This is a genomic window from Flavobacterium anhuiense, from assembly GCF_004151235.1.
Classification (GTDB): Bacteria; Bacteroidota; Bacteroidia; order Flavobacteriales; family Flavobacteriaceae; genus Flavobacterium; species Flavobacterium anhuiense_A.
The window spans coordinates 461,374-576,716 of the sequence record NZ_JUIV01000002.1; the positions used below are offsets into that span (position 1 = coordinate 461,374).

At 33.5% G+C, this 115,343-nt stretch carries 96 protein-coding genes and 2 riboswitches (1 of these 98 running past the window's edge); of the genes, 57 read left to right on the forward strand and 39 right to left on the reverse strand.

Translation table 11 applies throughout. The features are described 5' to 3' along the window. The 6 genes from NU08_RS04870 to NU08_RS04900 all read left to right on the forward strand — a co-directional run. A protein-coding gene (locus tag NU08_RS04870; RefSeq protein ID WP_129746108.1) for a type III pantothenate kinase crosses the window boundary here: on the forward strand, positions 1-548 show its 3' portion. It extends 187 nt beyond the left edge of the window; only the last 548 of its 735 coding nucleotides appear in the window; its start codon lies off the left edge, out of view; it ends in the stop codon at positions 546-548. Then, entirely contained in the window at positions 541-1,770 is a 1,230-nt protein-coding gene (locus tag NU08_RS04875; RefSeq protein ID WP_129746109.1) for a hypothetical protein, read from the forward strand. The genes NU08_RS04870 and NU08_RS04875 overlap by 8 nt, the downstream gene beginning before the upstream one ends. Positions 1,771-1,821: 51 nt before the next feature. Beyond that, positions 1,822-2,379, forward strand: coding sequence for an LPS export ABC transporter periplasmic protein LptC (gene lptC, locus NU08_RS04880; RefSeq protein ID WP_129746110.1), 558 nt, complete (start codon positions 1,822-1,824; stop codon positions 2,377-2,379). Between the two features lie 202 nt (positions 2,380-2,581). After that, on the forward strand, positions 2,582-3,838 hold the full coding sequence (locus tag NU08_RS04890) for a hemolysin family protein (RefSeq protein ID WP_129746112.1): 1,257 nt from the start codon (positions 2,582-2,584) through the stop codon (positions 3,836-3,838). Positions 3,839-3,945: 107 nt separating this feature from the next. Continuing rightward, positions 3,946-6,045, forward strand: a complete 2,100-nt coding sequence (locus NU08_RS04895; protein ID WP_129746113.1) for a peptidylprolyl isomerase — start codon at positions 3,946-3,948, stop codon at positions 6,043-6,045. A 271-nt stretch (positions 6,046-6,316) separates the two neighbouring features. Then, on the forward strand, positions 6,317-6,763 hold the full coding sequence (locus NU08_RS04900) for a hypothetical protein (RefSeq protein WP_129746114.1): 447 nt from the start codon (positions 6,317-6,319) through the stop codon (positions 6,761-6,763). A 12-nt stretch (positions 6,764-6,775) separates the two neighbouring features. Here the strand turns inward: NU08_RS04900 and NU08_RS04905 are convergent, their stop codons facing one another. Together NU08_RS04905 and NU08_RS04910 are read right to left on the reverse strand one after the other, a co-directional pair. Then, positions 6,776-7,684: a GYDIA family GHMP kinase gene (locus NU08_RS04905; RefSeq protein WP_129746115.1), complete on the reverse strand. Its 909-nt coding sequence runs from the start codon at positions 7,682-7,684 to the stop codon at positions 6,776-6,778. Between the two features lie 97 nt (positions 7,685-7,781). Beyond that, on the reverse strand, positions 7,782-9,095 hold the full coding sequence (locus tag NU08_RS04910) for a hydroxymethylglutaryl-CoA reductase, degradative (RefSeq protein WP_129746116.1): 1,314 nt from the start codon (positions 9,093-9,095) through the stop codon (positions 7,782-7,784). 180 nt (positions 9,096-9,275) lie between these two features. On the opposite strand from NU08_RS04910, the gene NU08_RS04915 reads away from it, so the two are divergent. From NU08_RS04915 to NU08_RS04940, 6 genes are all read left to right on the forward strand, one after another. After that, a complete protein-coding gene (locus NU08_RS04915; protein ID WP_129746117.1) occupies positions 9,276-11,447 on the forward strand; it encodes a S9 family peptidase in 2,172 nt (723 codons plus the stop codon). Positions 11,448-11,483: 36 nt separating this feature from the next. Beyond that, complete coding sequence (locus NU08_RS04920; protein WP_129746118.1) at positions 11,484-13,160, forward strand: peptide MFS transporter; 1,677 nt, start codon at positions 11,484-11,486, stop codon at positions 13,158-13,160. Positions 13,161-13,165: 5 nt separating this feature from the next. Then, positions 13,166-14,650 carry a peptide MFS transporter gene (locus NU08_RS04925; protein ID WP_129746119.1) on the forward strand — a complete coding sequence of 495 codons (1,485 nt, stop codon included), beginning with the start codon at positions 13,166-13,168 and terminating at the stop codon, positions 14,648-14,650. Positions 14,651-14,697: 47 nt separating this feature from the next. Then, complete coding sequence (locus NU08_RS04930) at positions 14,698-15,165, forward strand: thioredoxin family protein (protein ID WP_008466477.1); 468 nt, start codon at positions 14,698-14,700, stop codon at positions 15,163-15,165. Positions 15,166-15,380: 215 nt separating this feature from the next. Continuing rightward, complete coding sequence (locus tag NU08_RS04935) at positions 15,381-15,833, forward strand: thioredoxin family protein (protein ID WP_129746120.1); 453 nt, start codon at positions 15,381-15,383, stop codon at positions 15,831-15,833. A gap of 260 nt (positions 15,834-16,093) precedes the next feature. Further along, the gene (locus NU08_RS04940) at positions 16,094-16,540 is read left to right on the forward strand and encodes a thioredoxin family protein (RefSeq protein ID WP_035691607.1); all 447 of its coding nucleotides are present in this window, start codon (positions 16,094-16,096) and stop codon (positions 16,538-16,540) included. A 2-nt stretch (positions 16,541-16,542) separates the two neighbouring features. Here the strand turns inward: NU08_RS04940 and NU08_RS04945 are convergent, their stop codons facing one another. The 5 genes from NU08_RS04945 to surE form a co-directional block, all read right to left on the reverse strand. Continuing rightward, on the reverse strand, positions 16,543-18,573 hold the full coding sequence (locus tag NU08_RS04945; protein ID WP_129746121.1) for a ComEC/Rec2 family competence protein: 2,031 nt from the start codon (positions 18,571-18,573) through the stop codon (positions 16,543-16,545). 52 nt (positions 18,574-18,625) lie between these two features. Further along, complete coding sequence (locus NU08_RS04950) at positions 18,626-19,111, reverse strand: C40 family peptidase (RefSeq protein ID WP_129746122.1); 486 nt, start codon at positions 19,109-19,111, stop codon at positions 18,626-18,628. Between the two features lie 6 nt (positions 19,112-19,117). Then, on the reverse strand, positions 19,118-20,239 hold the full coding sequence (lpxB, locus tag NU08_RS04955) for a lipid-A-disaccharide synthase (RefSeq protein WP_008466483.1): 1,122 nt from the start codon (positions 20,237-20,239) through the stop codon (positions 19,118-19,120). Between the two features lie 62 nt (positions 20,240-20,301). Then, positions 20,302-20,571, reverse strand: coding sequence for a hypothetical protein (locus NU08_RS04960; RefSeq protein ID WP_129746123.1), 270 nt, complete (start codon positions 20,569-20,571; stop codon positions 20,302-20,304). Then, positions 20,564-21,343 (reverse strand): 5'/3'-nucleotidase SurE, encoded by a 780-nt coding sequence (gene surE, locus NU08_RS04965; RefSeq protein ID WP_008466485.1) that lies wholly within the window; start codon positions 21,341-21,343, stop codon positions 20,564-20,566. The genes NU08_RS04960 and surE overlap by 8 nt, the downstream gene beginning before the upstream one ends. Before the next feature lie 212 nt (positions 21,344-21,555). Here surE and NU08_RS04970 point away from each other — a divergent pair, with 212 nt between their 5' ends. The 3 genes from NU08_RS04970 to glsA all read left to right on the forward strand — a co-directional run bounded on the left by NU08_RS04970 (position 21,556) and on the right by glsA (position 25,686). Further along, positions 21,556-23,739: a carboxy terminal-processing peptidase gene (locus NU08_RS04970; protein WP_129746124.1), complete on the forward strand. Its 2,184-nt coding sequence runs from the start codon at positions 21,556-21,558 to the stop codon at positions 23,737-23,739. Between the two features lie 92 nt (positions 23,740-23,831). Next, the gene (locus NU08_RS04975) at positions 23,832-24,617 is read left to right on the forward strand and encodes a DNA/RNA non-specific endonuclease (protein ID WP_165352411.1); all 786 of its coding nucleotides are present in this window, start codon (positions 23,832-23,834) and stop codon (positions 24,615-24,617) included. A gap of 58 nt (positions 24,618-24,675) precedes the next feature. Next, positions 24,676-25,686 carry a glutaminase A gene (glsA, locus tag NU08_RS04980; protein ID WP_207214056.1) on the forward strand — a complete coding sequence of 337 codons (1,011 nt, stop codon included), beginning with the start codon at positions 24,676-24,678 and terminating at the stop codon, positions 25,684-25,686. Between the two features lie 66 nt (positions 25,687-25,752). Here the strand turns inward: glsA and rpe are convergent, their stop codons facing one another. From rpe to NU08_RS05030, 10 genes are all read right to left on the reverse strand, one after another. Next, positions 25,753-26,415, reverse strand: a complete 663-nt coding sequence (gene rpe, locus NU08_RS04985) for a ribulose-phosphate 3-epimerase (protein ID WP_129746127.1) — start codon at positions 26,413-26,415, stop codon at positions 25,753-25,755. Positions 26,416-26,845: 430 nt separating this feature from the next. Continuing rightward, positions 26,846-27,709, reverse strand: coding sequence for an RNA polymerase sigma factor RpoD/SigA (locus NU08_RS04990; protein ID WP_007804760.1), 864 nt, complete (start codon positions 27,707-27,709; stop codon positions 26,846-26,848). 172 nt (positions 27,710-27,881) lie between these two features. After that, positions 27,882-29,675 (reverse strand): hypothetical protein, encoded by a 1,794-nt coding sequence (locus tag NU08_RS04995; RefSeq protein WP_129746128.1) that lies wholly within the window; start codon positions 29,673-29,675, stop codon positions 27,882-27,884. Between the two features lie 15 nt (positions 29,676-29,690). Then, on the reverse strand, positions 29,691-30,920 hold the full coding sequence (locus tag NU08_RS05000; RefSeq protein ID WP_129746129.1) for a DUF4249 domain-containing protein: 1,230 nt from the start codon (positions 30,918-30,920) through the stop codon (positions 29,691-29,693). A 4-nt stretch (positions 30,921-30,924) separates the two neighbouring features. Continuing rightward, positions 30,925-33,705, reverse strand: a complete 2,781-nt coding sequence (locus NU08_RS05005) for a TonB-dependent receptor domain-containing protein (RefSeq protein ID WP_129746130.1) — start codon at positions 33,703-33,705, stop codon at positions 30,925-30,927. Beyond that, positions 33,706-34,449, reverse strand: a complete 744-nt coding sequence (locus NU08_RS05010) for a hypothetical protein (protein WP_129746131.1) — start codon at positions 34,447-34,449, stop codon at positions 33,706-33,708. Between the two features lie 316 nt (positions 34,450-34,765). Next, on the reverse strand, positions 34,766-36,910 hold the full coding sequence (locus NU08_RS05015) for a polyribonucleotide nucleotidyltransferase (protein ID WP_129746132.1): 2,145 nt from the start codon (positions 36,908-36,910) through the stop codon (positions 34,766-34,768). Positions 36,911-37,089: 179 nt separating this feature from the next. After that, the gene (gene rpsO / locus NU08_RS05020; RefSeq protein WP_008466503.1) at positions 37,090-37,356 is read right to left on the reverse strand and encodes a 30S ribosomal protein S15; all 267 of its coding nucleotides are present in this window, start codon (positions 37,354-37,356) and stop codon (positions 37,090-37,092) included. A gap of 178 nt (positions 37,357-37,534) precedes the next feature. After that, entirely contained in the window at positions 37,535-38,230 is a 696-nt protein-coding gene (locus NU08_RS05025; RefSeq protein ID WP_129746133.1) for a hypothetical protein, read from the reverse strand. A 33-nt stretch (positions 38,231-38,263) separates the two neighbouring features. Beyond that, positions 38,264-38,719: a GAF domain-containing protein gene (locus NU08_RS05030; RefSeq protein ID WP_129746134.1), complete on the reverse strand. Its 456-nt coding sequence runs from the start codon at positions 38,717-38,719 to the stop codon at positions 38,264-38,266. Positions 38,720-38,789: 70 nt separating this feature from the next. Here NU08_RS05030 and xrtF point away from each other — a divergent pair, with 70 nt between their 5' ends. The 6 genes from xrtF to NU08_RS05060 all read left to right on the forward strand — a co-directional run bounded on the left by xrtF (position 38,790) and on the right by NU08_RS05060 (position 43,517). Further along, the gene (gene xrtF, locus NU08_RS05035; protein ID WP_129746135.1) at positions 38,790-39,326 is read left to right on the forward strand and encodes an exosortase family protein XrtF; all 537 of its coding nucleotides are present in this window, start codon (positions 38,790-38,792) and stop codon (positions 39,324-39,326) included. Then, positions 39,316-39,762, forward strand: coding sequence for an exosortase F system-associated membrane protein (locus tag NU08_RS05040; protein WP_129746136.1), 447 nt, complete (start codon positions 39,316-39,318; stop codon positions 39,760-39,762). The genes xrtF and NU08_RS05040 overlap by 11 nt, the downstream gene beginning before the upstream one ends. A 45-nt stretch (positions 39,763-39,807) precedes the next feature. Then, positions 39,808-40,206, forward strand: a complete 399-nt coding sequence (locus NU08_RS05045; protein ID WP_129746137.1) for an HYC_CC_PP family protein — start codon at positions 39,808-39,810, stop codon at positions 40,204-40,206. Positions 40,207-40,323: 117 nt separating this feature from the next. Next, positions 40,324-42,330: a TonB-dependent receptor plug domain-containing protein gene (locus NU08_RS05050; RefSeq protein WP_129746138.1), complete on the forward strand. Its 2,007-nt coding sequence runs from the start codon at positions 40,324-40,326 to the stop codon at positions 42,328-42,330. A 30-nt stretch (positions 42,331-42,360) separates the two neighbouring features. Then, positions 42,361-42,702, forward strand: a complete 342-nt coding sequence (locus tag NU08_RS05055; protein ID WP_129746139.1) for a heavy-metal-associated domain-containing protein — start codon at positions 42,361-42,363, stop codon at positions 42,700-42,702. Positions 42,703-42,836: 134 nt separating this feature from the next. Then, positions 42,837-43,517, forward strand: a complete 681-nt coding sequence (locus NU08_RS05060) for a DedA family protein (RefSeq protein WP_129746140.1) — start codon at positions 42,837-42,839, stop codon at positions 43,515-43,517. A 253-nt stretch (positions 43,518-43,770) separates the two neighbouring features. On the opposite strand, the gene rodA is transcribed toward NU08_RS05060, so the two are convergent. The 6 genes from rodA to purH form a co-directional block, all read right to left on the reverse strand. Beyond that, entirely contained in the window at positions 43,771-45,006 is a 1,236-nt protein-coding gene (rodA, locus tag NU08_RS05065; RefSeq protein WP_129746141.1) for a rod shape-determining protein RodA, read from the reverse strand. 15 nt (positions 45,007-45,021) lie between these two features. Continuing rightward, on the reverse strand, positions 45,022-46,998 hold the full coding sequence (mrdA, locus tag NU08_RS05070; RefSeq protein ID WP_129746142.1) for a penicillin-binding protein 2: 1,977 nt from the start codon (positions 46,996-46,998) through the stop codon (positions 45,022-45,024). Next, positions 46,995-47,501: a rod shape-determining protein MreD gene (locus NU08_RS22480; protein WP_129746143.1), complete on the reverse strand. Its 507-nt coding sequence runs from the start codon at positions 47,499-47,501 to the stop codon at positions 46,995-46,997. Before NU08_RS22480 ends, mrdA begins: the two co-directional genes overlap by 4 nt. Next, positions 47,494-48,318 carry a rod shape-determining protein MreC gene (gene mreC / locus NU08_RS05080; protein ID WP_129746144.1) on the reverse strand — a complete coding sequence of 275 codons (825 nt, stop codon included), beginning with the start codon at positions 48,316-48,318 and terminating at the stop codon, positions 47,494-47,496. Before mreC ends, NU08_RS22480 begins: the two co-directional genes overlap by 8 nt. Positions 48,319-48,428: 110 nt before the next feature. Further along, positions 48,429-49,457 carry a rod shape-determining protein gene (locus NU08_RS05085; protein ID WP_008466528.1) on the reverse strand — a complete coding sequence of 343 codons (1,029 nt, stop codon included), beginning with the start codon at positions 49,455-49,457 and terminating at the stop codon, positions 48,429-48,431. Positions 49,458-49,513: 56 nt separating this feature from the next. Beyond that, entirely contained in the window at positions 49,514-51,040 is a 1,527-nt protein-coding gene (gene purH, locus NU08_RS05090; protein ID WP_129746145.1) for a bifunctional phosphoribosylaminoimidazolecarboxamide formyltransferase/IMP cyclohydrolase, read from the reverse strand. A gap of 165 nt (positions 51,041-51,205) precedes the next feature. Here purH and NU08_RS05095 point away from each other — a divergent pair, with 165 nt between their 5' ends. Together NU08_RS05095 and NU08_RS05100 are read left to right on the forward strand one after the other, a co-directional pair. After that, positions 51,206-52,453: an ABC transporter permease gene (locus NU08_RS05095; RefSeq protein ID WP_129746146.1), complete on the forward strand. Its 1,248-nt coding sequence runs from the start codon at positions 51,206-51,208 to the stop codon at positions 52,451-52,453. A gap of 89 nt (positions 52,454-52,542) precedes the next feature. Continuing rightward, a complete protein-coding gene (locus tag NU08_RS05100; RefSeq protein ID WP_129746147.1) occupies positions 52,543-53,430 on the forward strand; it encodes a cupin-like domain-containing protein in 888 nt (295 codons plus the stop codon). Between the two features lie 191 nt (positions 53,431-53,621). Here NU08_RS05100 and NU08_RS05105 read toward each other — a convergent pair whose 3' ends face one another. The 4 genes from NU08_RS05105 to NU08_RS05120 form a co-directional block, all read right to left on the reverse strand. Beyond that, entirely contained in the window at positions 53,622-54,209 is a 588-nt protein-coding gene (locus NU08_RS05105; protein ID WP_129746148.1) for a hypothetical protein, read from the reverse strand. An 81-nt stretch (positions 54,210-54,290) separates the two neighbouring features. Further along, a complete protein-coding gene (gene accD, locus NU08_RS05110; RefSeq protein WP_111367748.1) occupies positions 54,291-55,145 on the reverse strand; it encodes an acetyl-CoA carboxylase, carboxyltransferase subunit beta in 855 nt (284 codons plus the stop codon). A 111-nt stretch (positions 55,146-55,256) separates the two neighbouring features. Further along, positions 55,257-56,324 carry a class II fructose-bisphosphate aldolase gene (fbaA, locus tag NU08_RS05115; RefSeq protein WP_008466540.1) on the reverse strand — a complete coding sequence of 356 codons (1,068 nt, stop codon included), beginning with the start codon at positions 56,322-56,324 and terminating at the stop codon, positions 55,257-55,259. A gap of 60 nt (positions 56,325-56,384) precedes the next feature. Then, a complete protein-coding gene (locus NU08_RS05120) occupies positions 56,385-58,958 on the reverse strand; it encodes a BamA/TamA family outer membrane protein (protein WP_129746149.1) in 2,574 nt (857 codons plus the stop codon). Positions 58,959-58,995: 37 nt separating this feature from the next. On the opposite strand from NU08_RS05120, the gene NU08_RS05125 reads away from it, so the two are divergent. Continuing rightward, on the forward strand, positions 58,996-59,724 hold the full coding sequence (locus NU08_RS05125) for an RNA methyltransferase (protein WP_129746150.1): 729 nt from the start codon (positions 58,996-58,998) through the stop codon (positions 59,722-59,724). 9 nt (positions 59,725-59,733) lie between these two features. On the opposite strand, the gene NU08_RS05130 is transcribed toward NU08_RS05125, so the two are convergent. The 4 genes from NU08_RS05130 to NU08_RS05145 form a co-directional block, all read right to left on the reverse strand. After that, positions 59,734-60,444, reverse strand: a complete 711-nt coding sequence (locus tag NU08_RS05130; RefSeq protein WP_129746151.1) for a porin family protein — start codon at positions 60,442-60,444, stop codon at positions 59,734-59,736. A gap of 1 nt (position 60,445) precedes the next feature. Continuing rightward, positions 60,446-61,177 carry a bifunctional demethylmenaquinone methyltransferase/2-methoxy-6-polyprenyl-1,4-benzoquinol methylase UbiE gene (ubiE, locus tag NU08_RS05135; protein WP_008466549.1) on the reverse strand — a complete coding sequence of 244 codons (732 nt, stop codon included), beginning with the start codon at positions 61,175-61,177 and terminating at the stop codon, positions 60,446-60,448. A gap of 569 nt (positions 61,178-61,746) precedes the next feature. Continuing rightward, positions 61,747-62,229, reverse strand: coding sequence for a dihydrofolate reductase (locus tag NU08_RS05140; protein WP_111379458.1), 483 nt, complete (start codon positions 62,227-62,229; stop codon positions 61,747-61,749). Positions 62,230-62,240: 11 nt separating this feature from the next. Further along, positions 62,241-62,585: a 2TM domain-containing protein gene (locus tag NU08_RS05145; protein WP_008466553.1), complete on the reverse strand. Its 345-nt coding sequence runs from the start codon at positions 62,583-62,585 to the stop codon at positions 62,241-62,243. A gap of 239 nt (positions 62,586-62,824) precedes the next feature. Here NU08_RS05145 and NU08_RS05150 point away from each other — a divergent pair, with 239 nt between their 5' ends. Beyond that, positions 62,825-63,121 (forward strand): isoamylase early set domain-containing protein, encoded by a 297-nt coding sequence (locus tag NU08_RS05150; protein WP_129746152.1) that lies wholly within the window; start codon positions 62,825-62,827, stop codon positions 63,119-63,121. A gap of 32 nt (positions 63,122-63,153) precedes the next feature. Here NU08_RS05150 and NU08_RS05155 read toward each other — a convergent pair whose 3' ends face one another. The 4 genes from NU08_RS05155 to NU08_RS05170 form a co-directional block, all read right to left on the reverse strand. Continuing rightward, entirely contained in the window at positions 63,154-64,005 is an 852-nt protein-coding gene (locus NU08_RS05155) for a thymidylate synthase (protein WP_129746153.1), read from the reverse strand. Positions 64,006-64,097: 92 nt separating this feature from the next. After that, positions 64,098-64,721: a bifunctional nuclease family protein gene (locus NU08_RS05160; RefSeq protein ID WP_008466556.1), complete on the reverse strand. Its 624-nt coding sequence runs from the start codon at positions 64,719-64,721 to the stop codon at positions 64,098-64,100. A 165-nt stretch (positions 64,722-64,886) separates the two neighbouring features. After that, complete coding sequence (locus tag NU08_RS05165; RefSeq protein ID WP_008466557.1) at positions 64,887-65,855, reverse strand: electron transfer flavoprotein subunit alpha/FixB family protein; 969 nt, start codon at positions 65,853-65,855, stop codon at positions 64,887-64,889. Positions 65,856-66,001: 146 nt separating this feature from the next. Beyond that, a complete protein-coding gene (locus tag NU08_RS05170) occupies positions 66,002-66,748 on the reverse strand; it encodes an electron transfer flavoprotein subunit beta/FixA family protein (protein WP_129746154.1) in 747 nt (248 codons plus the stop codon). A gap of 501 nt (positions 66,749-67,249) precedes the next feature. On the opposite strand from NU08_RS05170, the gene NU08_RS05175 reads away from it, so the two are divergent. The 5 genes from NU08_RS05175 (at position 67,250) to NU08_RS05195 (ending at position 74,886) form a co-directional block, all read left to right on the forward strand. Beyond that, positions 67,250-68,227: a pyruvate dehydrogenase complex E1 component subunit beta gene (locus tag NU08_RS05175; protein ID WP_008466560.1), complete on the forward strand. Its 978-nt coding sequence runs from the start codon at positions 67,250-67,252 to the stop codon at positions 68,225-68,227. Positions 68,228-68,296: 69 nt separating this feature from the next. Next, positions 68,297-70,798, forward strand: coding sequence for a DUF5686 and carboxypeptidase-like regulatory domain-containing protein (locus tag NU08_RS05180; protein ID WP_129746155.1), 2,502 nt, complete (start codon positions 68,297-68,299; stop codon positions 70,796-70,798). Positions 70,799-71,012: 214 nt separating this feature from the next. Further along, positions 71,013-71,612, forward strand: coding sequence for a DNA-3-methyladenine glycosylase family protein (locus NU08_RS05185; protein WP_129746156.1), 600 nt, complete (start codon positions 71,013-71,015; stop codon positions 71,610-71,612). A 111-nt stretch (positions 71,613-71,723) separates the two neighbouring features. Continuing rightward, positions 71,724-72,254, forward strand: coding sequence for an inorganic diphosphatase (locus NU08_RS05190; RefSeq protein WP_111288276.1), 531 nt, complete (start codon positions 71,724-71,726; stop codon positions 72,252-72,254). 112 nt (positions 72,255-72,366) lie between these two features. Next, entirely contained in the window at positions 72,367-74,886 is a 2,520-nt protein-coding gene (locus NU08_RS05195) for a sodium-translocating pyrophosphatase (RefSeq protein ID WP_129746157.1), read from the forward strand. Positions 74,887-74,986: 100 nt separating this feature from the next. Here the strand turns inward: NU08_RS05195 and NU08_RS05200 are convergent, their stop codons facing one another. Both NU08_RS05200 and NU08_RS05205 read right to left on the reverse strand, forming a co-directional pair. Beyond that, positions 74,987-75,601 (reverse strand): deoxynucleoside kinase, encoded by a 615-nt coding sequence (locus tag NU08_RS05200; protein WP_129746158.1) that lies wholly within the window; start codon positions 75,599-75,601, stop codon positions 74,987-74,989. Continuing rightward, the gene (locus tag NU08_RS05205; RefSeq protein ID WP_129746159.1) at positions 75,601-76,416 is read right to left on the reverse strand and encodes a hypothetical protein; all 816 of its coding nucleotides are present in this window, start codon (positions 76,414-76,416) and stop codon (positions 75,601-75,603) included. Before NU08_RS05205 ends, NU08_RS05200 begins: the two co-directional genes overlap by 1 nt. A gap of 211 nt (positions 76,417-76,627) precedes the next feature. Here NU08_RS05205 and NU08_RS05210 point away from each other — a divergent pair, with 211 nt between their 5' ends. From NU08_RS05210 to NU08_RS05220, 3 genes are all read left to right on the forward strand, one after another. Beyond that, a complete protein-coding gene (locus NU08_RS05210; protein ID WP_129746160.1) occupies positions 76,628-77,515 on the forward strand; it encodes a GLPGLI family protein in 888 nt (295 codons plus the stop codon). Positions 77,516-77,605: 90 nt separating this feature from the next. Continuing rightward, positions 77,606-80,293 carry a carboxypeptidase-like regulatory domain-containing protein gene (locus tag NU08_RS05215; protein ID WP_129746161.1) on the forward strand — a complete coding sequence of 896 codons (2,688 nt, stop codon included), beginning with the start codon at positions 77,606-77,608 and terminating at the stop codon, positions 80,291-80,293. Positions 80,294-80,386: 93 nt separating this feature from the next. Then, on the forward strand, positions 80,387-82,660 hold the full coding sequence (locus NU08_RS05220) for a hypothetical protein (protein WP_129746162.1): 2,274 nt from the start codon (positions 80,387-80,389) through the stop codon (positions 82,658-82,660). A gap of 109 nt (positions 82,661-82,769) precedes the next feature. Here NU08_RS05220 and metK read toward each other — a convergent pair whose 3' ends face one another. Further along, positions 82,770-84,020 carry a methionine adenosyltransferase gene (gene metK, locus NU08_RS05225; protein ID WP_057117586.1) on the reverse strand — a complete coding sequence of 417 codons (1,251 nt, stop codon included), beginning with the start codon at positions 84,018-84,020 and terminating at the stop codon, positions 82,770-82,772. 545 nt (positions 84,021-84,565) lie between these two features. On the opposite strand from metK, the gene NU08_RS05230 reads away from it, so the two are divergent. The 11 genes from NU08_RS05230 to NU08_RS05275 all read left to right on the forward strand — a co-directional run bounded on the left by NU08_RS05230 (position 84,566) and on the right by NU08_RS05275 (position 98,399). After that, positions 84,566-87,412 (forward strand): TonB-dependent receptor plug domain-containing protein, encoded by a 2,847-nt coding sequence (locus NU08_RS05230; protein WP_129746163.1) that lies wholly within the window; start codon positions 84,566-84,568, stop codon positions 87,410-87,412. Positions 87,413-87,752: 340 nt separating this feature from the next. Further along, on the forward strand, positions 87,753-87,929 hold the full coding sequence (locus tag NU08_RS22260) for a hypothetical protein (protein ID WP_165352412.1): 177 nt from the start codon (positions 87,753-87,755) through the stop codon (positions 87,927-87,929). A 71-nt stretch (positions 87,930-88,000) separates the two neighbouring features. Beyond that, positions 88,001-89,305, forward strand: a complete 1,305-nt coding sequence (locus NU08_RS05235) for an O-acetylhomoserine aminocarboxypropyltransferase/cysteine synthase family protein (protein WP_129746164.1) — start codon at positions 88,001-88,003, stop codon at positions 89,303-89,305. A gap of 228 nt (positions 89,306-89,533) precedes the next feature. Beyond that, positions 89,534-90,622, forward strand: a complete 1,089-nt coding sequence (locus tag NU08_RS05240; RefSeq protein WP_129746165.1) for an aspartate kinase — start codon at positions 89,534-89,536, stop codon at positions 90,620-90,622. A gap of 638 nt (positions 90,623-91,260) precedes the next feature. Beyond that, positions 91,261-91,476, forward strand: coding sequence for a hypothetical protein (locus NU08_RS05245; protein ID WP_091128295.1), 216 nt, complete (start codon positions 91,261-91,263; stop codon positions 91,474-91,476). 191 nt (positions 91,477-91,667) lie between these two features. After that, positions 91,668-91,775, forward strand: a riboswitch (SAM riboswitch). 77 nt (positions 91,776-91,852) lie between these two features. Beyond that, positions 91,853-92,836 (forward strand): alpha/beta fold hydrolase, encoded by a 984-nt coding sequence (locus NU08_RS05250; RefSeq protein ID WP_242502482.1) that lies wholly within the window; start codon positions 91,853-91,855, stop codon positions 92,834-92,836. 2 nt (positions 92,837-92,838) lie between these two features. Further along, on the forward strand, positions 92,839-95,253 hold the full coding sequence (gene thrA, locus NU08_RS05255; protein WP_129746167.1) for a bifunctional aspartate kinase/homoserine dehydrogenase I: 2,415 nt from the start codon (positions 92,839-92,841) through the stop codon (positions 95,251-95,253). Positions 95,254-95,438: 185 nt separating this feature from the next. After that, positions 95,439-95,864, forward strand: a complete 426-nt coding sequence (locus NU08_RS05260; protein WP_129746168.1) for an OsmC family protein — start codon at positions 95,439-95,441, stop codon at positions 95,862-95,864. A gap of 187 nt (positions 95,865-96,051) precedes the next feature. After that, complete coding sequence (locus tag NU08_RS05265; protein WP_129746169.1) at positions 96,052-97,224, forward strand: trans-sulfuration enzyme family protein; 1,173 nt, start codon at positions 96,052-96,054, stop codon at positions 97,222-97,224. Positions 97,225-97,363: 139 nt separating this feature from the next. Then, positions 97,364-97,867, forward strand: a complete 504-nt coding sequence (locus NU08_RS05270; protein WP_129746170.1) for an RDD family protein — start codon at positions 97,364-97,366, stop codon at positions 97,865-97,867. Positions 97,868-97,988: 121 nt separating this feature from the next. Further along, a complete protein-coding gene (locus NU08_RS05275; protein ID WP_008466594.1) occupies positions 97,989-98,399 on the forward strand; it encodes an RrF2 family transcriptional regulator in 411 nt (136 codons plus the stop codon). 75 nt (positions 98,400-98,474) lie between these two features. Here the strand turns inward: NU08_RS05275 and NU08_RS05280 are convergent, their stop codons facing one another. Then, positions 98,475-99,257: a sulfite exporter TauE/SafE family protein gene (locus NU08_RS05280; protein WP_129746171.1), complete on the reverse strand. Its 783-nt coding sequence runs from the start codon at positions 99,255-99,257 to the stop codon at positions 98,475-98,477. A gap of 311 nt (positions 99,258-99,568) precedes the next feature. On the opposite strand from NU08_RS05280, the gene NU08_RS05285 reads away from it, so the two are divergent. The 13 genes from NU08_RS05285 (at position 99,569) to metF (ending at position 115,226) form a co-directional block, all read left to right on the forward strand. After that, positions 99,569-100,471, forward strand: a complete 903-nt coding sequence (locus tag NU08_RS05285; protein WP_129746172.1) for a sulfite exporter TauE/SafE family protein — start codon at positions 99,569-99,571, stop codon at positions 100,469-100,471. A gap of 26 nt (positions 100,472-100,497) precedes the next feature. Then, positions 100,498-101,208, forward strand: a complete 711-nt coding sequence (locus tag NU08_RS05290) for a phosphoadenylyl-sulfate reductase (RefSeq protein WP_129746173.1) — start codon at positions 100,498-100,500, stop codon at positions 101,206-101,208. A 138-nt stretch (positions 101,209-101,346) separates the two neighbouring features. Continuing rightward, complete coding sequence (gene cysD / locus NU08_RS05295; protein ID WP_262489180.1) at positions 101,347-102,264, forward strand: sulfate adenylyltransferase subunit CysD; 918 nt, start codon at positions 101,347-101,349, stop codon at positions 102,262-102,264. 139 nt (positions 102,265-102,403) lie between these two features. Further along, entirely contained in the window at positions 102,404-103,648 is a 1,245-nt protein-coding gene (locus NU08_RS05300) for a sulfate adenylyltransferase subunit 1 (protein WP_129746174.1), read from the forward strand. 104 nt (positions 103,649-103,752) lie between these two features. Next, on the forward strand, positions 103,753-105,843 hold the full coding sequence (locus NU08_RS05305) for a HEPN domain-containing protein (RefSeq protein WP_129746175.1): 2,091 nt from the start codon (positions 103,753-103,755) through the stop codon (positions 105,841-105,843). Then, the gene (gene cobA, locus NU08_RS05310; protein ID WP_129746176.1) at positions 105,836-106,609 is read left to right on the forward strand and encodes a uroporphyrinogen-III C-methyltransferase; all 774 of its coding nucleotides are present in this window, start codon (positions 105,836-105,838) and stop codon (positions 106,607-106,609) included. Before NU08_RS05305 ends, cobA begins: the two co-directional genes overlap by 8 nt. Before the next feature lie 37 nt (positions 106,610-106,646). Further along, positions 106,647-107,228 carry a bifunctional precorrin-2 dehydrogenase/sirohydrochlorin ferrochelatase gene (locus NU08_RS05315; protein ID WP_129746177.1) on the forward strand — a complete coding sequence of 194 codons (582 nt, stop codon included), beginning with the start codon at positions 106,647-106,649 and terminating at the stop codon, positions 107,226-107,228. A gap of 197 nt (positions 107,229-107,425) precedes the next feature. Next, positions 107,426-108,478 carry an NAD(P)/FAD-dependent oxidoreductase gene (locus tag NU08_RS05320; protein WP_129746178.1) on the forward strand — a complete coding sequence of 351 codons (1,053 nt, stop codon included), beginning with the start codon at positions 107,426-107,428 and terminating at the stop codon, positions 108,476-108,478. A 312-nt stretch (positions 108,479-108,790) separates the two neighbouring features. Further along, positions 108,791-108,907, forward strand: a riboswitch (SAM riboswitch). Between the two features lie 327 nt (positions 108,908-109,234). Then, positions 109,235-110,239: a homocysteine S-methyltransferase family protein gene (locus NU08_RS05325; RefSeq protein WP_129746179.1), complete on the forward strand. Its 1,005-nt coding sequence runs from the start codon at positions 109,235-109,237 to the stop codon at positions 110,237-110,239. A gap of 23 nt (positions 110,240-110,262) precedes the next feature. After that, the gene (locus NU08_RS05330; protein WP_165352413.1) at positions 110,263-110,784 is read left to right on the forward strand and encodes a hypothetical protein; all 522 of its coding nucleotides are present in this window, start codon (positions 110,263-110,265) and stop codon (positions 110,782-110,784) included. Between the two features lie 275 nt (positions 110,785-111,059). Continuing rightward, positions 111,060-113,735 carry a methionine synthase gene (gene metH, locus NU08_RS05335; RefSeq protein ID WP_129746181.1) on the forward strand — a complete coding sequence of 892 codons (2,676 nt, stop codon included), beginning with the start codon at positions 111,060-111,062 and terminating at the stop codon, positions 113,733-113,735. Between the two features lie 82 nt (positions 113,736-113,817). Then, on the forward strand, positions 113,818-114,174 hold the full coding sequence (locus NU08_RS05340; RefSeq protein ID WP_129746182.1) for a four helix bundle protein: 357 nt from the start codon (positions 113,818-113,820) through the stop codon (positions 114,172-114,174). Positions 114,175-114,269: 95 nt separating this feature from the next. After that, entirely contained in the window at positions 114,270-115,226 is a 957-nt protein-coding gene (metF, locus tag NU08_RS05345; RefSeq protein ID WP_129746183.1) for a methylenetetrahydrofolate reductase [NAD(P)H], read from the forward strand. Positions 115,227-115,343: the final 117 nt, after the last annotated feature.

Below are 115,343 nucleotides of genomic sequence, written 5' to 3' on the forward strand. Positions count from 1 at the left end.
TTTTGTCTTTCGAAAATAGACTGAAAGTTCATTTTTTTACTCACGAAGATGTTTTTCCTTTTCATAATAAATATGCAACTCCAAAAACTTTAGGAATAGACCGAATGATTTTGGCGGCAGGGGCAACACTGCAATTTCCAAAACAAAACCGTTTGGTTATAGACGCAGGAACTTGCATAACCTATGATTTTATCGACGAAAACGATAATTATTTAGGAGGAGCCATCTCTCCAGGACTTCGTTTACGATATGAATCACTGCATAATTTTACTGCTAGACTGCCGTTATTAAGCTTAGAAGCTCCCGATTCTTATGTAGGAAACTCTACGGCACAGGCCATTCATTCTGGCGTTGTGAATGGTTTCGTCTATGAGATTGACGGTTTTATCGATGAATATCGCAAAGAGTTTTCAAATTTTATCATAATTTTAACGGGAGGCGATGCAGATTTTTTGGCTAAACGATTAAAAAATACCATATTTGCCAATTCAAATTTCCTTCTGGAGAGTTTGAGCCAAACATATCAATATAAAATCGACAATGATTAAAAAAGTAATACTAAGCGCTTGTTTGCTTATATCGTTCGTTTCATTCGCTCAACAAGGTACTGCTTCGCCTTATTCTTTTTTCGGAATAGGAGATGTGAGATTCAAGGGAACTCTTGAAAACAGATCTATGGCAGGAGTTGCAGTAGAACAAGATACGATTCACTTAAATTTAGAAAACCCAGCAAGTTATGCCAGCTTAATTCAAACAACTTTTACAGTTGGAGGAACATTTGCGACTTCAAATTTAAAAACAACTTCTGCATCAGAAAAAGCACAGCGTTCTACTTTTGATTATTTGGCATTAGGAATCCCAATGGGGAAATTTGGTGCTTCATTTGGTTTGATCCCTGTAACTTCGGTAGGATACAAAATTCGTAACGACAATTCTGCAATAGAAGGAGCAACAAGCTCGCAACTTGATGGAAAAGGCGGTGTAAATAAGGTATATTTTGGTTTGTCATATAAAATAATGAAAGACTGGAATGTTGGAGTAGATGCACAGTATAATTTTGGAAAAATCACTACAACAAGTATCGAAGCTGTTACGGGAGTTCAAAATGGAACAGCGGAGGTTAATACTTCTGAAATTTCGGGTATGGGATTTAGTTTCGGAACAATGTATCAGAAAAAGATCCATAAAAAGATGAGTATATTCTCTAGTTTAAGCTATTCTTTTGCAAGTAATCTGAATTCGGATAATACACAAGTTATTTCAGTTCAAGGAGATCCAGATCCTTATGTAGTTCCTAAAGAATCAACAAAATTGAAGCTTCCAAATAAGTTAAGTATTGGATTAGGTATTGGTGAAGCGAGAAAATGGCTTGTAGGAGCAAATATGACTTTTCAGGGAGATGGGCAGTTAGCAAATTATTACAATGCTGCTGATAACGTTAGATATGAAAGCTATTCTAAGTATGCGCTTGGAGGATATTATCTTCCAAACTATGCTTCTTTTACAAGCTATATGAGCAGAATTACGTATAGAGCAGGTTTGAAATATGAAAAAATTGGTTTGATCGTAAATAATGAATCCATTAAAGATGTCGGAATGTCATTAGGAGCAGGAATTCCAATTCCGGGATCATTTTCAAATGTAAACTTAGGAATTGAATTTGGTAAACGTGGTACAACTTCTGCAGATTTAGTGCAAGAGAATTACGTTAATTTCAGTGTGAGTTTCTCTTTCAATGATAAATGGTTTGTGAAGAGCAAATACCAATAATCAAAACAGAATATCTTTTAGAAGCTCATTACAATTTACTACATTTGGCAAATGAATTTACCAAAAAGATATAGTCTCATAGCTGTCACAGTTTTTGCTGTGACACTATTTTTTGGATGCGAAAGTAATTTTAAAGAAGTTCAGAAAATTAACTTCTCAGAATTTGTTCCTGCCAGTGATGCAGATACTGTAAATATTAAATATACAGATTCTGGACGCATTACAGGTGTTTTGATAAGTCCGAAAATGTTAGATTATTCAAATCTTGATTTTCCTTTCACAGAATTTCCTAAAGGAATTGATGTGACATTATATGATAAGAAGCAAAAACGCACCTTTATAAAAGGCAATTATGCAGTTTCTTATAAAAACACAGGAATCATTGATTTGATAGGAAAAGTAAAAATCACTTCAGAAGCTGGACAGGTTTTAGAAACAGAACAATTGTATTTTGACCAGAAAAACGAATGGTTTTATACAGAAAGAAAATTCAAATTGACCGATGCAAAGGGAGTTTCCTATGGTCAAGGAATAGATTTTAGCAAAGATTTTAAAGTGATCAATTCGCAGCGAATAAGCGGTGAAATAGAATCAGACAAAGAATTATAATATTATGGGTTATTTAAAATATACACAATACGTTTACATCCTCTTTGCAGTTTTCTTTACTTATGATGGTATCGTAAAATTAAATGAGGGATATGAAAGTTATCCTTTCTACTTTGTAATTGCAGGGATGGCTATTTTTATGTTTTTCTTTAGGAGAAGATTTCTCAACAGGCACAACGATCGAAACAAAAAACAATAAAAAATGGAAATTAGTATTATAATAATCTGTTTAATACTAGCCGCCTTTTTTTCTGGGATGGAAATCGCTTTTACATCCGCCAACAAAATTTATCTCGAAATTGAAAAGAAACAAGACGATTTCCTGTCTCGAATCTTAACAAAGCTAACCGAAAATCCATCTAAGTTTATTGCTGCCATGCTTATTGGCAATAATGTGGCATTGGTGATTTACGGTTTTTTTATGGGTGATCTGATTTTGGGTTGGATGGCTCATTTTGGTTTTATTTTTTCTGATTGGTGGAATATTCTTATTCAGACACTACTTGCAGCATTTGTAGTTTTGCTGACTTCTGAATTTTTTCCAAAAGTATTTTTTCAGATTTATGCCAATTCTTTAATTAAAATTCTGGCGCTTCCTGCTTATTTATTTTACCGATTATTCTATTACATTTCCACTTTCTTTATTTGGATTGCTGATTTTGTGCTGAGCAAATTTTTTAAAACAGAAGGGAATCAAATCCATTTGTTTAGTCGTATAGAACTAGGAAATTACATTACAGAACAGATGAGCACTGTTGAAGAAGATGAAGAAGTAGATTCTGAAATTCAGATTTTTCAGAACGCTTTACAATTTTCAAATGTAAAGGCGCGCGATATAATGACACCTCGAACAGAAATTGTAGATATAGATTTGTTTGATACAGTTGATGATCTTAAAGCTTTGTTTATAGAAACGGGATATTCTAAAATTATCATAAGCCAGAATTCATTAGACGACATCGTGGGTTATGTTCATTCATTCGATTTGTTTAAAAAACCATCGACGATAAAATCGGTTTTGATGACAGTCGAATTTGTTCCTGAAACTATTTTAATCAAAGACGTTTTGAATTTATTGATCAAAAAACGAAAAAACGTAGCAGTTGTTTTAGATGAATATGGAGGGACTTCAGGAATTGTTACAATTGAAGATATTGTCGAAGAGCTTTTTGGTGAAATTGAAGACGAGCACGATTTAGACGAAGAATTGATCGAAGAAGAAATAGGAGAAGGCAAGTATTTGTTTTCAACCCGATTAGATGTTGAATACTTGAACGAAACCTACAGATTGATGATTCCAGAAGAGGATTCTTACGGCACATTAGGAGGTTTTATTGTGTATCATACGAAAGAAATCCCACAAAAAGGAGATAAAATTGTAATAGATAAGTTTCATTTTTCTATTCAAGAGGCTTCAAATAAGAAAATAGAACTAGTCAAATTGACAATTAAAGACTGATTTTTTAAATTAATGAAAAAAAATATTGAAAATAAAACGCTAGTTGTATTGTTATTAACTAGATAATTGTATTTTCGCAAACTGAATATAAAATTAACGATAATAAAATGGCAGTTTTAGCAAAAATTAGACAGCGTTCCGCTTTATTGATAGGAGTTATTGCACTTGCATTATTTGCATTTATAATACAAGATCTATTCACAAGAGGAACATTTGGTCAAAGTTCAAAAGATGTAGGAAGCATCGATGGAAAAGATATTTCATTTGAAGACTTTAGAGTTAAAGTTAGTAATGTTGAAAAAAGTGGGCAAGGTATAACTTCCACTGAAGCTGCAAATAGAGTTTGGGATCAAGAAGTTTCAATCGCTTTATTGTCATCACAATTTGATAAATTAGGATTGAGAGTTGGTGAAAAACACATTTTAGAGGTTTTAAAATCAGATCCAAATATTGGTAAAAATCCAATGTTCTTAAACGCAGCAGGAATTTTTGATGTTGTTAAGTTCAAAGATTATTTTAAATCTAATCCGGAAGCAGCACAATACATTTCTCAAAAAGAGAAAGATGCTGAATTGAACGCAAAATTTCAAATCTATAATACTTTAATTAAATCAGGACTTTACACAACTGCTAGTGAAGGAAAGTTAAAGTATGAAATGGAAACTAATAAAGTAAGTTTTGCTTTTGCAGCTGCTCCATATTCTTCTATTAAAGATAGTGAAGTAAAAATCTCTGATGATGAGATCGTAGCTTACATGAAGAAAAACGAGAAAAAATTCAAAGCAGATGCAACTCGCGAAATTCAATACGTTTTAGTTGAAGATAAAGCTTCTAAAGAAGACGAAGCTGAAATTAAAGGTAAATTGACTGCATTATTATCAGGAAGTGTTGTTTACAACGCAAAAACGGGTAAAAATGATACATTGCCTGGATTCAGAAACGCTACAAACATTGCTGAATTTGTAAATGCAAATTCTGATGTGCCTTACGATTCTACTTATGTTCCTAAAAATGCATTGCCAGCTGTTGATGCTGACAAATTATTCAGCTTGCCTGCTGGAGCTATCTACGGGCCATACGTTTACGGAAGATACTATGCAATTTCTAAATCTCAAGGATTTAAAGCTGGTGTTAATGCAAAAGCTAGTCATATCTTAATTGGTTATGAAGGATCTCAAACTCCAAACCCAAAAGAAAAAAGAACTAAAGAAGAAGCTAAAGCTAAAGCTGAAGAAATTTTAGCGCAAGTTCAAGCTAATCCAGATAGCTTTATGATGTTGGCTTTTACAAGTTCTGATGATTCATCTGCTCAACAAGGTGGTGATTTAGGATATTTTGGGCCAAACCAAATGGTAAAACCTTTCAATGATTTTGTATTCAGCAACGGAATTGGTAAAGTTGGTTTAGTTGAAACTCCTTTCGGATTTCACATTATCAAAATTACAGATAAACAAGACGGAATTCGTTTAGCTACAATTGCTCAAAAAATTGAGCCTTCTGAAGCTACTTCTGATAAAGTATTTACATTGGCAACTAAATTTGAAATGGATGCTGCTGATAAAGACTTTAACGCTGCTGCTAAAGAATTAGGATTAAAAGTGGCTCAGCCAGTTAATGCAAAAGCTATGGATGAAGCGTTTGGACCATTAGGAAACCAACGTAACATTATCAGATGGGCTTTTGATAAAGAAACAGATAAAGGAGACGTTAAACGTTTTGAAATTGCAAACGTAGGACACGTTATTGCACAATATAAAGGTGAAAACAAATCTGGTTTAGTTTCTGTTGATATGGCAAGGCCTTATGTAGAGCCTATCTTGAAAAATAAGAAAAAAGCAGAATTGTTAAAAGCTAAAATGCAAGGTTCAAGCCTTGAGGCTATCGCTAAAGCTGCAGGAGTTGCTGTTCAGCAAGCTGCAGATGTAACTCTTGATAATCCAGTTTTACCTGGAGGAGTTGGGCAAGAGCCAAGAGTTGTAGGTAATGCATTTGCTTTAACAGCAAACAAAATCTCTGCTCCAATTGAAGGAAATACTGGAGTATATGTTGTGAAAAACATCAAAACAGTAAAAGCTCCTGCAATTGCTAATCACGCTGCTTATGTAGAAAAAGTAAAAGCTCAAAGCGCATCTGATGAGAATAGAGTATTGCCAGCCTTGAAAAACAATGCTAAAATTGAAGATAACAGATTACAATTTAATTACTAATTAAAAAGTACTTCATCTCATATAAAACCCGAAACGCTTTAAGTGTTTCGGGTTTTTCTTTTTTTAGAAATCAGCAATTCTGTTTTGTAAATTTTTACTGTTAATTTTCTGAAAGTATATAGGAATTATCGAAATTTAATTTAAAAAACTTGTGATATTCAAATTATTACAGTTAATTTGCTCGATTTTTAACTTTAACATATTTTTGGCTTTTGCCGCACAATAAAAGAAATTATCTAATAAACAAAAAGCTTAATAATAAAATCATTTAATGTTTTTTACTTTTAAATTTTTTAGAAAAAAGCCAAGAGTATATACCAAAATAGAAAGTCATATCTACGGTATTATTACAGAGCTTTTAAAAGTGAGCAGCACCGACATCAATGTTGATGAATTGGGTGGAAAGTATTATTTGAGTAACGAAGAACAGCATTTTAAAGTTACTATTTTGAGCAATGATTATGTAATCAGGCTAACCAATACGCATGATTCTGTAGCTGAAAAATACGATAAGGTTTTTGTTGAAGATGTGCTGAAAGCCGTAAAAGAAGAAAAACACCGACGGATGGAAGTGGTTTACGATTCGATTACCAACAGCATCGAAAAAATGGCGGAACGCTTGCACAATAGACTTATTGAGTCAAATGAGCAGGAAAGCAAATCGGTTCGTCGTTTGGAGACAACAAAACATGTTAAAACTAAAAAAGCAAATTATTAGTTGTAATTGCTTTTATAGAATCATTTCTTCATAAGTCAAAATTGTCTCATATCCTTTATTAAAAAAATATTCTTTCGGATTTTCTTTAGAAACTACCAGAATAAAATCTCCGCCCCAAGCCCCAAGACTCTTTATTACGCCATTAAAATCTGGAAAAACAGCCTCTTTTATAGTTTGCATTTCTAAAACATTGCTTAGATGAATTTCGTGTTTTTGTACTGCAGCAGCAAATTCTTTTAATGTTTTGGCATTAAGTATTGCGTTTGTGATTTTATTATTTTGCGCGACACTTTCTGATAGATGGCTATTTTTATGATTGTTGTATGAATAGATAGCAGATTTACTGTTTTGTTTTTTATTTAGATAAACAAAATAAAGATGCTCTTTAAAATCTGGATTAAATTCTACTTGCTGTACAAAATTATCTTTTATTCGGTATAAAACAGGAGTGTTGTTTTGTGCGCATGCAATATCGTAACCGCTTCCGCCAAAACTGTTTTTCAGTAAAGTATAGGCGTTAATTCCAGCCCATTGTGCAATGTTATTGATAAGAGTAGAAGAAGTTCCTAATCCCCAATTTCTTGGAAAACTTAAGTGCGTGCTTACTTTATATCCGTTAGCATTATCAATAAATTTTGGATTTAAAATATAAGCTTCATGCAGAATATTGACCAGTGTTGATTTTACGGTATCAATTTGCGGATCTGAACCTTTTATAACTTCATCAAACGAGATTGTTTCCTCAAACCATAAATGTTTGTCGTAATCATAACTTTTCCATTCGATCTGTTTGTTGTCTAAATCTTCAATGACCAAATCTTGGCCAAATTTTGTAGGCAATGCAAAAGCATCTGCCCCGTCTAAAACGAGATATTCACCAGCGATAAAAAGTTTTCCGTTACTATAAAAGGTTGTTGGCATACTTGTTTTTTATTATAAATTCCAAATTTTTAATTCCAAAATTCCAAGAACTAACATTGGAATTTGGAATTTAAAATATTGGATTTTCTTAACTAGGTTATTTTCTTAAATTCTCAATAAATTCTACCACAGCACTGTGAGAAACAGCTGTTTTTTTGAAATGCGTTTTAATTAAATGACGTTCTTCGTCGGTAGCTTCAAATTGATTGATGATGTTGTTCAGGTGCATTTTCATGTGTCCTTCTTGAATTCCTGTTGTGGTTAAGGAACGCAACGCAGCAAAATTTTGTGCCAATCCTGCCACAGCTACGATTTCCATTAATTCTGGAGCAGAAGGTTTTTGTAAAATTTCAAGACACAATTTTACTAAAGGATGTAATGAAGTTAAACCGCCAACAGTACCAACTGCAAGAGGGATTTCAAGCCAAAAAGTAAAAATTCCGTTTTCAATTTTGGCATGCGATAAACTTGCGTACTGTCCATTTTTGGCAGCATAAGCATGTACGCCAGCTTCTACAGCTCTAAAATCATTTCCTGTTGCCAAAATTACAGCATCGACACCATTCATAATACCTTTATTATGTGTAACCGCTCTAAAAGGTTCAATTTCTGCGATTTGCACTGCTTGAACAAAACGTTCTGCAAATTCTTGAGGGTTGGTAATATGTTTTTCTGCTAAATCTTCTATGGGACAAGAAACTTCGGCTCTAACAAGACAGTGTGGGACATAATTGGAAAGAATGCTCATTATAACTTCAAGTTTTTCTCCATTTTGAAATAAATCAGAATTTTGAGCTTCTTCTTTTAAAGTAGAAGCAAATTGCTCCAAACAAGAATTGATGAAATTGGCTCCCATGCTGTCTTTGGTTTCAAAAGTAGCATGAAGCTGATAATAGTTTTCTAGTAAACTTCTTTTGTCTTTTAATATAATATCTAAAATACCTCCGCCACGTTGCTGCATATTTTTGGTAATGCTTTGTGTTTCTGAGAAGAATTTAGGTTTTATCTGGTCAAAAAAGTTGTGCAGTTTTTCTGCATCTCCGCTATAAGTAAAATGAACCTGGCCAATTTTTTCGGTATTGATTATAGTAGCTTTAAATCCTCCTCTAGTAGACCAGTATTTTGCTGCTTTAGAAGCTGCTGCAACCACAGAACTTTCTTCAATAGCCATCGGAATCGTTTTGTATTTTCCGTTGATCATAAAGTTAGGAGCTACTCCAAGCGGGATATAAAGATTTGTGATCGTATTTTCTATAAATTCATCATGAAGCTGCTGAAGCTTTTCATCTGAATTCCAGTAATTTCTTATAATATCATGTGCCTCTTCTGGATTTGAAAAGTATTCATTTGCAATCCAATCTATTTTTTCTTTTTTGGATAATTTAGAAAATCCAGCAACAGCGTTGTTCATTCTCAATGTATTAAATAATATTGTTGCGGCAAAGATACTATTTTAAGAGTTTTGATTGCAATCTATTTCATACATGAAAGTGCGCAATCGTTATTTTTTTTAACATTTAACACTTAAAATGTGTATTATGTTTATTTTTTTTACTAAAATTGGGCTCTTTTTATATTTAAAATAATTCTAATGAATACAAGTAAATTTACTGCAGTATTTTTATTTTTAACTGCGGTTGTTTTTGGACAGCAGAAAATAACTGTCGAAAATGTTTTTAGCGGTACTTTCCGGGCTAAAGGAATGGATGAACTGCAATCGCTAAAAAATACAAATCAATATACTGTTTTAAATGTTGACCAGGCGAGCAGAAGTATGCAGATTGATTTATACGATTTTGCAACCCTGAAAAAAGTATCGAATCTTATTGATACTAAAAACTACAAAGAACTTGCCGACGGAATTGACAGCTATACCTTCGATGCTTCTGAAAAAAAGATCTTAATTGCTTGTAATTCTTCTAAAATCTTCCGTCACTCCTTTACTGCTGATTACTACCTTTATGATATCGCAGCAAAATCTCTGATTAAACTTGTTGATTTCCAAATTCAAGAGCCAACTTTCTCACCTGATGGAACTAAAATCGCTTACGCACGAGAAAACAACTTATATGTGTATGATGTAGCTTCAAAAAAATCTACTCCGATTACTACAGACGGAAAGAAAAATGCGGTTATAAATGGTATTACTGATTGGGTTTACGAAGAAGAATTTGCTTTTGTGCGTGCATTCGACTGGAGTAAAGACAGTAAAAAAGTAGCTTATATTCGTTTTGACGAAAGCCAGGTTCCTGAGTTTTCAATGTCAATCTTCCATAAAGATTTGTACCCTAAAATTGAAACTTTTAAATATCCTAAAGCTGGAGAAAAAAACTCAGAAGTTTCACTGCATATATATGATGTAGCTGCGGGAGCAACTAAAAAAGTAGATTTAGGAAAATATAATGATTTCTACATTGCGAGAATGCAGTGGACGAATGATGCGAATGTGCTTTCTGCGCAGGTTTTAAACCGTCATCAAGATAATTTAGATATATTGTTTATTGATGGTACGACTGCTAGTTCAAAAGTGGTTTTAAATGAAAAAGATAAAGCTTACGTAGATATAACTGATAATTTGACTTTCTTAAAAGATAACAGTTTTATCTGGACAAGCGAAAAAGACGGTTTTAATCATATTTATGTGTATGATAAAAACGGAAAACTTAAAAATCAAGTTACAAAAGGAAACTGGGAAGTGGTTTCATACTACGGTTTCGACGAAAAAACAAAAACTATTTTCTATCAATCTACAGAAAATGGTTCTATCAACAGAGATCTTTACAGAATTGGTTTAGATGGGAAAAATAAAGTGCGTTTGTCTTCAAAAACAGGAACAAGTGCAGCGACTTTCAGTCCAAATTTCCAATACTTTATTACAACTTTCTCAAGCAATACGCAGCCTACAACTTATACTTTAAACGAGGCTAAAACAGGAAAAGAAATTCAAGTTATCGAAAATAATCAGGCACTTGCTGATAAATTGAAAGCATACAACCTTCCTTCAAAAGAATACTTTGTTTTAAAAACAGCTAAAGGAAATGAACTAAACGCATGGATTTTAAAACCAAAAGATTTTGATGCTTCAAAAAAATACCCTGTTTTCATGTTCCAATACTCTGGTCCAGGATCTCAACAGGTAGCAAATCAGTGGAATAATTCTAATGATTACTGGTTCGCTTCATTAACTCAGCAAGGTTACATCGTAGCTTGTGTTGACGGAAGAGGAACAGGTTACAAAGGAGCTGATTTCAAAAAAGTAACTCAAAAAGAATTAGGAAAATACGAAGTTGAAGACCAAATTGATGCAGCAAAAGTAATTGGTGCTTATCCTTATGTTGATGCTTCAAGAATTGGAATCTTCGGATGGAGCTATGGTGGATTTATGGCTTCGAACTGTATTTTCCAAGGAAACGATGTTTTCAAAATGGCAATTGCTGTTGCGCCAGTTACAAACTGGAGATTTTATGACAGTGTTTACACAGAAAGATACATGCAGACTCCGCAAGAAAATGCAAGCGGATACGATCAAAACTCTCCTATAAATCACGTTGATAAATTGAAAGGGAAGTTCTTATTGATTCATGGTTCTGCAGATGACAATGTTCATGTTCAGAATACAATGCAGATGATGGAAGCTTTAATTCAGGCAAATAAACAATTTGATTCTCAAATTTATCCAGATAAAGATCATGGTATTTATGGCGGAAAAACGAGAGTTCAGCTTTATACCAAAATGACCAACTTTATCAAAGAAAATTTATAAATCTAGAAATATTTAAACCTAATTAAAAAGAATAGTATGGGAGAAACTCAAGTAAAAACAGCGCATCCAAAAGGTCTTTGGGTATTATTTGGAACGGAGATGTGGGAGCGATTCAATTTTTATGGAATGCGCGCTTTATTGACTTTATTTCTTGTGAATTCATTATTGATGAAAGAAGAAGAAGCATCATTAATTTATGGAGGATTTCTTGGACTTTGTTATTTGACGCCAATGTTGGGAGGCTTTGTTGCCGACCGTTACTTAGGAAACAGAAATTGTATTCTACTGGGAGGATTATTAATGGCAATAGGACAATTGCTTTTGTTTACGAGCGGAAGTGTTTTTGGATCTAATTTAGGTTTGGCAAAAATTATTATGTACTCTGCGTTAGGAGTAATTGTTTTTGGTAACGGATTCTTTAAACCAAATATTTCTAGTATGGTTGGAAGTTTGTATCCAAAACAAGAAAAAACAAAACTAGATAGTGCTTTTACTATTTTCTATATGGGAATTAACATTGGAGCATTTTTAGGTCAGTCTATCTGTCCTTTATTAGGAGATGTTAAAGACGCAGGAGGAATTAGAGATATCCATGCTTTCAGATGGGGATTCATGGCGGCTTCTGTGGCTATGTTATTAGGTACAATTCTTTTTTACTTCTTAAAAAATAAATATGTGGTTTCTCCAGAAGGAAAACCATTAGGGGGGCTTCCTTCTAAAAATGATGCTTCAGATTTTGAAGAAGGAGAAGCGCAAAAAGCAAACTTTTCTACAAAAGCTCTTATTGGTGCGGGAATTGCATTTGTTGCTTTAGGATTCTTTTTCCATTACGTTGTAGGTCAGAACTTGATTTATACTTTGATTTATTCAAGTGGTTTGGCTTTGGCAGGATTAATTATTTCTGACACTTCTTTAACTAAAGTTGAAAGAGATAGAATTATTGTAATTTATATAGTTTCGTTCTTTATTATCTTCTTCTGGGCAGCGTTTGAGCAAGCAGGTTCGTCTTTAACTTTCATTGCAGACAACCAAACAGATAGACATTTCTTTGGTTGGGCAATGCCACCATCTATGGTTCAAATTTTTAACGGAATGTTTGTTGTGGTTTTAGCAGTTCCTTTCAGTGTTCTTTGGGATACTTTAAGAGCTAAAGGGAAAGAGCCAATTTCTCCAGTAAAATTAGCAGCGGGATTAGTGATCATCTCTATTAGTTTCTTTATGATTGCTACTCAGGTTTCTTACATCGGAACTTCAGGGCTTTTATTAGTTAAATGGCTTATCTTATTATATTTCTTAAATACATGTGCTGAATTGTGTTTATCTCCAATTGGTTTATCATTGGTGGGCAAATTGTCTCCAAAACGTTTTGCATCATTATTATATGGAGTATTCTTTTTGTCTAATGCATCAGGTTATGCATTAGGAGGAACTTTAGGTTCTATCTTGCCAGCAACTGGTGATAAATTTGCAAAAGCAAAAGAACTTGGAATAGATCTTCAGGCAGTTTTAGATAAAAAAATAACGCTTTCAGCAGACCAATTGGCTTTGTTGGATCATCATCAGATTAGTGCGCAAAATCCAATTTTTGCAGGATTTGAAATCCATAACTTATACGAATTCTTTATGGTTTTTGTTGTCTTGACAGGTATTGCTGCAATTTTATTATTTGCTTTAACACCACTATTGAAGAAATTAATGCACGGTGTTAGATAATTAGAATGGAAAACAATATTACTTTAGAAGAAATTCAAAATTTTCAAGGCAAGTACCCAAAGCAATTGTGGTACTTGTTTTTGGTTGAAATGTGGGAGCGTTTCTGTTTCTACGGAATGAGAGGGGTTTTAGCAGTTTTCATGGTAGATCAATTAGGTTTGGTTGAAGGGAAAGCAAATTTGCAATATGGGGCGATTCAGGCTTTTGTATATGCATTTACTTTTATCGGTGGAATTTTTGCTGATAAAATTTTAGGGTTTAAAAAATCACTTCTTTTTGGAGGAATCGTGATGATTTTGGGGAATTTGCTTATTGCAGCAAATCCACATGATTTCTTTTATTACGGAATAACGCTTTCTATTATTGGAACCGGTTTTTTTAAGCCAAACGTTTCTTCAATGGTAGGAGAGCTGTATCATGAAAATGACGGTCGTCGTGATGCAGGTTACGGACTGTTTTATGCAGGAATTAATATTGGTGGAATGCTTGGAGGAGCGATTCCCATTTATTTAGGGAAAAACTATTCTTGGAGTCTTTGTTTCCTTTCTGCAGCAATTGTTATGATAATTGGAGTTATAACTTTTCTTTTAACGAAAAAGCACTTAGCGCCAATTGGAAATTCTCCGTTAGAAAATCATGCTCCTAAAAAACGTAATCTTTACGAAATAGCAGTTTATGTAGGTTCATTTGTTGTAATTCCTTTAGTGTATATAATGGTTATTAATTCTGATTTTACAGAGTATTTTATGTATACAATCGGGGTTCTGGCATTGGGATATTTTTTGTATGAATTGATAATGATAAAAGAGAGAAAGCAACAACTTAAGTTTTTTGCTGCCTTTATCTTTATTTTTGCATATTTTATGTTTATGGCAATCTCTGAACAGTCAGGAGGTTCATTGTCGTTATTTGCGAAAGATAATTTGACCAATAAATTATTGTTCTTTAATATCGATCCAAATGTGGTAAATAATAGTATAAATTCATTGTATGTTATTATTTTTAGTCCATTATTAGGGTTTTTGTGGATCTATATGTCTAAACGAAAAATAGAGCCTAATACCGTTATTAAATTTGGTTTGTCATTTATTTTATTGGCGGCAGGTTTCTTTATTTTTTATGCTGCTAGATATTTTGTAAACCAAGACGGATTAAGTTCGTTGGATGTATTTGCTTTAGGATATCTTTTGTATACACTGGGGGAATTATGTATTGGTCCAATCGGAATGTCTGTGATAACAAAATTATCGCCTAAAAGATTGTTCGGAATGATGATGGGATTATGGTTTCTTTCAAGTGCATTTGGCCAATTTGCTGCAGGAAAATTAGGAGCTGAAATGTCTGATGCCAACACTGGAACTACATTAATGTCTAAACTTATTGCTTACACGGATGGATATTATCAATTAGCTTTATATGCACTGGTTGCTGGGATTGCATTTATTGTGCTAACTCCGTTGATTAGAAAATTAATGCAAGAAGTTAAATAATTATATTGTAATTAGTTTTTGCATAAATTTGTATAAAATTTCTCATTATGAAAAAAATAGTACTTATTGCTTTATTTTTAATTGGTGCCGCAAATCTACAGGCACAAGAATTAAAATGGTATACAGATGTTAGAGAAGCAATTACTGTAAGCAATAAAGAACAAAAGCCTATGCTAATGTTTTTTACCGGCAGTGATTGGTGTGGATGGTGTATTCGTTTGCAAAATGAAGTTTTAAAGACTGCTGAATTTAAAAAATGGGCAACAGATAATGTTGTTCTAGTTGAGTTGGACTATCCTAGATCTGTTCCTCAGACACCAGAACTTAAAAGCCAGAATAACGAATTGCAGCAAGCTTTCGGGATTCAGGGTTTTCCAACTATATTCTTTACTAGTGCAGAAACAAAAGATGGCAGAGTTAACTTTAAAGGTCTTGGTAAAACAGGATATGTGGCCGGCGGCCCATCAGCTTGGTTAACTGTTGCAGAAGGCATCGTGCATCCGAAGAAAATGTAAATTTTGGTTTGAAAAAATAATGAAAGGTCTCTTACTTTGTAAGGGACCTTTTTTGTTTAGTAGGAAAAATTCTTTATAAAAATAGCTTCAAATTGAGTATTTAATATTTTATTAAATGAAAAAAAACATATAATGTATTTTTTGTATTAATATAATTTGGATAATTAAAATATAATGTTAATTTCGTCTTGCTAATCTAACCAAAACCAATTTATATGACTAAAAAATTACTTATCCTACTGTTTTTTTTAGGTTCATTTATGATGCAAGCACAAAATTTAGCATGGAGAACAAACATGACAGATGCTATTGCTATAAGTAATGAACAGAAAAAACCAATGCTGATTTTATTCACTGCCTCAGGTGTACCAGAAAATCTCCAAAACGAAATCTTTAAAACACCCGATTTTGCTGTTTGGTCGCGAGATAATGTGATCTTAGTAAAATTAGATTTATCTGACATGAATGCTTCAGATAGTGATCGTGAACAGAATGTAAAATTAAAAAATGCATTCGGAGTTCAAGATCTTCCAGAAGTATGTTTCGCAATGGCGTCAGTAAGAAAAAACAAAACGACATTTAGTGCTTTAGGAAAAATAGCCTACAAACCTGGAGGAGCAAAAGCTTGGATTGCAGAGTCAAATGCAATTTTGCATCCAGTAGAATAATAAACGATTTCATTCGACTTTTATTTTAATTTTTTTAGTCCCCTTTATGTTTTACAGAGAGGGGATTTTTTTTTCTGAAACGTCAGTAGAGAATTTGATTATTTTTACTAGTGTTTATTTAACATTTATTAAAAAATAAGCGATTTATTATCAATTTGATTTTAATGCTTACGAGTTGGTTTTTAATTCATTAAAAAATTTTATCAGATTCTGTTTTTGTATTATTTTAGTTTTATTAACATAATCAAAACCCAAATTATATGCCTAAAAAATTACTCATCCTACTACTATTTTTAAGTCCATTTTGTATGAATTCTCAAAATATAATTTGGAAAACCGACATTAATGATGCTGTAGCCGTAAGTGCAGAAAAAAGAAAACCGTTATTAATTTTTTTTACTGCTCAAGGCGTAAGTCCTCAACTTCAAAATGAAATTTTTGCTACCCGAGATTTTGAAGAATGGTCGCGAAATGTCATATTGGTAAAACTAGACCTTTCAGATTCTTCAGCTTCTGATGCTGTTAAAGAACAAAATCTAATGTTGAAGAATGCTTTCGGGATAGAAGATATTCCTCAAGTGTGTTTTTCTGAGGTAACAGTCAGGAAAGGAAAAACAAATTTTAATAAACTAGGGCTTATTGGCTATACAGGTTCTGGTGTTAAATCTTGGATTTCTGAATCCAATTCAATTTTAAATCCAGAATAAAATTATAATTGATAATATCCCTTTTCTTTTGTGGAATGAAAAGGGATATTTTTTTTAAGACAGCTTTTTCCCCAGTATTTCTGAATTGAATTGGAATTTGAACCATCTGCAATAACAACTTTTGGATGAATCTTCTGCAGCAGCCGATCTAGATTTATTTTTGAGGTTTGAGTAAGGATTACAATATCTGGATTTACTTTTTCTGTGAAAGCTTTAGTGCTATCAATTATTAGTATTTTGGTATTTTTAAAGTAAAGCACATTTTTAATCTCTTTGATTTTAGACAAACTTATTGAATTTCCAACGAGATAAGAATTTATATTTCTTTTATTCATGTTTTTATAGATAGTATCTCTACTATAGAGTACTATGTTTTTTCCTAAGCGCTCAGAAATAAGCGTGTTGTTTTTTTCATTGTAAACAATCAATTCTTCTTCATTTTCAGTTTCAACTTTGGTTAAAATAAAAGCAAGTTGTATTGTAATAATTGAGGTAAACACAAATATCAATTTTTTAAAACTTGGTTTTTTAATCCAGATTATAGTGCCAATTATAAAGAATGAGAATGCCCACAAATGGTAAAAATTAAAGCTAATATCTCGAATGACGAATGAATCGGCAGAAGCTACTGTGTGAATCATAAGGTTTAGCAGATAAATGCTTTTTTCAAAAATTATTGTCATGAACAATGGAGGACTGGTAAAAATGGCGATAATCATTATGACAATTCCAGCAATCATAATAAAAGACAAAACAGGAAGTATAATGATGTTTGTGACAAAAAATAAGCCCGGAAATTGATGGAAATAATAAAGGCATAAAGGCAAAGTGCCAATTTGTGCCGCAAAAGAAACCGTGAGTGCTTCCCAGATGTAAACCGATATTTTATATTTTGGTTTATAAATGTTTTTTAAAATTGGCTGTAGCCAAAGAATAAAAAACAATGCAATATAACTTAATTGAAAACCGACATCAAATAGAAAATACGGCTCAAAAAGTAATATCAATAAAATAGAAACTAGTAAAGTATGATAGATATTTCCATTTCGGCGCAAATGATTCCCAATTGCAACAAATGAAAACATCACTACAGATCTCAAAACTGAAGGTGACAAACCAGAAATTATGGCAAAACCTGCCAAAGAAATTAGAATAGAAGCTAATTTTAAAAATGAACCTTTTCTCGTGTTTGGAATAGGTTTAAGAATAAAAGTGATGAAAAGCATTATAAAGCCCACATGAAGCCCTGAAACAGATAAAATATGCGTAGCTCCAGAATATTGATAGTCTTGGATTATATCTTGTGAAATCTCTTGCTGTTGGCCTAAAATTAAAGCCAGAGCTACATTCATTTCGGCTTTATTGAATTTTGATTTTTCAAGATTGGAAATTATTCTCGAATGCAATTTTGCACAGTAATACCAAATGTCTTTTTGAACCGTATTGCTGACCAAAATTTCTTTTTTCTGGCAATAAATCTGCGCATAAATTTGTTTGTCGGCTAAATATCTGCCGTAATCAAACTGATTCGGATTTTTACTAGGTTTGTTTTGCTGTAAAATGGTTTGAATTTTAATGCTATTCCCTACAATTAAAGGGTTTTTGGTGCTGTCTTTCTGAACATTTACAATTATTTTTCCCGAATAAGCCTTTCCCGATATTGTTTTTACAAGACCAATGTAACGATCACTATAATCGTTGCTCTTTAATTTTTCCCTTAAAATTAACCTGACAAATTGTGGCTTTTTGAAGGCTGTCTGCCAATGTGTGTAATTGCTTTTTTGAAGGCTTTGTGTATGGCATAAAAGCGTTAATGCTCCAATGCAGAAAGATAAAATATAGCTCAGATTTCCAAATAAGATAGATTTCTTATTATGCTTTAAATTCCAAAAGAAGGCGCCGCAAAATGCTATAAAGCTTATTAAAACCCAAAAGGCAATAATTGAAATAGAAAAATGCAGGTAATAAGAAGCGATTATGCCAAGAATAAACGCAAGCGTAATTTTTATTAACGGAAAATCTAATACTTTCATGGTATAAAAGTATTAAATATTTGTAAGAAAAATAATAAATAAAATGAGTTTTTTAAGGAATTACTCTATTTACCTGCTCAAAAGAATTTTTGTAATACGGCTCTTTGGTAGAAGAAATAATAACTCCTTTTGAGGTTGACGAATGCACAAATTTTACTTCATCAGAATTGGCTTCTGTAATCAATCCAACATGGTTGATTTGTCTGCTTTTGTTGGTTTTAAAGAAAATTAGATCGCCTTTTCGAGCATCGTTTAACGGAATTACTTTTCCTATTTTAGCCTGATCATAAGAACTTCTCGGAAGTTGTATATTTTCACTTTCAAATGTAGTGTAAACCAATCCAGAACAATCAAATCCGTTTTTTGTAGTTCCTCCAGCTTTGTAGCGTACGCCAATATTGTCAGTTGCCTTTTCAATTAAATTATTTACCAACGATCTATTTTCTTTTTTAGATTCGTTTTTGTTTGCAACAGAAGAAGTTGATTTACAGGAAGTAAAAGCAATTGCTAAAAGCAGAAAAAGTAGTATTCTTTTCAAAATAGATTAATTAGTTTGTTTTAAATCGGCAACAATGAGTTTCGCTGTGTTCTTACTTGCGCCAACTCCGCCTAATTTTTGTTCTAATATATCGTAATTTTGTAGCACTTTATTGCGATAGTCAGGCTCTAATAATTTTTGAAGTTCTTCTTTGATTCGTTTTTTATTGCAATCTCCCTGAATCAATTCAGTCACAACTTCTTGATCCATAATCAAATTTACAAGAGAAATGTATTTTAAAGTGATAATTCGTTTTGCAATCTGATATGAAACTTCACTTCCTTTATAACAAACTACTTCGGGAACTTTAAAAAGAGCTGTTTCAAGAGTTGCAGTTCCAGAAGTTACTAATGCAGCTGTTGAAGAACGTAGCAAATCGTAAGTTTTATTGGAAACAAATGCAATGTTTTTATTTTTTAAGAATTGCTGATAAAATTCATATTCCTGACTTGGAGCGCCAGCAATAACAAATTCGTAATCCTGAAAATCATCAACAACACTCAGCATTACACTCAGCATTTTGGTAATTTCCTGTTTACGGCTTCCTGGCAGAACAGCAATGATTGGTTTTTCGCCTAGATTATTTTCTTTTCTAAACAAAGCTTCATCAAAAGCAGGCTGATTCTGAATCGCATCGATAAGTGGATGCCCAACAAAATCTACAGGAAAATGATGTTTATCTTCGTAGAAACTTTTCTCAAAAGGCAAAATCACATACATTTTATCAACGTCTTGTTTGATTGCTTTAATTCGGTTTTCTTTCCAAGCCCAAATTTGAGGAGAAATATAGTAATGTGTTTTATAGCCTAATTCTTTTGCCCATTTTGCAATTCGCATATTAAAACCAGGATAATCAATAAAAATAATCACATCTGGTTTGAACTCCGTGATGTCTTTTTTACAGATTTTAATATTGTTTAAAATGGTTTTTAAATTGAAAACCACTTCAATAAACCCCATAAAAGCCAAGTCGCGATAATGTTTCACTAGAGTTCCGCCTGCTTTCTGCATTAAGTCTCCGCCCCAAAATCTAATTTCTGCTTCTGGATCTTCAACGTATAATGCCTTCATTAAATTTGAACCATGTAAATCTCCAGAGGCTTCTCCTGCAATTATGTAATACTTCATGTTGGTTTTTTTGTAAATGTGCTAATTTGTAACTCCTAAAGGGAACTTAGCAAAGATAAGATTTAAATAACTAATGTCGAAATTGCCAGTACAATCACGGCTAAAATCACGCCTCGAGCCATGTATTCTTTGTTTCTTTTTAAAAGAATAGCAAATACGCCAAGATCTAAAAGTGTTCCTATGGTAATTATTTTTCCTAGATATCCGTATTCTCGAATCATTTGAAATCCTTGTGAAATGTCAAACGTGGTAAAAAATGTGATGAATAGATAGCTTCCCAAAAGAGCCGTAAAAATTCCGATTAAAAAACCGATTATTATTTCTTTAGTCATTTAATTTCCAAGTATTAAGTTGCTGAATAGAGTGGTGGGCAGTCAAGTCAAATTGTACAGGAACTACCGAGATGTATCCGTTTGCCAAAGCCCATTCGTCGGTATCTTCGCCTTTGTCTTCGTTTACAAATTTGCCTGCAAGCCAATAATAATCCTTTCCGAAAGGAGTTTGCCTTTTATCAAATTTTTGGGCGTAATAAGCTTTCGCTTGACGACAAACTTTAATTCCTTTAATTTCAGATTCTTTTAATTTCGGAAAATTCACGTTTAAAACCACTCCTGGAGGAAGTTTATTGGCAAGAGTTTCTAAAGCAATTTTTTTTACGAAAGACTTGATAGGTTCAAAATCAGCGTTCCAGTCAAAATCCAAAAGAGAAAATCCGATTGCCTGAATACCTTCTATTCCAGCTTCAACAGCGGCACTCATGGTTCCAGAATAAATGACATTAATAGAAGAATTTGACCCGTGGTTGATTCCCGAAACGCATAAGTCTGGTTTGCGTTTTAAGATTTCGTTTACTGCCAATTTTACACAATCTACGGGAGTTCCGGAACAGCTGTACTCTGCAATTGTGTCATCGTCTTTTGAAATTTTATCTATAAATAAAGTATTGTTGACTGTGATGGCGTGTCCCATTGCGCTTTGTGGTTTGTCTGGAGCAACGACAATTACATCGCCTATTGTTTCCATAACGCTAATAAGGGCTCTAATTCCGGGAGCCAAAATACCATCATCGTTAGTTACTAATATTAGTGGTTTCTCAGCTTTCATTTAATAAATATTATGTGTAGTTTTAACAATTGTAGGATTTTAAGAACAAAATTAATCACAATTATTTGCGATAAGTCATAAATAGTGTAAAATTTGTCAACTAAGGTAAAGAACTTTTTTACGAATTAAACATTTTTATATCTTTAACAAAAAATTATCGAAGCGTTAGCTCTCGTGGCATAGTTTTTAACGTAACTTAGATAAAAAAATTGATGAATGCTATTATAAAGTTTATGAAAAGAAATTATAAGATACTCATAGCCGTATTGTGCTTATCGCTTACATTATTTGCATTTAAGATGAATGCCGATAGGACAATCGACCCAGATCCGAATAGAGACAAGACACTTTTAGAATTATTAGCATTTGTTATTGAAAAAGGGCATTATAGTCCAGCAGAAATAAATGATGAATTCTCGAAAGGAATTTTTAAAGATTATATAGACGCACTAGATCCCTCTAAAAGATTTTTTATGCAGTCAGACATTGATGAATTTAAGCAGTATGAATTAATGCTTGATGATCAATTTTTGAATAAAGATATTACTTTCTTCAACCTTACTTATACAAGATTGATGAAGCGTATGGAAGAAAGTAAAAAACGCTATAAAACGATTTTAGCTCAGCCTTTTAATTACAATGTTGATGAGACTTTTAATGCAGATTATGAGCATATTCCGTATGCAAAAAACTTAACAGAGCTTAATGAGAGATGGAGAAAACAAATTAAATTATCTACTCTTTCTTCTTTAGTTACCAAACAAAAAATTGAAGAAGAGAAGAAGAAAAAAGATCCAGCTTACAAAGAAAAATCTTTTGAAACTTTAGAAAAAGAAACTCGCGAAAGCTCTTTAAAATCTTTAGATGATAATTTTGGCGTAATCAAAGATTTGAATAGAGAATACTGGTTTTCTGTGTATTTGAATTCTATCATGACTCGCTTTGATCCACATACAAGCTATTTTGCACCAGAAGAAAAAGATCGTTTTGATGTAAACATCAGTGGAAAACTAGAAGGTATTGGAGCTCGTTTGACTAAGAAAAACGATTTTACTCAAATTGATGAATTAATTTCTGGAGGTCCAGCTTGGAAAGGAAAACAGCTTGAAGCCGGTGATTTAATCTTGAAAGTTGCTCAAGGAAATGAAGAGCCAGTAGATGTTGTGGGAATGCGTTTGGATGATGTTGTGAAAAAAATCAAAGGACACAAAGGAACTGAAGTAAAACTTACGGTTAAAAAAGTAGATGGTTCTATCAAGGTCATTTCTATCATTCGTGATGTTGTTGAAATTGAAGAAACGTATGCAAAATCTAGTGTTGTTGAGAAAAACGGCTTGAAATATGGAGTGATTTATCTTCCTAAATTCTATATCGACTTTGAGAATAAAGACGGACGTGATGCAGGAAAAGATATTGCTCGTGAAGTAGAAAGATTGAAAAAAGAAAATATCAACGGTATTGTGCTTGACGTTCGTGATGATGGAGGAGGATCTCTTTCAACAGTTGTTGATATTGCTGGTTTATTTATCGAAGACGGGCCAATTGTTCAGGTGAAATCTGCCGGTAAAAAGAAAGAAGTTTTATACGATAAAGATAAAAAAATCGAATGGGATGGGCCATTGGTTATCATGGTAAACAGTTTTTCTGCTTCAGCATCTGAGATTTTGGCGGCTGCAATCCAAGATTATAAACGTGGTGTGATTATCGGAAGTAAACAAACTTACGGAAAAGGAACTGTTCAAAATGTTCTTGATTTAAATCAGTTTGTGCGTAATGCAAATTATGGAGATCTTGGAGCATTGAAAATTACAGGACAGAAGTTTTATAGAATTAACGGAGGTTCTACCCAGCTTGAAGGTGTTCATAGTGATGTAGTAATGCCAGATCGTTATGCTTACCTAAAAATGGGAGAGAGAGATATTGATAATGCTATGCCTTGGGATAAAATTGATCCGGCTGATTATAGTACATGGACTTCTAACGAAAACTTTACTAAAGCTATCAATAACAGTAGAAACAGAATTGCGCAAAATCCTCAATTTAAATTAATTGATGATAATGCAAAATGGATCGATGTTAAGAATAAAGAAAACGTTTATAGCTTAAACATTAAGAGTTTTAAAGAAACTCAGGAACAAGTTGAAAACGAAGGAAAAAAATATAAGCCAATTTCTGATTACAAAAATGATCTAATCTTTAAATCGCTTCCTTACGAAGAGGAAGAAATGAAAGCTGATGCTTCTTTAAAAGAAAAAAGAGATGCTTGGCACCAAGCATTATCAAAAGATGTTTATGTAGAAGAGGCCTTAAATGTATTGGATGATTTGCAAACAAAAAGTTTGGTAAAAAATACGGTTAATCCTAAAATGAAAAAGGATAAACTAGTGAAGTCTTAAGTTCGAAAAGAATTTAATTTGTTTAAAAACGCTCTATAAATTTTGAATTTATGGAGCGTTTTTTTTGTAAGTTCGCTTTTAAAAATAGAAGTATGAAAGGTTATTTGGGTTTGATTTTGTTAAGTTTTACATTACTGTCATGTAAAAAAGAAGATGCAAAAAATACTGAAGAGATTAATAGTAATGAAGTGGTTTCTTTTAAAGGGAATTCTACTCATAAAGATTCTTTATATACCATTGCCTATCTCCCGACTTCGACAACCAAACAAATTGTAAAGCATCAATATTACACGCTTTCATATAACGAAAAGTTTGAACAAGCAGAATGGGTTGCTTATGAATTGAAAAAGGAATATCTGAAAAATAATGACTACAAAAGACCTTATTTTATTGAAGATCCAAAAGTAACTACAGGTTCTGCTGATTGGAGAAATTATAAAAAATCAGGTTATGATAAAGGGCATCTTTGTCCTGCTGGGGATATGGAATTCAGTAAAAAGGCATACAATGATACTTTTTACACGTCGAATATTTCTCCTCAGAAAAAGGAATTTAATGCGGGAATTTGGAATAGAATAGAGCAGAAGACCCGTTATTGGGCAGAAAAATACAATGATATTTATGTCGTAACTGGCGGAATTGCCAAAGATACAGACAAAAAAATTGGAATAGAAAAAGTGGCTGTTCCTAAATATTTTTATAAAATTGTTTTAGCGAAAACTGGTAAAGAACATAAAGCAATTGCATTTTTAGTCCCAAATGAAAAGAGCGACAAATCTATTTATGATTTTGTAGTTCCAATCGAAACTTTAGAAAAAATGACAGGAATTGATTTCTTCCCCAATCTTAAAAACCTAAAAAGCAGTAAGGATTTTTAATAAATACTGTTTACCCATAAATTAATCTAGAATAGAAATAAGAATGCATTTTTTTAAAATGAAGAGGCAAATGATTTTTGCTGGTTTAATGATTGCTTTTATCATAAACCACGGCAATAGCCAAACAGTACTGAATAAACAAAATATAGAAAATGCACTTAACGATGCCTTTGATAAATTTAAAGATTTAAAAGAAGGAAAAAATGCCGACTATATTAAAGAACTAGCCAATGTTGATCCTGATATTTTTGGTATTGCATTTGTTACTGCAGAGGGAGCTGTATATACAAAGGGAGATATAACTTCAATGGTTTCCATTCAAAGTATATCGAAAGTGTTTACTATGGCAAAAGTAATTGAGCAAGAAGGTCCACAGTTTTTGCAAGACAAAATAGGGGTAAATGCTACTGGATTGCCATTTAATTCTATTGTTGCTGTTGAAATGCATAAAGGTGATAATATTAATCCTCTGGTGAATCCTGGAGCTATTGCAACCACGAGTCTTATTAGAGGTAATGATTCTATAGCAAAATGGAAAGAAATTCAGAAAATTCAAAGTGATTTTGCCGGAAGACAACTTTCTATAAATCGTCCTGTCTATGTAAGCGAGGCTGGTGATAATTTGCGAAATCAAGCTATTGCACATTTGTTGTTGGCTTATAATAGAATATATTTTGATCCAGTACAAGCAACAGATCTTTATACAAAACAATGCGCATTGAATGTAAATGTAAAGGATCTTGCTACAATGGCGGCCACATTGGCAAATGGCGGTGTTAATCCTGTTACAAAAAATAAGGTGGTTAGTCAGGCAACTGTAATGTATACTTTGCCTGTAATGGTAACTGCCGGTCTATATGACAATTCTGGAATTTGGCTTTTTAATTCGGGACTTCCAGCAAAGAGCGGTGTTGGAGGAGGAATATTGGCTGTGTGTCCTGGTAAATTTGGAATTGCTGTTATTTCGCCTCCATTAGATAAATCTGGAAATAGCCTGAAAGCTCAGAAAGTTATCCAATATGTGGTAGAAAAACTTAAAGCAAATCCTTATTGGATTCAGCCTAAGTAAGGTTGTAGGTTAAAAAAGAAAAGTCCAAAATTATTTTTTGGACTTTTCTTTTTTGTTTTTCTAAAATTAAAAAGTGGCAATACTTTTTAAATCAGCGATGGTTTCTGTTGGGTTTTCAGCTTTAAAAACAAAACTTCCAGCAACTAAAACATCTGCCCCGGCTTCTACCAATTGTTTTGCATTTTTACTAGTCACGCCACCGTCAATTTCGATTAATGTGGAAGCATTTTTTCGTGTTATCAGTGTTTTAAGCTTCTTTACTTTGTCGTAAGTGTTTTCGATGAAGGATTGTCCTCCAAATCCTGGATTTACGCTCATGATACAAACCACATCAATATCGTTGATAATGTCTTCTAATAAATCAACGTTTGTATGCGGATTCATTGCTACACCAGCTTTCATTCCTTCAGTTTTAATTGCCTGTAGTGTTCTATGTAAATGTGTGCAGGCTTCGTAATGTACTGTTAATCCATTTGCACCTAAATCTGCAAAAGTTTTAATGTAACGATCGGGATCAATAATCATTAAATGTACATCGATATATTTTTTGGCATGTTTTGAAATGGCTTCTAAAACGGGCATTCCGAAAGAGATATTCGGAACAAAAACTCCGTCCATAATATCAATATGAAACCAATCAGCCTTACTGTTATTAATCATTTCGACATCTCGTTGCAGATTGCCAAAATCGGCGGCAAGGACTGAAGGAGCAATAAATGTATTTTTCATTGTGTGTTGTTTTGTAGCAAAGATAAAGTTTAACCGCAAAGTTCGCTAAGATTTACACAAAGTTCGCAAGTTTTTTTTGTTTAATAAATGACGCAAAGAGCGCAAAGTTTTTTCGCAAAGTTCGCAGAGTTTCTGTTTGAAATTATTTGAGAATGCAAAGTTCTCAAAGCTTTGTGTTCTCTTTACTCTATTAAAATATAGCTTAGAAAACTTAGCGAACTTTGCGAAAAATCTTTGTGTACTCTGCGTTACAAACATTTCAGCTCAATACTAAAAAATAAAAAACTCCGGTAATCAGCCGGAGTTTCAATCATCAATCAAAAAACGAACAGTCAATCAAACTGTTGTTTGCGGGAAAATTCCAATTTAAAACAACCAAATTCCAAGCCAATTGTAATTTGGGTTTTAAAATATTGAAATTTAATATTGTTTATCCTAAATAAGTTTTAAGGATTTTACTTCTAGAAGTGTGTTTCAATCTACGGATTGCTTTTTCTTTAATTTGACGAACACGCTCACGAGTTAGGTCGAAAGTTTCACCAATTTCTTCAAGAGTCATTGGGTGCTGATCGCCAAGACCGAAATATAAACGAACAACATCTGCTTCTCTTGGAGTTAATGTTTCTAAAGAACGTTCGATTTCAGTACGAAGAGATTCGTGAATTAATTCTCTGTCAGGATTTGGAGATTCACCAGAACGTAATACGTCATAAAGGTTAGAATCTTCACCTTCAACAAGAGGTGCATCCATAGATAGGTGACGTCCAGAGTTTTTCATAGACTCTTTTACGTCGTTTACAGTCATATCAAGTTCTTTTGCAATTTCCTCAGCAGAAGGCGGACGCTCGTTAGATTGCTCTAATAATGCGTACATTTTGTTGATTTTATTGATAGAACCAATTTTATTTAATGGTAAACGCACAATACGAGATTGTTCAGCTAATGCTTGAAGAATCGATTGACGAATCCACCATACAGCGTAAGAAATGAATTTGAAACCACGAGTTTCATCAAAACGTTGAGCCGCTTTAATTAAACCTAAGTTTCCTTCATTAATTAAATCCGGAAGAGTTAATCCTTGATTTTGATATTGTTTAGCCACCGATACTACGAAACGTAGGTTGGCTTTTGTTAGTTTTTCTAAAGCTCTTTGATCACCAGCCTTTATTCTTTGTGCTAATTCTACCTCTTCATCAGCGGTAATTAGGTCAACTTTTCCAATTTCTTGTAGATATTTATCTAACGATGCAGTTTCACGATTAGTTACCTGCTTGGTGATTTTAAGTTGTCTCATGTTGTTGTCTCCCTATTTTTTAAAGTGTACAAATGGTTATACGAATAGAGTATCGAAAAAGTTACAAAAAAAACTATTTTATTTTTATAAATTGAAAATTTTTATTGTGATAAAATGAAAAGGCCTTGATTTACAATGTAATCAAGGCTTTTATTTTCTGCTTTTTGTGTAATTATTTTACAGTGATATTTTTTGAAACATATACGGGCTGTCCATTTTCGGTAAAGCCTTCCAGAATAACTTCAAAATTTCCTTTAATATCAGAAGTGTAAAATGATAAATCTTCTTCTTTTGTATTTAGTTTAATATCAGGTTTCCATAACAGTTGGTATCTGTAATCGGGAACCCTTTGTAATTTATTTCCTGGCGAATAATCAGGATTATTATACACTTTTTCAGGATTAGGACGCTGGATTTCCGTTATTTTCAGGTACTTTTTTACATAATTTTCTGAAAATTCATTGTTTTTGGTTTCAAAACTAACTAATCCTCCATACAAATTTGGGCCATATACATAAGGTTCTGTTATTAAACTAACCCTACTGACATTTGCCATGTTATAGTCAAAAAGATCGCTCGGATCTTGAATTAAAAGTCCATCAACAAGCACCAATGGCGGTCCATACATTTCTAAATCTTTTTGATTATTCCTTATGTGGAGTTGGTATTTGCCGTTGTTTCTTCTATAATAAAGTTCTACAATAACCTCTACTATATTTTCTTTTAAAGTTGGAAATCGAGTGTAATCGTCTAAAACATATGATTTTTCAATCGTAGTAAAAAATGGATTCATTACAGCCTCTGTGACCAAACTGTCTTTTTTAATTTGATAGTAGGCATTTTGAATCTGACTTGCTGTAGATCTTTCTTCAATGTCTTTTTTTAATTCTGGCGACAAATTCAGTTTTGATATGAATTGTAATGAGGAAGTATCAAATTTTGGAAATGGATCAAGATTGACAGTGTAATCATTTCGGTTTTCGTCAATTACCTGCAAAATTGCGTTTGGAAAATTTGGAAATTGATCAAGTAAAAATGCAAATTTTCCTTGAGCATTTGTCTTTACAATTTTTAAAACATATTCTTTTCCAGGCAATGATAAAGCAATCGATTTGTCTCCAACATTTTGATTACTGTTTGATGTAATATAACCTGTAATAAGTTCAGACCTTACTTCTGGAATATAAGTAAACGAACCAGGTGTAAAATTAACATAGCTTTCTGCAGATTTCTTAACAAATTCAGCTGGCGTAAGCTGTTTTAAAGTTGGAATCTGATCTGTTTTTCTAATAGAAACAGAATAATTTCCTTTTTCAATGCTTCCAGTCAATGACTTCAATTTTAAATTGACTTTTTCTCTAGTGTAATAACTTTCTTTGTCAAAATCAAAATCAATTCTTTTGTCATTTCCTGTGTTCGAATTTATGGTCTGAATTGCCGTTGCAGTATTTTGCGTGGTAACAAGGTCAAATGTAATATTGTCATTTGGCTCTTGAGTTTGAAACGGATTGATAATGAAAATATCTATTTCAGGCTTTTGAGAATTTGGATTATTCAGCATCCATTTTGTATAAGCAATGACTTTGTAATTTCCAGTTTTTAAAGTCGTTGGAATAAAGTGTTCTCCAGTTCCAATTCCGTTATCAAGGTATATTTTATTTTTTTGAAGTGATTTTTTCTCACTGTCAATTAATTCAACATAAGCAATTTTACTTATTTGACTAGCTTTGTTGTTTAAAGGATTTAAGCAATACAGTTTAAAATACAGTGTTTCTCCAGTCAAAAAGCTAGTTGTGTTCGAATGAAGAAAAATAGTTTCTTGCGTTGAAGTAGTTGGTATATCGTTTTTTGTTTGTGAATTCTGAGCATAGATAAATCCGCTTTGAATTAATAAAAACATCAAAAGCACTAAATGTCTCATTTTGCCTAGAATATTAGCCTGATTATATGTTGAAAAGTGTTTCATGAATTTAATAAAAGATTAATCTACCCAAAAAGGAGGAACGATATTAGATGAAAATGAAGTGCAATCTCCGCAAGCGGGTTTTACCATTGCGTACTCATCATTAAAATTTGTAGATAAGAACACTAATGATTTGGTTCTTATGTTTGAACGTAAGACGGCTCCATTACAAGGAGGAAGTCCTTCACAATCTAGAAAAATTTTAACATCACAATCGCTTTCATAATACGGAGGAAGTTTTTCATTTGGAAATAAATCAACATAATTAAAGAAAATTCTTTCTGAAGAAACTGCAGAAACTTCAAAGAAGCCAATCACTTTTTCTGATGGATTTTCTACCGATTTGATATTTCCATAGAAAAAACCAGGTTGCTTGGGAGAAAGAACACCGCCAGAAGATGATAAATCTCTTAAAGTTTTATAATATGTGTAAGCAGCTAAATTTTGAACATATTGTTTTACAAAAATGCTATAACGATGTGTAATGATATAATTTTGATTGCTAATAAAGCGAACAGGGAAATGTACTCTGTCTTCGCTTAGACTGTTTGTCGTGTTTAAAATTATAGCATTTGATTTTTTAGTTGAAAAGCAAGTTCTGGTTTCACGATTTCTGAGTTGCAATTTAATATATTCTCGTGCCGGAGACCCAGGAAAATCGTTGTCTGGGTCTGCAGGAATTTCTGGAGAAAACTCCATTACGGTTTCTTGAGGGGACCATACAGGCGCAATGATTTTATAAGTTTCGATGTATTCATAGCGGTAATATTTTGAAGTATTAGTTGGATCGTAACTATTTACGTTTATTTGCACACCTCTTTCGCCATTGACATTTTCTGCAGTAGCTGTTACGTTATCAATTTTAGTTTCAGTAGTTAAAATCTGTTCGTCTGAAGTATAATTTTTACCTTCTCGTGTTCTAATTTTTAATTGATATTTTCTTCCAGGTTCAGCTTTAAAAGGAGTTATAGAAGAATATATTGTGTCTTTTTCCTCAAATTGATATTCGTTTCCTTGATCGTCAGAAATAAAGACATTTGCTCCCTTTTCAACTCTCGGACCTGTTTCTTCAAGCTGATAAACTTGCGAAAGCTTGATAGTTTGATTTTTAAGTTCGTTTGTAATTGTTCCTTCTACAACAAGAGCACTTTCAAAATCCGTATTCTGAAAAACATATTGCTCCGTACAGCTGCTAATAGCAAATGTTAGGATTAATAATGATGATATATTATATAGATATTTTGTCATGGTTTTAAAACTTGAAATTATAAGTAATACTTGGAATTGGAATAGAAAAAATAGATGTTTTATAAGCTTTGATTTGTCCTTCTTTTGTAACAAAGAATACAGAATAAGGATTGTTTCTTCCTAAAACATTATAAACTGAAATATTCCAAAAACTATGTGCTAGCTTTTTAATTTTATGATTTCCTTCGATGTTCAAACCAATGTCAAGTCTGAAATAATCAGGGATTCTGTATTTATTGCGATCACTGTAAACAGTATATTGCTCGTTGCCGTAATCGTATCTTCCAATCGGATATGTAATTGGTCTTCCGGTTTGATATGTAAAATTACTTGAAAAACTATAACGCTGTGTAATTTTATAGTTTAAAACGGCACTGAAATCGTGTGGTTTATCAAAATTTGAAGCAAAGTATTTTCCGTTATTTACTTTTTCTTCATTAAACTGGCTATCCAATTTTATTAAAGATCTCGAATATGTATATCCAAGCCAACCGTTTAATTTTCCAACTTGTTTTTTAGCCAAAAATTCTATACCATAAGCTTTTCCTTCTCCCTGTAAAAGCTCGGTTTCTATATTTTCATTCAATAATAATTCGGCTCCAACTTTATAGTCCAAGATATTTTTGGATCTTTTGTAATACCCTTCCACACTAAATTCTATATCTCCACCTTTAAGATTTTTATAAAATCCCAAAGAAACTTGCTGAGCGCTTTCTGGTTTTACGTTTAAATCTGAAAGTTTCCAAATATCTGTTGGAGATTGAGTTGTATTATTTGACAATAAATGAATGTATTGATATGTTTTATCATAACTCGCTCTTACCGAAAAATCATCGTCAAGGAAATATCTAGCTGCAATTCTAGGTTCTAAACCTCCATATCTTTTAATTACTTCGTTATTGCCGTATGTTTTTGTATCTATAACAGTTGCATCACTAATAGGAACATTGTTTTCGTAAATTCTCTGAGTAGATTTCCCTAAAGCAGCAAAAGTGGAATATCGTAAACCAAAATCAAGCAAGAATTTGTCGCTTATTTTAAAATTGTCACCAATATATGCCGCAGATTCTAATCCTTTTTCTGTTTCAACATCAACAGGAACTAATGTCGATTCAGGATTTGTCGGATTCAAATATCCAGGATCCACAGAATATAATTTTGTCGAAAGACCATAACTGAATTTATGCTTTTCGTTATATAAATAATTCATTTTCAGCATCGCTTGAGTTTCATTGATTTTATAACCAAAATCAAAATTATTAACCCCTTCAGATTCGTAGTCAATGTTGAATTTGTATTCACTATTAGTAACAATCAAAGAACCTTTGTTTTTCTCATTGAAAGTATGATTCCATTTTAAAGTCGCTAATCTATTGCTGTATTTATACAATGAATCTGATGACACACTAAATTTATCATGGCTATAATAAAGAGTAGATTCGATATCATTCTTCGCATTTATTTTATGATTGTATTTTAGGATGAAATCATAAAAAGAAGCCTGACTGTTTTTCAAGTTCTCATCGTCTAAGCTTTTTAAAATCCAATCAGAATAAGTTGCTCTTCCTCCAACTACCAAACTAGATTTTCCTTTTACCACAGGAGTAGAAAGCATTAAATTGCTGGTTACTGGACCAATACCGCCTTCACCTTGAAACTCATCAAAACTTCCAGTTTTAGAAGTAATGTCAAAAACAGAAGATAATCTTCCTCCAAATTCAGCTGGAATACTACCTTTATAAATATCAACTTTTTTAGTTGTATAAGGATTTAAAGCTGTAAAAAAACCGAAGAAATGTGACGGATTGTATAACGTAGCATTGTCCAACAAAAATAAATTTTGATCTTCTTTACCACCTCTAACATTATATCCAGAAGAACCTTCACCAGCAGTTTTTATTCCAGGCATTGTCAAAGCCACTTTAAGAATGTCACGCTCACCAAGCACCAAAGGAACATTTTTAATTCCTTCAGCATCAATGGTAGTTACACCGGTAATTGCTGATTTTGCAGTTTTACTTTTGTTTGTTTTAATTAAAACTTCATCAAGCTGATTTATATCTTCGGTTAACGAAAAGTTCAACGATCCATCATTGTAAACCATGATATTTTTAGTCACTTTGTTATATGAGAACGTCTCCGTTTCAATAACATTTAAACCTCCAGGAACTTGTAAGCTATAATACCCTTTTTTATCAGTAGTGGCAGAATATTCTGTGTTTGGTATTTTTACTAAAACATTAGCAATTCCAGCATTATTTTTTCCGCCTCTAATAATACCAGATAAGGTATAAGTTTTCTTTTTCTGATTTTTCACTTCTTTACCAATCAAAACAATATCCCTAATATTTTTATTTGGGTTTCTTGAATTGGTTTTTTTGATCGAATCATATTGCTGATAGAAAATTGGGCTGATCATTCCGTTTTCGTCTCTTTCAAGAGGAGTTCCGAAATAATCATCAGGCAATTGACTGTAGATGATACTGTTATTTGTAACTATAACTTTGTTTTCCGAAACGTAAAAGTTGAAGCTTGTGTTCTGAAAAACATCTTCCAAAACTTCACCAATTCTAACTTCTTTATATTGTTTAGATATTGAAGTACTGTCATTTTCCAGCCATTTTTCATCAAAATAGAATTTGAAATAAGATACTTTTTCGATATCTTGAATGGCAGTTTTTATATTTGCATTTTTAAATTCAACCGTTATTTTGTCGCTGATTACTTGAGAATAAATTATTTGTTGAAAGGCAATTAAAAATAGAATAAGAGTAATTTTTTTCATTTAATTAGAACTTTTTTTTAAAAGACCATTGATTTGTTTTGTTAGATTTTCCATGAATTTCATCTTATCGGAACGTTCTAATTTTTTATCAGTATTGTAAATGGTACTGATATCTTTTTTATAGTCAGGGAAAATTTTCTTGAAATCTTTCTCCGATTCTACTTTGTAGAAATGGTTATTATGCTTTAGGAAGTAATTGATTTTATAGATGAAATTGTAGTAAACACCGTCAGACTGGAAGACTTTTACTTTTTCTTTATAATGTTTAATATATAAAGAGACGTTGTCGCCGGCGTAGTTTTCTTCATAAAAACCTGGAGCAAGATCATTAACCTTATTTAGGTCAGATTTTATGTTGACGAACTTTTTGTTTTTAATGAAAAAATAATCAACTTTTTCGCTGATTAGATTAATCGGTAAGTTTTCAGAAGATCCGGTTTGTTTGTAAATAACTTGGTCAGTTAAAATGTCGTACTTAAGATTAACATTAGAATAAATCTGGCCTTCAAAACTGATGTCGCCAATATTAAACTCTTCAGTATAATACCTGCTTTTACCAGCAATTGGGCGAAAAGGTTCGCTATGAACGATTCCGTTATTAATATTTAAATTGTCTTTTCCGACTGTTTGGTCGAAGTAATCGTATAATGAAGATTTTTCAGTAGATTGTGAATGTAAATACGATATGTTTAATAGGCTTGCAAATAACGATAGATAAATCGCTTTTTTTTTGTGGTTTTTCAAAGGAAATGTGATTTTTTTGTTTTTGGATTGATTAGGTCCAAAAGTATAAAAAAAATGTTATAAAAATCACGTCATAGTGTTAAAATGTAATAAAAACTCTATAGAATTTGCTTCAAACAGGAATAAACTATACTTATAGTATATTTGAAGCTTGAAAGTTGACAGTAACTAGAGAGGTGAATATTTTGATAAATTTTTAACTTTCTAATCATTAAAATAAAGAAATAGCTTGCTACTTTTTTTAATTGAAAAACCCCGTTTCATAATCATGAAACGGGGTTTTCTATAAATAAACCTTTAGTAAACTAAGATCTGATTACTCTTTTTTCTCCTCACGTGGAGGTCTTGGAACAAGTGCTTTTTTAGACACTTTTTCTTTTTTAGTTTTAGGATCAACTCCTAAGTATTTCACTTGGAAAATATCTCCCATTTTAACTACATCGGCAACGTTTTCTGTACGTTCCCAAGCTAACTCAGATACGTGAAGCAATACTTCGTTTCCTGGTGCAGCAGTGTATTCTACTACAGCTCCAAAATCAAGCATTTTAATCACTTTAACCTCGTAAGCTTCGCCAATTTGTGGTTTGAAAGTTAAGGCATCAATTTTAGCCAATACAGCTTTGATACCAGCAGGATCAGTTCCTAAGATTTCAACTACACCTTGTTCGTCAACTTCGTTGATTACGATAGTCGTTCCAGTAGCTTTTTGTAATTCTTGAATTACTTTTCCTCCAGGTCCGATTAACGCTCCAATAAAGTTTCCAGGGATAGTTCTAGTGATAATTTTTGGTGCATGATCTTTAACTTCTGCTCTTGGCGCTGCAATTGTTTCAGTTAATTTTCCTAAAATATGCAAACGTCCGTCACGAGCTTGTGCTAAAGCTTGTTCCATAATGTCATAACGTAATCCTTCGATTTTTATATCCATTTGGCAAGCCGTGATACCGTCAGCAGTTCCAGTTACTTTAAAATCCATATCTCCTAAGTGATCCTCATCTCCTAAGATATCAGACAATACAGCAAATTTTTCACCGTCAGTGATTAATCCCATAGCAATACCAGAAACTGGTTTTGTCATTTGGACTCCAGCATCCATAAGCGCCATTGTTCCAGCACAAACTGTTGCCATAGAAGAAGAACCGTTAGATTCTAATACCTCTGAAACAACACGGATTGTATAAGGACAATCTGCAGGAATCATATTTTTTAAAGCTCTTTGAGCTAAGTTACCGTGGCCAACTTCTCTTCTTGAAGTTCCTCTTAATGGTTTTGCTTCACCAGTAGAGAAAGGAGGGAAGTTATAGTGTAAGTAGAATTTCTCTTCACCTTGTTCAGATGGAGAATCGATTTGGTTAGCTTCTTTAGAAGTTCCTAAAGTTACTGTTGCCAAAGCTTGAGTTTCTCCACGTGTAAATAAAGAAGATCCGTGAACAGATGGCAAATAATCTGTTTCGCACCAGATTGGTCTGATTTCTGTAGTTTTTCTACCGTCTAGACGAATTCCTTTTTCAAGAATTACGTTACGAACAGCTTCTTTGTTTGTTTTGTAGAAGTATTTTCCAACTAAACCTGCAAGATCTGCATTTTCAGCATATTCTTCTTCAGTAAACAAAGCTTTAGCCTCTTCTTTAACAGCTGCGAATTTTTCACCTCTTTCAGCTTTTCCAGAAGCTTCCTGAGCAATTGCATAGCATTTATCGTAAGCAGCAGCTTTTACTTTAGCATAAACAGCTTCGTCTTCAATTTCACCTTCGTAAGTTCTATATTCTTGAGAGCTTAATTTTGCTCTTAATTTTTGTTGAGCAACAATTTGAACTTTAATTGCTTCGTGTGCAAATTTAATTGCCTCAACCATTTCAGCTTCTGAGATTTCTTTCATCTCACCTTCAACCATTGCAACAGAATCCATAGAAGCTCCGATCATCATATCGATGTCAGATTTTTCTAATTCTTCTCTACTTGGGTTGATTACTAATTTTCCGTCGATACGAGCAACGCGCACTTCAGAAATTAAGTTGTAAAATGGAATATCTGAAACAGCTAATGCTGCAGATGCTGCTAAACCAGCTAATGCGTCTGGCATAACATTGTCATCGTGAGACATTAATTGAATCATAACCTGAGTTTCAGCATGGTAATCGTCTGGGAAAAGCGGGCGTAAAACACGGTCAACTAATCTCATTGTTAATACCTCACTGTCGCTTGGTCTTGCTTCTCTTTTGAAAAATCCTCCTGGGAAACGTCCTGCAGCAGCAAATTTTTCGCGGTAATCTACCGTTAATGGTAAAAAGTCAACACCTGGGTTAGATGTTCTTGCAGAAACTGCTGTTGCTAGAAGCATACAGTTTCCTAAACGTACAACAACTGAACCATCGGCTTGTTTTGCTAATTTACCAGTTTCGATTGAGATGCTTCTTCCATCTCCTAAATCGATAATTTCTTGTGAAACTTGTGGAATCATAAATTTTTCCTTTTTGATTATACAATGGGTTTTAGTTGTGTTGTAGTTGTTGTTGTGTGTAGTTGTTGTTATCTAAAACCCAATGAAAAACCAAACTTTTTTTCTTGTAATATGCTTATTATAAACAGCTGTAATGTAAAAACAAAAAGAGGCACTCTCGCACCTCTTTTCTATATTGATTATTTTCTGATATTCAATACTTTGATAATCTCACGATATCTGTTGATATCTTTCTTTTTCAAGTAGTCCAACAAAGCTCTTCTTTTACCTACTAATAGTACAAGAGAACGCTCAGTGTTGTAATCGTGACGATTTTTTTTCAAGTGTTCAGTTAAGTGAGAGATTCTGTAAGTGAACAATGCGATTTGACCTTCTGCGCTTCCAGTGTTTGTAGCACCACCGTGTTGTGCAAAAATTTCTTCTTTCTTTTCTTTAGTTAAATACATTCCAATATTGTTTTAAATGATTTTTATGTATGTCGTACAACTTTTGTAAGACGGGTGCAAAATTAGATTAAAAAAACAGAAAAATCAAAAAAAAAATAAAAGAATCTAAAAAATGGGCATAAGAAATTTATTTTTAGGTATTTAGAGCTGTTTTTTTGTTCTTGATTTAATCTGATTTCTATTTTAACTTCTGGGCTTTTTTTCCAGATTGCTTTTCGCTCAAAGAAGAATAAGAAAATTTGACATTGTTTGCATCAGTACTTACGCCCGAAATTAAAACTCCTTGATCATAATTGTCAACAAACGTAATCTTTCGTAAAATGTCATTCCCTTCCCAGTAACCTTGTTTCAATCCGCCTTTGATTGTTCCTTTTTGACTAACAAACTGATCTGTTTCTTCGTAATCTCCATTTCCATTCGTAACGGTTTGGTTTTTATTTACATCCCAGCAATTTAGAATCAAAGTCTGGAGCTTTTTTGTTTTCGGATCCCAAATGTTCTGTTTTTCGCATTTTTTACTCTGATCTTCGTACCAGCTAATTTCTTTGCCAGTTTTATGGTCTTCAGAATAATTTATAACAGATTCTTTTGCACCATTTTTATAATAGTAAATAAATTCTCCGTCTTTTTTTAAAACATCTCGATCTAAGGTTGATCCCGTCATTTTCTTTCTTCCATTTTTGTAGAAATCAGTCACAACATAACGGATGCTTTTCTGAGAATAATTGGTAATTACTCTTGTGTAAGCATGATTTTCGGGTGTACATTCACGATTTAAGGAGTCTAAAAAGATTTTTTTAGACATCATGCTAATTTGCGCAGACAGATTAACTGAAATTATCAGAAGCAATAAGATGAAGATGTTTCTTTTCATTCAGTTCTATTTTTTATTCTAAATTTAACGTTTTTAGAATAATTTAGCAACTTCTTGATTTACAAATTCTAAAAATCTTTCGTCAGCTTCTGTAAACGGATCAATAACGTGGCTGTCAATATCAATTTGGCCAATATTTACTCCATTCACAAAAAGAGGCACTACGATTTCTGATTTAACAGTCAAACTGCAAGCAATATAGTTGTCTTGCGCCTTAACATCTGGCACAACAAAATTAGCATTACTTTCTGCTACTTGACCGCAAATACCTTTTCCAAATGGAATAACAGTATGATCTGTTTCTGCACCAACATAAGGGCCTAAATGTAAAGTTTTAGTGTCGTGATTAGCAAAATAAAAGCCGACCCAATTGTAATATTCTACATTTTCGTTTAAAAGCTGGCAGATTGCTAATAATTTTTCGTCTCTATTTTTTTGATTGTCAGCAGTAATACTGCTTATCTGTGGTTGTAATTCTTGAAATGTCATGATATTAAATTTTATACAAAAGTATTTAAAGCTGAACTCAAAAAATATATAAATTTGAAAAAAAAATCTCTTGAAAAAATATTTAGTCCAGTTTAAGCCATTTTTGATTTTTATTAGCATTTTTTTTCTGACCTATATTGTTCTTACTTTACTTTATAAGTTTTATTTAAATAGCTATCAGTCAGAAGATCTTGATGCTGTAACAATGATTTCTGGTAAAAATTCAGAACAATTGTTAAAGCTTTTAAATTATGATGTAATCATTCAAAAAAGCTCTCAAAATCCATGGCAAGAAATTATCTTGAATGGTAGATTTATAGCGCGCATTATCGAAGGTTGTAATGCTGTAAGCGTAATGATACTGTTTGTGTCGTTTGTGAGTGCTTTTTCGGGGAATTTAAAAAAGACATCCCTATTTATAATACTAGGGCTTATATCTATTTACATTTTGAATATTATTAGGATCTCACTTTTAATTGTATTGATATATCATTTTTCGAGATATGCCAATTTTCTGCATGATATTTTTTTTCCTTTGATGATTTACGGGTATGTTTTTCTTTTATGGATTTTCTGGATTAATAGATTTTCAAAGTATGCTAAATAAATTAAAAGAAAATAAATTAAAAATTTTTGTTGCAATTGTTGTTGTAATAGGTTTTGCTTTGATTAGAACGTTTGAAAGAGAACTGTTTTACGATCCTTTTCTGGTATATTTTGATGCCGACTTTCAGTCTATTCCATATCCGCTAGTAGATAATCTAAAACTTTTTGCAGGACTTTTTTTTCGTTATTCTTTAAATTCAATTTTATCTTTGGCTTTGATTTATGCTTTATTTCAAGATCGTGATATTCTTAAATTTAGTCTTCTGATCTATAGTATTTTTTTAATTGTTTTTCTAATAGCATTTTTTATTATTCTAGAATATTTTCCAGAGGGAAGTTGGCTTCTTTTTTACGTTAGACGATTTTTAATTCAGCCTATTTTTATATTATTATTTATTCCGGGATTTTATTATCAGCTTCAAAAAACTAAAAAATAACATTTGTTTTAGTTTTTTTCTAGAGTTTTTAAATAGCTTTGCAGTATGAATTTGAAAAAGTGCACAGGTCTGTTTTTAGCGTTCCTTTTATTGGTTTCCAATATAGGGTTTGCTTTTGATGTGCATTATTGTGGCGGAGAAATTGCTTCGGTTTCTTTAAAAACAACAGCAGAACCTGTTGTTGAGAAGAAATGTTGCGGTTCTAAAGAGAAAAAGAACTCTTGCTGCAAAGATAAGGTTGTTCATTTTGAAAAGAAATCAGATAACGCAACAATCAAATTCTTCTTCTTTCAATTTGCTTTTCCAGCAGTTATACAGGATTACAAACCTCTAGTCTTTTTAGAAATTCAAAATTTCAAAAAGAAAGAAGTTCTTTCATATTATGCTGATGCAAATGCCCCCCCTTTATTTAAATTATACCATCAGTATATTTTCTATTCCTGATTTTAATGTTAAGATGCACTGCGAGTCTTGATTAAGACTTTGCGTTTACATTTTGATGTCTTTTGCTTCCGCAAAAACAGAAATGTAATTCTATTTCAACATTAAAATCAATTTTTTATGCAAAAAAATATAATGCTTTTTGCGATGATTTTGCTTTCTTTTTCTGCCTTTTCACAGGAAGATCTGCAAGAAGTAAAAATTACTAAAAAGCAAAAAGGGATTAAAAAATCCTTTACCGTGACAGCCAATACATCCGTAATTACTAGCAAAGAACTGCTTAAGGCGGCTTGCTGTAATTTGGCTGAAAGTTTTGAAACCAATCCATCAATTGATGTCAATTTTTCTGATGCTTTAACAGGAACTAAGCAAATCAAAATGCTTGGACTAACCAGTCCTTATTTAATGATTACCGAAGAAAATATTCCGTCAGTTCGAGGAGCATCTCAAGCTTATGGATTGTCGTTTACACCAGGAACCTGGATTGAAAGTGTCCAAATTACGAAAGGAGCGGGAAGCGTTATAAATGGTTACGAAAGCATTTCTGGCCAGATTAATACAGAGCTTTTAAAGCCATTAAATGATATTCCTTTCTTCTTGAATGCTTACGGATCGACAGATTCTCGTTTTGAATTAAACACCCATTTCAATAAAAAATTATCAGACAAATGGGCGACTAGCTTATTTGTTCACGGAAATGCGCGTGTAGCCAAAAACGATATGAACAAAGACGGTTTTCTCGATAATCCGTTAGGGAAACAAATCAATGTTTTGAATCGTTATCAATATTATGATCCAGAAAGCGGTTTAGTAAGTTTTATCAATTTCAGATATATGAATGATAAAAAACAAACTGGAGAAGTAGATTTTGATAAAGATCGTGATCGAGGCACAACTAATTACTGGGGTTCAGAAATTAATACAGAGCGATTTGATGTATCGACAAAAATCGGATATGTATTTAAAGACATGCCATATCAGAGTATTGGTTTTCAAAATGCTTTTAATAGTCATAAACAGGATTCTTATTATGGTTTAAATCAATATGATATTAAACAGAATAGTTTTTATTCTAATTTGATTTTTAATTCGATTATAAACAATACCATGCATAAGTTTACGACTGGTCTGAATTTTACTTACGATCAATACCAGGAATTTGTAAACTTAACAGATGTTAGCAGAATCGATAATTCGGTTGGTGCTTTCTTCGAATATACTTATGATAATACAGACAATTTCAGTTTGATTTTAGGCGGAAGAGTAGATAATCATAACCGATTAGGGTTTTTTGTTACGCCAAGACTGCACATGAGATATAATCCTTGGAAAAATGGGGTAATTCGTTTTTCTGCAGGAAGAGGCAAGCGTTCTGCTAATATCTTTGCTGAAAATCAGCAGCTTTTTGCTAGTTCAAGAACTTTTTCAGTTTTAGATTCTAATGGAAAAGTATATGGGCTTAATCCTGAAATTGCTTGGAATTATGGAGTAAGTTTTTCACAGAAGTTCCGCCTTTTCAATAGAAATGCCGATGCAGGTTTTGATCTGTATAGAACCGATTTCCAAAATCAAGCCATTGTAGATGTCATGCAAAGTCCGCAACAAGTTTTGTTTTATGATTTGAAAGGAAGTTCTTTTGCGAATAGTCTTCAGGTTGAGTTCAATTACGAATTGATTCACAATTTAAACTTAAGAACAGCTTATAAATATTACGACATCCAAACCGATTATTTAAGAGGAACATTCCAACGTCCGCTTCAGGCAAAACATCGTTTCTTAGGAAATTTAGAATACGAAACAGCCATGAACAACGACAAACAATGGAAGTTTGATTTTACTTACAATTGGTCAGGAAAGCAGCAGTTGCCATATACGGCTTCAAATCCTACAGAAGATCAATTTCCTGATTTTTCACCTTCTTATGCTGTAATGAATGCACAAGTGACCAGAGTTTTTTCTTCAGTTTTTGAAGTGTATATTGGGGGAGAAAATATTGGAAATTATAGACAAGAGAAAGCAATTTTAGGAGCAAATGATCCTTTTGGATCTAATTTTGATGCATCAATTGCATATGCACCAATTTTTGGACAAATGTATTATGCAGGACTTAGATTTAAAATTAAATAACAATTTCAACAACAATAAAAATTAAATACAATGAATAAAATAGTTTTAATCGCAATGATGATTTTTTTAGGTTTTTCAGCTCAGGCTCAAACTAAAAAAAATAAGAATTTGAAGTACACAACAGAGGTAAATGGTAACTGCGAACAATGTAAGAAACGAATTGAAAAAGCGGCTTATGGCGTTCCAGGCGTAAAAACAGCAAGCTGGGATGTAAGTTCGCATCAGCTTTCGGTTATTTTAAATGAAGAGAAATGTTCTCCTTCAGATTTAAACAAAGCAATCGCAAAGGCAGGTCATGATACTAAGGAAGTTAAAGCGACAACTGAAGATTATGACAATCTTCATAGCTGTTGCAAGTATGTAAGAGAATAGTGTAAAAAGAAGCCCAGACAAAGAAGTCTGGGCTTTTTTTAATAGTTAATTTATGTTTAAAATACCGCATTTTATTGTGGTTAAGGTAAATTATTGTTACTTTCACGAACTATAAAAAATAACCAATCACATTTATGAATAATTTTGAATGGACCCAGTTACTAAACCCTGAATTTTATATTACTTTAAGCGTCGGAGGTTTTCAGATTGGGTTATTTATTGTGCTGTTTATAGTTTTTGCTGAGACAGGACTTTTTGCAGGGTTTTTTCTGCCTGGAGATAGTTTGCTTTTTTTAGCAGGTATTTACAGTCGTGATCTAATTGAAAATGTTGCCTATATTCCAAATGATTTTGTAAATGTGTTTCTGCTTGCTACTGCAGTTGCCATAATGGGAGTTTTAGGTAATATGACTGGTTATTGGTTTGGAGCAAAAAGTGGTTATTATTTATTCAAAAAAGAAGATACTTTCTGGTTTAAGAAAAAGTACTTGCTTCAATCAAAAGATTTTTTTGAGAAATACGGAGGAAAGGCAATTATTTATGCACGCTTCCTGCCAATTTTCAGAACGTTCGCTCCAATTGTTGCAGGAATCGTTTCGATGGACAAAAAGAAGTTTATGTTTTATAACTTCTTGAGTTCTTTTCTTTGGTCATTTATATTGATTTTCGCAGGACATTATTTATACGGAGTTTTCTTAAAACAAGGAATAGATTTAAAGAAACATATTGAATATATCATTATTATTATCATCATTATTTCGACATTCCCAGTTCTGCTGAAACTTTTAAAAAAGAGACCACACGAAGAGATATAATCAAATAAAGAATAAAAAAAAATCCGAAGTTTTCAGCTTCGGATTTTTTTATGCTTGTTGTTAAAGCTATTATAGATGTTTTTATTATATGATGTAGTTTTCTTTGCAGATAAATCTAAGTTAATAGAAACAAAAAAGCTATAATCAGTTTTTGAAACGTAATTACAGCTTTAAGGTTAAATTATTTTAGTTGTATAATACAAAAGTAATTCAAGTTGGAATTTGGGATTTAAAAATTGAATATTTTAAAGTATTACCATTCATTCACCTTGTTGGCATCCATTTTGAGGAAAATAAACAATAAAATGGTGAATCCCCAGAGTCCAGAGCCTCCATATGAAAAGAAGGGCAGAGGAACTCCGATTGTTGGGAAAATTCCAATTACCATGGCAATATTTACAAAGAAATGTATAAAGAGAATTGCAGCGACGCAATATCCATAAACTCGACTGAATTTTGTTTTTTGCCTTTCTGCTAAATAAATAATTCTAAGAAGCAAACCTGTGAAAAGTAAAATTACGACCAATGAACCCGCAAACCCCCATTCTTCACCAACAGTGGTAAAGATATAATCGGTGTGCTGCTCTGGTACAAATCCTCCTTTGGTTTGTGTTCCTTCAAGAAAACCTTTTCCAAGCCATCCTCCAGATCCAATTGCAATTTCAGATTGATTGGTATTATATCCAATACCTTTCATATCTACAGTTTTACCTAATAAAATATTAAAACGGTCTCTGTGGTGCTGTTTAAAAACATTATCAAAAACATAATCAACAGAGAAAACAAATCCAGAGATTAGGACTAATAAAATTCCGCTTAAAATGATGTTTCTATCAACTACTCTGCCTTTAAAGTGTATAATTGCAAGCACGACAAAAGCCATTGCAATAACAGCGTATGGTTCTAAAACTAAAGTAAGAACGAAAAGAACAATGGTTATAAAGGCTGTCCATACATACCAAGAAGGTAAACCTTCTCTATACAGAACAAGGATGAATGCGCTATAAATTAAAGCACTTCCAGGATCTGGCTGTGGTAAAATCAAAATTACTGGCAATAACATAATAGCCAGAGCCTGAATTTGTCTATTGGTTTCTTTTAAGTTGATTTGTGTGTCACTTAAATATTTGGCCAATGCCAGAGAAGTTGCGGCTTTTGCAAACTCAGATGGTTGTAAAGTAAAGCTGCCAATAGCATACCAGCATCGTTGTCCTGCAATGGTTTTTCCAAAAAGAAATAATCCCGCAAGAGACAATAAGGAAACTCCAAATATGATACTGGCATATTTTTCGTAAAACTTGCCATCAACAAAAAGTACAACAAATATCAATGGAATAGTGCAGCAGATAAAAATAAGCTGTTTTTGGTACGTTCCATCAGTTGATAATAGAGAAGACGAATAAATATTAAGCCAACCTAAAGTTACCAACGTAATGTAGATAAAGACACTTATCCAATCAATATTATTTTTTACACTTTGATTTTTCATCTGAAATAATCTTTCTTAGTTTTTCTTAGTTGTGTCTACTGCTGTTTTTTTAACTTCCGTTTTAGGTGCTGTTACGGCTGCTGGTACTTTTGGTTTTACAATTTTTGCTTGCAAAACAGAATCTTTTGGAACAGATTCTATAGCACTTGCTGCATTCATGCCTCCAAGTTTAGCGTATTCAGATACCAAACTTTTATTTAATACTCTTATTTCTAAATCAGTTCTTGTGATTTTCTTTCTCAAATATTTTTCAATCATTAAACTGGCAATCGGACCAGCAACTGTTGCTCCAAAACCTCCATTTTCAATCATAACGGCAATAGCTATTTTTGGATTGTCTTTTGGAGCAAAAGCAACAAATATAGAGTGATCTTTAAGTTTTTCTCTCTTACCGTTTATTTTTGCATAATTCTCTGCAGTTCCCGTTTTTCCGCAAATGTCAATTCCTTCAACTCTAAGAGCATACGCTGTACCTTTATTGTATACATCAAATAATCCGCTAATAACCGGTGGGAAATATTTTTGATCAATTGTGGTCACGTGTTTTGTAGTGAACTTCTCATCTATCTTTTCTCCTTCAATTTTTTTAATGATATGAGGAGTGTAATAATAGCCTTGATTGGCAACAGTCGCCATCATATTGGCTAATTGAATTGGTGTCATCAAAACTTCTCCCTGGCCAATTGCATTCGATACAATGGTTGAGCTTCTCCATCCTCCGTTAGGATAGATTCTTTTATAGGTTTTAGAAGTTGGAATGTTTCCTCTTCTTCCGGTAGGTAAATCATAACCCATGAACTGACCTAGTCCAAAACTTTTTACATGACTGCTCCAGATATCAACTGCATGACCAGGATCTTTGTACTTGTTGATGGTAAGCATATAAGCTTGTCCAAAATAAGTGTTGCAAGAGTTGTAAATACCATTATGTAATTGGTGTGGACCAAAACCGTGGCATTTCATGAATCGGCCTCCACCATAACTGAATCCGTGATGACACATGAAAGTTGTTTGCTCATTTACTACACCTTCTTGAAGCGCAACTAAACCAGTTAGGATTTTAAATGGAGAACCTGGAGGATATTCCGCTAAAAGACCTCTGTCGTATAATGGTTTTGCGATAGAATCATTATATAAAAGAGTGTAGTTTTTAGATCTTTGTCTTCCAACTAAAATTCCAGGATCGTAAGATGGAGCAGTAACAAGTGCTAAAATTTCACCTGTTTTTGGCTCAATTGCAACTATTCCACCTCTTTTGTTGATCATTAATTCCTCGCCATATTTTTGAAGTTCAGCATCAATGGTCAAATTGATATCTTCTCCGGCTACGGCAATCGTATCATATCTCCCTTCTTTATAAGATCCAATTTCTCTATTATATTTATCTTTTTGAATGTATTTAACACCTTTAATGCCTCGCAATATTTCTTCGTAACTCTCTTCTACGCCTTGTCTTCCAATTAAATCTCCACTGTTGTAATAAGGATTTTTTGCAATTTGGCTTTCATTTACTTGTGTAATAGAACCAAAAATATTGGCACCGTAATCTACTTCATAATCGCGAAGAGATCTTTTTTGGAAATAGAAACCATCATATTTTCTGATTTTCTCTTGAAAAGCAGCAAATTCATTCTTGTTCAACTGCGATAAAAATACAGATGGAAGTCTAGGGCTGTACACCTTTGCTTTTTCCATTCTCTTATGATAGTCTTCAGGAGTGATATTTAAAAGCGCACAGAATTCAGCAATATTCAAATCTTTTTTTACCTCTCTCGGAATAACCATGATGTCATAAGAGGGCTGATTGGCAACAAGAAGTTTGCCATTACGATCATAGATGTAACCTCTTTCAGGATAGTCATACACTTTTTTTATCGCATTATTTTCTGATTTCAATTTAAAAGAATCATCAATAATCTGCAGGTAAAAAATCCTAATCACTAGCAAAGACGCTGCAATAATAATTATAGTGGGCAGCAGGACTTTTCTCATCGTTTATTGGGCTTAATAAGATAAATTATTATTATTGAGGTGATTATAGTAAAGATAGAACTAAATAAGGTTCGGAGCAAAATGTCCCAGATAAATTTGAATTGAAATGCTTCCAAAACAAATAATACAATGTGGTGAATTAAAACCGAAACTAGTATGAATGAAAATCTTTCTGGTGTTAAAGATTCGTTTAGTTTAATGGTTTGATATTCATAACTTAAACCAAAAGAAAATTTAAATATATATGGTCTATAATAGGCTAAAACGACACAGGCAGTGGCATGTATCCCGCCAGAATTACAAAACATATCCATTATTAATCCCAAGAAAAAACTAGAAATTATTAATCCTGCTTTATTGCTGTTTACAGGGTACAGAATGATATACAAGATATATGGAAAAGGACTTATATATCCTAGGAAATTCATATTGTTGAAAATAACAATCTGAATTGCCAGCAACATAATAAATCGAAAAATATTGACTAACAGAGCGCTATTCATTTTTTTCTTTGTTTTCTAAATTAATAAGTTCCTCTCTGTCCTTGCTCTTGATGATATAAACGTGCCCTAAGTTTGTCATGTCGTTAAATAATTTAACTTTTATGACATAGAAGCTTGTTTCTCGCTCTTGATAAATTGTTTCAACGGTTCCAATATTTATTCCTTCAGGGAAAATTACGGATTGACCTCCTGTTACAATTGTGTCTCCTTTTCTAACCGAAGCTAATCTCGGAACGTCTCTTAACTGTACGAAACCAGTGCTTTTTCCATCCCAAGTTAAAGACCCAAAGTGATTTGATTTTTTTAACTTCGCATTGATCCTAGATTTCATGTTCAAAATACTCACAACTGTAGAATATCTTGGAGATGTATCATCTATAATACCCACAATTCCTAAACTGTTTATTACTCCCATATCTGGTTTAACGCCTTCATTAGATCCAGAGTTCAAAGTAAGAAAGTTTTCGTGTGTACTGTATGCATTATGAATTACTTTTGACACAATTATATCGGCAGGTTTTACTCCTTTAATAGTATCTGGCAAAGGTAATTTGGAAGTGTCTTCTTTATTGAATAAAAGACTTTTTAATCTTGCGTTCTCAAGTACAAGTTCGTCGTTTTCAGCTTGTAAATTCAAATATTCATTAATACGATTGATTTTTTCGTAAACACCTCCGCTTAAGAAATTGGCAGAGCTGATTATTTTGCTTCTATGGTAAGAATGAGATTGAATAGTGAGTCCTAACGATATACCTAAAAGCAGCAAAAACAGCAATCGATTACTGTTTCTTATAAGGAAATTAAATATTTGCTGCATTTCTTGTCTGGTTATTTTGTTTCAGGATATGCTTAAAGGTTTCAGTTTTTACAAGGGTCAAACAATAAAATTTGACCCTCATAAAAGTAAATTGATTATTATTTTGAATCTTATTTGATTAAGATACTTTTAAATTTTGCAATGTTTTTAAGAGCCATTCCTGTACCACGAACAACAGCTCTTAACGGATCTTCAGCAATATAAACTGGTAAATCTGTTTTTTGAGAGATACGTTTGTCAAGTCCTCTCAACATAGATCCTCCACCAGCTAAATAAATACCAGTGTTGTAGATATCTGCTGCCAACTCAGGTGGAGTTTGTGATAATGTTTCCATTACCGCATCTTCAATACGCTGAATAGATTTGTCTAATGCTTTTGCAATTTCACGGTAAGAAACATCTACTTGTTTTGGTTTACCAGTAAGCAAATCTCTACCTTGAACCGACATATCTTCTGGTGGACCATCTAAATCTTCGATCGCCGCTCCGATTTGAATTTTAATTTTCTCAGCAGTACTTTCTCCAACAAATAAGTTGTGCTGTGTACGCATGTAATAAACGATATCATTTGTGAAAACGTCACCTGCAATTTTTACAGATTTGTCACATACAATTCCGCCTAAAGCGATAACAGCAATTTCTGTTGTACCACCTCCGATATCGACAATCATGTTTCCTTTTGGTTGCATAATGTCAATACCAATACCAATTGCCGCCGCCATTGGTTCATGAATCAAGTAAACTTCTTTTCCGTTTACTCTCTCACAAGATTCCTTCACCGCTCTCATCTCCACTTCAGTAATACCAGAAGGAATACATACAACCATACGTAAAGCTGGAGTAAACATTCTTTTTTTCAATGCAGGAATACTTTTAATGAACATATTGATCATTTTTTCCGAAGCATCAAAATCAGCGATTACACCATCTTTCAAAGGCCTTATAGTTTTGATGTTTTCATGTGTTTTACCTTGCATCATATTGGCTTCCTTACCAACAGCAATGATTTTGCCTGATACTCTATCACGTGCAACGATAGACGGACTATCAATGACAACTTTATCATTATGAATGATTAAAGTGTTTGCGGTTCCAAGGTCTATCGCAATATCCTCGGTCATGAAATCAAAAAATCCCATAAGTTTTTTAGGGGTTTAAAATGTTATAAATTATTTATCGAACAAAGTTAAACAAATTAATGTTTAAAATGACGAGTTCCTGTAAATACCATTGCAAGATTATTTTCATTGCAATAATTTATACTTAATTCGTCTTTTATCGAACCTCCTGGCTGAATTACAGCAGTTATTCCTGCTTTTTTGGCTAATTCTACACAATCCGGAAATGGGAAAAATGCGTCACTTGCCATCGAAGCTCCATTTAAATCAAAACCAAAAGCTTTTGCTTTGTCAACTGCTTGAATTAAAGCGTCAACTCTTGAAGTCTGACCTGTACCTGATGAAATCAATGTTCCATTTTTAGCAAATACAATTGTGTTTGATTTTGTATTCTTGCAGATTTTAGAAGCAAAGATCAAATCTTCGATCTCTTGAGCAGTAGGTTCTGTAATGGTAACGGTTTTTAAATGCTCTTTATTATCCGTAATATTATTTCTGTCCTGAATTAACAATCCGTTAAGACAAGTTCTTACTTGACGAGCTGGCAATTCAACGTCGTTTTGTACTAAAATAATTCTGTTTTTCTTCTCTTGTAAAACTGTAACTGCCTCATCATCATAAGCTGGAGCAATTACAACTTCGCAGAATAATTTGTTGATTTCCTGCGCAGTTTCTAAATCAATTTTAGTGTTAGAAATTAGCACTCCTCCAAAAGCTGAAGTAGGGTCACAAGCTAAAGCCGCTAAATAAGCTTCGCTGATTGTTTTTCTTGAAGCCAATCCGCAAGCATTGTTGTGCTTTAAAATGGCGAATGTTGGTCCGTCAGTTTTAAATTCAGCAATTAAATTAACCGCTGCGTCCACATCCAATAAGTTGTTGTATGATAATTCTTTTCCGTGAAGTTTTTTGAACATTGCATCAAAATCTCCAAAGAAAAATCCTTTTTGGTGAGGGTTTTCACCATATCTTAAAACTTGACCGTTTGCAATGCTTTCTTTGTAAATAGTCTCGTCTGTATTGAAATAATTAAAAATAGCTCCATCGTAGTGAGATGAAACATGGAATGCTTTTGTAGCAAACAATCTTCTGTTTTCTAAAGTTGTTGCTCCGTCTTGCTCCGTAATCAAATCTAAAAGTAAGCTGTACTCATTAACAGAAGCTACAATTACAGTGTCTTTGAAATTTTTTGCACCAGCACGAATTAATGAAATGCCACCGATATCAATTTTTTCAATAATATCTTGTTCGCTAGCTCCAGAAGCAACAGTTTTTTCAAAAGGATACAAATCAACAATTACTAAATCGATTTGAGGAATATCAAATTCCTTCATTTGCTGAACATCGCTTTCGTTGTCTTGACGATTCAAGATACCTCCAAAAATTTTTGGGTGTAAAGTTTTTACTCTTCCGCCAAGAATTTCTGGGAAAGAAGTAATGTCTTCAACAGGAACTACTGGAATGCCAAGGTTTTTGATGAAATCTTCAGTTCCTCCAGTTGAATAAAGTGTTACATTTTGCTCGTGTAATTTTCTAACAATTGGTTCTAATCCATCTTTAGAAAAAACAGAAATTAATGCCGATTGTATTTTTTTAGTTGTGCTCATTGTGTAGTTATGATTTTGAGACTGCAAAAGTAGTTTTTTTATATATTATATTAAAAAAAATTAGTGTAACAAAATGCTAAAAAAATCTACTGATGAGTAAGTTAACTTTTATTAGGTTTTTGAATTTAAATTATTGAATTTTACTTTATTGAAAAATACGAAAATATGATCGTTTATCTAAGATTATTAAAGGAAAGTCTAAGCTTTGCCATCAATGCTTTGCGAAATAATAAATTACGCACTCTGTTGTCGCTTTTAGGTGTTACGATTGGTATTTTTTCGATTATCGCTGTTTTGGCTGCTGTTGACTCTTTAGATAAAAAAATCTCTAAAGATTTGAGCAGTTTAGATAAAAATACAATTTATTTAATGAAATATTGCTTTGGACCATCTGAAATTCCGCAATGGAAGAGAGAACAGTTTCCAAATGTAAAATATGACGAATACATTGGCTTAAAAAACTCAATGAATAATACCGATCAAGTCGGATACCAGCTTTTTGTAAATAGAGAAAGTTTAAAATACGATTCTAAAACAGTCAGCGATGTAAATATTATTCCGTCGTCAAGCGAAATGGTCGATATTGATGGATTGAGTTTTGATAAAGGAAGATTTTATAATGAATCTGAATCGAATTCTGGAACTCCTGTTATTGTTCTTGGATATGATATCGCTGATGGACTTTTTGGTTCAAGCGATCCGATCGGCAAAAATATTCGTCTATACGGACAGCGTTTTACCGTTATTGGTGTAATGGAAAAACAAGGAGCTGGATTTTTTGGAGACAGCAATGATACTTCGGTTTATCTTCCTGCTAATTTTTTACGAAGAATGTACGGAGATAGCGATTCGATGACTCCTGTTATTGTTTTAAAACCAGTAAAAGGTGTTGATATGGATGCATATAAAGCAGAAATCGCTCAGAAACTTCGTGCAATTCGCGGAATGAAAGCTGGAGAAATGGATAATTTCTTTATTAATGTCCTTTCAGGTTTTACTGATTTTATTGATGGTATTTTAGGGCAGATGAATTTTGTTGGTTGGATTATTAGCGGATTTTCTCTTCTGGTTGGCGGTTTCGGAATTGCCAATATTATGTTTGTTTCCGTAAAAGAAAGAACAAATCTTATCGGAATTCAGAAATCATTAGGAGCAAAAAATAAATTTATCTTATTCCAATTTTTGTTTGAAGCTATTATTCTATCAGTTATTGGCGGAATTATTGGTCTTCTGATGGTTTGGGGAATTGCTTTTGCTTTGACAAAACTGCTGGATTTCGAGTTTGTTTTAAGTTTTGGCAATATAGTTTTAGGAACAACTTTAGCTGCCTTTATTGGATTAATTTCTGGTATTCTGCCAGCGGTTTCTGCAGCAAATTTAGATCCTGTAGAAGCCATTCGAACAGGAATGTAATATTGTTTTTGTGTTATTTTACTGTAAATTTTGATGGCTCAAAATAATTAGATATTTTTGATAGACCAAGAACATAAAATACTCAAACAATGAGCTTTAATCTTAAATCTGTCGATACTGTTGAGTCTATTTCTAGAGAAGATTTCAAAAGAAATTATTTAGACAAAAGAAAACCTTTAATTATAAAGGGACTCACTAAGGATTGGCCGGCAAGAGAAAAATGGTCAACCGAGTATTTCAAGCAGATTGCTGGAGATATTGAGGTTAAACTTGTAGATAATTCTAAAGCAGATCCAGCAAAAGTGATCAACGCTTCTATAGCAAGTATGAAATTTGGAGAATACTTGGATTTAATCAAACGTGAGCCTACACAATTGCGTATTTTTTTCTTCAATCTTTTTAAACACAGACCCGAATTAATTGACGATGTAAAAGTTCCCAAAGAATTAATGGGAGGTTTTATTGAAAGCATGCCTGCTATGTTTTTTGGAGGTTCAAAAGCGATTACTTTTTTGCATTACGATATCGATTTGCCACATCTTTTTCACACTCATTTTGGTGGTAGAAAACATATAATATTATTTGATAATAAATGGAAAAAAAGGCTTTATTGCATTCCAAATACTACTTATGCTTTAGAAGACTATGATGTTGCTAATCCCGATTTTGAAAAATTCCCAGCTCTAAAAGGAGTAGAGGGATATGAAGTTTTCTTGGAGCACGGAGATACTTTATTCATGCCAACAGGAATGTGGCATTGGATGCGTTATATAGATGGTTCTTTTTCGCTTACGCTTCGCGCTTGGGATCAATCGATTACTAGAAAAATTGCCAGTGTTTGGAGTTTATTTATGCATGGTGCAGTAGACAGCGGGATAAAAGTGATTTTTAGGGAGCGTTATGCTGTATGGCGCGAAAAACTAGCTTTTAAAATTGCTGAAAAGGAATTAAAGAAGGATTTGAGAAAGGCGAGTTGAGAATAGAATTTTTCATAGTCTTCCTGCAAGGTTTTCAAAACCTTGTAGGTCTAACTTAAGATTTTAATTTAGAAAAATATTCTGCATCAAATTAATACCTACAAGGTTTTTAAAACCTTGTAGGAAAAGCTTAATTGTGCTTATGTGGTTTTAAAACAAAAAAAAATCCCAAGAAGCAATTTCTTGGGATTTTATCGTTTTGGAAGTTTTATTCTAGTTTTGTCCCACTTAATTGAATCAGGATAATAGTAATCGCTATTAGTTTTGTATTTCAAAACAGTATCTTCTTCTTGAGTTGTTCTTCTTATGTGGTACGTTTGTATAAGGTTACTTTTTAAAAAATCCAGAAAGTAAGGATTTTTAATTGTATCGCTTTGTGAGCCTATTATTAAAATTTGTCTCTTTTTCTCTTTTGTTAAAATATTTTCTGAAAGAAAATCTTTTAGACATTTTTTTGGAATTTTGACAATGTCTTTTGGCTGTAAATCAAGAAAATGTGGAAGTGTATCTTTTTCACTACCATAACTACATAAAATTTGAATGTATCTTTTTTGATAAAAATATAAATTTCCTTTTTTGTCAATTATTAACTGGCTTTCTCCATAGAAAAATCCTTTTGTTGATGGAGGAGGTGCTGCTGATGAATCGTAGTGTTTTTGTAGCATTTTATCTTCATAAGATATAATGTAAGGCTTATTTTTCTCAACAACCTTTTCTTCTTTCTTAGCGCAATTTAAAAAGAGAAAACAAATTAGAAAGCCAATAAAAATTCTAACCATAAAGAATAAGATTTAAAATAAAGATATAAAAAAATCCCAAGAGCAATTTCTTGGGATTTTCTATTTTAAGTAGTTTTAAAACTATCTAATATCATTGTTTTGAATCAAATCGATATATAAGTTGATCTTATCTTTCAATTCTTTTCTTGGCGTGATAAAGTCTAAGAAACCGTGCTCTAATAAGAACTCAGCAGTTTGGAAACCTTCTGGTAAATCTTTTCCTGTAGTGTCACGTACAACACGTGGACCAGCAAAACCAATCAAAGCGCCTGGCTCAGAGATGTTGATGTCTCCTAACATTGCGTATGATGCTGTTGTTCCTCCAGTTGTTGGATCAGTACAAAGAGAGATGTAAGGTAATTTAGCTTCAGCTAATTGAGCTAATTTTACAGAAGTTTTTGCTAATTGCATTAAAGAATAAGCAGCTTCCATCATACGAGCTCCACCAGATTTAGAAATCATTACAAAAGGAAGTTTGTTTTTAATGGCGTGATCAATACCTCTCGCGATTTTCTCACCCACAACAGCTCCCATAGATCCACCGATGAATGCAAAATCCATACAGCAGATTACAAGTTCTCTTCCTTTAGATTTTCCAACTCCCGTACGTACAGCGTCTTTAAGATGAGTTTTTTCCATTACATCTTTCAATCTGTCTGCATATTTTTTTGTGTCCACAAAGTGCAAAGGATCTTTAGAAGTCATGTTTTTATCTAACTCAACAAATTCGTTGTTGTCGAATAAAATTTCAAAATAGGTTGCGCTTCCAATTCGAACGTGAAAATCATCTTCAGGGCTAACGAACAAATTTCTCGCCAATTCGTCAGCATCAATAATTTTTCCAGTAGGAGATTTGTACCACAATCCTTTCGGAACGTCCATCTTATCTTCAGTAGCGGTCGTAATCCCTTTTTCTTGTCTTTTAAACCAAGCCATTTTTTTAATTTTAGAATGTAGATTTTAAATTTTAGATTTTTCAATCTGAATTCAAAATTTAAATTTCAGGCTTCATTAGAAATCTGAAATCTAAATTCAAAAATCTAAAATTTAAAGTGTGTTTACGTTATTTAAATCAGCAAAAGCTTGTTCAAGTCTCGCGTTGAATGTCACTTCGCTTTCACGAACCCATTTTCTTGGATCGTAGTATTTTTTGTTTGGAGCATCTGGACCTTCTGGGTTACCAATTTGAGTTTTTAAGTACTCAATATTGTTTACCATATAATCACGGATTCCTTCAGTGTATGCAAATTGTAAATCTGTATCAATGTTCATTTTGATAACTCCGTATCCGATAGCTTCTCTAATTTCTTCAAGTGTAGAACCTGAACCTCCGTGGAAAACGAAATCAACTGGGTTGTGTCCAGTGTTGAATTTGCTTTGTACGAAATCTTGAGAATTTTTTAAGATTTTTGGAGTTAATTTTACGTTTCCTGGTTTGTAAACACCGTGAACGTTTCCGAAAGCAGCAGCAATTGTAAATTTAGGGCTCACTTTAGATAATTCTTCGTAAGCGTAAGCTACTTCTTCTGGTTGAGTGTATAATTTTGAGCTATCTACGTCTGAGTTGTCAACGCCATCTTCTTCACCACCTGTAATACCAAGCTCGATTTCTAATGTCATTCCCATTTTGCTCATTCTAGCTAAATATTCTTTGCAGATTTCGATGTTCTCTTCGATTGGCTCTTCAGACAAATCGATCATGTGAGAACTGAATAATGGTTTTCCTGTTTCTGCGAAATGTTTTTCAGAAGCGTCTAATAAACCATCAATCCAAGGTAAAAGTTTTTTTGCACAGTGGTCAGTGTGTAAGATTACAGTTGCACCGTAAGCTTCTGCCAAAGTATGAATATGTTTTGCTCCCGCGATTCCTCCTGCGATTGCTGCTTTTTCACCTGCATTTGATAATCCTTTTCCAGCGTTGAATTGTGCTCCACCGTTAGAAAATTGAATGATAACTGGCGCGTTTAGTTTTGCTGCAGTTTCAAGAACTCCGTTAATTGTGCTTGATCCAGTAACGTTTACTGCCGGAAGAGCAAAACCCTTCTCTTTCGCATAATTAAAGATCTCTTGTACTTGATCTCCTGTAGCTACTCCTGGTTTAATGTTGTGTGCCATTTTAATTTTTTTTATAGTTGTTTTTAGTTTTTAGGTTGCAAAAATAAGAATTAATTAGCATTAGAACGGATAATTTATACCAAAATTTAAAACTGAGTGTCCAAAATTGTATTCTTTAAACCATCGGTCTCCCTTCTCATGCGCCGGATTATAAGTCTTAAAGCCTAAATCTAAACGAATCACAAAAAAGCTCAAATCGTATCTTAAACCGAATCCTGTTCCTAAAGCAATTTCTTCTAAATCGTTTAAGTTGTCAAACCTTGCTTTCGGATCTATCACATTATCGAGTACATTCCAGATATTTCCGGCGTCTGCAAAGAATGCACCTTTTACATCTCCGAAAATTTTGAAACGAAATTCGGCACTCGCTGCAATTTTCATATTCGCCTCATTAAAGTCGTTTACTGCGTTGGTGCTTCCAGGTCCTAAAGCATATGGCTGCCATGCACGGTTATCATTGGAACCTCCGCCATAATAACTTCGTGAAAACGGAATGTAGTTTGAATTTCCGAACGGAATTGCGATTCCAAAGAAGCTTCTCACTGCTAGAACTTTCTCTTTTCCAAAATCCCAGTGTTTGATATAGTCAAATTCAGTTTTTATATATTCTGAATATTCCAGATTAAAAATCTCGTAGTTTCCTCTAGAGTTCTTAGGTAAATTTCCAATTGCTGAAACAGCAGATAATAAGGTTCCAGCAGATTCTATTTTCGTTCTAAATTGATAGAAATTATTGTCCGCGAGATCTTTTTTGGTTGTTTTGGTGAAAGAAAAACTGGTTGCCAGAATAAAATCATTTTCAGTCAAACGAACTCTTCTTTCCTCAATGCTTTCAACTTCCTGATATTGTGAATTGCCTGGATTCAAAGCTGTTTTTCCAGTCAATACGTCATTTGTAAATCCTGTGGTTCCTTGGGGTATAGTAAGATCTTTTCGAGCTTGTTCCTCAGGTGTATCTCCCCAGTTGTTGACATTGGTATTGTAATCTTTCCCGATATAATTTAAATCATCATAAGAAGAAGTGTATACATTAAAGTAATTGTCTGGATTTAAATTACGGACAAACTGTGCATTCAACAATTCGAATTTTGCTGTATTATGACGTTTTGGTGTCCAGTTGTACGAGATACCTCCTGTAAAGTTTTCTTTGTCCAAACCAATATTTCGCTGCTTAGAAAAACCAGAAGTAATAGAGGTGTAGGGAATCATGCTTTTGGGAATAATTTTTTCAGTTCCAAAAGGGAGCAGGATTCTTGGGAAATTTAATTTCATATCCAGACCATATTCAGAAACATTAAAGAAATTATTATTTGGATTCGCCATATCTCTAGATGATCCCACATTTAAACGAGCCGAAATTTCAAGGGTTTCAGCGCGGTTAAATACATTTCGAATCGTTTCCGAAACACTGGCTCCAATTCCAAAATCCTGAATGTTAGAATGCGTTAAGTCAAGAGTGGCTCCAAAACTGTATTTTTTTCTCGGAGTCAAATAAACATTGGCAATCAGAGATTGAGCTGTAGAATCTCTCTTGTCTACTTCGTATTGTATTGACGGATAGTTAAAAATCCTTAAGTTATTCAAATATCGAGAAGAAAGAGTCGTTCTAAAATCGGCAAAAGTACTTCCTTTTGTGATGAAAATAGCATCAGTAATAGCACGCGGTTTGTATTTTAAAGTCTTGTAGCTATATAAATTAAAGTTGTTGTAGGTTACACTGTCTGTTGGTTTTTTCTTGGCATTTGCAGCAGAATAATCGGTGTAAATGTTTACATCGCTGATTTTATACAATTTAAAAGGCTCTGTACGGCTAGAATCTCTTCCTTGAATGGTATTATTGTTTATTATTAAAGTTACATCAGCTTTAGCTTTTTTGCCAATGGTATCAATGTCAAAAGTTACATAGGTTGGCTGAAAATAGTAAGCACCATGATTTCTAAAATAAGTTGTAATGCGGTTTTTTTCTTCTTCAAAATCAGTGGTTTTATATTGATTTCCAGATTTTAATAAAGAAGGTTCATTATTAGTTCTATATAATGAGTCTAGCGCAGGAGTCATTATTTTGGTTCTAATTGTATCTAACTTATAAGCCGGTCCTGTAGTGATGTTATAATTAATTGCGGCCCTCTTTTTTCCAACCGTATCAATAGTATAATCGGTTTGAACATTAAAAAAACCATTATTGAAATAATAGTATTTTAAACGAAGCAATGATTTTTTAGTTTTGGAAGTATCAATGATTACTGGCGGTTCACCAGTGCTTTTTAGAAATTCATGAATTCCTTTATAATAAAAAGATTGTCCAAGACGGTCCACTTGTTTTGCAGAAAATATCTTAGACATACGCTCATATTTTCCAGGATTGTTTTTAAATTTTGCCTGATAAGTAGAATCTGGATTTAAATTGGCTAAATTGTATAAATTTAATCGAAGTTTATAGCCTAATAATTTACCATTTGGTTTTTGGTACATCTGATTTGAAGCTATCTCATCGTTTGTCGATTTTCCGTTAACTAGAATATTATTTTTTACAAGAAGGTTTTTTCCATCGGGAACTCTTTTTACGGCATTACAAGCGCAAATTAATATTGCAATTAGAATAAATGCTATTATTTTTGTGGAATTATTTTTCAAGTGTTTTTTAATATTTAATTCAAAAGTACATTATTTTATGGTTAGTAAAAACCAAATAAAACTAATATCAGGCTTGCATCAAAAAAAGCAGCGTTTTGCTAATCAATTATTTTTTGCTGAAGGAGTAAAAGTAATTCAAGAATTGCTGCAATCCAATTTTGAATTAGAACATTTATACACCACTTTAAATGATTTTCAAACGGTTCATGCGTCAAAACGCACTCTTATTAATGAACAAGAACTGAAAAAAATAAGTGCTTTGTCAACTCCAAATTCTTGTTTGGCGGTCTTTAAAATTCCAGCCGAAAAAGAAATAATCGATTCGGGCTTGATTTTAGCTTTAGACGACATTAGAGACCCAGGAAATCTAGGCACTATTTTACGTCTATGCGATTGGTTTGGCATTAAGCAGATTGTCTGTTCTAAAGAAACAGTGGATATTTATAATCCAAAAGTGGTACAAGCTACAATGGGATCTATTGCCAGAGTGAATGTAAGTTATGTTGATTTAAAACTTTTTCTTGCTCAAACTAAACTGCCAATTTTTGGAACTTTTATGGACGGGGAGAATATTTATCAATCAAAACTGCCTCAGAATGGCATCATTATTATGGGTAATGAAGCCAACGGAATTTCAGATGAGATTGAAAAAATCGTAACCAGCCGTCTCACAATTCCTAGATTTGGAGAGCTACAAAAAACGGAAAGTCTAAATGTAGCTACTGCAACAGCAATTATTCTTAGTGAATTTAAACGAAATAGTTGATGTTTTGTTTTAATGGAAAGTAAAATTTATTAAAAGCGCTCTAGATTTCATCGAATCAATGTTTCCTGTCCATGGACTGTCTGGATTATTATCTCTAATAAGTTCATCGGTTATGCCGAACATTCCTCTAACAGATGGAGAAAAAATAAAGTATTCGGTAAAAATATCAATTCCTAATCCTAATTCATAAGCTGCTGTCCATTGTTTTACTCTAAATTTCTGCTCAAAGTTATCGTCTTTAGATTTAGCATTGCTAGACAAGTTTAAAGTTGTAGACATACCGCCAACTAAATATGGGCGTATGTTTCCCGTACGCAAAGCAGAAAATTTCAATAATAAAGGAAAGTGAATGTAAGTACTGTTTACTTCTCTTAAATAATCGCTTTCTTTGTTGCTTATCCCAGGAAAATAAAGATCACGTTTAGTATAATACAAACCTGGCTCAAAACGCAAGTTAATATATTCTTGAAGCCTTAAATCGGTCACAACACCTACGTTAAAACCAGTTGTTTTTTTAACTTGGATATCTTCCGGTACAGGAGTTTTGTAATCAAATTTAAAGTCAAAACTATTAAAACCAAGATAGTAGCCAAAATAAATACGTTGTTTCTGCCAGTTTTCAAGATTAATAATAGGATCTTTGCTAAACATGTTTTTAGCAAATTGCGAATGTCCTTTTGTCGTTAAGACCAATAAAAATAAGATTACAACTTTTTTCATACTATTTTTTAGATGCAGAATAAATTGTTGCGACACCAAAAGTTTGAGGCATTGCCACAACATCTATAAACCCAGTTTTTCTTAAAATATTGTTTAAGGCTTCTCCATAAGGAAAAGCGGCAGCCGATTCAGACAAATAACCATAAGCATCATTATCTTTAGAAAATAATTTTCCAATTAATGGAAGTATATTTTTGCTATAGAAATTGTAGCCTTGTTTATAAGGAAACTTGTCTGGAACAGAAGTCTCTAATATAACAAAAACACCATTTGGTTTTAAGACTCTTAAGATTTCTGCAAAACCTTTTTCTAGATTTTCAAAATTTCTTACGCCAAAACCAACTGTGATCGCATCAAAATAATTGTCCTCAAAAGGCATGTTTTCAGAATCGCCTAAAACTAGTTCAATTACATTTGAAAGTTTCTTTTCTTCCACTTTCTTTTTTCCTACTTCTAGCATTCCGGCAGAAATATCTAGTCCAATAATTTTTTCAGCATTAGTTTGCGCAAGCAAAATGGCCAAGTCACCAGTTCCAGTTGCAATATCAAGAATAACTTTTGGTTTTTTGTCTGATACTATTTTTAATACTTTTTTACGCCATTTAACGTCAATTCCAAAAGAAATTACACGATTCAAATTATCGTAATTCCCAGAAATAGTATCGAACATTTGGGTTACTTGCTCTTTTTTACCTAAAGAAGAGTCTTTATACGGAGTTATTTTTTCAGACATTTTTTTTATTTAGGCAAATATAAACAATCTAGTTTAACTGTAATTGAGTTTTTTAATTTGAAAAATAAATGTTTGGAAGGATTTGTTTTAGAACAAATTTTGCCATCCCTAAATCTAGGTATTTTGATAAAATCCCTAAATCTTGGTATTGTCTAGTAGCGCTATTATGAGCAACTTTGTTCAAGTAAAAATGATTAAAGTTTTAATGATTGATAATGTCGCTATGACTTAAACAGATGATTACTTTTTTTGTGCTGGTAGTTCATTTGTTCATGAAAGAGTTTTGAAAAGTATTGTTCTTGGGGGGAAATACTAATATTAAGCGCAAAGTACGTTCTTAGGATTAAATTTGTTTTTGGAAATTTTAATTTTCTGCCTTTAATATCTTAGTGGTATTTGTTATTAGAGGCGTTTGAGACTTAGGTCTCAAATAACATTAAATGTTATTCAGTTTTACAGATGTTTCTCGACATTTGTGATTTTTTTTAAACAAAATTCTTCTTGAGCGAGTTAAGCTTCAAAAATCAATTATTTAAAAACATCCTCCCTAAAAAGAGGATGTTTTTTATTTATTTTCTAATGTAAGTTTCATAAGTATAATCATAAAGGTGTTTTTCATCTTTATAATTTTCTTCAGATTCTACCAAAACCCATTCGCTTTTATTGATTTTAGGAAAAAAAGCATCTGCATCAAAAGAATGATGAACTTTGGTTAGTTCGATAATATCAGTAAACGGAAGAGCGAGATTGTAAATTTCGCCACCGCCTATAACATAACTATCATCGTTTTCAGGGCAAATGGCAATTGCTTTTTCGATACTATCTACTACAATGCACCCTTCTGGCTTATAATTTTCTTGACGAGAAATTACAATATGAACGCGGTCTGGTAATGGTTTCGGAAAACTTTCAAAAGTTTTTCTTCCCATAATAATATGATGACCAGTAGTAAGCGATTTAAATCTTTTAAAATCATTAGGCAAATGCCATACTAATTCGTTGTTTTTTCCAAGCGCATTATTTTCGGCCGCAGCCGCTATCATTATAATCATGGTATGCTTAACTAAATTTTATTTTCATTCTCTTCATTAATAGAAGATTCAAGCTGGCTGATTCTTTTTTGCTGTAAAGCAACTAATCGGTCAATTTGCTCTCTTTCCCATTTTTTATTCATAAAACGGTCGGTTATATACACTTTTATAAAATGAAGAATAAAAAGGAAAAGCCAGATGGTAATACCCCAGATGCACCAATTTTGGGTTGCACCTTGTCCAAATCCAAAAAATCTATTGGCAATAAATAAAAATAAGCTTCCAAGCAGGAAAAGTACAAAATGAAAATATAAGACCTTTTTTTGTCTTAATCGGCGTCTAGCATATTCGTATTGTTCGTGCACTTCTTTTTCCATAAGATAAAAATGAGATCATAAAGTTAAAATTTATTTTCGAAAGACAATATTTTGGGTATAGAATATTTGCTTTTTTGTGACTCAATAATTTGAAAAACAAAATTTTAACTGCTTTAAATTACCAATAAAGCGAAAAAAATATGCTGTTTTTGGCATTATCATAAATCGGTTCTGACGGTAGTTAGTGTTTCGTTGAATTTAATTAATTTTAGGTGTATAAATCTAAAAACGAAATAGTTATGTCTTTGAAAAAACAATTTATCAAAACGAAGCCGGTTGTTAAAGTTACATTTTCAATAGATGCCAAAGATGCTGATTCGGCAGCGGTGGTTGGAGATTTTAATAACTGGAATGCCTCAGAAGGAGCTTTAAGCAAGTTAAAAAACGGAACGTTTAAAGCAACTTACGATTTGGTGAAAGATGCGATTTACGAATTTAAGTATCTGATTGACGGGAATTATGTAAATGATCCAGAAGCCGATTCTTACAAATGGAATGATTACGCTGGCAGTGAAAACAGTGTTTTAGTTGTATAAAAAAATCCGCTATTACAGCGGATTTTTGTTTTTTATACAGCAACACTTCCTTTAATGGCAGGATGCGGATCGTAATCTACAAGTGTGAAATCATTATAATCAAAATCAAAAATGTTTTTGATCTCTGGATTTAAAATCATTTTTGGTAATGGTTTTGGCTCACGCGTTAATTGCAGTTCCAATTGCTCAAAATGATTGTTGTAAATATGTGCGTCACCAAAAGTGTGAATAAATTCGCCTGGTTCTAAATCGCATACTTGGGCAATCATCATAGTTAGCAATGCATAAGAAGCAATGTTAAAAGGAACTCCTAAAAAGATATCGGCACTTCGCTGATACAATTGGCAAGAAAGCTTTCCTTTTGTTTCGCCTTTTTCAGGATCTGGACTTGCTACATAAAATTGAAAAAATGCATGGCAAGGAGGCAATGCCGCTTTATTGTTTGCTACATTTTCTTCAAAAGATTTTTTAGTGTCTGGCAGAACCGAAGGATTCCACGCAGAAACCAGCATTCTTCGGCTATTCGGATTTGTTTTTAATTCGGTAATTAATTCAGAAATCTGATCGATTTCTTCGCTGTTCCAATTGCGCCATTGGTGACCGTAAACTGGTCCTAAATCGCCATTAGAATCTGCCCATTCATCCCAAATTTTCACTCCGTTTTCCTGAAGGTATTTGATATTCGTATCGCCTTTTAAAAACCAAAGCAATTCGTAAATGATGGATTTTAAATGTAATTTTTTGGTCGTAACCATTGGGAAACCTTCACTTAAATCAAAACGCATCTGGTAACCAAAAACGCTTTTAGTTCCTGTTCCGGTACGGTCTCCTTTTTGATTGCCGTTTTCTAAAACGTGTTTTACTAAATCTAAGTATTGCTTCATCTTTGTTTAATCGTTTAATCGTGGATCTGTTTAATTGTAGATTTGTTTAGTCGATTTAACGAATAAACATTTTAACGATTAAACATCAAAATCTATCTTCTAGAGATTTCGTCTCTAATTTTTGCTGCTTTTTCGTAATCTTCTTGAGAAACGGCTTGGTCTAAAAGCTCGTTTAATTCTTGTAAAGAATGTTTTGCGTATACGTCTCCAGATTGGTTGCTTTCTTCTTCGTGTCCGAAAGTTTCAGGATTTGAAAGGACATCATCAATTTCTTGAGCGCCAGAATCTGTTTCGGCAGTATTCGATTTTAAATAAATTCCAGCTTTATCTAAAATGTTTTTATAAGTAAAAATAGGAGCGTTGAAACGAAGTGCCAAAGCGATAGCATCAGAAGTTCGTGCATCGATAATTTCTTCGATTTTATCTCTTTCGCAGATCAAACTTGAATAAAAAACACCGTCGACTAATTTATGAATGATAACTTGTTTTACCACGATATCAAATCTTTCGGCAAAATTCTTGAATAAATCGTGTGTTAACGGGCGTGGCGGTTTTATTTCTTTCTCTAAAGCAATAGCGATTGACTGGGCTTCAAAAGCGCCAATAACAATAGGTAATTTTCTTTCGCCGTCGACTTCATTCAAAATTAAGGCATAAGCGCCATTTTGAGTTTGACTGTATGAAATTCCTTTTATGGATAATTTTACTAGACTCATATATGTTTGTAAAAAAGGCACTTAGCACCTTATTTTAATACTATTTTGGGTTGGAAAATAAAGCTGCAATTTTAATCAAAAAATATGGAACAAAAAAGCTGCCTATAAACAAAGATACAACATCTTGTTTTTAGGCAGCAATATTTTTAAAGAGAATTCTTTGTATTAAGAATGCTGAGCTTTGAAAGCTTTTAATTTCTCTGTTAATTGAGGTACAATTTCAAAAGCATCTCCAACTACACCATAATCAGCAACTTTAAAGAAAGGAGCTTCTGGATCATTATTGATTACTACTTTTACTTTAGAAGAGTTGATACCAGCAATGTGCTGAATAGCTCCAGAAATACCAATAGCGATATATAAGTTTGTTGCAACTGGTTTTCCTGTTTGTCCAACGTGCTCGCTGTGAGGTCTCCATCCTAAATCTGAAACTGGTTTAGAGCAAGCAGTTGCAGCGCCAAGAACAGCAGCAAGATCTTCTACTAATCCCCAGTTTTCTGGACCTTTCAATCCGCGTCCGCCAGAAACTACGATATCTGCGTCTGCTATAGAAACTTTCCCAGATACTTTTTCTACAGATTCTACTTTTACTCCAAAGTCATTATCTCCAACAGTTGGGTTGAAATCTTCTGCAGCAGCAGCTCCTGCACTTTCAAAAAGTCCGTAAGAGTTTTTAGCTAAACCAAGAACTTTTACATCTGTATCGATTTGTGTAATATTGAAAGCTTTGTTTGAGAAAGCATTTCTTTTTACTTGAAATGGAGAAGTGCTAACTGGCAATCCAACTACATTTGAAGCAAAACCAGCATTTAAAGCCACAGCAACTAGCGGTGAAAGATAAATGCTATCTGTTGTAGAAGAAAGCAATACTACTTTTGTTCCTTCTTTTTCAGCAGCTTGTTTGATAACATCAGCGTAAGCTTTTGCGTTAAAACCAGCTAATTTATCATTGCTTACTTTTAAAACTTTATCAACTCCGTATTTGCCTAACTCGCTTACATCACTGATGTTTACTGTTAAAGCAGTAACGGTTGTCCCTAATGATTCAGCTACTTTCTTAGCATAAGAAGCTAATTCGAAAGCAACTTTTTTAAATTTTCCTTCTGCAGATTCTGCGTATATTAATATTGACATAACAATTTTAGATTTTAGATTTTAGATTTCAGATTTTTGAAAATGAAATCTAAAATGATTATTGATTTTAGATTTTGAAGTGAATCAAATGTTGAGTTTTAGATTTCGTATTGCAATCAGCAATCTAAAATCTAAAGTCTACAATCTTAAATCACTTTAGCCTCGTTGTGTAATAAATTGATTAACTCATCTAAATTATCTGCAGAAACTAATTTTACTGCCGATTTTGGAGCTGGTTTTTCAAATTTCACCGCTTTTGTATTTACAGTTGCATCAACTGGCTCAAGAATAGTAAGCGCTTTAGTTCTAGCAGTCATAATTCCTCTCATGTTCGGGATACGCAAATCTTTTTCTTCAACAAGACCTTTTTGACCTCCGATAATTAAAGGAAGAGTAGTGCTTACAGTTTCTTTACCACCGTCGATTTCACGAGCCGCTTTTACATTGTTGCCGTCAACAGTTAAAGCTGTACAAGAGTTTAGGAAGTTGTATCCTAAGATTCCAGCAATCATTCCAGGGACCATTCCACCGTTATAATCTAAAGATTCTTTACCAGCAATTACAAGATCATAACCGCCATTTTTAATTACTTCTGCCAATTGTTTTGCTACGAAGAAACCATCTGTAGGATTTGCGTTAACACGAATAGCTTCGTTTGCTCCAATAGCCAATGCTTTACGTAAAGTTGGTTCAGTATCAGGACCTCCGACGTTTACAACCGTTACATTTGCACCTTGTTGTTCTTGAAACCATATAGCGCGTGTAAGACCGAATTCGTCGTTAGGGTTAATTACATATTGTACACCATTAGTGTCAAATTCTGAATCACCGTTGGTAAAGTTGATTTTTGAAGTAGTATCAGGCACATGGCTGATGCAAACTAGTATTTTCATAAGTATATATTTTGAATTTATAATATGCTTTTACAAATTTAGAATTTAATTTGGAATAATTATACTATGCATGCATAATATTTTTTAAAACTATTACGATTTCGCAGATTGTTCAGTTTTGGATGATTTTCATCGGAATCTAAAAATAAAATAATATTCATTTTGTCTGATTGTTAGGAATTTTGCAATAGCCGATAGTTGGAAAGCAAATTAATTTTGTCTGAGAAATACTAATTTTTGTTTTTTTACGTTAAGATGAATGAATTTTGGAGAAACAAGAATTAAACAAATAGACAGAAGTTTGTCTAAAAAATATTTTAAGCGATTTTAAGTGTAAATTATACGTTATTATATCGATTTCGTAATTGTCACAATAAAGTTTAAAAAGTTAAAACCTGAGAACAGATAGAAGTTCATGCGATTTTAAATTCAATTTATGCTTTTAAGTTATTTAAAATATTTATTTTTGCTCTTCAGAAAATTCAACATACAATAAAAAATATGAGAACAATACAATTTAGAGAGGCCATTTGTGAAGCAATGAGCGAAGAAATGCGTCGCGATGAATCCATATATTTAATGGGAGAAGAGGTTGCAGAATACAATGGAGCTTACAAGGCTTCTAAAGGAATGCTAGCTGAGTTTGGTGAAAAAAGAGTAATTGATACTCCGATTGCTGAGCTTGGATTTTCAGGAATTGCAGTAGGTTCTGCAATGAACGGAAACCGTCCTATTGTAGAATATATGACATTCAACTTCTGTTTAGTTGGTATTGATCAAATTATTAATAATGCTGCTAAAATGCGTCAAATGACAGGAGGACAATTTAATGTGCCTATCGTTTTCCGCGGGCCAACAGCTTCTGCTGGTCAATTAGGAGCTACTCACTCACAAGCTTTAGAAAACTGGTTTGCTAATACTCCAGGACTAAAAGTTGTTGTTCCTTCAACTCCTTATGATGCAAAAGGACTTTTAAAATCTGCTATTCGTGATAACGATCCAGTTATTTTCATGGAATCTGAGCAGATGTACGGAGACAAAGGTGAAGTGCCAGACGGAGAATACACAATTCCTCTAGGTGTTGCCGATGTTAAACGTGAAGGAACAGATGTAACTATCGTTTCATTCGGAAAGATCATCAAAGAAGCTTTCATCGCTGCTGATGAATTAGCAAAAGAAGGAATTTCTTGTGAGATTATCGATTTAAGAACTGTTCGTCCAATGGACAAAGATGCTATCTTAAAATCGGTTAAAAAAACAAACCGTTTAGTAATCCTTGAAGAAGCTTGGCCAGTTGCCAGCCTTTCTTCTGAGATTTCTTATATCGTTCAAGAGCAAGCTTTTGACTTCCTTGATGCGCCAATTCAACGTATTACAACTGCTGATACTCCTGCACCTTATTCTCCAGTATTGTTAAAAGACTGGTTGCCAAATGCAGGTGATGTAGTAAAAGCAGTTAAAAAAGTATTATACAAATAATACAAATACAAAATACTCATAAAACTTCATCAGGCAGAATGGATTGGTGAAGTTTTTTTTTACTTTATAATGAACAAATTAACTCTACTTCTCTTATATATTGTATTTGCTTTTGCGAATGTTGCTGCTGCACAAACTAAGGTGAGTGGAGTTGTTTTGGACAAATCCAACCAGCCAATACCTTTTGCCAATGTAGTTTTTAAAGGTTCTAATATTGGAATCGTTTCTAATGAAGACGGCCGTTTTTATTTAGAATCGCCAAATACTTATACTGCACTTTTGGTTACTTCGGCAGGATTTTCAGACAAGGAAGTTCCTTTGGAAAAAGCGGTAAATTATAATTTTAAAATTGTTTTGTTCGAAGAACAAGTGCTTAACGAAGTTGTAATTTATACCGGAAAAACATCTAAGAAGAATAATCCAGCATTGGATATTTTGAGAAAAATATGGGAAAGAAAACGTAAAAACGGATTATACCTATTTAATCAATATCAAATGCAGAAGTACGAAAAAGTGGAATTTGACATGAACACTATTGATAGTGCATTTATGAAAAATAAGCTTTTTAAAGGAATGGAATTTATCTTTAATCATGTTGATACTTCAGATGTTACTGGAAAAACCTATTTGCCGATTTTCATAAACGAATCGGTTTATGATGTTTATGGAGACAACAAACTAAAGAAAGTAAAAGAAAACCTTACGGGAAATAAAATGTCTGGTTTTAACGGAAATCAGCAGATTTTATCTTTTGTAAAAGACCTTTATTCGGATTATAATATTTACGACAATCACCTGAAGTTTTTTGATAAAAGTTTTACAAGTCCGCTATCAAGAACCGGAATCGATGTTTACAATTATGTCTTAAAAGACAGTGCTTTTATCGATAAGAAATGGTGTTATAATATTGTTTTCTATCCGAGACGCAAAAACGAATTGACTTTTAAAGGAGATTTTTGGGTAAACGATACCACTTTTGCCATCAAAAAAATTAATATGGGCGTAACTAAAAGTGCCAATATTAACTGGGTAAAAGATATTTATATCGAGCAAGAATTTGAAGTAGAAAACGATTCTGTTTTCCTTTTGACTCGTGATTATATGATGTCTGATTTTGCTTTAAACAAAAAAGAAAAATCAAAAGGAGTTTATGGTAAAAGAACGACTTTATACCGCAATCATAAATTCAACATTCAAAAACCTGAGAAATTTTATAAAGAAGAAGTTAATTTTATAGACAATGCCGTTTACGAACGACCGCCTGAGTTCTGGGAGGAAAATCGTTTTGAAAAATTAAATAAAGACGAACAGGGAATTTATAAAATGCTTGACACACTGCAAACCGTCAAGCGATTTAAGCAGCTGTATAATCTTGTCTCCATTTTAGGAAGCGGTTACATCGAATTTAAAAACTTCGATTACGGACCAATTTTCTCCACTTTCGGATATAATGAAGTCGAAGGTATAAGATTAAGAGTGGGTGGAAGAACTTATTTTGGTCCAAATGACCCATGGCGTATTCAGGCTTATACAGCTTATGGATTTGACGATAATAAATTCAAATATGGTGTTTCTGGAAAATGGATGGTTGACAAGAAAAACCGTGTCATAATCTCTGGAGGAAATAGGCGTGATATCGAACAAATTGGTGCGAGTTTAACGACTACAAATGATGTTTTAGGACGAAGTTTTGCATCTTCTGCACTGTTTACAACAGGAAGTAATGGAAAATTGACCAATATTAATTTGAGCAACGTTTCTGTAGAAATGGAGCCTAAAAAGAACTTTATAGTTCAAGCAGGATTTTCGTATCGAACACTAGAATCTGCTTCAAAGACATTTAGTTTGGATTATTATACTACTTTACCAACTCCTGAAAATCCTGCAGGTGTTGTTGAGAGTATGGTAAAACAATCAGAAGCCAATATTCAGTTTGAGTTTATGCCCAACAGAAAAACGATTGGTTATGGTGTAGAAAGAAATTTAGTAGATAGTCCGTACAGTCATTTCTTTGTGAATTTCAGTTATGGATTAAAAGGTGTTTTTGACAGTGATTTTGCTTACGAAAAGATTCAAGTTTTCTACAGACAACCTATTATTATTGGGCCTTTAGGAAGAACAAATATCACGATTGAAACAGGAAAAACATTTGGTACAATTCCGTTAGGTTTAATGAGTGTAATTCCGGGTAACCAGACTTATTTTACGATTGAGAATACATTCAGTAACTTAAATTTCTACGAATTTGTTACGGATCAATATACAACCTTGCAGTGGAACCATGATTTTGGAGGTAGATTATTTGCTAGAATTCCATTCATGAGAAAACTAAATTGGAGAGAATATATCGGAATTAGAGCGGTTCATGGAACTATTTCTGATGCCAATCGCGCCATTAATGCTTCAGGATTGCCTTATAATGCTCCTGAAAAAGTATACTGGGAGTATAATGCAGGAATTGGAAATATCTTTAAAGTTTTCCGTCTTGATTTCTCTTGGAGAGGAAATTATCTAGATATGCCAGATGCACATAAATTTGCAATAAAAGGATCATTCGGGTTTTATTTTTAAAGAGGCAAAGGCTCAAAGTTACAAAGTCGCAAAGGTTTTAAATCTTTGCGATTTTTTTGTTTCTAGCTTTTGATAATCATTGAGATTCCAGATCAGATTTTGATCTGCTTAATCTGCAAAATCTGCGAGAGATAAAAAAACTTAGCGACTTGGCGACTTTGCGAGAACTAACTCCATTTTTCTTAAATTTGATTTACTTTCGAAAACTATAATCATGCAAGAAGCCATCGATTTTCTAACCAATAAAAACCCAATATTTCTAGAGATTATCGAGAAATACGGATTACCTCCAATTCCGAGACGCCCGCCTGGATTTGAAACTTTGGTTTTATTAATTCTCGAGCAGCAGGTTTCTATAGATTCGGCGAAAGCCACGTTCTTAAAAATTAAAGCTTTTACAACTTGTAATCCTGAAAATATGGTTCTTCTTTCTGACGAAGAATTTAGAAGCCTTGGAGTAAGCCGTCAGAAAACAAATTACATTAAGATTTTAGCAGAAGCAGTTTTAAACAAAGAGTTGGATATTGAAAGTTTAGCTTCAAAATCTGCAAAACAAGTTCGCGAAGAGCTTATTAAATTAAAAGGAATCGGAAATTGGACTATCGATATTTATTTGATGTTTTGTCTGGAAGAGCCTGATTTAATCCCATTAGGAGATATAGCTGTAATAAATACAATCAAGGAATTGCTGAATATTCATGACAAACAAGAAATGGAAATTCATGCAGAACAATGGAGCCCGTTTCGTTCTTATGCGACCTATTTGCTCTGGCATTATTACTTGAAAAAAAGAAATAGAATAATTAGCTATTAAATGCTTGTTTTTTAAACTCTAATGAAGATAATTTAACCTTGTTTTTTATTGTAAAACTAGATTCTTTAGTTATTTTTGCAACCGAAATTATAGAAACAATAAAAAACAAAAATGACCGCAGACAAATTAACGACTTTCGATGTATTGATCGAAATACCAAGAGGAAGCAGAAATAAATACGAGTACGATTTTGAAATTAAAAGAATGCGTTTCGACAGAATGTTATTCTCTTCTATGATGTACCCAGCTGATTACGGATTTATTCCAGAAACTTTAGCTTTAGATGGTGATCCTCTTGATGTATTAGTTTTGGTAAACGAGCCAACTTTTCCTGGATGTGTAATGGAGGTTAAGCCAATTGGTGTTTTCCACATGGCAGATGACAAAGGACCAGACGAGAAAATTATTTGTGTACCAGTTTCAGATCCAATCTGGAATTCATTAAATGACCTTTCTGATATCAACCCACACTTAGTAAAAGAAATCGAGCACTTTTTCCAAGTTTATAAAGATCTTGAAAACAAAAAAGTAGACGTAGAAGGATGGGGAGACGTAAAAGAAGCTTATGATATCATCGCTGAGTGTACAAAACGTTTTGATGACATTGAAAATAAACCGGCTGGATTATTTAGCATTAAATAATTTTAACCTTATTCTATTATAAAAAAAGCAATACTGCCGTCAGGAGTATTGCTTTTTTGTTTAAATTCGTTCAGTTAGATTGTTGACTATTAACCAAAACCAATAAAATATTATGAATGCATTTATGATTTACCTGCCTATTATAATGGCAGTTTTAGGTTTACTTTTCATGGGAATAAAAAGGACTTGGGTTTTAAAACAAGACGCTGGAGACGGTAAGATGAAAGAGATTTCAGATTATATCTACGAAGGAGCCTTAGCCTTCCTAAAAGCCGAATATAAACTATTAACCATCTTTGTGATTATTGCCAGTTTAGCTTTGGCAGGAATCACTTTTATTCCAGGAGTAAAAACACATTTATTAATCGTAATAGCATTTATTTTTGGTGCATTTTTCTCTGCTTTAGCAGGAAATATGGGAATGAAAATAGCAACTAAAACAAACGTTAGAACTACTCAAGCAGCTCGTACAAGTCTTCCGCAAGCATTAAAAGTTTCTTTTGGCGGAGGAACCGTAATGGGATTAGGTGTAGCAGGTTTAGCTGTTTTAGGATTAACATCATTTTTTATCATTTTCTTTCATTTGTTTTCTGGAGGAGTTTGGAAAGACACCAATACAATGACGGTTGTTTTAGAAACTCTTGCTGGATTTTCATTAGGAGCCGAATCTATCGCTTTATTTGCCAGAGTTGGTGGTGGAATCTATACAAAAGCAGCCGATGTTGGAGCCGATTTAGTGGGTAAAGTTGAGGCAGGAATTCCGGAAGATGATCCTCGTAATCCAGCAACAATTGCAGACAACGTAGGAGACAATGTTGGAGACGTTGCGGGTATGGGAGCCGATTTATTTGGATCTTATGTGGCAACTGTTTTAGCCGCAATGGTTCTTGGAAACTATGTGATAAAAGATATGGGAGGAAGTATTAATGATGCTTTCGGCGGAATTGGACCAATTTTGCTTCCAATGGCAATTGCTGGTTTCGGAATCTTTTTTTCGATTATCGGAACATTATTAGTAAAGATCTCAGATGATAATGCTAAAGAAGCGCAAGTGCAGAAAGCATTAAATATAGGAAACTGGGTTTCTATTGTTTTAACAGCTGTAGCTTGTTTCTTTTTAGTACAGCACATGCTTCCAGAAACGATGCAGATGACATTCTTTGGAGAAGGTTCCAAAGCGATTTCATCAATGCGTGTTTTCTATGCCACTTTAGTTGGATTGGTAGTTGGTGGAGCTATTTCATCAGTAACGGAATATTATACAGGATTAGGAACGAAACCAGTATTGGCCATTGTTCAAAAATCATCTACAGGAGCAGGAACAAACGTAATTGCAGGTTTGGCAACAGGAATGATTTCTACTTTCCCAACCGTATTATTGTTTGCCATCGCAATTTGGATTTCTTATGTTTTGGCAGGATTTTATGGAGTGGCGCTAGCAGCTTCAGCAATGATGGCTACAACAGCCATGCAATTGGCAATCGATGCTTTCGGACCAATTTCTGATAACGCTGGTGGAATCGCCGAAATGAGCGAATTGCCAAAAGAAGTTCGTACTAGAACAGATATTTTGGATTCAGTAGGAAATACAACAGCAGCAACAGGAAAAGGATTTGCAATTGCTTCTGCAGCCTTAACTTCATTGGCTTTATTTGCGGCCTATGTAACATTTACAGGAATTGACGGAATCAATATTTTTAAAGCGCCAGTTTTAGCGATGTTATTTGTCGGTGGAATGATTCCAGTGGTTTTCTCTGCTTTAGCAATGAATTCTGTTGGAAAAGCAGCAATGGATATGGTTTACGAAGTTCGTCGCCAGTTTAAAGAAATTGCTGGTATTATGGAAGGAACAGGAAAACCAGAATACGGAAAATGTGTTGAAATTTCTACAAAAGCCGCTTTACGCGAGATGATGCTTCCAGGAATTTTAACGATTGGTTTTCCGATTGCAATTGTTCTAATTGGAAAATTAGTTTACTCAGACAACAATCAATTAATTGCTGAAATGTTAGGTGGATATATGGCTGGAGTTACCGTTTCTGGAGTACTTTGGGCCGTTTTCCAAAACAATGCTGGAGGTGCTTGGGATAATGCTAAAAAATCTTTTGAGGCAGGAGTTATGATTAATGGCGAAATGACTTATAAAGGTTCTGATGCGCACAAAGCAGCGGTAACAGGCGACACAGTTGGAGATCCGTTTAAAGATACTTCTGGACCTTCAATGAATATTTTAATCAAATTAACTTGTTTGATTGGATTGGTAATTGCTCCAATTTTGGGTGAAGGCCATGCTCCGTCAGATATTGCTGGAAAAGCTTCTTGCTGTGCTAAAACTGAAATGCATGCAGGAATGTCTAAATGCGGCGATATGTCTGGAATGACAAAAGAAGAATGCATTAAAATGTGTAAAGAAAAAGGCTGTTCTGAAGAAGAAACAGCTAAATGTCTGGCTCATTTTGATGCAACTGGAAAATATGCTCATGCAGAAAGCCAATCTGTTCGTGTTGAGGTTAAAAATGTAGACGGAAAAGCTACTGGAACTGTTACTAAAACCGTAAATGGTAAAACAACAACCGAAGTTTTTGAAGGAACCGAAGAAGAAGTCTTAGCGAAAGTTGAAGCTGCGAAATAATAGCTTTGTTAAAGTTTAAAACTTTGACAAAGTTTCATGAAAACGAAAATGCCTCTAAATAATTTTAGAGGCATTTTTTATTTCGGGTAAATTCTTTGTTTTAAAACAATCCGTTCAATTCAGCATCAATTCTATTAATGATATCTCCTAAATCTTCTGGATTGTCAACGAAATTGATATTGTCAACATCAATAATTAAAAGTTTTCCTTTAGTATAAGTCTGGATCCAAGCTTCGTATCTTTCGTTCAAACGGCTTAAATAATCGATAGAAATAGAGTTTTCATATTCACGTCCGCGTTTGTGGATTTGCCCCACTAAATTTGGAATAGAACTTCTTAAATAAATCAATAAATCTGGAGCTTTTACCAAAGATTCCATTAATTCAAACAAAGACGTGTAATTTTCAAAGTCACGGCTTGTCATTAATCCCATCGCATATAAATTGGGTGCAAAAATATGCGCATCTTCATAAATCGTTCTGTCTTGGATGATTTTTTTACCGCTTTCGCGAATTTGCTGCACTTGACGGAAACGGCTGTTTAGGAAATAAATCTGAAGATTGAACGACCAGCGCTCCATCTGATGATAGAAATCATCCAGATACGGATTATCAACTACGTCTTCATAATGAGGTTCCCATTTGAAATGTTTCGCCAATAATTTGGTCAAAGTTGTTTTTCCTGCGCCTATGTTTCCTGCTATTGCTATGTGCATTACGGTGTTACGATTTTATAATTTGATATATCTGTAGCTGTAAAAATAGATAAAATTTGGTCTTTGTAATAAAAATTGTCAAAGGTTTTTTCTGAAATTTTAATCTCAGAAATTACTTCTGGATTTGGTTTATTGAAACCTTTAAAATACAATAAATTATCCTTACTGAAAAGATATTGAGAAGAATTAACAATGGCAATTTTATCAAAGTCGGCTATTTTTCCTAGCGAAGTAATTTTCCCAAAAATGTCACAAGAATACCAATTGTTTTTCTTGTCAACCCAAAAGAAAGTATTAAAATCGGTTTGATAATATTGAATTGGTTCCGTCAGCGGAATTGAGACGGTTTTGTATTCATTTTTTAAATAATCAAAAAGACTAATTTGCTGGTTTAAAGTATTGTAGATCCATAGTTGATTTTGAGTAGACATTCCGATCGCACTTACTACAATTGGAGTGGCATTCTGCGAAAAATTAATTTCGGTCATTTTATTTAATTGATTGTCCAATAAAACCACACTATTGAAATCTTCATAAAACAGAACAATTTTCAACGGATTTTGAAGATCAACTTTCGTAATTTTTCCTAAAGAAACATTCTTGTACTCGAAGATTTCTTTTCCTTTAGTTTTACTGAAAACATTATTGGTTATCTGATACGAATATCCAAAAGCATCATATCCTAAAAAAGCATCAGAAGTATTTTTGTATTGAGAAATTAAAGTTGGATTTATACTCAAATCCTGAGCAGAAAGCGCATGGAAAGTGCAGAAAAGAAATATGGAGGATAAAATTTTTTGCACAGTTTTACGCATTAGAAATTATTTTACAAGAGCACCAAATTACAAAAAACTCTTCTTTAAATTTCAATTTTAAGTCTTAAACCTTTTTTAATCTAATAGTCTAAAAAATAAGCGGTTCTATCTATACCTTAATGCCGTTTATATATTTAGTTTTTTGAATTTTAAAATAAATAATACATTTGAATGTAAGTTTTGTCGGATTTACTCACTTAAAGAAAATGAAATGAAAAAGATATTTTTTTATATTACTTTATTGCTTGTTTCTAGTCAAATTCAAGCTCAAAAAGATTTTCAGGGAATGGCTGTTTACGAGTCTAAAACCCAAGCGCCAAAATTTGAAGGAATGCGTGGCAATAGAGATATTACTCCAGAAATGCAGAAAAATATGGAAGAGCGTATGAAAAAAATGCTCGAAAAAACATTCATTTTAAACTTCGATAAAGTAGCATCAATTTATAAAGAAGAAGAAAAGCTAGAAGCGCCTGGCCAACAGCAGGGAGGTTTTCGAGTTATGTTTGGCTCGCTTACTGGCGGTGGCGGTACTTTTTATAAAGATGTAAAGGCAAAAACGTATACAGTCGATAAAGAATTTATGGGCAAGGAATTTCTTGTTGTAGATTCTCTTCCAAAATTAGAATGGAAATTAGAACAAGAAACCAAGCAAATTGGTGGTTACAATTGCTTCAAAGCGACAGCAGTAAAACAGGCTAGCAAAACTGATTTCAGAAACTTTAGACCTAAAAACAACGATGATAAAAAGGATGAAGTAAAAAAGACTTCGGGCGAGACAAAGACCAATTTTGCAGACAATTTTGAAATTCCAAAAGAAATTGTCGTGACAGCTTGGTATACGCCAGAAATTCCGATCAATCAAGGACCAGAAAATTATTGGGGACTTCCGGGATTAATCCTAGAAATCAACGATGGGACAACGACTATTTTATGTTCGAAAATTGTTTTGAATGCCAAAGATAAGGTAGAAATAAAACCTTCTAAAAAAGGAAAAGTAGTTTCTCAGAAAGAATATGACGAAACGGTAATTAAAAAGATGGAAGAATTTAGAGAGATGAATCGCGGTCGTGCTGGCGGACCTCCTCCTATGGGAAGATAATATCTTTAAAATTCCAATTTTCAAAATCCAAAATCCAAATTGCTTCGCCTGTTCGCTATCGCTCGGGCCCAAACTTTCAATATTCTTATAATGAATAAGACACTTTTTGTATTTGCCTTACTTTTTACTTCTATATGCTTTTCTCAAAGTGTTCGCTTTGATGGCTTTATTCAGGATGAACAGAAAAATCCTTTAGAAATGGCCAATATTATGGCTATTAATAATGGTACAAAAGCAATGGATTCTTATGGGATTACCAATGATAAAGGGAAGTTTCAGCTGACTTTGAAACCCAATACAGCTTATACCATTAAAATAAGTTATTTGGGAATGAAGTCTAAAGAAATTGCAGTATCGACTAAGTCTGAAAATATGACTCAGAATATTGTTTTGGATGGTGCAGGAATCGAGTTGGAAGGCGTAGAAATTGTTCGAGAAATGCCTGTTTCTATAAAAGGTGACACAATTGTTTACAATGCTGATTCTTTTAAATCTGGAACAGAAAAAAAGCTTGAAGATGTCTTAAAGAAACTTCCAGGAGTTGAGGTAAATGCCGATGGAGAAATTGAAGTTGAAGGAAAAAAAGTCAGCAAATTGATGGTTGAGGGAAAAGATTTTTTTGACGGAGATACCAAATTAGGCGTCAAAAATATTCCGGCCGATGCAATTGATAAAGTTCAGGTTTTAAGAAATTATAACGAAATAAGCCAATTAAAAGGTTTAGAAAACGATCAAGAAAATGTGGCGATGAACATTAAGTTGAAAGAAGGAAAAAAGAACTTTTGGTTTGGAGATGTGACCGCAGGAATTGGTGTTGCAGAATTGGATAGTCGATATATCATTAATCCAAAACTGTTCTATTACAGTCCGAAATACAGTATTAATTTAATTACTAATTTTAATAATATTGGCGAATTGCCTCTTACAGCTCAGGATTACTTTAAGTTTACAGGAGGATTCAAAAATATGATGAAAAAAGGCGGAAGCAGTTTTAATGTTTCTTCAAATGATTTAGGAATTTCGTTATTGCGTAATAATCGTGCAAAAGAAATTGAAACAAAATTTGGCGCAACAAACTTTGCTTATTCAGTCAACAAAGCTTGGAATATTAGCGGTTTCGGAATTCTTTCAACTTCAAAAACCGATTTAGAAACCAAATCGCAAACAACAATTTTAGATTCTGGTGATCAACAGAAAAGTAACGAAAATACCAGCCAAAAAAATAATTTGGGACTTTTTAAATTAAGCTCAACCTATAAGCCAAGCGACAAATTTCAGTTTGATTATGATATTTTAACCAAACTTACTAAACAAGAAGAATACTCAGATTTGTTTAGAGAACAGATTGTTCAAAACGCTGCGACTTCAGAAGATATTTTTACAACAAAAAAACAAGATCCTACTTCGATTAATCAGAATTTGAGTTTGTATTATACGCAAAGCACTAAAAATATCTTTGCTTTTGAAATGCAGCATTTATATCAGGACGAAAATCCTTTTTATAATGCTAACCTGCAAACACTTCCTTTTGATTTATCAGGATATATTTCGGGACAAAACAGAAATGATTATAATCAAGACCGATTTGTGAAAACCAATAAATTGGATGCAAAACTGGATTATTATTATATGGTGACACCAAAAAGTAATTTCAATATTACTTTAGGAAATACGTATTCATATCAGAACTTTAATTCTCACATTTTCCAAATGTTAGATAATGGAACGAGAAACGATTTGAATAATGCTCAAAATAATAATGATGTAGATTATCGTTTTAATGATGCTTTTGTGGGCTTTCATTATAAAATCCTCACAGGAAAATTTACATTTACGCCAGGAGTAAGCTTTCATACGTATCAAATGACAAACGGACAATTAGGAACCGATTATTCCCAGGATTTCACGAAAGTGCTTCCAGATTTTTTTGCTTTGTATCAAATCAAGAAATCAGAAACATTAACGTATAATTTTTCTCTAACAAACGATTTTACAGACATTAATCAGTTGGCTGCGGGTTATGTTTTGTCTAATTATAGCAGTTTGTTTCGCGGAAATCGTTTCTTAGAAAATGCGACTTCACAAGTGCATTCGCTTCGTTATTTCAAGTATAACATGTTCAATTTTGAGAACATTTTTGCCAATGCAACTTACACCAGAAAAGTAGATGCTATTAAAACAAAAGCCAATTTTGACGGAATTAACCAATCTTCAGTTCCTTATAATTCCAATTTGGCCGATGAGACTTTTAGCGGAATGGGAAATTATGGGCGTTCGTTTTTAAAGAATTATAAAGCTTCTGCAAATGCTAGTTTTAATTGGTCGAAATTCAATAATATTCAGAACAATCAATTGTCGACAACAGAAAGTTTCAGCCAAAGCTACACCGTTCGAGCTTCAACAAATTATAAAAATCTTCCAAATATTGAATTCGGCTACAATCTTTTGGTGAATAAATACAGTGGTTCAACCTTTTACACTGATAAACCATTTGCAAGATTAGATTATTACTTCTTGGATAGTTTTTCTTTTGTTTCAGAATATGAATTTTACCATTATTATAATGGCGATAAAACAGTTGATAATGAATATGATTTTTTAAGCGCTAGTTTAATTTATCAAAAAAAGAACAGCAAATGGGAATATAAAATCTCGGCAACCAATTTGTTGAACACAAAATATCTTAACGATGACAGCTTCTCACAATTCTCTACAAGAGTTTCGCAATACACTGTGCAGCCGCGTTATATCATATTTTCAATGAAATATAATTTGTAGTATTTTAACTGCAAATATTATGATTTTTTGTGATTTGTTTAAAGAAGAATCAGATATCTTTGCGCTATATTATTAACAACAAAACATGTAGTTATGCGCAATTTTATTTGGAGTTTATCACTCCTATTTGCCGGAATTTCTATCTCTTTCGCCCAAACAAATGGAATAGAAAAAGGAACTTATTTATCTACAAATAAAGGAGGAAAAATCAAATTAAATTTATTGGATGATAATAAGTATGAATTGGTTTTTTATTCGGGAGGATATGAAATTAAAGGAGATTCTTTAGTTTTCTTGAAAAGTAAAAATACCATAGATAATAGATTTGATCTTTCTTTTGCTAAAGATAAAAAAGCAAAAAAAATTAAGATTAAGTTTTTGAATCCGTCTTATTATTCTTTTTACATAGGAACTCAAAAAGGAACAGAATCTGTTCAATACCAGAGACTTTTAGATATAAAAACGAAAGTAGATCCTGAATATATCAAAACAGATTTGGATTTTGAAATAGAAAAAACGGATTTCCTTTATTTGGTTTATGAGGATTATAATGGGAAAAGTGATGTTAATAAATATGCATTGCCAAAAGATGTTTCAGAGATAACAATCAATTATGATTTGGCAGTTCTCAGCGATTTAAATCTTGTTGGATCTTTTGATAAGAATACAAAAGAATTAAAAATTTCTGATCAAGCAGGAAAAGATCCTTTAGTGTTTGTGAACGAAAAAGATGAGAAGCCTGCTAAGGCTCCGACAGTGACTCCTATAGAAACACAGTCTGTTGCAAACTGGACTTATCCAGGGAAAGATCCTGATTACGGTTCTTATGGAAGTGCTGTAGTAGATAGCATATATAATAGTCTGCCAGTTGATACTACTGCGGTACCTGCAGCAGCTTATCCTATTGATCCTCCAGCTTCTTATACCAAATACGATTTTAAACTAAAAATAGAAGACAATCTAAAAAAGGCAATAGAATCTACCAAAACAGCCAGCAACAAATTTTTGGTAGTTGTGGTTGACAGCAAGAATAAATCGGCTAAGGAAGGTTTTGATGCTTTTGTAAAAGAACAAGAAACTCAAACGGGATATAATATGTATGATTCGTATAATGCATTATACGATACCTACAATTATTATTTGGCTGGAGCCGATGATAAAAAATGGCTGAAAAACAATAAAATAACCAATGATCCGAGCGTATTGGTTTTAAACGGTAACGGTGATGTACTTGCTGTTGCAAAATCAGATTTAACAGCGCAACAATATCAGTTTAGCTATTATGGCGATTTGTATAGAAAACTTCAAAAAGCAAATGCTTTCCTTTCTATAGATAAAGTTTTAACGAACAAAAAAGCCTCAGATGCAGATTTAATTAATGCTTTTAATAAAGCGGCTTTATTAGAAACGTCTTATGATTATGATTCAGATTATTCAGTAAGCGATCCTAATTCTACTGATTTTGTAATTAAAAAAACGGCTTTAGACCAAAAAGAAGTAGCTCAAACATGGAAAAAAATGATTGAAGCGCACCAAAAAGATAAAGCTGTAAACATGTATTTGGCTGAGACTATTATAAAAGAAATCAAAAATCAAGGATTTACAAAACAGCTTTTTAATCAAGACAGAATTCTTAATGATACCGATTTTCTAGCAATAGATTATTTGCTAAAACATTCTGATGATATTGAGAATAATAAAGTTGCTTTCAATAATAGTGCGCCAGAAGTTCATAATATAGGAAGTGCTGTTTCTGAAATTTCTAATGCCTTACAGCAAAATCTGTACGCTTCTCAAGATGGACTTACAGGGGAAATGAATAAAGAAAAAATCAATTCTGTTTACAAAAAGATCATCGCATCTGGAAAAGGAAATTTTGATGCTTACAGAAATTATTTTTATTATTTAAGCCAGCTTGAAGATCAGGATGGTTCTAATACTGGATATTTGAAAGAATTCAGTGCGTATTTTGATAATACATTAGCTGGGCCAAGTCCAATAGAAAAATTAGACGCCATTTTTGGAGGTTTAGATTCTAGCTCAAGTTATTCTTATGATGGATGGAGTTCGTTTAAACTTTACCACTCAGATATTTGCAATAACGCGGCATGGGCAGTTGTATTAAAACCACAGAACTCAAACTTTATTAAACAGGCTATTAAATGGTCTGAATATAGTTTAGTAATATCTAAAAACAATCCGTATTATTTAGATACTTTAGCGCAATTGTATTATAAAGACGGACAGACACAAAAAGCTATCGAAACACAGGTTTTAGCAGTAAAATTTATTACTAGTGACGTTGATGAAGAAACTGCAAATCAAATGAAGGAAGTTCTAACTAAAATGAGTAACGGAACATATTAATAAAGAATTATCAGTATAAAATAAAAGCCGATTTCTAGAATTAGAAATCGGCTTTTTATGTTTAGCTAATCTAGATGTCTAATAATCTAAGTTAGTCTATAAGTCTGAATTACAATCCAAAAGCAGCTTTTACTTGGTCAACAAAATCAAGTTTTTCCCATGTAAACAACTCAACAGTAACTGTTTTTTCATTTCCGCCTGGAGCAGAGAAAGTTTTAGTAACAGTTTCTGGTTTACGTCCCATGTGTCCGTAAGCAGCAGTTTCGCTATAGATTGGGTTTCTTAATTTTAATCTTTGCTCGATAAAGTAAGGACGCATATCAAAAATAGCTTCTACTTTTTTAGCGATTTCACCGTTAGTTAAGTTTACTTTAGAAGTTCCATAAGTTTCAATGAAAATTCCCATTGGCTCAGCAACACCAATTGCGTAAGAAACCTGAACTAAGATTTCGTCAGCAACACCAGCAGCAACTAAGTTTTTAGCGATATGACGAGTTGCATAAGCAGCACTTCTATCTACTTTACTTGGATCTTTTCCAGAGAATGCACCACCACCGTGAGCACCTTTTCCACCGTAAGTATCAACAATGATTTTTCTTCCTGTTAAACCAGTATCTCCGTGAGGTCCTCCAATAACGAATTTTCCTGTTGGGTTAATATGGTAGTTGATTTTATCGTTAAATAAATGAGCGTGCTCTGGGTTTTTAGCGATAATTCTTGGAATCAAGATTTCGATAATATCTTTTTTGATTTTAGCCAACATTGCAGCTTCTTCATCAAAATCATCGTGTTGAGTTGAGATAACAATCGCATCAATACGAGTTGGTTTGTTATCGTCGCTGTATTCTAAAGTTACTTGAGATTTAGCATCTGGACGTAAATACGTGATTTCTTTGTTTTCGCGTCTTAAAATTGCTAACTCTTGTAATAATTTATGAGATAAATCAAGTGCCAATGGCATGAAGTTTTCAGTTTCGTTTGTAGCGTAACCAAACATCATTCCTTGATCTCCAGCACCTTGTTCTTCTGGCTTAGCTCTGTCAACACCTTGGTTAATATCTGCAGACTGCTCGTGAATAGCTGAAAGAATTCCACAAGAATTCGCTTCAAACATATATTCACTTTTAGTATATCCAATTTTACGGATTACTTCACGTGCAATTTGCTGAACATCAAGATAAGTATTCGATTTTACTTCACCTGCTAAAATTACCTGACCAGTTGTAACTAATGTTTCACAAGCTACTTTTGAGTCAGCGTCAAATGCCAAAAAGTTGTCAATTAATGCATCCGAAATTTGATCTGCAACTTTGTCTGGATGCCCTTCACTAACAGATTCTGACGTAAATAAATAAGCCATAATAATGTAATAAAAATGTATTAATTTTAAATTTAAGCGAGGAAATAATTGCTAAAAAGGGCTAAAGGAGGGTTCCTGCTTTAGCATTTTTTACTGCTGAAATGAATCTTTCAGCATTCATAACGAAACCATTTCATTATGAAGAGGTTGCAATCAGTTCAAATTTTTCCTCTATTTCGGGTGCAAAGGTATGAAACCATTTTGATTTGCAAATTAAAGTTCAACTTTTTTTATTTTTTCTAGCAGAAATTTAACAATAACATACTATTTTGATAGGGTAATAGAAAATATTTGGTTTTTTGTTTGGTCGATTAAAAAATAGTTCGCAACTTTGCCCCGTTAAAACAAAAGAAACAAATGAAATTTACAGTTTGCAATATGATGTCTTGTAAGATGCCGGAGTTCTCCGCAGAGACACTATTGTAAATATTTTTCAAAATATATAAATAGAACCTCTGCCGAACCGCAGAGGTTTTTTTATTCAAAAAATAAAAGCTGTAAGATTTTTTTTAAGCCAAAAACACTAATTAATCAGTAAAGAAGAAATGAAGAAAAATGTACTAATCGTTTTAGGTCTTGTGACATTTTCAGGACTTTATGCTCAAGACAATAAAAAAGAGCAAGATAGTTTAAAAAACAACGAACTGTCTGAAGTTACTATTATTGGATCAAGAAGTAAAAACAGAGTTAAAACAGATGTACCAGTTCCGGTTGATGTTTTTAACGTATCAGAAATAACAAAAGGAGCACCGCAAACCAGCGTAACGCAGATTTTAAATTATGTTGCTCCATCATTTACGAGTAACCCAACATCTACAGCAGATGCAACAGACCACGTTGATCCTGCCCAATTAAGAGGATTAGGACCAGATCAGGTTTTAATTTTAGTAAACGGAAAAAGAAGACATACCAGTGCTTTGGTAAACATAAACGGATCGCCGGGAAGGGGATCTGTGGGAACAGATTTAAATGCCATTCCGTCTTTTGCTATAGAAAGAATTGAAGTTTTAAGAGATGGAGCTGCCGCGCAATATGGTTCTGATGCAATTGCCGGAGTTATTAATATTGTTCTAAAGAAAAATACTAATTATTTGACAGGAGGAATTCAATACGGAGCCAATCTATCTTCTGGATCAAATAATTTTGAAGGAGGAGCAGACGGACAAACCGCCCAAATCGATTTAAACTACGGAACTTCATTAGGCAAACCAGGAAGTTTCTTAAATGTTACGGGAACTGCAGTAACAAGACAAGCAACAAGTAGAGCAGGAATTAGAAGCAACCCAATTTTTAATGCTTACAATGCGGTTGAAAATAGAGCTGCGCAAGATGGAGTAGAAATCAACTCTTTGTTTAGCAACATTAATACAACTACAAATTCAGCTCAGATTTTATCATCACTAAAACAATATGCACCGCAAGTAAGTTATTTTACAACGGCACAGCAAAACGCTATTGCATCAGCATCGACAATTGCACAGATGCAGACGGCTTTAAATTTTGATGTGACGAATAATGAACTGGCTTATAGAGGTCAGCAGAGAAGTGATTATAATATGAGTGTTGGGCAGTCAGAATTGGCAACAGGACAATTGTATTTTAATGCTAAATATCCTTTGAGCGAAATCACTTCATTATATTCTTTTGGAGGTGTTTCTTATAGAGGCGGTAAATCATATGCATTTAACAGACTGCCAAACGGTTCTGGGACTTTCACGCAAGTGTATGAAAATGGATTCTTGCCAGAAATTGAATCAAAAATTTTAGATGCTTCTGCGGCTGTTGGGGTTAACACGCAATTATTTGGATTTGATACCGATTTAAGCACCAATTTAGGAACAAACTCTTTTAATTATGATGTAAATAATACGATCAATGCAACTTTAGGAACAAACTCTCCGTTTAGTTTTGATGCTGGAAAAGTTTCGTTTTTACAAAGCACAACCAATTTGGATTTTAGTAAAAAACTAGATGTTCTTTCTGGACTGAACGTTGCTTTTGGAGGTGAATTCAGATACGAAAATTACCAAATTAAAGCAGGAGAAGAAGCTTCTTACGGATTATATGATGTAAACGGAAATTTAGTTTCAGGAATTCTGCCAAGCAATTCACCATTAATTGTAACAGACTTCTTCGGAAACAAACGTGGAGCAGGGGCGCAAGGATTTTCAGGATTCCAGCCTTCAGATGCTAAAGAAAAAGACAGACAAAGTGGTGCGGCTTATGTTGATTTAGAATTGAATGCCACTGAAAAATGGCTTATAAATGGAGCAGCGCGTTATGAAAACTATTCAGATTTTGGAAACACGGTTACGTTTAAATTGGCTTCTCTTTTAAAATTAAATGAAAATATCAATTGGAGAATTTCTGGACAAACAGGTTTTAGAGCGCCTTCTTTACAGCAAAGATATTTTGAGTCTAGTTCAACACAGTTTATAAACGGTGCTCCATACCAAGTTGGTTATTTTACCAATGATTCGCAAGCAGCAAAAAGCATTGGAATTGAAAGTTTAAAGCCAGAAAAATCAAAAAGCATCAGTACAGGATTTACATTCAAAATTCCTGAAGCTAACATAACCATTGCAACTGATGCTTATTTTACAAGAATTAACGATAGAATTGTGTTGTCTGGACAATATTCAAGACCAACAGATGCACAGATAGCGGCGGCAACTTCTTCAGAACAAGCTGAGGCATTGACTTTATTTCAGCAGGCATTTGATTTGAAAGGTGTAGAAAGAGCTTCGTTTTGGACAAACGGAATCGATTCTGAAACAAAAGGAATTGATTTGGTAATTTCTCAGAAATATGATGTAATTCAGGATTTCACAATTAGAAACGATTTTGCATTAAGTTTCAACGAAACCAAAAGAGTAGGAGATTTGCATATTCCGCAATCTATAGTCAATGCAGGAGGAGAACCTTACATTTATTCTTTCTTTCCAGAATCAAGCCGAGTATATTTAGAAGAAGCGATTCCGAAATTGAAAGCCAATTTGATGACGACTTTCAATATTAAAAAACTGGATATTTATTTAAGAAACAGCTATTTTGGAAAAGTTACCGATCCAGGAGCAACAGATGTTAATCTAGATGGATTTTCTTCTGTATATGAACATCCAGAATATAGCGCAAAATTGGTTACCGATTTATCTTTAGGATATCAGATCAACGAGCATTTGAGAGCTACAATTGGAGTTAATAATATAGGAGATGTTTATCCAGACAGAAATAATCCTGCAACTCCAGCTTTTACAAATACAACTCCAACTTTGTCACCAGCGCCAAGTACAGATTTGACAAATGCGAATCAGTTTGCTTATTCAAGAGCAGTTTCTCAATTTGGATTAAACGGAAGATTTGGTTTTGCGCGTTTAAGCTTTAAATTTTAATTAAAATAATTTCTTTCAAGTCTTTTAAATAAAGGCTTGAAAGAGATTTTAAAAAAAAATAATATAAAACTTCCATTTTAATTTGGTCGTTAAAAAAATACTTATTACATTTACTCTATCGAATTAGTCGAGTTTAAAAAAAATAGTCAAATTCAATTTTTAAATAAAATGAAAACAATAGCAAAAAGAAATATGATGTGTTGTGAGATGATGCAAATGTGCATCCCAATTTGCTGTTGCCAAAAGTGAAAGAGACAATCTTTGTTATAGTTAAACTATAAGCCCTTTTGGTCGCCATCCGAAAGGGCTTTTTTATTTCCAACATTTTAAATTTTAAATCATGAATACACTAGATATAAATACAATCGCATTTCAATACTTATTAAGAAATAATAATTCGGAAGAATCATCAACTGAAACTTTAAAATATGATCCTGCAAAGCAGAGAAAAACAGAGAAATCTTTATTGTTTCATCTATATGATCTTAAAGAAGAAGCTGAAGACATTTTAGCTTAAATCAATTTCTAAAAATCAATATCAATTACAATATATAAACGTATTAACAATACCTAAAAAACTAAGAAATCATGAGTACACAAAAATTTGCAACAAACGCACTACACGCAGGACACGACGTAACTAAAAACGCAGGAACTAGAGCCGTGCCAATTTATCAGACATCTTCATACGTATTTAATAATGCAGATCATGCAGCCAATCTGTTCGGTCTTGCCGAAGCTGGATTTATCTACACGAGACTTAACAATCCGACAAACGATATTTTGGAACAGCGACTGGCGGCACTTGAAGGCGGAATTGGAGCAGTAGTAACAGCTTCTGGAGCATCTGCAATTTCAACAACTTTATTGACTTTGCTAAAAGCAGGAGATCATATCGTGGCTTCAAACAGTTTATACGGCGGAACGTATAATCTTTTAAAAGTTACACTGCCAAGATTAGGAATCACAACCACATTTGTAGATCCGTCAAAGCCTGAAAATTTTACAAAAGCAGCAAAAGAAAATACAAGAGCTTTCTTTGTTGAATCTCTTGGGAATCCAAAATTGGATGTATTAGATTTAAAAGCAATTTCGGCAGAAGCCAAAGCATTCAAAGTGCCATTTATAGTAGATAATACAGTTGCGACACCTTATTTATTAAACCCAATTAAATATGGTGCCGATATTGTAATTCACTCCTTAACAAAATATATCGCAGGAAACGGAACTTCATTAGGAGGCGTTATCATTGATGCTGGAAACTTTGATTGGGCAAACGGAAAATTCCCAGAATTTACCGAGCCATCTGCAGGATACCACGGATTAGTATATCATGAAGCCTTAGGAAATGTGGCTTTTATAGCAAAAGCTCGAATTGAAGGGTTGCGTGATTTTGGTGCTGCTTTGAGTCCATTTAATGCTTTTCAGATTATTCAGGGACTAGAAACACTTCCAATCCGAATTAAGAAACATAGTGAAAATGCTTTGGCTCTAGCCGAATGGTTAGAGAAACAAGATGAGGTAGTCTGGGTAAATTATCCAGGTTTAAAATCTAGCAAATACAATGCTTTGGCCAAAGAATATTTGCCAGAAGGACAAAGCGGTATTATCACTTTCGGATTAAAAGGAGGTTTTGACGCTGCTAAAAAAGTAGTAGACGACACCAAATTATTCTCTCTGCTAGCAAATATTGGTGATACAAAATCACTGATTATTCACCCAGCAAGCACTACACACCAACAATTGACAGAAGCGGAACAAATAGAAACAGGAGTTTCTAAAGATTTGATTCGTCTATCTGTTGGAATTGAAGATATCGAAGATTTAATTACAGATCTGCAAACTGTTTTTGAGAGCGTTTCGCTTTCTCAATTCAGCATCAATAAAAATTAGGTTTTTTTGTTTTTTGTTTGAAAAATTGCCTTTAGCGAGTGGTTTTGCTAAAGGTGATTTTTTATGAAAAGCATCTTTATAAAATTTAAACCATATAAGGAATATAAGTGCATTTTAGTGGAGACGCACAGCGGTGCGTCTAACTTAAGAAGACGTTTAAATAATAAACGCCCCAATTAAATAAACTTATATTACTTATGTGGTAAAATATTTAAAATGTTAGAAATTATGTCAAAGCTTAAAATAAACATTATCCTTTTCGGAATTGGCAATATCGGAAGTACTTTGATTAATCAGATTATCGAAAGTCAGGAGTTTTTCCTTGAAAGTAAAAACATCGATTTTCATTTTCCAATAATAACCAATTCGACGGTTGCTTTTTTTGAGAAAGAAGGTGTAAGCTATTCTTGGGAAACCAATTTTAGACAATTGGCAGTTCCTTTTAAAGTAGAAGATATTGTCGAATTTGCACAAGAAAACGAATTTGAAAACTTAATTGCCGTAGATGCAACAGCGAGTGATGAATTGGTGAAACATTATAATACGCTAATCAAAAACGGATTCAATATTGTAGCAGTAAACAAAAAAGCTAATACGCTTCCGATTGACTTGTATAAAGAACTGCGAGCAGATCTTAAAAAGTATGATAAAGAGTTTTTGTATGAAACCTCGGTCGAAACTGGAATCCCTGTTTTACAGACCTTAAGAGATTTGTATTATTCGGGCGAAAAAATTACGAAGATTCGAGGTGTTTTCTCCGATAATTTGAGTTATGTCTTTAATCGATTTTCATCAGAAGAAGTTTCTTTTTCATCTGTTCTAAAAGACACAAGCCTTTTGGGATTAATGAAATCAAATTTTAAAGAAGATCTTTCTGGAAATGATACGGCAAGAAAACTTTTGATATTGGCGCGAGAAATTGGAAAAGATTTTGAGCTTTCAGACATTAAAATCAAACCCTTTATAACGGAAGAGCATTTAGAAAAAAACGGAGTGCTCGACAAAGAGGCTGTAGATAAATCTTTTAAAATTGCCAAAATCACTCAAGCAGAAAATCATGTGCTTAGATATGTAGGAGAATTTGATGTAGAAAAAGGCACTTTAGAAGCTAAATTAATTTCGGAACCACTAGATTCTCCAATTGGACAATTGAAAGGATCTGACACTATTTTTGAAATTTATACCAAATCTTACGTCGATATTCCAATTGTAATTCAGAGTGCTCCGCCATGCAAGCAGGCAATTTCGAGAGGAATTATAACTGACATCTTAAAAATTGCAGAAAAAATTAGAAGCAAAGAAGCAGTTTGGCTTTAATTTTTTTAGAAAAAAGTAAAAAGTTCTTTGATAAATTGATTTGTCAAATGGAGTTATGAAGAAAATTAAGCTTGTTTTGTAAGTTTTTTACTTGTATTATTTCGTTTTCGTTTTTGTAAGATGTTTTTTGACGTTAAAAAACTGATTTTTAACGATTTTTGTAATTAAATTCTTGAATTTAATTTGTGTAATAAAAAAAATAATTGCATATTTGTTATACCCAAAAACTACTAGAAATCAAATGAACTTAAAAGTCAACAAAATGTTTTGTGCCATTTCGGTTAAGACCGAGGCTGGGGTGTCTATTGCTTAAAAAAATTGTAAGAATACAATAATAATATAGTAAGAGCCTCCCAAGAAATTTTGGGAGGCTTTTTAATTTAATGCAAATGCAGAATTTAAATAAAATACAATATAAATCACAGATGAATAAATCCTTACAGATGAACAAGATGTTTACTGTCGCGCTTATTTGCGCATACGTCTGTTGATACTAAAAGTATACGTGAGTGTAAAAACTTAAACCCTTTTGGTATCATAAAAATCCAAAAGGGTTTTTTTATTCCAGAAAGCGATTTAACAAAAAGATAAACGAGAAATAAAGATTATAAAACACAACTTAACTAAAACTTAATATCATGAGCACATTGAACTACTTAGCAGAAAAAATTTCAAATTTGAAAAACAGAAGGACAAGAAAAAATAATCCGCCGCCAACAAACGAATTGGCTCATCCGAGATTCGGAATAACAGAGGCTGGAATCACAGAAGAAAGTAAAGGAGCTAAGAAAAAAGCACCAAACTCTTTATTGTTTTTGATGTATTCAAAAGAAAATGACACGCTTTTTATCTAAACGGAAGAAGCATCATAAACTAGGGTAAAACCTGCTTAATTTTACTGGGCATTTTTGTTCGGTAAATTTTTGCGTATAATAGTTTTTGCTAAAGTAAGTCTCAGAAATTTAACAAACACTTTTAGATAAAATTTGTTTGTTAGAGAAATTAGTAGTTAATTTGCACTCGTTAAGTTCAAACAAATATTGAAATGTTATAAAGAAAGGACGAGGGATTAGACCCGATGAAGCCTTAGCAACCCTTCGGTAAAACGAAGAAGGTGCTACATTCTACCACGCCAAACGTGGAAAGATAACAACAAGATTTTTTCTAGTTAAACCTAGTTTTTCTTTCTAATATTTCCATATACAAATCAATAATACAACAGATTTGAAATTGGAAAATATACCAAATCCCATTATAATTCAAGATTTCATCACAGAAAGTGGTGCAACTTATCATTCTATGCCATTAAGTTTTACGCTGGCAGGGCAACCTTTGCACAGTGCGCCTATTGTTTTGGTTAATCATGCCTTAACAGGAAATGCACAGGTGACTGGCGAAAACGGCTGGTGGAATGACTTAATTGGCGAAGGTAAAACCATCGATACTGCTGTTTATACCATTTTAGCCTTTGATATTCCTGGAAATGGGAGCAACTCTTTCTTAATCGAAAATTATCTTGATTTTACAGCCAGAGATGTTGCCAGAATCTTTGTTGAAGGTGTAAAAGCTTTACATATCGAAAAACTTTTTGCAGTTATCGGAGGTTCTGTTGGTGGCGGAATTGCTTGGGAAATTTTAGCTTTAGCGCCAAATATTACAGAAAATCTTATTCCGATTGCGAGCGACTGGAAATCTACAGACTGGCTTATCGCCAATTGCTTCTTGCAAGAACAGATTTTAAACAATTCTTCAAAACCAATTGAAGATGCCAGAATACATGCCATGCTTTGTTATCGTTCGCCAGAATCATTCAAAGAAAAATTCCAAAGAACAATCAATCAAGACCTTTTGATTTTTAATATCGAAAGCTGGCTGGCACATCACGGAAAAAAGTTGCAGAAAAGATACCAGCTGTCTTCTTATAAATTAATGAATCAGTTGCTTAAAACAATTGATATCACTAGAAATAGTGAAAGTTTTGAAAACTTATTGTCTAAAACAGAAGCTTCAATTCATATTATCGGAATCAATTCAGATTTGTTTTTTACAGCAAAAGAAAACGTAGAAACTTATGAAGAATTGAAGAAGTTTAAAGACAATGTTTTCTACAGCGAAATTGATTCGGTTCACGGACATGACGCTTTTTTAATCGAGTACAAACAATTAGATCATTTACTTGCCGACATTTTTAAGGCAGAAACAATAAAGAAATAAAAATGAAAGTATTAAAATTTGGAGGTAAATCATTAGCAAACGGAGAAGGACTTAACAAAGTTGTTTCAATCATTTCAGATAAAGTAAATCAAGGTGAAAAAATTGCCGTTGTAGTATCTGCGCGCGGAAATGCGACAGATGAGCTTGAATTTATCTTAAGCATTGCTGCTAAAAATGGCAGTTATAAAGAACTATTAGAGAATTTTAAAAAATATCAAATATCAGATTACCCACAGGTTGATTTGTCTGAAGAATTTAATGTCTTAGACAAACTTTTTGAGGGAGTAAGCTTAATTGGCGATTACAGCAAAAAAATCAAAGATCAGATTTTGTCAAAAGGTGAATTGCTTTCGGCTAAATTATTGACGGCTATTTTACTAGAAAAAGGAATTCCTGCCAATTTTGTGGATACAAGAGATTTGCTGAAAACTGATTCTAAATTTGGTGATGCACAACCTTTAGAACAGCTTTCAAAGAAAAACGTAGTAAATTATTTTAAAGAACATAACGGAGAAACGGTTAATATAGTTACAGGTTTCATTGGATCTAATAACAACAACGACACAACTACTTTAGGTAGAAATGGCAGTAACTATACCGCTTCGTTAATCGCAAATTATTTAAATGCTGAAGAATTGCAGAACTTCACGCATGTAGACGGAATCTACACTGCAAATCCTGATTTGGTTGCAGATGCTAAGAAAATCGAATATTTATCGTTTAATGAAGCAAATGAGCTGGCAAATTTTGGAGCTACAATTTTGCATGCTAAAACGATTATTCCATTATTGGAAAAAAATATTCCGTTACGAATTTTAAATACTTTCAACCACGAAAATCGCGGAACTTTAATTACTTCAGATTCTTCAAAAGAAGGAATTAAAACACTTTCTGTTTTAGAAAATGTTTCTCTTGTAAATCTTGAAGGACGCGGATTGCTAGGAAAAGCGGGAGTTGATGCCCGAATTTTTAAAGTAATGGGAGATAATAATATCAGTGTAAGCATCATTTCTCAAGGTTCTTCAGAAAGAGGAATCGGACTTGTGGTTGCAACTGATAAAGCAACAACAGCAGTTGTAGAATTAGAAAAAGAATTCGAAAATGACTTTTATTCTAAAGATGTAAATCAGATTACAGTTACAGATAACGTATCGGTAATTTCAATTATCGGACAGGATTTGAGCACTTTCCATAAACCTTACACTGCTTTAATTAAAAATAAAATTGTTCCGATTTTGTTTAACAACACTGTAACGGGTAAAAACGTGAGTTTAGTTGTTAAGAAAGAGGAGTTAAACAAAGCATTAAACGTAATTCACGGAGAGATTTTTGGAGTTTCTAAAAAAATCAACATTGCAATTTTCGGTCACGGATTAGTTGGAGGAACTTTAATCAATCAGATTTTAGAATCGGCTGCAGCGATTGAAAAGCGTAAAGACATTAAGTTGAATGTTTTTGCTATAGCAAATTCTAAAAAATTACTTTTAAACAAATACGGTGTTACCAGCAACTGGAAAAATGATATTGAAACTAAAGGTGAAGCTTACACCATCAAAGATATTATTGCTTTCGCTAATGAGCACCATTTAGAAAACTTAATTGCGATTGACAATACTGCAAGTGCGACTTTCGTTGAAAATTATATTCCGCTTGTAGAAAGCAGTTTCGATTTGATTTCTTCTAATAAAGTGGCGAATACATTGACTTATGGTTTCTACAAAGAATTGAGAAAAGCTTTGGCGGAAAACCAAAAGAATTATTTATACGAAACCAATGTTGGTGCAGGTTTACCGTTAATTGATACTATTAAATTATTGCACCTTTCAGGAGAAAATATCACAAAAATAAAAGGAGTTTTCTCTGGAACATTAAGTTATTTATTCAATAATTTCTCTGCGAAAGATGCGCCTTTCAGCGAAATTTTGCAGGAAGCAATTGATAACGGATATACAGAACCAGATCCGCGTGAGGATTTATGCGGAAATGACGTTGGTAGAAAATTATTAATTTTAGCTAGAGAATTAGATTTGCAAAATGAATTTGAAGAAATCTCAATTCAGAATTTAATTCCAGAGCACTTGCGTGAAGGAAGTGCTGCCGATTTCTTGACGAAATTAAAAGAATTCGATCCAATTTATGCTAAAATGAAAGCAGATCAACAACCAAATCACGTTTTAAGATATATTGGTGAATTGTCTGGAGATTTGCAGAATGACAAAGGAAATCTAGAAGTTAAATTGGTTTCAGTGCCAAAAGATACTGCATTAGGTGGATTAAAAGGTTCTGATTCTTTCTTCGAAATTTATACAGAATCTTACGGAGATCGTCCAATCGTTATTCAAGGAGCTGGTGCAGGTTCTGCAGTAACGGCGAGAGGAGTTTTCGGAGATATTTTGAGATTGTCTGATAAAGGGTAAACGATTTTAGATTGCAGATTTTAGGCTGTAGATTTTAGATATGTAAGCCTAGTTTGTCATTTCGAGGAACGAGAAATCACACTCGTAACTCGACAAAGATTGATGATATTCTTTGCGGAATTTCTAGTGTGATTTCTCCTTACGTCGAAATGACAAGAATTAAAAAACAAAAAAATAACAACACAATGAAAGTAACTTTAAACAGAGTAAATGACGCATTTCATTTCAAAGTAAAAAATGAACGCGGACACGTAGTTGACGTTGACAGCAGAGCCGAATTTGGCGGAAGCGATTTAGGCGCAAGTCCAATGGAATTGGTATTAATGGGTGTTGCAGGATGCAGCGCTATCGATATGATTTCGATTTTAAAAAAACAGCGTCAGGAAATCACTTCTTTTAATGCTGAGGTTGAAGGAACGCGCGTTCAGATTGAAGAAGCAAAACCTTTCAAGGAAATTGATGTGGTTTTCTACTTAGAAGGAGAAATCAATCCAGAAAAAGCAAAAAAAGCGGCACAGCTTTCTTTTGAAAAATACTGTTCAGTTGCCAAAACAGTTGAACCAACAGCAACAATTAGTTACAAAGTTGTCTTGAACAACGAAGCTTTGTAAATTAGTTAATTAGAGAATTGGATAATTAGAAAATTAGATAATTCTTTTGACCTCTCGAAATGAAATTCGCTTTGATTCTTAGTGAAGCTTTGTGTTTCCTTTGTGAGTCTCTGTGAAATTTATATAAAATAGAATTAGTGCTAATTAGTGCAATTCGTGTTAAAACAAAAAAAAACAAAACAACACAATGAATACAGAAGAATTTGGTTTTGAAACACAAGCCATCAGAACACAATTAGAAAGATCGCAATATTTAGAACATTCGGTGCCATTATACTTATCATCAAGCTTCGTTTTTGAAGATGCTGAAGATATGAGAGCTTCTTTCACAGAAGAAAAAGAAAGAAATATTTACAGCCGTTTTAGCAATCCAAACACATCAGAGTTTGTCGACAAGATCTGCAAAATGGAAGGTGCCGATTCTGGTTATGCTTTCGCAACAGGAATGGCAGCAGTATATTCTACTTTTGCCGCTTTGTTAAACTCTGGAGATCATATTGTTTCTGCAAGCAGTGTTTTCGGCTCGACTCACGCTCTGTTTATGACTTATTTCCCAAAATGGAATATCGAAACTTCTTATTTCGAAATCAATAAGCCAGAAACAATTGAGAGTTTCATTAAACCAAACACAAAAATATTATATGCCGAATCTCCAACAAATCCTGGAGTGGATGTAATCGACTTAGAATTGTTAGGAAATATTGCTAAAAAACACAATCTGATTTTGATTATCGATAACTGTTTTGCAACGCCTTATTTACAACAGCCAATTAAATTTGGAGCGCATTTGGTTATCCATTCTGCGACAAAATTAATCGACGGACAAGGACGTGTTTTAGGCGGCGTTACAGTTGGGGATGCAGAATTAATCAGACAGATTTATTTGTTTTCAAGAAATACAGGACCAGCTTTATCACCGTTTAATGCTTGGGTTCTTTCAAAAAGTTTAGAAACATTGGCAGTTCGCGTTGAGAGACATTGCGAAAATGCTTTAAAAGTGGCTGAGTTTTTAGAAAGCCATCCAAATGTAAACAGCGTAAAATACCCGTTCTTGAAATCGCATCCACAATACGAAATTGCTAAAAAGCAAATGAAAGCTGGTGGAAACATTATCGCATTTGAAATTAAAGGAGGAATTGAAGCGGGGAGAAAATTCTTGAACTCAATTCAACTTTGTTCTTTATCTGCAAATATTGGAGATACAAGAACAATTGTTACGCATCCAGCTTCTACAACACACAGTAAATTATCTGAAGAAGATCAATTGGCAGTTGGAATCACGCAAGGTTTAGTTCGTGTTTCTGTTGGTTTAGAAACTGTTGAAGATGTAATTGCAGATTTGAAACAAGCATTAGCTTAATTATATATTTCAATTTTCGATTTAATAAGACGATTTTTGGCTGTAAATTTATTACAGTTCAAAATCGTCTTTTTTTTAAGATTGTTTTATAAAAAATATACTTTTGTTTTAGACGGAGAATATTAATGTCAATTAGTTTATGAGCGATAGAATTTACATTCTTGATAAAAAGTTACTAGCTTCAGATAGAAAGCGTTTTGAAAGTGGTATTGTTGATTTTATCTTTGTTTTTATTTTAATTTTTGTTTCTGGTTTTATAATTGTAATAACCGGAAATATTTTTAACTGGGATATATTCTCTGTTTGGGATCGGTTTATTACTGATTCCACTTACTTAGCATTTTTTACTTTTTTGATGCTAAATTATTTTTTTATGGAATGTTTTTTTGGTGCGACCATGGGGAAGTTTGCTGCGGGTATTGTGGTTGTTACTGAAAATGGTACAAAACCAAACTTTGTTAAGATTCTTGTTCGTACCTTGTGTCGCTTAATTCCTTTTGATATATTTTCCTTTTTAGGAAAATCTGGCGGTTTCTGGCATGATTCTATATCAAAAACGCATGTGGTAGTGAGAAGGGAACTTGAAAAAGATATGGAAATCTTTTATCAGATTGATTTAATTGGAGAGAAAGAAGTAGTTTGATAGATTTAGTAGAATTTAACTTTATTCTTTTGTGATTGTTCGAACAAAAAGCATATTTTTGTTGTTTAATAATTTGCAGCAATCAATTAACTCTTGAAAACCTGTAATCTAAAACATAAACATGCTTTCAAAAAAGACAAAATACGGAATCAAAGCTTTGACTTATTTAGCAAGACGCGAAAATAACGAACCAGTACAGATTGCCGAAATTGCGAAAAGCGAACATATTTCGATAAAATTTTTAGAAAGTATTTTACTGCTGTTAAGAAACTCAGGATTTCTTGGAGCGAAAAAAGGAAAAGGCGGTGGTTATTATTTGATAAAAGATCCAAAAGATATTAGCATGGCGAAAGTCTACCGTATTCTGGAAGGGCCAATTGCATTATTGCCTTGCGCAAGCCATAATTTCTACGAAAGATGCGATGACTGCGATGATGAATCAACCTGTGCTGCAAGACGTTTAATGACAGAGGTTAGAGATAATACACTTAAAATATTAGAAAGTAATTCTTTGGCAGATATTGCGTTTTAGAATTTACTCTTTATTCAAATAAAAAGACCAATTCAAATCATGAATTGGTCTTTCTGTTTTTATATGTTTTCAATACTAAAATATCAATTTGTATCCAGCTAAGAAAAGCATTACTGCAATCGCATTTCTAAGAAACTGATCGGGTACTTTTCCGCTTAACATACTTCCGCAATATATTCCAGGAAGTGATCCCATTAACAATTGTCCTAATAAGCCAATGTCTAAATTTCCCATCGAAGCATGTCCGATTCCAGCAACTAAAGTTAAAGGAACAGCATGCGCAATTTCAGTTCCCACTAATCTTGGTGTTGGTAATAATGGATAAAGGAAAAATAAAGTTACAGTTCCTAAAGCTCCAGCTCCGATAGAAGTCAATGTTACGGTAGCTCCCAATAAAACTCCAATTCCAATAGTCAGCATATTTTGAGTAGTGCTTTCGCTGTGGAATTTATCACCAGCATGTTTCTGAGAAAATTTCAAAAGCCTTTTTTTGAATATAATAGCAACAGAAGTAAATAATAATGCCCAGCCTAAACTGTATTTAATAACTCTATTGATGGTTTCAATATCAGTTTTTATGCTGTTTAAAATCCATAATGTCAATAAAGCGGCGGGAACGCTTCCTAAAGTCAGCCAACCCGTAATTTTCCAATTGATGTTGCCTTTTTTGTTGTGTACAAATACACCTCCGGCTTTAGTAAACGCGGCATATAATAAATCGGTTCCTACCGCGGTTGTTGGCGGAATATTAAAGTATAATAAAATTGGCGTCATCAAAGAACCGCCTCCTACACCGGTTAACCCAACAATAAATCCAACTACTAAGCCTGCAATGACAAGACCAATCTGAAAATCCATAAAAAAAATTTGGCGCTAAAATAATAACATTTTTACAATTATCCTATAGATTTGGTAGAGATTAAATGTGTATTTTTACAAATCACAAAATTAGGCTGTGCTGTTAAGATTTTAAGGAGCAGTGCATAATTTGTTAAATTAATTTACTAATCGTTCTTTAAATGTCTTTTATGTTGGTTTAGAGTAGAATAGCTATTGTAAAAAAGTAAATATATTATTTTGATATTTCAAAATATGTAGTACATTTGCAAAGTAATCTACTAAGCCGATAGGGTAATGGATTTTTAAGAGCAAAAACAAATTCTTAAAACATGGAAAATGAACTTAAGTTAAACAACACAACGGTAAAGTCTAATGCTTTGTCAAAGGAAAATTTATGGGTTGTGATACCTGTACTTTTGTTGTTAGGTTTAGTAGCTACACTAATTTATAATCATCACGCTGAATTTTCGTGGAATGGTTTTGTTCAAGGATTTGATGAAAATCTTTTAGCATTCTTTTTAATTGGTGTTTTTGCTCAATTAGTAGATGGTGCTTTAGGAATGGGATATGGAGCAACTTCAACATCGTTTTTATTAGCTTATGGAGTTCCGCCGGTTGTGAGTAGTACAGCGGTTCACGTTTCAGAAATGTTTACAACGGGAGCGTCGGCACTTTCTCATCATCGTTTCGGAAACATCAATAAAAAATTGGTAAAGCATTTATTAATTCCGGGAGTTTTAGGTTCTATTACAGGAGCTTATTTATTGTCTGATGTAATTGACGGTGATGTTATTAAGCCTTTTATTGCAGTTTACATGATTGTTTTGGCTTCGATTATTATCAAAAAAGCGTTGAAGAAAAATGTTGAAAAAAAGAAAACTAAAAAATTAGGCGTTTTAGCTGTTTTTGGTGGTTTTATGGATTCAGTTGGTGGTGGAGGCTGGGGACCAATCGTAACTTCAACATTATTAGGAAGAGGAAGAAACCCTAAATATACAATTGGTTCTGTTAATGCTGCTGAGTTTGCAATTTCATTTGCAAGCGGAATCACATTCATGCTTTTTGGAGGAATTCATGGGTGGCAGGTTATAATCGGATTAATCGCTGGAGGGGTTATTGCAGCGCCAATTGCGGCATTTTTAGTGACTAGAATTAAAAGAAAACCAATGATGATTGCGGTTGGGATTCTAATTATAATATTGAGTTTAAAAACATTATCTAAATTATTGTAAAAGATAATTTTAGAAAGGAGAGATTTATGAGTGCGAGTATTGTACAAGAATTATTAGAGAAAACTGCAGCTCTTTCGCTTGACGAAACCTTAGTTTTTTTAGCAAAAGAATTTCCGGGAAAAGTGATTTTTTCTACTTCTTTCGGTCAGGAGGATCAGGTAATTACTGATTTTATTGCAAAAAGTAACACCGATATTAAGGTGTTTACTTTAGATACAGGAAGATTATTTCAGGAAACGTATGATGTTTTTCATAAAACATTAAAAAAATACAAAAGACCAATCGAGGTTTATTTTCCAGAAGCGGCATCAGTAGAAAAATTGTTGCAGGAAAAGGGACCAAACAGCTTTTACGATTCAGTAGAAAATAGAAAAGAATGCTGTTTTATTCGAAAAGTAGTTCCGTTACGAAAAGCTTTAGCTGGAAACTCAGTTTGGATTACGGGTTTAAGGGCAGAACAATCAGAAAACAGACAAGATTTAAGTTTGTTTGAATATGACGGAAACTTCGAAATCATAAAATTCAATCCGTTATTAAAATGGACTTTAGAAGAAGTTGAAACGTATTTGTCAGAAAACAATGTTCCTCAAAATGCTTTACATAAACAAGGTTTCGTAAGCATTGGATGTGCGCCTTGTACGAGAGCGATTTTCCCTGGAGAAGATATCAGAGCTGGAAGATGGTGGTGGGAATCAAGTCATAAAGAGTGTGGTTTGCATAGCGCTAAGAAAGAGTAGACTTTTTAGAAGCAAGAAGAAAGAGGCAAGACTTTTTGCTAGAGCATAGAATAAAGATTATAGAATAAAGAGTGGAGATTTTAGATTAGGTGAAAAACTTGAAACTTTAAACCTGAAACAAAAAAATCCACAAACAAAATATCAAACAAAAAAACAATGAGTTCAGTATTAAAAACAAACGCTTTAGAGAGTGAAGCGATATACATTTTCAGAGAAGTAATTTCACAGTTTGACAAACCGGTTTTACTTTTCTCTGGAGGAAAAGATTCTATTACATTGGTGCGTTTGGCGCAAAAAGCATTTTTCCCTGCTAAGATTCCGTTTCCTCTTTTGCACGTTGATACGGGACACAATTTTCCTGAGACAATCGCTTTCAGAGATAAATTGGTAGAAGAATTAGGTTTAGAGCTGATCGTTCGTAATGTTCAGGATGCTATTGATGAAGGAAAAGTGGTGGAAGAAACTGGAAAATATTCAAGCCGTAACAGCTTACAGACAACAACACTTTTAGATGCAATTGAAGAATTTAAGTTTGATGCTTGTATTGGTGGAGCGCGTCGCGATGAAGAAAAAGCAAGAGCTAAAGAACGTATTTTCTCAGTTCGTGATGATTTCGGACAATGGGACGAAAAAAATCAGAGACCTGAGTTGTTTGATATTTTGAATGGAAAAATTGAAAATGGGCAAAATGTACGTGTTTTTCCAATTTCAAACTGGACAGAATTAGACGTGTGGAGTTATATCGAAAAAGAAAAAATCGAGATTCCGTCAATCTATTTCTCACATAAAAGAAAAGTTTTTTTGAGAGACGGTTTAATCTGGTCGCATTCTCCTTTTGTGTACCAAGAAGAAGACGAACAAATCGAAGAAAGAATTGTTCGCTTCAGAACCGTTGGAGATATGAGCTGTACAGCAGCTGTTGAATCTTACGCAGCAACAATAGAAGAAGTAGTTGGAGAAATCAGATCGTCTACTATTTCTGAAAGAGGAGCCAGAATCGATGACAAACGTTCTGAAGCGGCGATGGAAAAAAGAAAACAACAGGGATACTTTTAATAATTATGAGTTATGAGTTTTGAATTATGAGTGTAATTCCAAACGAAATTTAAAAGTAAAATCAAGAAAACAAAAACATACGGATTATAAGTTTCAACAGAAAACGTGAAACTTTAAACCTGAAACAACATAAATTAGAATGGACGTTTTAAAAATAGCAACAGCAGGAAGTGTAGATGACGGGAAAAGTACTTTGATCGGAAGATTATTGTACGATACAAAATCGTTGACAACTGATAAAATAGAAGCAATCGAAAAAAGCAGTAAACAAAAAGGATACGATTACCTTGATTTTTCTTTGGCAACTGATGGATTAGTAGCAGAAAGAGAGCAAGGAATCACGATTGATGTTGCGCACATTTATTTTTCGACTGCAAAGAAAAGTTACATTATTGCCGATACTCCAGGGCACGTAGAATATACAAGAAACATGGTTACAGGAGCTTCGACTTCTCAGGTTTCTATCATTTTGATTGATGCCAGAAAAGGAGTTATCGAGCAGACATACCGTCACTTTTTCATCAATAATTTATTGAGAGTAAAAGAAGTAATCGTTGCCATCAACAAAATGGATTTGGTTGATTACTCAGAAGAAGTTTTCAATAAAATCAAAGCTGATTTTGAGGCTTTAAATGCAAAAAGTACTTTCAAAGAGCAAAACGTAAGTTACATTCCGTTAAGTGCAATCAATGGTGGAAACGTGGTTGACAAATCTGAAAACATGCCTTGGTACGAAGGGCAAACTGTTTTAGAGCATTTAGAAGGATTACATTCTCATGATGTTTACGAAGCAGGAAAAGCACGTTTTCCAGTTCAGACCGTGATTCGTCCAAAAACAGAAGAATACCACGATTTTAGAGGTTATGCCGGAAAATTATACGGAAACTCCATTAAAGTTGGAGATGCAGTAACAGTTCTTCCTTCTTTAACAGAATCAAAAGTATCTAAAATTCATTTCTTCGATAAATCATTTGACGAAGCTACTGCAGGTTCTTCAATCACAATCGAATTAGAAAATGATATCAATGTAACGAGAGGTGATATGATTGTAAAATCTGACGAGCTTCCAAAAATTGAAAAAGATATTACCACAACAGTTTGCTGGATGGACAGTAAAAAACTGGTTCCGGGAACTAAATATTTGGTACAACACAATACAAACAGAGTTTTAGCAAAGGTAGAAAGCATTAAAAATACAATTGCAACAGATTACTCAGGAACGACAGAAGCTTCACAATTAGCGATTAACGAAATTGGAGAAGTAACGATCAAATTAAGCAAACCGTTATATTTTGATTCATACAACGAAAACAAATCAAACGGAGCTTTCATCTTAATTGATACAGCAACAAACACAACAGCAGGAGTAGGATTTATTAGGTAAACCTGCTATAAGCTTTAAGCAATAAGCCTTAAGCTTAAATGAGGAAAGACACAAAGTTTAAAAAGCTTAGAGCCTAAAGCTTAAAGCCTAAAGCCAAAAACAAAATGGAAAGTTTTAGAACAGAAATAGAAAATCCGGTAGTTCAGAAGGAGATTATCGAATTAGAAAAAAAGATTCACTTATTCCGTGGAGGAAAAATTGATGATGAGCGTTTTCGTAGTCTTCGTTTAGCGCGCGGAATCTACGGTCAACGTCAGGAAGGTGTTCAGATGATTCGTATCAAATTGCCTTATGGAAAAGTGACCAGCGAGCAGTTAAGAAGAATTACAGAAGTGTCTGATGAATATTCTACAGGACGTTTGCATATTACAACACGTCAGGATATTCAGATTCACTACGTAAGTTTAGACAGAACACCTGAACTTTGGGCAGATTTGGCCAAAGATGATATTACACTTCGTGAAGCTTGCGGAAACACCGTTAGGAATATTACAGGAAGCGAATTGGCTGGAGTTGACGTAAACGAACCATTTGATGTTTCTCCTTACGCACACGGACTTTTTCAATATCTGTTAAGAAACCCAATTTGTCAGGAAATGGGACGTAAATTCAAAATTTCGTTCTCTTCTTCAGATGAAGATACGGCTTTGAGTTATTTGCACGATTTAGGATTTATTCCAAAAATCAAAGACGGGCAAAAAGGTTTCAAAATCATGTTTGGTGGAGGTTTAGGCTCTCAACCAGCGCATGCCGAATTGCTTTCGGAGTTCGTTCCGGTAAACGAAATCATTCCAACAGCAGAAGGAATTATCCGTATTTTCGACCGATACGGAGAACGTGCAAAAAGAATGAAAGCGCGTATGAAATTCTTAATCAAAGAAATGGGGAAAGATGCTTTCCTTGATTTGGTTGAAAAAGAGAAAAAAGCAATCGCTTTTGAAACATACGAAATTGATACAACCGCTTTTGACGGTCCAATTCCAGAACCATTATTAGAAGTTCCGCAAGTTACAATCGAAGATACAGAAGCGTATGAAGCGTGGAAAAATTCGAATGTAATCAAACAGAAACAAGACGGTTATTATGCTATCGGAATCAAAGTTTTGTTAGGAGATTTTTACACAGATAAAGCCAGATTATTAGCTGATTTAATTAAAAATTACGGAGCAAATGAATTGCGTTTTTCATTGCGTCAAAATATTGTAATACGAAACATAAAAGAGGAGAATCTTCCTTTCTTTTATCAAGAATTAGCCAAACTTGACTTTGTTCAATTAGGATATAATTCAGTTGGAGATATTACGGCATGTCCGGGTACTGATACTTGCAACTTGGGGATTGCAAGTAGTACCGGTATTGCAGAAGAATTAGAAAGAGTTTTAAAAACAGAATATCCTCAGTATTTAAACAACCGCGAAATCGAAATTAAAATTTCAGGTTGTATGAATGCTTGCGGACAACATAATATGTCTGCAATTGGATTCCAAGGAATGTCTATCAATTCAGGAAAACTAGTGGCTCCGGCTTTGCAGGTTTTATTGGGTGGAGGAAGATTAGGAAACGGAGCGGGACGTTTTGCTGATAAAGTAATCAAAGTGCCTAGTCGTAGAGGACCAGATGCGTTGCGTACCATCTTAAATGATTTTGATACTAACGGAAGCGGACAAAAATTCCTTGATTATTATGATACAAAAGGAGAAAAATATTTCTATGAAATCTTAAAACCGTATGCAGATGTAACCAATTTAACAGAAGCAGATTTTGTGGATTGGGGTAACGCTGACAATTACGTAAAAGCAGTTGGAGTTGGAGAATGTGCCGGAGTAGTGATCGATTTAGTAGCAACATTATTGTTTGAAGCTAAAGAGAAATTGATTTTGGCTCAGGAATCTTTCGATGAGAAAAAATGGTCAGATGCGATTTATCATGCTTACGCAGGATTTGTAAACGGTGCAAAAGCATTGTTATTGGCAGAAAACCAAAAAACAAACCACCACGCAGGAATTGTAGACTTGTTTGATACTGTTTTCATAGAAACTAGTAAAATCGAATTGAATTCAACTTTTAAAGACTTGGTTTACCAAATCAATAGAAATGAACCATCTGAAGCTTTCGCTAAAGATTACATTGCACAAGCAACTGTTTTCTTTGATAAAATCGAAACTTTCAGAGCACAGGAATTAGCAAATGCATAATATAAAACCCAAAATAACTTTAGTCGGTGCAGGTCCGGGCGATCCCGATTTACTGACGCTGAAAGCTGTAAAAGCATTGGCTGAAGCAAATGTGGTTTTGTACGACGCTTTGGCCAATGAAGAAATTCTGGATTATGCACCTAAAAATGCCATCCGAATTTTTGTTGGAAAAAGAATCGGAAATCATGCTTACACGCAGGATCAAATCAATCAGTTGATTGTAGATAATGCATTGACATACGGAAACGTAGTGAGATTAAAAGGCGGAGATCCATTTATTTTCGGAAGAGGCGGAGAAGAAGTTGATTTTGCAGAAAGTTTCGGAATAGAAACAATCGTAGTTCCAGGAATTTCATCAGTAGTTGCGGTGCCTGCAAGTCAGGGAATTTCGATTACAAAAAGAGGAGTTTCAGAAAGCTTTTGCGCCATTACAGGAACAACGTCTGACAGAAAATTATCTTCAGATGTATCCTTGGCAGCACAATCTTCTGCAACAGTTGTGATTTTGATGGGAATGCACAAACTACCTCAGATTATCGATTTGTTTCAAAAAGAAAACAAAGGAAATCTGCCAGTTGCGATCATCCAAAACGGAACAACAGCAGCAGAAAAAGTAGGCGTAGGAACAGTCGATTCGATTTTAGAAGTTGTAAAACAAAGAGAATTAGGTTCTCCAGCGATTATTGTTTTAGGCGAAGTGGTTCGCGAAAGCAACAAATTAAAAGGATTTTACGAAGAATTTCTATCAAAGGAAACCATTCGATAAAAATCATCTAATTTTGTTTAGATGAAATTATATTAAAATGGAACAAAACGAATTATATCCAATATTTCTAAAGCTTCACAATTTAAATGTATTAATTGTAGGAGGAGGAAATGTAGGTCTGGAAAAGCTTTCTTTCTTGCTGAAGTCAAGTCCGAATGCAAATGTTGAGGTAGTGGCAAAAGAATTTCATTTAGAAATAAAAGTTTTGGCCGAAAAGCATCCTTCGATAACATTAACAAGATCGAAGTTTAAAAAGAAAATGCTCAAAAAGCGTCACATGGTAATTGCCTGTACAGACGATTTGAAAGTAAATAAAAAGGTTTACGATTTAGCGAGAAAACGTTATCTGATTTGCAATATCGCCGATACACCAGATTTATGCGATTATTATCTGGGCGGAATCGTAACAAAAGGAAATGTAAAAATCGCCATTTCAACAAATGGAAAATCGCCAACAACAGCCAAAAGGCTTCGGGAGTTTTTTGAAGAAGTAATTCCGGAAGATATCAATCAAATGGTTGAGAACCTAAACGAATACCGAAAAACCTTAAAAGGTAATTTTGAAGATAAAGTAAAGAGGATGAATGAAATAACAGCTTCTTTGAAAAGTAACAAATAACAAAAAAGTTCCAGAGGGGTCATAATATTGGTAGCGTCGGGTTTTAACCCGATGTAAAAGAATGAATGAGATTACCTCTTCATTAAAAAATAAAGAGTAAAAAAGTTTCGTAAAGAAATTAATGATAAAAATCATTGAAAGTACAAGGATTTATTCGTTTCTTTGCGTTATTAAGAATGATTATAAACAACAACATAATGATTAAAACAGATATACTTATAATTGGAGCAGGGCCAACAGGTTTATTTGCCGTATTTGAGGCAGGATTGCTAAAGTTAAAATGCCACATTTTAGATGCGCTTCCACAACCAGGAGGACAACTATCAGAGTTATATCCAAAAAAACCAATTTATGATATTCCTGGGTTCCCAGAAGTATTAGCCGGAGATTTAGTTGACGGATTAATGGAGCAAATCAAACAGTTTGAGCCAGGATTTACTTTAGGAGAACGTGCTGAAACAGTTGAAAAGCAAGAAGATGGGACTTTCATTGTAACATCAAACAAAGGAACTAAATTTCACGCGCCAGTTATCGCAATCGCTGGAGGTTTAGGAAGTTTTGAGCCTCGTAAACCACTTATCGAAGATATCGAGTTTTATGAAGATAAAGGAGTAAAATACTTCATCAAAAATCCTGAGAAATTCAGAGACAAAAGAGTTGTTATTGCAGGAGGAGGAGATTCAGCATTAGACTGGTCAATTTTCTTAGCAAACGTAGCTTCAGAAGTAACTTTAATCCACAGAAGAAACGAATTTAGAGGAGCTCTTGATTCAGTAGAAAAAGTACAGGAATTAAAATCAGCAGGAAAAATCAAATTAATCACTCCGGCTGAAGTTATCGGAATCAACGGTGCTGAGCACGTAGAATCTTTGGATATCGAAGAAAACGGAGCACACCGTAAAATTGAATGCGATTATTTTATTCCACTTTTCGGATTAACACCAAAATTAGGTCCAATTGGAGACTGGGGATTAGAAATCGAGAAAAATGCCATCAAAGTAAACAATGCATTAGATTACCAAACTAACATTCCGGGAATCTTCGCCATTGGAGACGTAAACACATATCCAGGAAAATTAAAGTTAATCCTTTGCGGTTTCCACGAAGCAACTTTAATGTGTCAGGCTGCTTACCAAATCATCAATCCAGGTAAAAAATACGTATTGAAATATACAACAGTTTCTGGTGTAGACGGTTTCGACGGAACTCGTAAAGAAGCACCAAAAGCGGTTGTTAAAGCGATAGTGTAAGTTGCTGAGATACTGAGTTTCTAAGACACTAAGATTTTTAATAGAAAGCTCAAACTTGAAAAAGTTTGAGCTTTATTTTTTAGCAAAGTATATAAAACATAGCCAGTGGTTTCAACCACTGGAAGACAACGAATAAAAGCATTGCATAATCACAATACGTTCCCGCGGTTGAAACCGCGGGCTATGTTCGAAAAAAGGAGCCAATTTTAAAACTTAGAATCTTAGCAACTTAGAACCTTAGAAGCTTGAAGAAAAAACATTTGCAAATCGAAACCCTATTTCATACCTTTGCACTGTTCTTAAAAATATTGTCAGTTATCACGAAAGGCGGAGGGATAGACCCGATGAAACCTTAGCAACCCTTTACCATAAAGAAGGTGCTAAATTCTACTTTATACGACATTTTCCAGTATTAAAGATAGATAACACAAATACATACAGTATTTCTCAAAACTTTTCCAGACAACATACAATATTTACCGAAGCAATTCGGTAAGGAGCGAATCATTGGCGCATTTTTGCAGTCAATAGTTCCCGCTTTTCGTTGCAATCTTTTGTTTTTTTAAGAAAAAAACAAAAGGATTTCCACTTCAATCGGGGCTAATGAGCCAACAATAGTGCACTTTTGGAATTAAAGTAAAAAAATATCGAAGGCTAAATCCGACAGGTTTTCAAAATTTGTCAGGTTTAAATAGTGCCTTAAAAAATTAAAAATAAAAAAACTTGGCGCCTTAGCGTCTTAGTGGCAAAAAAAATATGGCAATTACGATAAAAGAAGCAATAAAAAAAAATATCCTAATCCTTGACGGAGCAATGGGAACAATGTTGCAACGCTATAATTTTTCGGAAGAAGATTTCAGAGGAGAGCGTTTCAAAGATTTTCCGCATCCGTTAAAAGGAAACAACGATTTACTATCCCTAACACAACCACAAGCAATCCGCGATGTACATGCCGCTTATTTTGAAGCTGGTGCTGACATCGTAGAAACCAATACCTTCTCAGGAACGACAATCGGTATGGCCGATTATCACATGGAAGATTTGGTTTACGAGTTAAACTACGAATCGGCAAAACTTGCACGCGAGGTTGCCGATGAGTTTACCGCAAAAAATCCGGAAAAACCACGTTTCGTAGCCGGTTCAATCGGACCGACGAACCGTACGGCAAGTATGTCACCAGATGTAAATGATCCAGGTTACAGAGCTGTGACTTTCGATGATTTACGAATTGCATACAAAGAACAAGTGGAAGCTTTAATGGATGGAGGCTGTGATTTGCTTTTAGTTGAAACAATCTTTGATACCTTAAATGCAAAAGCAGCACTTTTTGCAATCGAAGAAGTAAAAGAAGAACGTAATCTTGATATTCCAATCATGGTTTCAGGAACAATTACCGATGCTTCAGGAAGAACACTTTCAGGACAAACTGTTGAAGCGTTTTTGATCTCAGTTTCGCATATTCCATTATTAAGCGTAGGATTCAATTGCGCACTTGGAGCCGATTTGTTGAAACCGTATTTAAAAACATTAGCACATAATACAAGCTTTAATGTTTCGGCGCATCCAAACGCAGGATTACCAAACGCATTCGGACAATATGATGAAACACCAGAGCAGACACAAGCATTCATTAAAGAATATTTAGACGATAATTTAATTAATATCATCGGTGGCTGTTGCGGAACAACTCCGGATCATATTCGATTAATGGCTGAGGTTGCGAAGGATTATAAGCCTAGAGTGGCGCCGGTATTGGTGTAGTCCAATTTTATGAAATATTAGAGATGAAATTTAAATATATAGTTTTAATAGTTTTTGTTTCAGTTTTTTTGAGTCGATGTGCATCTAGTGCATCTATTAAAGGTATGACTGTCAAAGATTATAAAGTTGAAAAACAGATTGGAGATCAGCTTTACATAAAATCTGTTACAGGTGGAAAAAAGACAAACCCATTCTGGGTATCTAATATTTCTAATAAAAATTTTGAAGAGGCATTAAAAAAATCATTTACTGAATCTAATGCATTTACAAAAACAGAAGCTATTACAGATGGTGATTGGGTTCTTGAAGTAAATATAATTTCTGTAAGTAGGCCTAAGTGGTTTAATTTAACTGTAGAAACAACAATAGAATACAAGTTGTATAATAAAAATAATTTGGTTTTTAGTAAAAGTATTAATCAATCAGGGAATGCTACGATGTCAGATGCCATTATTGGTTCTAAAAGGTTGCGACTAGCGAATGAAATTTCGGCAAAAAATAACATTAAAACAATGCTTCAATCATTAGACGAAATGGCTAGATAGTATAACGAGATATGGATTTGCAAACCATACCAACAAAGTGAATAAAAGGTTTTGAATAATTTAACTTATATCACAATGCCTGCGTAAGGGATAGAAGTGAAAAGCCCACAGCCTGACGAAGGAAGTGCGAGGACTTGTAACGGATAGCCCGGCCGAAGGACACGCCCAAAATATTAAACATAAATACTTACAAGGTTTTCAAAACCTCGCAGGAAAGAAATAGAATAAAAAACTTAGAATCTTAGAATCTCAGGATCTTAGTAACTTAGAAAGAAATGACAGAAAAAAGAAGAGACCTTGTATTATCAGGATTAGAACCGTTGATTATTACGCCCGAAAGTGTTTTCGTGAATGTTGGCGAGCGTACAAACGTAACAGGTTCAAGAAAATTCCTGAGACTAATCAAGGAAGAGAAATACGACGAGGCACTTGATATTGCAAGGCAGCAGGTAGAAGGAGGAGCACAGATCATCGATATTAATATGGATGAAGGAATGCTTGACGGCGTTACGGCAATGACTAAATTTTTGAATTTAATCGCGGCTGAACCAGATATTTCGAGAGTGCCGATTATGATTGACAGTTCGAAATGGGAAATCATCGAAGCTGGTCTGAAAGTAGTACAAGGAAAAAGCGTTGTAAACTCGATTTCGTTAAAAGAAGGAGAAGAAGCCTTTATTCACCACGCCAAATTAATCAAACGTTACGGTGCCGCTGCAATTGTAATGGCTTTCGACGAAGTCGGTCAGGCTGATAATTACGATCGTCGTGTAGAAATTTGTGCGCGTTCGTATGATATTTTGGTGAACAAAGTAAATTTCCCTCCGCAGGATATTATTTTCGATTTGAATATTTTCCCAGTTGCAACGGGAATGGAAGAGCATAGATTGAACGCATTGGATTTCTTTAGAGGAACAAAATGGGTTCGCGAAAATTTGCCACATGCACATATCAGCGGTGGTGTAAGTAATGTTTCGTTCTCTTTTAGAGGAAATGATACGGTTCGTGAAGCGATGCACTCGGTATTTTTATACCATGCGATTAAAAACGGTATGACGATGGGAATCGTAAACCCTGAAATGTTGACGATTTATGATGATATTCCGAAAGACTTATTAGAATACGTTGAAGATGTAATTTTAGATAGACGTGACGATGCAACCGAAAGACTTTTGGATTTTGCAGATAGCGTAAAAGGCGAAGCAAAAAGTGATGAAAAAACGGTTCAGGAGTGGCGTTTTGGAACTGTTCAGGAGCGTATTACACATTCGTTAGTAAAAGGAATCGATGCTTTTATTGAAGAAGATGTTGAAGAAGCACGTTTGGCAGCAACAAAACCAATCGAAGTTATTGAGATCAACTTAATGGCCGGAATGAATGTGGTTGGAGATTTGTTCGGAAGCGGAAAAATGTTCCTGCCACAGGTAGTAAAATCGGCTCGTGTAATGAAAAAAGCCGTGGCTTATTTATTGCCTTTTATTGAAGCGAGCAAACAAGCCGGAGACAAACAAGGAAACGGAAAAATCCTAATGGCAACCGTAAAAGGTGACGTTCACGATATTGGTAAAAACATTGTTTCTGTGGTTTTGGCTTGTAACAATTATGAGATTGTAGATCTTGGTGTTATGGTTCCTCCGGAAAAAATTATTTCGGCTGCAATTGAACATGAAGTTGACATTATTGGATTAAGCGGACTGATCACGCCTTCGCTTGACGAAATGGTATATTTAGCCAAAGAATTAGACAAACAAGATATTAAAATCCCGATTATGATTGGTGGAGCAACGACTTCGCGTGCGCATACGGCCGTGAAAATTGCACCTCAATATAGAGAAACTGTAATTCACGTAAACGATGCTTCAAGAGCCGTTACAGTTGCTGGAAATCTGTTAGATCATAATAGAAAAATATACGCTGCAGATATTCGTGCAGAATACGATTCGTTTAGAGAAACGTTCTTAAATCGTTCAAGAGATAAAAACTTCTTGACAATTGAAGATGCCCGTAAAAACAAATTACAATTGGATTGGTCTGAATATACTCCGGTAAAACCAAAAGTAATTGGCGCACAGACCATCGAAGTAGAATTGGATGTTTTGGTTCCGTATATAGACTGGACGCCATTTTTCCAGACTTGGGAATTGTACGGAAAATATCCAGCGATTTTGACGGATGAGGTTGTGGGTAAAGAAGCAACTTCTGTTTTTAACGATGCTCAGGCAATGTTAAAAGTGATTTTAGAAGAGAAAAAACTAAAAACAAAAGGTATTTACGGAATCTTCCCTGCGAATCAGGTGGATGATGACGATATCGAATTGCGCGATGAAAACGGAAAAGTTTTAGAGAAATTCTTAACGCTTCGTCAGCAGTCGCAAAAAACAAAAGGCGCACCAAATATCGCTTTGGCCGATTTTATTCTGCCAAAAGAAAGCGGAATTGAGGATTATATGGGAGCTTTCTGCGTAACTACTGGTTTTGGTGTTGACGAATGGGCAGCAGAATATGAAAAGAATTTAGACGATTATAATTCGATTATGGTGAAAGCGCTTGCCGATCGTTTTGCTGAGGCTTTCGCCGAATATCTTCACGAGCGAGTGCGTAAAGATTTCTGGGGTTATGATTCAGAAGAATCTTTAACCAACGAAGAATTGATTAAAGAAAGTTATAAAGGAATTCGTCCTGCTCCGGGTTATCCGGCTTGTCCAGATCACTTGGAGAAACCAACGATTTGGAAACTTTTGGATGTTGAAAAACAAATAGGAGTGAAACTAACAGAAAGTATGGCAATGTGGCCGGCTTCATCGGTTTCAGGATATTATTTCGGAAACCCAAAAAGCCGCTATTTCGGACTCGGAAAAATAAAAGAAGATCAGGTGACAGATTACGCCAAACGCCGAAATGTACCGCTTGATTACGCAATGAAATGGTTAAATCCTAATATAGCAGATTAAATTGGTTGATGGTTGTTGGTTTTTGGTTGATAGATCTGAGCTCAAAGTGCCATCAACCAACAACTATAAACGAACAACTAAAATGGAATACAGTAAATTAGAAGTTTGGCTGGAAGCTCGAAAATTGGTGAATTTGTTATATGAATCTTCTAAACTGTTTCCAAAGGAAGAATTGTTTGGATTGACAAATCAGATGAGAAGAGCGGCAATCTCAATTCCTTCAAATATAGCAGAAGGTTGTGGGCGACAAACATCAAAAGAAACAATACATTTTCTTCATATTTCAAGAGGGTCATTGTATGAATTAGAAACGCAGTATTATTTAGCATTGGATCAAAAATACATTGATGAGAATACATTTAATATTGTGTTGGCACAGATTCAAACTTGTAAAAAGTTATTAAACGGTTTTATTAACTATTATAAAAAAATAATATAGTTTATGGTTGTCAGTTGTTGGTTGATGGTTTTAGCATCAACAAAACTTAGAATTAAACTAACAACAATCAACCAAAAACTATCAACTAAAAAGAAATGAAAGTAACAGAACATATAGAAAACGCCAAAGGAAAAACATTATTCTCATTTGAAATTATTCCACCTCAAAAGGGGAAGAGCATTCAGGAATTATACGATAATATTGATCCGTTAATGGAGTTTAATCCGCCGTTTATTGATGTAACGACATCTCGTGAAGAGTATATTTACATTGACCGCGGTAACGGACTTTTGGACAAAAAACTGACTCGTATGCGTCCGGGAACGCTTGGAATTTGCGCTTCTATAAAACATAAATACAATGTAGATACGGTTCCGCATTTGCTTTGTGGTGGTTTTACCAAAGAAGAAACCGAGTACATGCTAGTTGACTGTCATTATTTAGGAATTAACAATGTAATGGCACTTCGAGGCGATGCAATGAAAGACGAACAATCTTTTGTGCCAAAAGCAGGAGGTAATCATTATGCAATTGATTTGGTGAAACAAATTAATGATTTGAACTGCGGAAAATATCTTCATGAAGTAATGGATGCTGACAACAAAGCAGATTTCTGTATTGGAGTTGCGGGTTATCCAGAAAAACATTTAGAATCTCCTTCGTTACAATCAGATTTGAAAAGATTAAAAGAAAAAGTTGACGCTGGAGCAGATTACGTAGTAACACAAATGTTTTTTGATAACGCTAAATATTTTGCTTTCGTAGAAAAAGCAAGAGAAATGGGAATCACGATTCCGATTATTCCTGGAATTAAACCAATTGCTGTTCAAAGACATTTGCAAGTTTTACCTCAGATTTTCAGAATCGATTTACCGGAAGATTTAATCGATGCTGTAGATAAATGCAAAAATAACGCTGAAATCAAACAAGTCGGAATCGAATGGGCGATTCAGCAGTCATTAGAATTAAAAGCCGCAGGAGTTCCGTTTTTACATTATTATTCAATGGGTAAATCTGAGAACATCCGCCAGATCGCAAGTCAGGTTTTTTAGTTTTTTTACCATTAAGAAATTAAGTTCATAAAGCTAGATCTTAATTTTCTTTTTACCATTTAGAATTAAGCTCATAAAGTTTGACTTAATCTTCTTAATGCCTTAATGGTAAAAATG

Excerpts from the sequence above, each read along its gene's own strand:
- NU08_RS05205 (WP_129746159.1), bottom strand. The coding sequence starts at position 76,416 with ATGCGTAAAACTGTGCAAAAAATTTTATCCTCCATATTTCTTTTCTGC.
- rodA (WP_129746141.1), bottom strand. The coding sequence starts at position 45,006 with ATGAAAAATCAAAGTGTAAAAAATAATATTGATTGGATAAGTGTCTTT.
- rpe (WP_129746127.1), bottom strand. The coding sequence starts at position 26,415 with ATGAAAAATACATTTATTGCTCCTTCAGTCCTTGCCGCCGATTTTGGC.
- mreC (WP_129746144.1), bottom strand. The coding sequence starts at position 48,318 with ATGCAGCAAATATTTAATTTCCTTATAAGAAACAGTAATCGATTGCTG.
- NU08_RS05050 (WP_129746138.1), top strand. The coding sequence starts at position 40,324 with ATGCAAAAAAATATAATGCTTTTTGCGATGATTTTGCTTTCTTTTTCT.
- NU08_RS05320 (WP_129746178.1), top strand. The coding sequence starts at position 107,426 with ATGATTAAAACAGATATACTTATAATTGGAGCAGGGCCAACAGGTTTA.
- NU08_RS04915 (WP_129746117.1), top strand. The coding sequence starts at position 9,276 with ATGAATACAAGTAAATTTACTGCAGTATTTTTATTTTTAACTGCGGTT.
- NU08_RS04920 (WP_129746118.1), top strand. The coding sequence starts at position 11,484 with ATGGGAGAAACTCAAGTAAAAACAGCGCATCCAAAAGGTCTTTGGGTA.
- NU08_RS05230 (WP_129746163.1), top strand. The coding sequence starts at position 84,566 with ATGAAGAAAAATGTACTAATCGTTTTAGGTCTTGTGACATTTTCAGGA.
- NU08_RS05190 (WP_111288276.1), top strand. The coding sequence starts at position 71,724 with ATGACCGCAGACAAATTAACGACTTTCGATGTATTGATCGAAATACCA.
- NU08_RS05160 (WP_008466556.1), bottom strand. The coding sequence starts at position 64,721 with ATGAGTCTAGTAAAATTATCCATAAAAGGAATTTCATACAGTCAAACT.
- NU08_RS05325 (WP_129746179.1), top strand. The coding sequence starts at position 109,235 with ATGGCAATTACGATAAAAGAAGCAATAAAAAAAAATATCCTAATCCTT.
- NU08_RS05095 (WP_129746146.1), top strand. The coding sequence starts at position 51,206 with ATGATCGTTTATCTAAGATTATTAAAGGAAAGTCTAAGCTTTGCCATC.
- NU08_RS05060 (WP_129746140.1), top strand. The coding sequence starts at position 42,837 with ATGAATAATTTTGAATGGACCCAGTTACTAAACCCTGAATTTTATATT.
- NU08_RS05300 (WP_129746174.1), top strand. The coding sequence starts at position 102,404 with ATGGACGTTTTAAAAATAGCAACAGCAGGAAGTGTAGATGACGGGAAA.
- NU08_RS04900 (WP_129746114.1), top strand. The coding sequence starts at position 6,317 with ATGTTTTTTACTTTTAAATTTTTTAGAAAAAAGCCAAGAGTATATACC.
- NU08_RS05045 (WP_129746137.1), top strand. The coding sequence starts at position 39,808 with ATGAATTTGAAAAAGTGCACAGGTCTGTTTTTAGCGTTCCTTTTATTG.
- surE (WP_008466485.1), bottom strand. The coding sequence starts at position 21,343 with ATGAAAGCTGAGAAACCACTAATATTAGTAACTAACGATGATGGTATT.
- NU08_RS04895 (WP_129746113.1), top strand. The coding sequence starts at position 3,946 with ATGGCAGTTTTAGCAAAAATTAGACAGCGTTCCGCTTTATTGATAGGA.
- NU08_RS05245 (WP_091128295.1), top strand. The coding sequence starts at position 91,261 with ATGAGCACATTGAACTACTTAGCAGAAAAAATTTCAAATTTGAAAAAC.
- NU08_RS05275 (WP_008466594.1), top strand. The coding sequence starts at position 97,989 with ATGCTTTCAAAAAAGACAAAATACGGAATCAAAGCTTTGACTTATTTA.
- NU08_RS05195 (WP_129746157.1), top strand. The coding sequence starts at position 72,367 with ATGAATGCATTTATGATTTACCTGCCTATTATAATGGCAGTTTTAGGT.
- ubiE (WP_008466549.1), bottom strand. The coding sequence starts at position 61,177 with ATGTCTGAAAAAATAACTCCGTATAAAGACTCTTCTTTAGGTAAAAAA.
- NU08_RS05290 (WP_129746173.1), top strand. The coding sequence starts at position 100,498 with ATGAGTGCGAGTATTGTACAAGAATTATTAGAGAAAACTGCAGCTCTT.
- NU08_RS04905 (WP_129746115.1), bottom strand. The coding sequence starts at position 7,684 with ATGCCAACAACCTTTTATAGTAACGGAAAACTTTTTATCGCTGGTGAA.
- NU08_RS05240 (WP_129746165.1), top strand. The coding sequence starts at position 89,534 with ATGTCAAAGCTTAAAATAAACATTATCCTTTTCGGAATTGGCAATATC.
- NU08_RS05015 (WP_129746132.1), bottom strand. The coding sequence starts at position 36,910 with ATGATTCCACAAGTTTCACAAGAAATTATCGATTTAGGAGATGGAAGA.
- NU08_RS05180 (WP_129746155.1), top strand. The coding sequence starts at position 68,297 with ATGAACAAATTAACTCTACTTCTCTTATATATTGTATTTGCTTTTGCG.
- NU08_RS05000 (WP_129746129.1), bottom strand. The coding sequence starts at position 30,920 with ATGACAAAATATCTATATAATATATCATCATTATTAATCCTAACATTT.
- NU08_RS04890 (WP_129746112.1), top strand. The coding sequence starts at position 2,582 with ATGGAAATTAGTATTATAATAATCTGTTTAATACTAGCCGCCTTTTTT.
- metH (WP_129746181.1), top strand. The coding sequence starts at position 111,060 with ATGACAGAAAAAAGAAGAGACCTTGTATTATCAGGATTAGAACCGTTG.
- NU08_RS05040 (WP_129746136.1), top strand. The coding sequence starts at position 39,316 with ATGCTAAATAAATTAAAAGAAAATAAATTAAAAATTTTTGTTGCAATT.
- NU08_RS05030 (WP_129746134.1), bottom strand. The coding sequence starts at position 38,719 with ATGACATTTCAAGAATTACAACCACAGATAAGCAGTATTACTGCTGAC.
- purH (WP_129746145.1), bottom strand. The coding sequence starts at position 51,040 with ATGAGCACAACTAAAAAAATACAATCGGCATTAATTTCTGTTTTTTCT.
- NU08_RS04990 (WP_007804760.1), bottom strand. The coding sequence starts at position 27,709 with ATGAGACAACTTAAAATCACCAAGCAGGTAACTAATCGTGAAACTGCA.
- accD (WP_111367748.1), bottom strand. The coding sequence starts at position 55,145 with ATGGCTTGGTTTAAAAGACAAGAAAAAGGGATTACGACCGCTACTGAA.
- lpxB (WP_008466483.1), bottom strand. The coding sequence starts at position 20,239 with ATGAAGTATTACATAATTGCAGGAGAAGCCTCTGGAGATTTACATGGT.
- NU08_RS05165 (WP_008466557.1), bottom strand. The coding sequence starts at position 65,855 with ATGTCAATATTAATATACGCAGAATCTGCAGAAGGAAAATTTAAAAAA.
- glsA (WP_207214056.1), top strand. The coding sequence starts at position 24,676 with ATGAAGAGGCAAATGATTTTTGCTGGTTTAATGATTGCTTTTATCATA.
- NU08_RS05200 (WP_129746158.1), bottom strand. The coding sequence starts at position 75,601 with ATGCACATAGCAATAGCAGGAAACATAGGCGCAGGAAAAACAACTTTG.
- NU08_RS05130 (WP_129746151.1), bottom strand. The coding sequence starts at position 60,444 with ATGAAAAAAGTTGTAATCTTATTTTTATTGGTCTTAACGACAAAAGGA.
- NU08_RS04910 (WP_129746116.1), bottom strand. The coding sequence starts at position 9,095 with ATGAACAACGCTGTTGCTGGATTTTCTAAATTATCCAAAAAAGAAAAA.
- NU08_RS05025 (WP_129746133.1), bottom strand. The coding sequence starts at position 38,230 with ATGAAAAGAAACATCTTCATCTTATTGCTTCTGATAATTTCAGTTAAT.
- NU08_RS04940 (WP_035691607.1), top strand. The coding sequence starts at position 16,094 with ATGCCTAAAAAATTACTCATCCTACTACTATTTTTAAGTCCATTTTGT.
- NU08_RS05280 (WP_129746171.1), bottom strand. The coding sequence starts at position 99,257 with ATGGATTTTCAGATTGGTCTTGTCATTGCAGGCTTAGTAGTTGGATTT.
- metK (WP_057117586.1), bottom strand. The coding sequence starts at position 84,020 with ATGGCTTATTTATTTACGTCAGAATCTGTTAGTGAAGGGCATCCAGAC.
- NU08_RS05175 (WP_008466560.1), top strand. The coding sequence starts at position 67,250 with ATGAGAACAATACAATTTAGAGAGGCCATTTGTGAAGCAATGAGCGAA.
- NU08_RS05330 (WP_165352413.1), top strand. The coding sequence starts at position 110,263 with ATGAAATTTAAATATATAGTTTTAATAGTTTTTGTTTCAGTTTTTTTG.
- NU08_RS05285 (WP_129746172.1), top strand. The coding sequence starts at position 99,569 with ATGGAAAATGAACTTAAGTTAAACAACACAACGGTAAAGTCTAATGCT.
- fbaA (WP_008466540.1), bottom strand. The coding sequence starts at position 56,324 with ATGGCACACAACATTAAACCAGGAGTAGCTACAGGAGATCAAGTACAA.
- NU08_RS05125 (WP_129746150.1), top strand. The coding sequence starts at position 58,996 with ATGGTTAGTAAAAACCAAATAAAACTAATATCAGGCTTGCATCAAAAA.
- NU08_RS04930 (WP_008466477.1), top strand. The coding sequence starts at position 14,698 with ATGAAAAAAATAGTACTTATTGCTTTATTTTTAATTGGTGCCGCAAAT.
- lptC (WP_129746110.1), top strand. The coding sequence starts at position 1,822 with ATGAATTTACCAAAAAGATATAGTCTCATAGCTGTCACAGTTTTTGCT.
- NU08_RS05085 (WP_008466528.1), bottom strand. The coding sequence starts at position 49,457 with ATGGGATTTTTTGATTTCATGACCGAGGATATTGCGATAGACCTTGGA.
- NU08_RS05170 (WP_129746154.1), bottom strand. The coding sequence starts at position 66,748 with ATGAAAATACTAGTTTGCATCAGCCATGTGCCTGATACTACTTCAAAA.
- NU08_RS04945 (WP_129746121.1), bottom strand. The coding sequence starts at position 18,573 with ATGAAAGTATTAGATTTTCCGTTAATAAAAATTACGCTTGCGTTTATT.
- metF (WP_129746183.1), top strand. The coding sequence starts at position 114,270 with ATGAAAGTAACAGAACATATAGAAAACGCCAAAGGAAAAACATTATTC.
- NU08_RS05155 (WP_129746153.1), bottom strand. The coding sequence starts at position 64,005 with ATGAAGCAATACTTAGATTTAGTAAAACACGTTTTAGAAAACGGCAAT.
- NU08_RS04875 (WP_129746109.1), top strand. The coding sequence starts at position 541 with ATGATTAAAAAAGTAATACTAAGCGCTTGTTTGCTTATATCGTTCGTT.
- rpsO (WP_008466503.1), bottom strand. The coding sequence starts at position 37,356 with ATGTATTTAACTAAAGAAAAGAAAGAAGAAATTTTTGCACAACACGGT.
- NU08_RS05185 (WP_129746156.1), top strand. The coding sequence starts at position 71,013 with ATGCAAGAAGCCATCGATTTTCTAACCAATAAAAACCCAATATTTCTA.
- NU08_RS22480 (WP_129746143.1), bottom strand. The coding sequence starts at position 47,501 with ATGAATAGCGCTCTGTTAGTCAATATTTTTCGATTTATTATGTTGCTG.
- mrdA (WP_129746142.1), bottom strand. The coding sequence starts at position 46,998 with ATGAGAAAAGTCCTGCTGCCCACTATAATTATTATTGCAGCGTCTTTG.
- NU08_RS05150 (WP_129746152.1), top strand. The coding sequence starts at position 62,825 with ATGTCTTTGAAAAAACAATTTATCAAAACGAAGCCGGTTGTTAAAGTT.
- NU08_RS04970 (WP_129746124.1), top strand. The coding sequence starts at position 21,556 with ATGAATGCTATTATAAAGTTTATGAAAAGAAATTATAAGATACTCATA.
- NU08_RS05210 (WP_129746160.1), top strand. The coding sequence starts at position 76,628 with ATGAAAAAGATATTTTTTTATATTACTTTATTGCTTGTTTCTAGTCAA.
- NU08_RS05055 (WP_129746139.1), top strand. The coding sequence starts at position 42,361 with ATGAATAAAATAGTTTTAATCGCAATGATGATTTTTTTAGGTTTTTCA.
- NU08_RS05220 (WP_129746162.1), top strand. The coding sequence starts at position 80,387 with ATGCGCAATTTTATTTGGAGTTTATCACTCCTATTTGCCGGAATTTCT.
- NU08_RS04960 (WP_129746123.1), bottom strand. The coding sequence starts at position 20,571 with ATGACTAAAGAAATAATAATCGGTTTTTTAATCGGAATTTTTACGGCT.
- NU08_RS05140 (WP_111379458.1), bottom strand. The coding sequence starts at position 62,229 with ATGATTATAATGATAGCGGCTGCGGCCGAAAATAATGCGCTTGGAAAA.
- thrA (WP_129746167.1), top strand. The coding sequence starts at position 92,839 with ATGAAAGTATTAAAATTTGGAGGTAAATCATTAGCAAACGGAGAAGGA.
- NU08_RS04935 (WP_129746120.1), top strand. The coding sequence starts at position 15,381 with ATGACTAAAAAATTACTTATCCTACTGTTTTTTTTAGGTTCATTTATG.
- NU08_RS05005 (WP_129746130.1), bottom strand. The coding sequence starts at position 33,705 with ATGAAAAAAATTACTCTTATTCTATTTTTAATTGCCTTTCAACAAATA.
- NU08_RS05105 (WP_129746148.1), bottom strand. The coding sequence starts at position 54,209 with ATGGTTAGAATTTTTATTGGCTTTCTAATTTGTTTTCTCTTTTTAAAT.
- NU08_RS22260 (WP_165352412.1), top strand. The coding sequence starts at position 87,753 with ATGAATACACTAGATATAAATACAATCGCATTTCAATACTTATTAAGA.
- NU08_RS05265 (WP_129746169.1), top strand. The coding sequence starts at position 96,052 with ATGAATACAGAAGAATTTGGTTTTGAAACACAAGCCATCAGAACACAA.
- NU08_RS04975 (WP_165352411.1), top strand. The coding sequence starts at position 23,832 with ATGAAAGGTTATTTGGGTTTGATTTTGTTAAGTTTTACATTACTGTCA.
- NU08_RS05270 (WP_129746170.1), top strand. The coding sequence starts at position 97,364 with ATGAGCGATAGAATTTACATTCTTGATAAAAAGTTACTAGCTTCAGAT.
- NU08_RS04995 (WP_129746128.1), bottom strand. The coding sequence starts at position 29,675 with ATGAAACACTTTTCAACATATAATCAGGCTAATATTCTAGGCAAAATG.
- NU08_RS05340 (WP_129746182.1), top strand. The coding sequence starts at position 113,818 with ATGGAATACAGTAAATTAGAAGTTTGGCTGGAAGCTCGAAAATTGGTG.
- NU08_RS05100 (WP_129746147.1), top strand. The coding sequence starts at position 52,543 with ATGAGCTTTAATCTTAAATCTGTCGATACTGTTGAGTCTATTTCTAGA.
- NU08_RS05215 (WP_129746161.1), top strand. The coding sequence starts at position 77,606 with ATGAATAAGACACTTTTTGTATTTGCCTTACTTTTTACTTCTATATGC.
- cobA (WP_129746176.1), top strand. The coding sequence starts at position 105,836 with ATGCATAATATAAAACCCAAAATAACTTTAGTCGGTGCAGGTCCGGGC.
- NU08_RS05315 (WP_129746177.1), top strand. The coding sequence starts at position 106,647 with ATGGAACAAAACGAATTATATCCAATATTTCTAAAGCTTCACAATTTA.
- NU08_RS05260 (WP_129746168.1), top strand. The coding sequence starts at position 95,439 with ATGAAAGTAACTTTAAACAGAGTAAATGACGCATTTCATTTCAAAGTA.
- NU08_RS05145 (WP_008466553.1), bottom strand. The coding sequence starts at position 62,585 with ATGGAAAAAGAAGTGCACGAACAATACGAATATGCTAGACGCCGATTA.
- NU08_RS05235 (WP_129746164.1), top strand. The coding sequence starts at position 88,001 with ATGAGTACACAAAAATTTGCAACAAACGCACTACACGCAGGACACGAC.
- NU08_RS05305 (WP_129746175.1), top strand. The coding sequence starts at position 103,753 with ATGGAAAGTTTTAGAACAGAAATAGAAAATCCGGTAGTTCAGAAGGAG.
- NU08_RS04925 (WP_129746119.1), top strand. The coding sequence starts at position 13,166 with ATGGAAAACAATATTACTTTAGAAGAAATTCAAAATTTTCAAGGCAAG.